Origin of the sequence: Pseudomonas persica (genome assembly GCF_900291015.1) — a bacterium.
Taxonomy (GTDB): Bacteria; Pseudomonadota; Gammaproteobacteria; order Pseudomonadales; family Pseudomonadaceae; genus Aquipseudomonas.
Window position 1 is genome coordinate 57,020 of sequence record NZ_OLKL01000033.1, and the last position, 112,811, is coordinate 169,830.

The window sequence follows — 112,811 nt, forward strand, 5'->3', positions numbered from 1 at the left end:
ATGCGCGCTCGGAGCGCGACAGCGTGTTGGTTTTCAGGCCCATTTTCGCCCTGCCACTTGGTGGTGTTTTATTTGTTATATCAAGCGTTTTGTAAAATACAGGAGTTTTGATTTCATGCAAGGCGTCAATGACGCCAGAACGTGCGAAAAGCGGCGCAGGCGCTATCAGGCCTGGTGCTTGGGCAGGGCTGGCAAGGCGCGGGGCGATAGCCCCGCAGCGACGAGAGGCGGCGCGCAGAGGCGCTGTTTGGCGGGATGACGCCTTCCTGGCAAGGCGCCGGGTTTACCGGGGGGCGGCTTTGGACTTGGCGGTGCGCTTGGCGGTTTCGGCTGGGGAAATCATGACGATGAAGGCGTCAATCAGGGCTTTGCCACGCTCTGCGCTGACCGGCTCGGGCTCGAGAGGCAGCATCATGAGCCAGCCATCACTGAACGCGGCAACGTGATCGGCCAATACATCGGCCGGCACATCTTCGCGGACCTTGCCCTGGCGCTGGCCGGCTTCCAGTACCGAAGTGGCGACTTGGCGGTAGTGTGCATAGCGTTGCTTGATGACGCTGGCGAATGCCGGCTGGTGGCGGGCATGGGTGAGCAGTTGCAACCACGCAAGCCAGTTGTCTGGCTCGTCATGACTGATCCAGTGATGCCACCGTTGAATGAGCGATCTGATGTCTACCTGATCGAGATTGATGTCCAGCAGTGCGTCGACCTTGTCGAACAGGTTCTGCGCAACGGCACTGACCATTTCTTCCTTGTTGGCGAAATAGTAGGTCACTGTACCCGTGGTGCAGCCGGCGTATTGCGCCACCTTGCGCATCGTAGCGCCGGCATAGCCTTCTTGCGCGATCACCGCGATCGCCGCCGCCAGCAGCTCGGTCCGTTTGGCGTCGCGATCGCCAACCGGGCGCCCACGACGGGCAAGCGGTTCGGGTTCGTGCTCATCGGCCTTGGCGTCAGGGGCATGGCGGGCGTGTGTTTCAGGCATAAGGAGGCGATTTCATCGGTCAACCAATCGGACCAGCAGTTTGCCACAGCAAGCCTGGCTTACCCAGGCTGTTCGATCGGACCAAGTACCGACAGCCATGCCCTGCATCGACTATCACCGCGATTACCCTACATGCCGCCAGCACTTCCGCCAGCTCATCAGTGTGCGAAAAAATCCATTCGGACATTGCCGTCGCCGAGCACTTGAGCCAGGCCATCGGGGTTATCGATCTTTCCGATTCGGGTGTAGGAGTAGGGCGTCTTGAACGTTTTGTAGAAGACCACCAGGGTCTTCGTCCCATAGAGCATGACATCCCCCGCATTGATCGTCCCGGGAGCGCTCGCATCCGTGGGGAGTGACAACGCAAGATCCGTATATTTTTCGTTGCTGTTAAGGTCAGTCATTTCGAGCGTTAGCGGCATCGACGAAGCGAAGGCACGAGCTGCTTGGGTGTTAGCCAATGTGATCGTGTATTGATGCTCACGTACTGTCATCTGCATACGGGGGATCTCACGCTGAAGTTTTTCTTCTGCCAGCCCGACCGTTTGCGGTTCAGCTGCGCTGGCCGCAACTGCGTGAGCCAAACCAAAAGCCAATAACGCGCACGCCAAAACTCTCATTATTTCTCCTGTCATCGTTGATTGGTCGTCTTCCCGAGAGCCGAGATTCAAGGCATGCCAGGTGTGCTGGCAGCTGATCTTTCTGCACTGAGTCGCAGCTCTGCGATATCGCGTTTTGGCGGAGTGCCGAACTGGCGCCCATATTCGCGGCTGAACTGCGAGGGGCTTTCATAGCCGACCTTGAAGGCAGCGGTGGCGGCATCCAGATGCTCGTTGAGCATCAACCGTTTCGCCTCGTTCAACCTCAGCCATTTCTGGTACTGCAACGGGCTCATTGCGGTGAGCTGACGGAAATGCTGATGGAAGGTCGAGAGCCCCATCTGTACCTGGGAGGCCAGATCGTCCACTCGCAGAGGCGCGGCGTAGTTCAGCTTCATCCAGTCGATAGCCTTGGCAATTCGATGACCCTTGCTGCCTACGGAGGCGATATGGCGCAGCAGAGGGGCCTGGCCACTCAGCAGCAGACGATAGTGGATTTCTCGCTGAATCAGGGGCCAGAGCACGGGTATCGCATCAGGCTCCTCCACCAGCTCGATCAGACGCGCGAAGCTCTCAAGCAGTTTTGGACTCAGTTCGCCCACGCCGGCGCTTTTGTGTACGGACTGGCTGCTTACCGGAAGGCGACCATCTTGGGCGATCAATTCTGCGAGCGTGCGCAAGTCAAGCTTGAAAACCAGGCCGAGGCAGGGTGCTGCTTCGCTTGCCAGGGTGACAGCCGAGTTGGCGGGGAGACTTAGCGATGTGACCAGGAACCGGGTCGTGTCGTAGGGAAAGACATCACTGCCGATAACCATCTCCTTTGCGCCCTGTACGACCAGCACGATGCTTGGCTCGATGATGCATGTCATGGGTGGCGCCGGTGCGTTACGTCGGTAGACGCTGAGGTCTGCAATGCATGTCGGGAAATCGCCAGTGGTGGGCGCGATAGCGCCGATGACTCTGCGCAGCGTGGCCATCGGGATCGCATGGGAGGGCGGCTGTGTGGTGGCGGGCATGGGAGCCTCACATGATCTATTGGAAAAACACTACTCGCGCACCGCTTCAGCTGTCCATGCCCGGTCAGCATGATCTGGAGAATCAGGCAAGAAAACTATCGGTTTGCTCTACTGAATGGCCGCTTTCCCGATGAAGATGGACTGCAGTTGAGGTTACCAGAGCGCACTGGCGCGACTGCCCTCACTCCTATTTCCATTTTGAGCAAACAGGAAGATGTGCATGAAACATTTGTTCGTAGCGTTTGCCTTGATGGCCAGTTCACTCTCTGCCGGAGCCGCCGATATGTCCCATGGAGCTGACAATTTTTACAAGAGCGAACAGGTCTCACTTGAACGGGTCACCTTCAAAAACCAGTTCCAGATGAACACGGTCGGGAACCTCTTTGTTCCCAAAAATCTGAACCGAAACACCCGATACCCAGCCATCATCGTTGGTCACCCAATGGGGGCGGTGAAAGAGCAGAGCTCGAATCTTTACGCGCAGAAACTGGCCGAACAGGGTTTCGTCACCTTGGCCATCGATCTGTCGTTCTGGGGCGAGAGTGACGGTCGTCCGCGCAACTTGGTGGCGCCGGACATCTATGCCGAAGACTTCAGTGCAGCAGTTGACTACCTCGGTGCTCAAGGCTTCGTTGATCGCAAGCGGATCGGCGTGCTGGGCATCTGTGGGAGCGGCAGTTTCGCCATCAGTGCGGCGAAGATTGATCCACGCATGAGAGCTATTGCAACAGTCAGCATGTACGACATGGGTGCAGCCAATCGCAATGGCCTCAAGCACGGAGTAACGGTCGAACAACGCAAGAAAGCCATCGCCGAAGCGGTGGCCCAGCGTGATGTCGAATTTGCCGGCGGTGACACCAGGTACACCAGCGGCACGGTTGATCAGTTGACCGACAATTCCAATGCCATCGAGCGGGAGTTTTACGACTTCTACCGCACCCCCCGTGGTGAGTTCACTCCCAAAGGTCTGCCGCGGCTTCTGACGACGCATCCTACGCTGACCAGCAACGTCAGGTTCATGAACTTCTATCCATTCAATGACATCGAGACGATCTCGCCACGTCCCATGTTGTTCATCGCCGGAGAGAACGCTCACTCCCGTGAGTTTAGCGAAGAGGCCTATCGCCTTGCTGGTGAACCCAAGGAGCTTGTGATCGTGCCAGGCGCTGGCCATGTCGATCTCTACGACCGCGTCGAATTGATCCCCTTCACCAAGCTGGCGACCTACTTCCGCGAAAACCTCCAGTGACTTCCCCCGGCTGCCCTTGCCCAGCTTCGACACGCTGGGCAAGGGCATCGGCGTTTTTGAAATGGGTAGACCGAGAATTACCATGAGCAGCTCAGCACTATCTCTTCAATATTCAAGCCGCCAGGTCTGGAGCGCCGTCCTGGCGATGTCGCTCTGCGCCTTCGCGCTAGTGGCCTCTGAGTTTCTGCCGGTGAGCCTGCTCACCCCCATTGCATCTGATTTATCGCTGACCGAGGGGCAGGCCGGACAAGCCATTTCCATTTCGGGTTTCTTTGCCGTAATCACCAGCCTGTTGCTGGCCACCGTGACTCAGGGAATTGACCGCAAGCCGGTATTGTTGGCCACTACGGCACTGATGCTCCTCTCTGGTGCAATGGTAGCGTTCGCCCCCGACTACCTGACGCTGATGGCAGGACGAGCGGTGCTTGGCATTGCCATCGGTGGCTACTGGTCAATGTCAACGGCTGTGATGATGCGTATCGCACCCGAAGCGCTCGTCCCCAAAGCTATTGCCGTGATGCAGGGTGGCACCGCACTAGCTACGGCAATCGCAGCCCCGGTTGGGAGCTACCTGGGTGGCATGATTGGCTGGAGGGGCGCGTTCTTTTGCGTGGTGCCTTTAGCGGCACTGGCGCTGGCCTGGCAAGCCTTCACCCTGCCAGCAATGCCAAGTGAACGCCGTGCCGGCTCGGCGACTGGCGCCCTGCGCTTGTTGAGAGATGGCAAGGTCGCCCTCGGCATGGCTGCAGTTGCCTTTCTGTTCATGGGGCAGTTCACATTGTTCACCTATTTGCGGCCTTTCCTGGAAACGGTCACGCACGTCGAGGTGCCGACGCTCTCGCTCCTGCTGCTGATCATCGGTGCCGCTGGTTTAGTGGGAACAATGGTAGTCGGCTCGCTCGTTAGCCGACATCTGAATCGGCTTCTGGTGGGGATTCCGTTGATCATGGCGGCTATTGCATTCGCGATGATCGCGGCGGGGGCCTGGGTCGTTCCAGTTGCTGTATTGCTCGGTTGTTGGGGGCTTATCGCCACCTGCGCTCCTGTGGGATGGTTTACCTGGCTGGCCAGGGCATTGCCACATAACGCGGAAGCCGGCGGTGGCTTGATGGTCGCAGTGATTCAGTTGGCGATCACTGCTGGGGCAACGGCAGGTGGCGTGTTGTATGACGGTATGGGTTATCAAGCGACGTTTGTTGCCAGTGGCGTATTCTTGCTGATCGCAACACTGCTTAGTGTCATCACGAGTCGCAGGTAGCCGGGGGATCATGAAGGGCACCTCGCGACGGCCCTGTCTTGGTGAGCGAACAGGGTTCGCCCCTGAAGCCATCCGATGAAAATCATGTGCCAAGCGACGCTGGGCAGCGACACCTCTGTCCAGGCCCAGAGGCGAATTCTATCGTTCCTTCGAAACCAGAGCCTGGTGGCGCCAGGTGATCATTGATATCAACCACGAGAGGGCGTGTCTCCAGGAAATTCAGAGCCGCGAGGGTGAGGCCGGCAAACTCGCGATCAGCCATCAACACCTTGCATCTCAGGTGACGGATAGATGGGCGGGCGAAACCGACCAGCACCGGCCCCGCCAGCAACATACTGACATAGCCCAGCAGGGCGGTGATGGCGAAGGTCCTCAGGCCGGCGCCGGCGTGGTCTTCATGGCGGCCTTTCTTGCGCTCGCGCTCGAGCCCCACCCGCATGCCGATGGCCAACGCCACGGCGCCCCGTGGCTGACCTTCACCGTGTCGAGCATGGCGCCTTCGGGGTGTCCCTGGGCGCGACCTCCGCGCCGCCTTGCTCAAGGGCTATCAAGGCTGGCAGATCGAGTATCTCGACGAGTCTGCCATGCAGGCTGACGATACCCAGCGTGCGCAAGCGGGCAACCGAGCGACACACGGTTTCCAGGCGCAGCCCCAGGTACGAAGCCATGTCTTCCCGGGACATGCGCAGCATGAAGCCGTGGGCAGAATAGCCCCGGCTGACGAAGCGCCGGGACAACCCTACCAGGAAGCTGGCCAGCCGCTGTTCGGCGGTGAGATTGCACAGCATCAGCACCCGTTCATGTTCGCGCACGATTTCCCGGCTCATCAAACGGTTCAGGCTTTGCTGCAGGACGGGAAAGTCGCGAGCCAGTGCTTGCAGCCGACGATAGGGGACAGGGCAGACCTCGCTGTCTTCCAGGGCGATGGCGTCGCATACGTGATGCTCGGTGGCGATGGCATCGAGCCCAAGTACATCGCCAGGCATCCAGAAATTGATCACCACGCCCTGGCCTTCGGCGCTGTTCAGGCTGGTCTTGAAGCTGCCGCAGCGCACGGCGTATAGCGTTGTCAGCGGATCGTTGGCGTTGAACAGCGCGGCGCCTTTGCGAATGCGCATGCGCGGACCGATCAGCGCGCCCAGGCAACTGTTGTCGTGCACTGGCAGACCGGTGGGCAGGCACAGCCCGCTGACACGACACTCGGTGCACAGAGTCGTGAGCGGTTTCAGATGAATCGGGGTTGCCGGGTTCGACGCTGCAGGTTGGTCGAGCAAGGTCACCTTCAGGAGACCGGTCATGGTCAGGCCTCCTTCGCGTATCGGAGAGCTGCCTGGGCTGCCATCCGCGCATTGGGTTTGCCAACACTGTCCATGCTTGAGCGGGGTGACCAGTCGGCAAGCATGTCCAGCGAATGGGGCGCGTTGAGACGAGCACTCAACCGTTCGACGAACGCTTGCGCTTCGGCGCAGGTAGTGAAGCTCACCCGGCAGTCGTCCATGCGGATCCACCAGCGGTTCTGTTCAGGGTTCTTCTCGACGTAGATGTTCATGAGAGCCTCCAAAAAAGCATGCATGAGCAAACCAACTGCAAATCCATGCGAAACGAAGGCATCCCTGCCGGCAACAGGGGTGGTTCAGGACGCAATAGCCATTTCCATCACTTCATCGCGCTGGTTGGCGAACGGTTCATAGGCCGCTTCTATGTTTTTCAAGGGCGCCATGGCACGCCTCGTGGGCATTGGATGATTGTTGTTGGTGTAGGTCAGATTGCGCCGTAATTGCCTGGAAGCTTTGATCCGCATCAAATTCACGCGCGGCCGGCATTGCCGTTGGTCCGCGCAACGGTATTGGCTGGTTCATCCCCAAGGCTGAGGGGCAAGGCCAGAAAGGGCCTTGTCTTCAGGCGCGCAGGTCCAGTTCGTGAATGATTTCGCTGACATCGCCACCCAGGTAGCGTGAACTGAACCCCAGGCCCTTGGTCAGCCGGTGCATGGCGTAGTTGTTCGCCAGGTCCCTGGAGATCATGCAGTGAAAGCCATTGCGTTTCGCAGCTGCGATCAGGTGCTGCATCAGCAGCCGGCCCAGCCCCTTGCGTTGCCATTGTTCCTGCACGGCCACGGCGCATTCGCAGAGGTGGCTGTCGGGAACACTGGCATACCGGCTGACCCCGATCTGGCGCAACTGGCCATCTGCATGAACCAGGGCAACGTAGGCTTCGCAGTGGCGATGATCCACTGGCATATGCTGCGCATCCAGGCTCGGAAGGCCGCCACTGAGCCCGGCGATGAAGCGGAAACGCCGGACCTCGTAGGCGATCGTGCCGAGAAAGCGGCGGTCCCTTTCGTGGTCTTCCTCGCGCAGCGGGCGGATCAGTACGGCAGAGCCGTCCGAAAGTTTTTCGATCCAATGCTCGCATGCGTCTGGCTGTTCAGTCTGCTGCCTGTTCATGTCGCCTCCCGGCCACCTGGTCGATGCTTGCTGCAGCTGTTGTAGCGTGTTGGGCGACGCCCGTTCTGACAATCGTCAAGTTCAGGCTCGACGGGTGGTTTTTCTGATCTGCATCAAGCGCGAAGCGACCTGCCTTCGGACAATCGCCTACATCATCACACCTGCCGCACAAGCCCGGAGGTTCACCATGGGGCAATATCGACAACTGCTGGTGCTGCTCACCGAGGTCGATCCGCATTCGGCCGCGCTGCGCAGGGCCTTGGCCCTGGCGCACGTCAGTGGTGCCAGTGTGCATGTGCTGGGCTTGTTCGAACCGACGCAGGAGCACCTGCTGCGCGAAGAGCGATTGAACGAGGCCGATATCCAGCGTCAGTTCGACCACTACCGTGTGCGGCTGGCGAGGTTGGTCGAGCGTCACCGTGACAGTGGTATCACCTTGACGGTCGACAGTCTGCCGGCAGACGATATTCGCAGCGCGGCCGTCGACTACATCAGTGAACTGCAGCCCGATATGGTCATCAAGGACAGTGAAGTGGCGCCAGCCCTGGCGCAACTATTCGGTACGCCTCTGGATTGCGCGCTGATGCGGGGCTTGAAGGGCATCACGCATTTCGTACCATCTGCCACGGTGGCGCTACCCCAACGTGTGCTGGTCGCCGTGGACACCTCCTTCAGCGAAACACCCGACGCCCAGGCGCGCTTCAACCGTGGGCTGATCCGTGCTGCAAAAGCGCTGGCACTGCAATGCGATGCGCAGCTGCACCTGCTCTCGGCCTACAACCTGGCTGGCGTGTTCACCTCGGACATGAATGTCGCCCAGGCGTGGATCGATGAGATGCGTAACGCCCAGAAGGAGCCGTTCGACATCCTGGCAGACAGTGAAGGGGTCGCGCCGGATTGCCGGCACTTCATGGAAGGTAGCCCGGTGCAGGTGATTCGCGAGCAGGTCGCTGCGCTGGAAGTCGACGCGGTGGTCATGGGCGTCGTGCAGCCCAAGGGCCTGGACAAGCTGCTTGGCGACACCACCGAACGCATCGTCAGCCGTCCGCCGTGCAGTGTTCTGGCGGTTCCCCCTCAAGCGGCCGAAACCCTGGAGCCCCAGCCATGCAACTGACATTTCTCGGTGGTACCGGCACCGTGACCGGCAGCAAGTTCCTGTTGACCCGCGACAGCAGCCGGGTGCTGATCGACTGCGGGCTATTCCAAGGCTACAAGCAACTACGCCTGCGCAACTGGGAACCGCTATCGGCGGCGCTGCGCGCGCTCGATGCCGTGGTGCTGACCCATGCCCATCTCGACCACAGCGGTTATCTTCCGGTGCTCGCGCGGGAAGGCTATACCGGGCCGATCTACGCAACCCCGGCCACCTGTGCCTTGGCCGAGATCCTGTTGCTCGACAGCGCCCGGCTGCAGGAAGAGCAGGCCGCGCATGCCAACCGGCACGGCTACTCCAAGCATTCGCCGGCACGCCCGCTTTATACCGAACAGGAAGCAAAGCGCGCCTTGGCATTGTTGCGCCCTGTGGAGTTGCATCACCCGACCATGATCGCGCCGGGCATGGAGCTGCTGTTGCGCACGGCTGGGCACATACTCGGCGCGGCGACGGTACAGATCAAGGTAGACGGCCAGACCGTGGTCTTCTCTGGCGATCTGGGCCGGCCACAAGATCCGATCATGCGCGCGCCGGAACTGATCAGGACGGCAGACGTGCTGCTGGTGGAGTCCACCTATGGCGATCGCCAGCATCCAACCGAGTCGACCGAGCAATTCCTGGCCCAGGTCATCAACCAGACCCTCCTGCGCCATGGCATAACCTTGGTGCCGTCGTTCGCCGTTGGCCGTGCCCAGTTGCTGATGTACTACCTGTACAAGCTCAAACGCGATGGCCTGATACCCGACATCCCTGTCTACCTCAACAGCCCGATGGCCACCGACGCAACCATGCTGTACCAGCAGTTCAGGAGCGAGCATCGCTTGACGCCGGCAGAATGTGCCGCAATGTGCAGGGGCACGCACATCATCCGTACGGTCGATGAATCCCGGCATCTGGATCAGCTGCGTGAGCCTGCGGTCATCATCGCCGCCAGTGGCATGGCGACCGGCGGACGTGTTCTGCACCATCTCAAGGCGCTGGCCCCCAACCCGCGCAACAGCATCCTGTTTTCGGGTTTCCAGGCCGGTGGTACGCGCGGCGCCGACATCGTCGCCGGTGCGCACAGTGTCCGCCTGCATGGCGAAGACGTGCCTATCCGGGCTCAGGTGCATGCCATGGAGAACCTCTCAGCGCATGCCGACGCCGACGAGATCATGCAGTGGTTGCGCGGATTCGCCCGCCCGCCACGCCAGACCTACGTCATCCATGGCGAGCCGCACGCCGCCGACACGTTGCGGCGGCGGATCAGCATCGAGCTCGGTTGGCAGGTGTACGTGCCTGAGTATCAGGAAACCGTTGCCATTGATCGAGTGTGAGTGGACGAGGTGGTCTACCCGCTGGTGCCCGAGCGGATGGTTTCGGTCGGCTACTGGTACACGGGTCGACGTGCCCGGCATCCGGCCAGTCGGTTTCGACGGCCACGATGTTGAAACCGTACTGTTCGATCAGCCGTCGGGTAATTGCCGCACGGGCACGAACGAACGCGCTGGTGCCATGGCTTACCTCGCCCAGCATCACCACACGGGCGTCGGCGTAGCGGTCAAACAGCGCCGCGAAGGTGGGGGAATCCAGGTCGGGCAAGGGTTCTGCGCATTGATGCAACAGGGGGCGATGTCAGCGTTGTCGACCTGGTATTGCTTGCCGTAGCGCTTTTCCATCAGTTTCCGCGAGTTACCGTATGATGGATACCCTCCTCGAGCGGATGTTGCCGGAGGTCGTGAGGCGAAAAGCGGGCGGGGCAGCACGGTGGCTGCCCCAGGCGCTACCGCAACGGCGTTTCAGTTCAGGTTGAGGCGATGGATGACCTGGGTCGGATCATCCGGATCGGTGCTGGTGGTGAATCCTGCCGCTTTGGCCAGGTCGCGCATCGCCTGGTTGGCGGCTGAGTCGATCGAGTACATCTGCCGCATGCCCTTGGCTCGGGCATGATCGGTCAGATGCTTGAGCAACAGCCGGCCCAGGCCATGATGCTGCCAGCTGTCGAGCACCGTGACCGCGCACTCGCATTCATCCTTGCCGGCAATGGCGGCGTAACGGGAAATGCCTACCTCTTGCAGCTCACCGTCCACATGGGCGAGGGCGACGAAGGCGGCTTGTCGGTCCTGGTCGATTGCCATCAACTGGTCGAGCATGGCCTCACCAGGCTCCTTGATCTGGCACAGGAAGCGAAAATGCCGCGACTGCGGTGACAGCCGTTCGATGAAGGCCCTTTCGCGTTCCCGGTCCTTGGCTTGCAGCGGCCTGATCAGTACATGGGTGCCATTGTCGAGGGCTTCGATCCAATGCTCGCCCGCAGGTTTGGGAAACGAGGGGGCGGTGCATTGACGGGAGGGTTCTGTAGGAGCCATGGCAGTAATCCTCGTATGTCGGAAATGAACAATGGAGGTTCAGTTTCGACGCTCGGCTCTGCGCAGACTTGATAGTTGTCAAGATGGCGGCAGCCCGCTGATTGATAAAGGTCAAACGCGGTGTTGCCCCCCAGCGCAAGATCGAGGCGTCTCCAAGGGAGGCATTACTCATTCGAGGAGGTCGCCATGTCCGAAGCAGCCAAGAAAGTACCTGTCACCCCCGCAGCCACCCAGCCCACCAAGGTTTCGCCACCAAGTACCGAGCCATCGGACCTGTGGCGTCCGTTCCAGCAGTTGCGGCGTCAGATCGACAGCCTGTTCGACGATTTCGGGCGCCGGCCATTGCACATGCCGTTCAGCCACACCTCATTCGATGTTGAGCCATTCTGGCGGCGTGAGTTGTTCAGCCATGGCATGCCGGCTATGGATATCAGTGAACTGGCCGATGAGTTTCGCATCAGCGCCGAACTGCCAGGTGTGGACGACAAGGACATCGAGATCAAGCTGGTCAATGGCAACGTGGTGATTCGCGGCGAGAAGCAGGAAGAGGTCGACGAAAAGCGCAAGGAATACCACCTGTCGGAGCGGCACTATGGCAGCTTCGAGCGGGTCTTCCAGCTACCCCGTGAAGTCGACGCTGAAAAGATCAATGCCCAGTTTGCCAAGGGTGTGCTGCTGGTGCACCTGCCTAAGCGCGCCGAAGCGATTCACCCTGAAAAAGTGATTCCCATCAAAAGCAGCAAATGATTGACCCGACCGATTTCAGGAGCAGGGACGCTCCGCCCTCCAGCGGTACTACGCGATTGACAACGGTCAAAACCGGCGCGCTATCGCACGATGGGCAGGATCGATAAATGTCAGGCTGCGGCGAGTGTCGATGCCGATACTGGAGGGGTGTTGGGTATGCGCGAGGGCACCTACATGCAACGCTATCTGCTTGCCGGATTGTCCAGCCTGCTGCTGGCATCGGCTTCGGGTTGTACCCCTTGGCACGCCGAGCAATTCGACGCGCGCCTGGAGTCGGCCGAGAACAACGCTGCTACCGCCCGGCTGCGGGCCGACCAGGTCTGCTACCGCATAGACCTGGTCGAGCAGACCGCCAACGAGGCGCTGCGCAGAGCGACCCAGGCCCAGGAACAGGTCAAACAGTTGCTGCAGCAGGCCAAACGCAAGTAATCGCCATGTCACGTCGATGGCTGGACCCAAGCCTGTTACTGGTCTGCGTCTTGGCCTTGCTGCTCGGAGGGCTGGCCTATGCCGTGCGACAGCCGGCCTGGGCGGCGCTGACCTGGGCCACCGGCAGCGCGATCATGGCAGTGGTGCTGGCGGTGGAAATGGCCCAGCGCCTGGCCAGGCGTGAGGCGGGCATTGACCTGATCGCGCTGATGTCGATCGGCGCAGCCTTGGCCCTGGAGCAGATGCTGGTGGGGGCCGTGGTCGCCCTGATGCTTGCCACGGGCCGTGCGTTGGAGGCTTTCAGCCTGCGTCACGCCGAGCGCGAGTTGCGCGCACTGATCGGCCGGGCGCCCCAGCGGGCCTGGATTCAGGAGCAAGATGGCCTGCGTGAGGTGCCGGTGGACGAAGTCCGCGCCGGTCAGAGCGTGCTGGTGCGCCTGGGTGAGATCGTGCCGGTGGACGGGTGCTTGCAGTCTGAGCAGGCGACCCTGGACGAAGCTGCGCTCACCGGTGAATCATTACCCGTCACCCGCCATGCTGGCGAGCTGGTGGCCAGCGGTGTGACCAACGCAGGTGCGCCACTACTGTTGCTGGCCACACATACCGCAGCGCAAAGCACCTACGCTGGCATCGTGCGACTGGCCGAAGCGGCACGTCAGTCACGGGCCCCCTTCGTGCGCCTGGCCGACCGCTACGCGCTGGCGTTGATCCCGCTGACATTGCTCATTGCTGCGCTGGCGTGGTGGGCCAGTGGCGATGTGCAGCGGGTGCTGGCGGTGCTGGTGGTCGCCACGCCTTGCCCGCTGATACTGGCGGTGCCGATTGCCATCATCTCAGGCATTTCGAGGGCTGCACGGCGCAACATCCTCGTGCGTGACGGCTCGGTGCTCGAAGCTCTGGCCGGCATCCGCCAGGTGTTCCTCGACAAGACCGGTACCTTGACCAGTGGTCATGCCCAGTTGCAGTCGATCGAGGTGAAGGGGCTGGGCGCGCCTTTGCAGATACTGCAGTTGGCCGCATCGTTGGCCCAGTCATCGACCCATCCGATTGCTCAGGCCATCGTTCACGCTGCCCGCCTGCGCAACCTGACGCTGACGGCTGCGCAACAGGTGCAGGAAAGCCCTGGCCAAGGGCTTGCCGGGAACGTGCAAGGCAAAGCCGTGCGCTTGGGCGCACTGGCCTATGTGCAGAACGGGAAGGACGATGGCCGCTGGGCACAGGCGCGCTTGCAGCAACTGGACTACCTGGCCAACAGCGGCAGTTTCGTGGCGGTTGACGGTGAGTTGAAAGCGGTACTGCGGCTGGCCGATGACCTGCGCCGGGAAACCCCCCAGACACTGCGCCGCCTGCGGGCGCGTGGAATCGACCAGGTCGTCATGCTCACCGGCGACCGCGCGGAAACGGCGGAAATGGTTGCGCTGGCGGCAGGTATCGACCAGCTTCGCTCAGGGCTCTCGCCCGAGGACAAGATTCGCCTGGTGCAGGAAGGCTGCCGCACGGCGCCCTCGCTGATGGTCGGCGATGGCATCAACGATGCACCGGCATTGGCGGCAGCCGATGTCGGGGTTGCCATGGGGGCTTCTGGCGTTACGGCCTCAGCCCAGGCGGCCGGGGTGGTGTTGCTGGTCGATCGGCTCGATCGGTTGGTCGAGGCCTTGGATATCGCTCGGCATGCCGTGCACATCGCCCGGCAGGGGGTATGGGTTGGCATGAGCCTGTCATTGTTGGCCATGCTGGTCGCTGCCGCCGGTTACCTGCCCGCGCTGCTGGGGGCAGTGGTGCAGGAAGGTATCGACCTGTTGATCATCGTCAACGCCTTGCGTGCGCTGGGCCCTTTGACGGCCAGGCAACGCAGCGGGCTTGCCATCGAGGACCTGGATCGGTTGCAGGATGAACATCGGCAACTCGGCGGCTTGCTGACTGAGCTGAGCCAGATGGCCTGTGACTTCGCCAAGCGTCCCGTCGAGCAGGCCCGGGCCGACCTGGGCAAACTGGTCACCGCGCTGCATGAGCTTTTGGAGCGGCATGAGCGCGATGACGAGCGTCGATTGTATCCGCTGCTGAGCCGCTTCATGCCCGGCGAAGATCCACTGTCGGCGATGAGCCATACCCACCGGGAAATTTTCCGTCTAATCCATCTTCTGTCTTGCATGAGCCAGGATTTCAACCGGGCAGCAGCGAGCCTGAGCGCTGATGACATCCAGCACCAGCTGATACGCCTGGACACCTTGGCCAAGTTGCACTTCGACCAGGAAGAAGCCCTGTACCGGTACCTGGATCGACGCTGAGCGAGGCGTTCAGTACCTTGCAGGGCTGATGAAAATCAAGCACCCAACGTGGTGGAGCGGGATGCTGGCAGTAGTTGTTCTCTGCCCTGGCTTGAATGGGAGGCAATACCATGCCCCACAGCAAAATCCTGTTCCGCTCGGCAGCGCGGGAGAAAATCCTCAGTGGTGCCACCCAGCGCCTGAGTGATCAGGCGAACCGATCGTCGGAGGCTAGCATGAGCCACTATCAACGAACATGTCCTGGAGATGCAGCCAGCCGGTGGACGTGATTGTCATGGGCAGGCCGCTTGCCCGGGGGCTGGACCGACTGTTTGGCAGCACCACGGAGCCTGTGTTGTATCAGATGCCCTGCAATATCCCGGCGGTGTAAGGCCATGCGTCGGGGTCATGCGCCAGCGCCCTGGTGGTTGGCAAACAACTCGGCGACCAGGGCGCTGGTATCGACGATATCCAGCTGCTCCAGGCATCGCACGGGCAGGCGAAAGGGCGCGATGCTGTCGGCCACCAGTACCCGTTCGAACGCGCCGCTGTCGAACAACTCGCCACCGGTGGTGAACAGGCCGTGGGTGGCAGCGGCCAGTATGCGGTTGGCTCTGGCCTGCCGGCAAGCTTGGGCAGCACGTAGCAGCGTCTGTCCCGTACTGATCAGGTCGTCGAAGACGATGACGGTGCTACCTGCCACGTTACCGACCAGATGTTCGCCGCTCAGGCCCGCCTGCTGACGGTGCTTTTCCATCATGGCCACCGAGACCGGGCGCGCCAGCAGGTGCGCCAGGACCTGGCGAAACTGCTCGGCGCGTTTGATGCCACCGATATCCGGCGACACGACCGTGACCGCCTGCTCACCGAGTAGCGGGGCCAGGTGTTGGGCGAATAGCTGGGTGCATTGCAGGTTCCAGCTCGGGATGCGGTAGGCGTTGTCGAAGGCGCTGGGGTTGTGTACGTCCAACGCAACCACGCGGTCCACGCCGCAGCTTTCCATCAGGCGAGCTACATGGCGGGTAATGGTAGCGTCCTGAAACTCCACCTTGCGGTCTTTGCGGCCATAACATAGGTAGGGCGTGACAGCCGTCACCTGACTGGCGCCGGCATCCTTGAGCGCGCCACAGAAGAACAGCAACCGGCATAGCTTGTCGTGCGCGCTGTGGTGCGCGTCACCATAAAGCGAGTGGAAGACGATGACCGATCGACCGTCGACCGATTCGCCAGGCCAGCACTTGTGCTCTCCGTCCTCGTAGTCGCGCTCTTGATGTGCCGACAGCTTCCAGCCCAGGCGTTGCGCCACGGCATTCCCATAGGCCTGGCTGCCTTGCAAAGCGAACAGTAACGGCGGTGTGTCATTCATGCCCTGCGCTCCAGAGGTCTTTCACAGCAACATAAGCTGCATGCAACTGCGCGGTTTGATGATTATCAAATCGAGCATAGCCAGCGGGCGGACACTGGGTAGGTCACAGCATGCCAAGGCCTGCGCCCCCAATACCCTGCACGGAGAGTACGCCCATGGACAAATACCAGAAAAGCCACAAGGACAAACTGTTCAAGCCACATCCGTTCGACCCCTATGCCACGCCGCATCGTCCTGCTGGCTGTGCGCGTTGTCCGCAATGTGGCGCTGCCTACCATGGAGGAGAGTGGCACGCCCATGGGGCGACGGGGTCTGGGCCGGTGGAGTCGATCGTCTGCCCGGCATGCCGACGTATCGAGGACCGTGCCGCTGCCGGACAAGTCCGGGTGTCGGGCCGTTTTCTGGCAACACATGAAGAAGAGATTCTCCAGCTCATGCGTAACGTTGAGCAACAGGAAAGGCAGACGCATGTCCTTGAGCGCTTGATCGCCATCGACTGTCAGCTGGACCAACTGGTGGTAACCACCACCGGCACCCACCTGGCCAACCGCATCGGTCACGAGCTTGAGGCCGCCTATGACGGTACGTGCAGCTACCGCTATAGCGACAGCGAAGTGTACTTGAGTGTCGATTGGCATCGTGACTGAGGTGATGTCGCCTGGTTTCACGACAGGGAAGACGTGAAACCAGGCGGGCGATCGTTCAACCGTGGATCGCCACAATGCTGGAGTGAACCTTGTACAGGGTTTGCTCGGTAGTACTGCCGACGACCTTGCTCACCCCCTCGTGGTAGAGCGTGCCGCAGCAGTGGGGCTCGATGGCCTTGATATTTATCAAGATTGGTTGAACGTCAGCTTCGATAATGGCAGCGGTGCGGCGCCCCATATGCGCGTCAGGAGGTGGCTGATGAGCCTGTTCCGCCGAATTCTTCTGGTCATGACCAAGGTCCAGGCCCATGCCGCGCTGCGTCGGGCCATGGCATTGGCTCAAGCGTCAGGTGCCTCGTTGCACGTACTGGGCATCCATACGCCCGCCGAAGGTGGCCAGCCCGATCAAGCGCAGCAAGCTTCACAACCGTCAGCCGCGTTTGCGCATTTCAGTGCCGGGCTCAAGGCATTGCTCGATGAACAGGCGCCCACAGGGTTGCATACCACCTTCGAGGTGTTGGAAACCGCAACGGCGCGTGACCTCGTACCAGCGTGTATCGCACGCTTTGGGCCAGACTTGGTGATCAAGGGGCTTCCCGCCAGTCCGGTACTTGGCATGATCGACAAGTCCTCGGTTGACCATGTGTTGCTGTACACGAGCCAGGTGCCGTTGCAGTTCGTGCCTGCCGATGCCCCGGCCATGCCCGCGAACATTCTGGTCGCCGTGGATGTGGCCAAGGTGGACCTTGCGCAGCAAGCGCTGAACCACGCGCTAGTGGAGGCGGGTCGGCAACTGGCGAGCGCATGCAACGGGCAGCTCCATCTGCTGTCGGTCTACGACTTGCCCATGGCTATGCTGGCCAATCCCGACCTTGCCGCGCCATGGGCGGAGCAAGTGCGCGAGTCGCTCCAGGTACCGTTCTATGAACTGGCCGATATCCATGGCATTCCCTATACGCAGCGCTACTTCATCGAAGGTGCGCCGCTGCGCGTTATCCAATCCTTCGTCGCCACGCTGAAGATGGATGTGGTGGTGGTCGGCGTGGTGCAGCCTAGACGCTGGGCCAAGCTGATCGGCGATACCACCGAACGGCTCGTCAATCATGCGCCGTGCAGCATTCTGACGGTCAGGCCCGCGTCCGCAGGCTGATTCAGGCGATATCGCCGGCTCGGCCATGGCGAATCACTTCCACGCTGAAATCTGCTTCGAAAGGCGGCACATGACACTCGACGATGTCCTGCTCGGCGACCTGCAGGTGTATACCCACGATATGCGCATGCACGGGTTGGTGGCAGACATGGCGGTCAACGAGCACCGCACTGAGTACCTGCCGCGCGCCAAGCTCAGCCAGATAAGCGCAGGTGCGCAGCAGGGAGTGCCCTTCGTACAGCACGTCATCGACCACCAGCAAAGTGGTGTCGGCCAGATTCAGGTTGGCCAACTCAGGGTTCTCGGTGAGCTGCGTATGGGCATGCAGGATGCTGAGGTCGTCGGCGTAGCGCTTGACCTTGATCGGGTAGAGCGGCAGTGGCGCGGCCCCGGTCAGTTGCTGCAAGTGCAGTTGCAGGCGACGCGCCAAAGGCTCCCCACGGCGTTGAATGCCCACCAGTACCATGGGCTGCGTAGGCATGAATGCCAGAGCCTGATGCGCCATGGTACGCAGCACGCTATTAAGGTCTTGTTCGTCATACAGGCGAGCGCGTGAGGGGGAGGAGGGGATCATGATTCTTTTCCGTGGCCGGCCAATGGTCATTGATAATCTACGCCGCCGCCGCCAGCGCGACTTGATAAATGCCAAGCACGGGTCATTGTCGATTCAAAGAATTATGTGTTGTTCTAGGGGAGAGCGGCGGAGGCTGTGATAATGGGGGCAATTACAAGGGCCATGTCATGCTGACCATCTCCAATAACGTGCATCTGCCAGATGCCGAAATCGAACTAACTTACGTCCGCGCGCAAGGCGCGGGTGGGCAGAATGTCAACAAGGTGTCCAGCGCTGTGCACCTGCGCTTCGACATCCCGGCCTCATCGTTGCCCGAGTTCTACAAGGAGCGGCTGTTGGCGTTGCGTGACAGTCGCATCACCGGCGACGGTGTGTTGATCATCAAGGGCCAGCAATACCGCACCCAGGAGCAGAACCGTGCTGACGCTCTGGCGCGTCTTGCCGAGTTGATCATCGCTGCGGGCAAGATCGAGAAGAAACGCCGCCCCACCAAGCCGACCCTTGGCTCGAAGACCCGCCGCCTCGAAGGAAAAGCCAGGCGGAGCACTGTCAAGGCGGGTCGGGGAAAGGTGGAGTTCTAGAGATGAGGCAGAAGAGGCGTATGTGCTCAAGCGCGAGACCACTCGGAAGCCCCAGGTGGCAGGTACGCCTGGAGGCCTTTTTCTAAATGAGGAGGCGGGTTGAGGGGGCGTACGTCGCCTTATCGTCCTCAGCGGCGGTTTAGAAACGCTACCATAGCGCAGTAGGCCGCCACCTTATGTGCCAATTGGTTGAGATTAAGGACGGTGTTTTTGGCAATCCAGTGTGGGGAACCTGATGCTTCATAAGCAGCTGATCCGGCGTTTAGACTTGATCACCTTACAGCTCTTTGTAGCTGTACACGAAGAAGGCACGCTGACGCGTGCATCTGCGAGGGAGGCTATTGCGGTATCTGCCGCTAGTAAGCGTTTGATGGAGCTGGAGGAGGCACTGGGTGTTCCACTTTACTTCCCGCACAGCCAAAGGTATGGATCTCACTGCGGCTGGTGAGACGCTGTTACACCACGCTCGACGCATCCTGAATCGCCCTTGGTTTCGTAGACACCTCCAAGCCTCATAATGAGGCCCAAATAGGAGGTGCCATGAGTCGTCAGCGTTACCCCGAAGAATTCAAGATCGAAGCGGTCAAGCAAGTGACCGAGAAAGGCAAGCCTGTCGCCGATGTCGCCCAGCGCCTGGGCATGTCCGTGCACAGCCTCTACGCCTGGATCAAGGTCTACAGCAAGCCCCAAGAGCAGCGTCAGCCAGATGACGATCAGCAGGCCGAACTGCGCAAGCTACGCGCCGAACTCAAGCGCGTGACTGAAGAGCGAGACATCTTAAAGAAGGCCGCCGCGTACTTTGCCAAGGAGTGCGGCTGAAGTACGCCTTCATCAAGAAGCACTCGACTGATTTTCGGGGGGGGCTGGTGACATATGGGCGGGCACTTACAGATACGTAATTTAACATAATGCACATTATGCGCTTCTTCGTATGGAGCTACCGGGGCCGTGGGTGAGCAGATTTTAAGCCAGGCCAAAGCCCTCGCTTTGACCTGGTGAACCCAATGACCAGAATGGCAAGCCATCATGGGTAGTCTTCACCACCATTGGGGAATCGGCATCGATGAATACGGTTCAGAGCCATTTTCCAACCGCGCACTGCACCGTGCTTCTCGATGGCCAGCAATGCGTAATTCGAGCAGCTGGGCTCAAACCTGTAAGCGTTTCTGAGACGATTAGGTGCCACTCGCTGATAAAAACGAATGACACCAACGGATAGCCCGACGATCACCGTGGCTTACGGAAAGAAATGACGTAGTAATTAGCCATCGAATCTTTTTTGCCAGTCAACGCATCAAAGCAGCCCGCTTTCACAGACACGCCGATTGAGTCGATCCGATAGAACTCCCAGCCCTGAGCGGCATACTCGTTGACGACCTTTTCCAGGTAGACCGCAGCTTCATTGCCACGATGCTTGCTTGCCTGAACCTCAATGTTCGGTGGAACCTGGACCATCTTGTATACGTACATAGCATCTTCCTTGCATCAGAGGCTTGATTGATACTTTGTCAGCCTGGACGGCCGGCAAAATGACCCCAATAGTAGCGATGAGACAGCTACCACTCAAACCCCTGTATTCATGGGGACTCAAAGAGCATCCACGAATGACACAAAGCATGTGTGGGTGATATATCCCCAACTTTCCAGCTGAGCTACCCTACTCTCACAATATAGCCAAAAGAAATAACTACGCTAAATGTTCATTTTGTTGAGTTATATAGAATACCCTCTTGACAACTATCAATGCCACCGCAGAACCGGCCATCCCGCCGCGTCAGCATGCGCCCGCAGCACTGGATCAGGATTGACTGTATGCGGTTTGGCGACCAGCGAAAGCAACGGCAGGTCATTGCGCGAATCCGAGTAGAAGTAGGCACCGTCCAACCCCTCGCCCTGGTCTTGCAGCCAGCTGTGGAGCCGCGCCACCTTGCCCTCCCGGTAGGTCAAGATCCCGCTGGTACTGCCGGTATAGGCGCCCTGCTGGTGTTCAAGGTCAATCGCCAGAACTTCTTCTACGCCCAGTTGCTTGGCGATACGGCTCACCAAGAAGTGCGCAGACGCTGAAATGATCAGCAGGCGGTCACCCTCTTCGCGATGTCGCGCCAGGCAGGCAATGGCGTCTTCATGGATGCGCGGGGCGATGACATCTTCCACGAAGGGAGCCACCGCCCGGGCCACCTCCTCTATCGTGCGGCCCACCAAGGGCGAGAGGCTGAAGGTCATGTACGCCTCCATGGCCAACTTGCCTTGCGCATAGAGCGCCATGAGTTCGCGGTCGCGCTCGATGAAGCTCGGCCCATCGACCCAGCCGAGCGCTGCCATATGGCTGCTCCACAGGCTGGCACAGTCGCCATCGATAAGGGTGTCGTCCAGATCAAACAGTGCGAGGGCCATCGGCCACCTCCAGGGTACAAAGTCGAGGGGCGACGGCCTTTTCAGCCTTCGCCGGGTGAAATGACAGTGGGATCAGCGTGTGGTTTGCGTGGATGTCGCGACACCGCCAGACGTCGTCTCGAGGTCGCTGATAGTCGCCTGACTTGCTGGGCGGCTGTTCCAGAACGGTACCAGCAGCAAGCTGGCGAGCAACGCAGCGCCGGTGAAGACGAAGAACACAGTGATGGTGTCGAAGTAGCCAGGCAGCAGCCCACCGAGGATCGCCCCCACCGAGCCGCACCCGTTGACGAAGCCTGTGGCGGTGCCCGCGGACTCGCTGGTGCCGAAATCAATGGCGGCAGCGCCGCTGATCATCGAGTCAGGGCCATACAACGTGATACCCATCATGAACAGCAAGCCGACCACCAGATAGATGTTGCCGCTTTGCATTGTCGGCACGAACAGTATCAGCCACAGGGTCAGCGCCATCAGGCTGATCACGCAGGCCGGCATGCGTCGAGCGCCAAACAGTTTGTCGGAGGCGATGCCGATTAGAATCGGGCCGACCAACCCCGCGACTTCGAACGCAGACGGGACAATGGCCGAAGCCACTTTGCCGATACTCGGCATGCGCTCGTAGACGATCACCGGCCCCCACATCAGGATTGCATAGCGAGCAGGCTTGAGCAGGAAATACGCTATCCCCAGCACCACGACCGTGCGGTTGGCGAGCACCTTGCGTAGCGCCGCCCGGTAGTTCTCCCGGGGAGCGTCGGTTCGCCCGGCCGACTGGCCCTCGTCTTCGACGGCAGGCAATCCTACATCCTGCGGGCGATTGCGTTGCAACAGGAAGAACAGCACGGCAACCACGAGCACGACGCCCGCCGAGGCTATGAAAGCCATGCGCCAGTCATGGGAGATATGGTACGCCCACCACCCGGCGAACGGCGTTGCGACCAAGCCGCCGAACGCGTAGCAGGTGCTCCAGTAGCCCAGCACGCGGCCGCGCTCACGGGTGGCGAAGAAGCAGCCGATGTTCTTGCACAGCCCAGACCAGCCCGTGGATTGTGCCAACCCCTGAATCACCATGCAGCTGGCGAAGATCGGTAAAGTCGCGAAAGTGCCCATGGTCAGTGCGGCCAGGGCCGACACCACGAGCCCGCCAAGCACGACGACGCGGGTACCGTAACGGTCAGCGAAGACACCCCATGCGAACTGGCCTACGGCGTAGGCGGCCAGATACAGCGCGTCGAGGTTGGCCATGGCCGCTTTGTCGAGCATAAAGCTGGGGTCTTCGGCGATTCCCAGCTTGGCAACCGAAAAGGCCTTGCGGGTGAAATAGAACGCGGCATAGGCCAGCCACGTGATGATGAATATCTGAACGCGCCAGTGTTGAAGGGATTTCCAGTCATGGCGGGCGTTCTCAGGACTCTTGTACATGTTGTTGTCCTCTGTTGATTACCGCGACGTAGGTCTGGCCCCCTGCTCTGCTCGATCAAGGCGCCTGCCGGTAGGTATCCGGAGCTTGCGAACTTGATCTTATATCTTGGTCTAGACCAATACTTGACCCTGCACGGGCGTGTTCAACGTGCAAAGTCAATTTTCCTTCCGGCAGTCTTCACTACGCCACTGCCGTGGGCTAACGCCAAACCAGCGGCGAAACGCACGGGAGAACGCACTGGTCTCGGAGTAGCCGAGCAACTCCGCCAGGTCAGACACCGGCCGTTTGGGCTGTCGCAGGTAGTGCACCGCCAGTTCCCGGCGGACCCTTTCGACCAGCAGGCTGAAGCTCAAGCCTGCCTCGCGCAGGTGGCGCTGCAACCCGGCCGAACTGAGCTCCAGCGCCTGCGCGATCCTCTCCAGGCAAGGCTCTCCGCAGCTCAGGGCAAGGCGCACCTGAGCGTCCGCCTCATCCAACAGGTTGCGCCGCTGATCGAGCGCGCCCAGGCGCTGGAGCACGTCCTGGACCAGAAACAGCAAATTGGCATCGCGCTCAGGCATCCACTGGTCTTTGAGATCAGCCTTGGGGACGAGCATCGAGTTGCAACCGCGACCAAAATAGACAGGCGCGCCGAACGCCTGCTGATGCACTTGCCAGTCCTGTGGGCGAGCATGCTCGAAGCTGACCGCGAACGGTGCCCAGTCCTTGCCCAGCACGTGGCGTATCAGGTTGAGCGCCATGCCCATGGTCAGTTCGGCATCCTGTCGACGCTCCAGGATGGCGCTGTGCCGAACTTGGTAATCGAAGCGATAGCACTCGCCGCAGTCGACCAGCCGGATCAAGGTATCGTGCTGGTGGTAAGGAAACGCCGCCGCGAAATTGCGCAGGGCCTCCTCCAGCATATTGGAAAACAACCCGACATAGCCCAGCAGCCCAAGGGCTTGGGGCTGAAACTGCAGACCGTAGTGCAAACCGAAGTTATCGCAGTGCGACTGACGGGCCGCCTCTTCCAGCACCTGACAGTAATTGGTGAGCGGCAAGCTGAGCGTGGGTTGTCGCAGAATTTCGGGATTGACCCCGGCGCGCCCCAGTATCAGGTCAATATCGCCTCCGACACCTGTGACGAACCCCTCCAGCCCACTGGCAGCAGCCGCCAGGACGCCGAGGTTGCCCGCGACTGGTGAGACGGTGCAGCAGTGCAGTGGAGAACTCATGGTCTATTCCAGTTGAGGTTCGGGGTCTGAGCAATGCAAACAGCATGCCCTGCCTTCTTCCCTCAAAAAGGCGCTTTGCAGCCAGAACGCGGCAATGGAACTGGGGTAATGGGTAACATCGCGTAACAATCAGCCCCGCGACTGCAGAGGACGCCAGAACAGTCACGTCCTGCATGGCACTGGTCTAGACCTATTGGCGAGCTCTCATGCTTTTATTCTTCAAACAAGCCCGCCAAAACGCCTGTAGAAGCCTTCATTCACATCCGGCAAAGGCCCATCAGCCGTCTCCAGCGCGGTATTCAGCCATTCTTCCGCCTTGGCAAACACCAGGCGATAGAGGTTACGGCACAACTGTCGCGCAGCCCTGCCCTCCCAGTCCCCAGGCAGCAGCTCGTCTGGTAGCTGCGGATCGCGCAGCAGCAGCCGGCGGTATTCGTGAATCAGCAGCGTGCGTGCCAGGAAGCAATCCTGGGCATCGAGCTGTTGCTGCTCTTTCAAACCTTGCCATAGCGGCCTGAACAACTGGATGAACTCGCTGTACTGCTGCCCCAGTTCGTCGATACGCCAGCTTTCCCGCACCTGGGCGCGCATGGCCTTGGAGGCGAGCACCTCCTGGGTATGGGTTTCGAAGACGATGCTGTCGTCGCTGGCCTCCAGGTCACGCAAGGTAGCGGCCAGGTCGGCGCGGTCTGCCCGTGGGCAGCCCAGCAGGTTCGGCGCCATGGCACCAAACCCCTGCCACTCCAGCTCCTCACGCAAAACCTTGCGCTTGCCGGCCTCCAGTTGCGAGAGCAACACCAGCGTCCAGGCGCCGTCCCAGGCTGGCTGGCTAGGGCTATAGACCCGTTTGAAGGCTTTCTCGAACCGCCGCCGGCCCGTACCTGTCAGGCTGTAGTAGCTGCGCCGGCCAACCTTTTCGGCAGTGAGCCAGCCTTCCTTGGTAAGACGGAAGATCGACGTGCGGATCAGGCGCTCGTTGATACCGATCGGCTCCAGCAGGTTGATCAGGCTACCCAGCCAGACGGTTCCGCCGTGGGGCTCGATGGCGTCGCCGTACAAGGTGATGATCAGCGAACTGGCGCGGATTGGCGTCTGTTCCTGAAAACGGGTGATCAGGTTGTTCAGTGGGGCGAGATTGCTCATGGGCGAACTGTGCGCGGATAAAGCACCGACTATACCTGCGCGGCGGGCCGCCTGGCCATTGCGTGACGCTGCCAGGCTCATGCCGATGCCTGGCCTTTGGGCCTGACGCCGGTGTCTTCCATGCGTGGGCGCTGGGGCTCGACCTCGGCCAATGGCGGGCATTCGACCATGCTGTTCATGCAGCGTTGCGCCAGGTGCTGGTACTCCGCCGTGCCGCGTTGCTTCCAGGCCAGTTCCTGTTCGGTCAGCGGGCGCCTGACCTGGGCTGGCGAACCCATCACCAGGCTTTGCGCCGCACATTCGAAGCCCGCCTTGACGAATGCCGTGGCTGCGACGATGCAGCGTGGCGCCACATGAGCACCATCCATCACCACCGCGTTCATGCCGATCAAGGCGTCTTCGCCCACCCGGCAGCCGTGCAGCACGGCACCATGCCCGACATGCCCGTTGCGCTCGACAACCGTATCGCCCCCCGGGAAACCATGCATCACGCAGGTGTCCTGCAGGTTGGCACCCTCCTCCAGCACGATACGGCCGAAGTCGCCCCGTAGCGATGCCAGTGGGCCGACGTAGCAACGAGGGCCGACGATGACATCACCGATCAGCACGGCACTGGGGTGCACGTAGGCAGTCGGGTGAACCACGGGCGTCAGGCCGTCCAGTCGATAGCAAGGCATGGCAAAGCTCCTGAAATGATTTGAAATGCACATCGATCTTGTATCACAAAGTAATTGAGCGTCAATTGCCAGGCTCGTGTATCGCTTTTGAAGGTGCCAAGGCGCTCGTGTAAATTCATCTAAATTCGCCAAAATGCTATTGAAGAAGCGATTAATCTTAAGGAAAAGCCATTCTGCATAAGGTGCCAATAACAAAAAAGGGATACATTATACAATTTTCAATGTTGCAATCATGTATCACATAATGCATATACTGGTTCCACCTGGACGTGATCCAGCATCACGCCCCTGCAAACAATTCCAAGAAATGCCGGCCCCACGATGTGCCGTGCGTGCAGCCAGAGGAAACCGACATGCCGCGATATCTCGATGTGCGGGCGCCCGAACACGGTGTCCAGCTCATTACCCTGCAACGGCCCGAGGCACTCAACGCCCTGTGCACCGGGTTACTGGCAGAGCTGGCCGCTGCACTGGAAGCGGCCGGGCAAGACGAGCAGGCCCGCGCGGTGGTCATCACCGGCAGCCGCAAGGCATTCGCCGCAGGCGCCGATATCCGCGAGATGGCCGAGCGCGACCTGGTCGGCATCCTCAACGACCCCCGGGTCGCCCACTGGCAAAGCATCGCCGCCTTCGCCAAGCCGCTGATCGCCGCCGTCAACGGCTACGCCCTGGGTGGCGGCTGCGAACTGGTGATGTGCGCCGACATCGTCATTGCCGGCAGCGACGCCCGTTTCGGCCAGCCGGAAATCAACCTCGGCATCATCCCCGGCGCCGGTGGCACCCAGCGCCTGCTGCGGGCCGTAGGCAAGCCGCTGGCCATGCAAATGGTGCTGTCCGGCGAAGCCATCACCGCTCGTCACGCCTTGCAGGCCGGCCTGGTCAGCGAGATCACCCAGCCTGAACTCACCGTAGAACGCGCCCTGCACATCGCCCGCAGCATTGCCGCCAAGGCTCCGCTGGCAGTGCGCCTGGCCAAGGAAGCACTGCTCAGGGCCGGCGATACCGACCTGGCCAGTGGCCTGCGCTTCGAACGCCATGCCTTCACCTTGCTGGCCGGCACCGCCGACCGCGACGAGGGCATCCGTGCCTTCCAGGAAAAACGCCAGGCCCGTTTCCAGGGCCGCTGATCATCTTTCCCTCGACTGACGGAGCGAGTCTGTCATGCCTTTCCAGCACATCCTGTTTTCCATCGAGGACGGCGTTGCCCTCCTCTCGTTGAATCGCCCAGAACAGCTGAACAGCTTCAATACCGCCATGCACCTGGAAGTGCGCGAGGCGCTCAAGCAAGTGCGCCAGAGCAGCGAAGCGCGGGTGCTGTTGCTGACCGGCGAAGGCCGTGGTTTCTGCGCCGGCCAGGACCTGTCCGATCGCAACGTCGCACCGGGCGCCGAGATGCCGGACCTGGGCGAATCGATCGACAAGTTCTACAACCCGCTGGTGCGCACCCTGCGCGACCTGCCGCTGCCGGTGATCTGCGCGGTCAACGGCGTGGCTGCCGGCGCCGGTGCCAACATCCCGCTAGCCTGCGACCTGGTGCTGGCTGCCCGCTCGGCCAGCTTCATCCAGGCCTTCTGCAAGATCGGCCTGGTACCGGACTCCGGTGGTACCTGGCTGCTGCCGCGTCTGGTCGGCATGGCGCGGGCCAAGGCCCTGGCTATGCTGGGCGAGCGCCTGGGCGCCGAACAGGCCCAGCAATGGGGGTTGATCCACCGCGTGGTGGACGATGCCGCACTGCGCGACGAGGCCCTCACCCTCGCCCGCCAGCTGGCCACTCAGCCCACTTATGGCCTGGCCCTGATCAAGCGCAGCCTCAACGCCAGTTTCGACAACGGTTTCGATCAGCAGCTGGAACTGGAGCGTGACCTGCAGCGTCTGGCCGGTCGCAGCGAGGACTACCGCGAAGGCGTGAGTGCCTTCATGAACAAGCGCACGCCGGCATTCAAGGGGCGTTGATCATGAGTGCACTCGCAAGCAATGCGCAGGTGGCGGTGATCGGTGCGGGCGCCATGGGGGCAGGCATCGCCCAGGTCGCGGCCCAGGCCGGGCACTCGGTAAAGCTCTACGACAACCGTCCTGGCGCTGCAGCCCAAGCCGTGGCCGGTATTGACCGGCAACTTGCCCGGCTGGTGGAAAAAGGCAAGTTGCAGGCCTCTGAGCGGGAAGCGATCAGCGCCCGGCTGTGCCCGGTGGACGCCCTGGAAGCTTTGGCCGATGCTCGCCTGGTGATCGAGGCCATCATCGAGAACCTGCAGGTCAAGCAGGCGCTGTTCAACCAGCTGGAAGCCTTGTGCGCCGCCGACTGCATCCTCGCCAGCAACACCTCGTCGCTTTCCGTCACCAGCCTTGCCGCCGGACTGAAACGCCCGCAGCAGGTGGTCGGCATGCACTTCTTCAACCCGGCACCGCTGATGGCCCTGGTCGAAGTGGTCTCAGGCCTGGCCACCGCCCCGGCCGTTGCCGCGTGCATTCATGCCACCGCCCAGGCCTGGGGCAAGCAGCCGGTACACACGCGCTCCACGCCGGGTTTCATCGTCAATCGTGTGGCACGGCCGTTTTACGCTGAAAGCCTGCGCCTGCTGCAGGAAGGCGCAGCCGATTGCGCCAGCCTTGATGCGCTGCTGCGTGACGCCGGTGGTTTCCGCATGGGCGCGTTCGAACTCACCGACCTGATCGGCCACGATGTCAATTACGCCGTCACCTGCTCGGTGTTCGATGCTTTCTATGGTGACTTCCGCTTCCAGCCTTCGCTGGTGCAAAAAGAGCTGGTGGACGCCGGCCGTCTCGGGCGCAAGACCGGGCAAGGCTTCTATAGCTATGGCGAAGGCGCCGAACGCCCACAGCCAGCCGAACTGCATAGCTGCGCCCTGGTCGAAAGCTGCGTCGTCGAAGGCGACCTGGGGGTGATGCAGCCGCTGGTCGAGCGCCTGCGCCAAAGCGGCCTCGCCGTGACCCAGCGCGCCGGCAGCGGCCTGATCCAGGTGGGCGATGCCACCCTAGCGCTGTCCGACGGCCGCCTGGCCAGCCAGCGCGCCCGGGAAGACGGCCTGCGCAACCTGGTGCTGCTCGACCTGGCTCTCGACTACACCACCACCACCCGTCTCGCCATCAGCTGGTCGGCCGACACCAGCGACAATGCCCGCGACCAAGCTGTGGCCTTGCTGCAACGTGCCGGCCTGAAGGTAACGGCGGTCGCCGACCTGCCCGGCCTGGTGGTGCTGCGTACCGTGGCGATGCTTGCCAACGAGGCCGCCGATGCCGTGCTGCAAGGCGTCGGCAGTGCCGCCGACATCGACCTGGCCATGCGCGCGGGGGTCAATTACCCCTGCGGTCCGCTGGCCTGGGCCACGAACATCGGCCTCCCCTACACCCTGCGCGTGCTCGACAACCTGCAGCGCAGCTACGGCGAAAGCCGCTACCGCGCTTCCCTGCTGTTACGCCGCTGCGAAGCCAAAGGAGGCACCTGGCATGACTGAAGTCGAACTGGCACAAGCCTGTGCCGACGCCATGTACGCCCGCGACCAGGCCACTCAGGGCCTGGGCATCCGCCTGCTGGAGGCCGGCCCAGGTAAGGCGTGCCTGCGCATGCCGGTACGCGCCGACATGATCCAGGGCCATGGTACCTGCCATGGTGGCTTCCTGTTCGCCCTGGCTGATTCGGCGTTTGCCTTCGCCTGCAACAGCTACGACCAGGCCACCGTCGCCCTGGGCTGCAGCATCGACTACCTCGCGCCAGCGCTGAGGGATGACGTGCTCACTGCCCGTGCCACCGAAGTCAGCCGCAAGGGCCGCACCGGCCTGTACGACGTCCGCATCGAGAACCAGCGCGGTGAGCTGGTGGCGATGTTCCATGGCAAATCCTACAAAGTGCGCGGCACCGTGCTGGCGCAGGAGACGCAAGATGACTGAACACACCCTGGCCGATGCCTTGATCATCGACGCCGTGCGCACACCCATTGGCCGTTATGCCGGGGCCTTGAGCGGCGTGCGCGCCGATGACCTGGCCGCCATCGCGCTCAAGGCCTTGATCCAGCGCCACCCCGAACTGGACTGGAAAGCCATCGACGACGTTGTCCTCGGCTGTGCCAACCAGGCGGGCGAGGACAACCGCAACGTAGCGCACATGGCCAGCTTGTTGGCCGGGCTACCGATCGAAGTGCCGGGCACTACCATAAACCGTCTGTGCGGTTCCGGCCTGGACGCCATCGGCTATGCGGCCCGCGCCCTGCGCTGCGGCGAAGCCGGCTTGATGCTGGCCGGCGGCGTGGAGTCGATGTCTCGCGCGCCGTTCGTCATGGGCAAATCGGAGCAGGCGTTCGGCCGCGCGGCCGAACTCTTCGACACCACCATCGGCTGGCGTTTCGTCAACCCGCTGATGAAGGCGGCCTTCGGTACCGACTCGATGCCGGAAACAGCCGAGAACGTTGCGCAGCAGTTCGGTATTTCCCGCGCCGACCAGGATGCCTTTGCCCTGCGCAGCCAGCACAAGGCCGCCGCCGCCCAGGCGCGCGGGCGCCTGGCACGGGAAATCGTGCCGGTCGAGATCCCGCAGCGCAAAGGCCCGGCCAAAGTGGTCGAACACGACGAACATCCCCGCGGCGACACCACCTTGGAACAACTGGCCAGGCTTGGTACCCCGTTCCGCGACGGCGGTAGCGTCACCGCCGGCAATGCCTCCGGGGTCAACGACGGGGCCTGCGCTTTGCTGCTGGCCAGCAGCAAAGCCGCCCACCGCCATGGTCTGAAGGCCCGCGGCCGCATCGTCGGCATGGCGGTGGCCGGGGTCGAACCACGGTTGATGGGCATCGGCCCGGTGCCGGCTACCCGCAAGGTGCTGGCGCTTACCGGGTTGTCGCTGGCCGACATGGACGTCATCGAGCTCAACGAGGCCTTTGCCGCCCAAGGCCTTGCGGTATTGCGCGAGCTCGGCCTGGGCGACGACGACGAACGGGTCAACCGCAACGGCGGTGCCATCGCCCTGGGCCACCCGCTGGGCATGAGCGGCGCACGCCTGGTCACCACCGCGCTGCACGAGCTGGAAGAAACCGCCGGACGTTATGCCCTGTGCACCATGTGCATCGGCGTTGGCCAGGGCATCGCGATGGTCATCGAACGCCTCTGAGCGGTTCAGACCATCGGCGTGTTACCGAACCGAATGCAGCCGTATATGCTGCGTCCATGACACTCACCGCGCGGCCTGCAACCGCTACCGCGCGGCGTACAAGAACAATTCGAGTGAAGCCATGAACATGTACCATGATGCCGATCGTGCCCTGCTGGACCCGATGGAAACCGCCAGCGTCGACGCCCTGCGCCAGCATCAGCTGGAGCGCCTGCGCTGGAGCCTGAAGCACGCCTATGACAATGTGCCGCTGTATCGCCAGCGCTTTGCCGAGTGCGGCGCTCACCCCGGCGACCTCACGTGCCTCGAAGACCTGGCGAAGTTTCCCTTCACCGGCAAGAACGACCTGCGCGACAACTACCCCTACGGCATGTTCGCCGTGCCCCAGCAGGAGGTGGTGCGCCTGCACGCTTCCAGCGGCACCACCGGCAAGCCGACGGTGGTCGGCTACACCCAGAACGACATCGACACCTGGGCCAATGTCGTCGCCCGCTCGATCCGCGCCGCTGGAGGGCGCAAGGGGGACAAGGTGCATGTCTCCTACGGCTACGGCCTGTTCACCGGCGGGCTTGGCGCGCATTACGGTGCCGAGCGCCTGGGCTGCACGGTGATCCCCATGTCCGGTGGCCAGACCGAGAAGCAGGTGCAGCTGATTCGCGACTTCCAGCCCGACATCATCATGGTCACCCCCTCCTACATGCTCAACCTGGCCGACGAGATCGAGCGCCAGGGCATCGACCCGCACGACCTCAAGTTGCGCCTGGGCATATTCGGCGCCGAACCGTGGACCGACGAACTGCGTCGCTCGATCGAGCAACGGCTGGGCATCGATGCCCTCGACATTTATGGCCTGTCGGAAATCATGGGGCCAGGGGTGGCGATGGAGTGCATCGAAACCAAGGATGGTCCGACCATCTGGGAAGACCATTTCTACCCCGAGATTATCGACCCGGTCACCGGCGCGGTGCTGCCGGATGGCCAGCTGGGCGAACTGGTGTTCACCTCGCTGAGCAAGGAAGCGTTGCCAATGGTGCGCTACCGCACCCGCGACCTCACTCGCCTGCTACCCGGCACCGCCCGACCGATGCGCCGGATCGGCAAGATCACTGGCCGCAGCGATGACATGCTGATCATTCGCGGGGTCAACGTGTTCCCGACCCAGATCGAGGAGCAGGTTCTTAAAATAAAACAGCTTTCAGAGCTTTATGAGATTCATCTGTATCGCAATGGCAACCTGGACAGTGTCGAGGTACATGTGGAGCTGCGTACGGAGTGCCAGCACCTCGATGAAGGCCAGCGCAAGCTGTTGACCGCGGAGCTGACTCGGCAGATCAAGACCTATATCGGCATCAGCACCCAGGTGCGCCTGCAGCCCTGCGGCACGCTCAAGCGTTCCGAGGGCAAGGCCTGCCACGTGTTCGACAAACGGTTGGCCAGCTGATTCATTCGGCTGCCTTTTCTGCCCCGGCATCGTCCGGGGTTTTTTTTGCGTTTTTCCAGTTGGCCTCTTCGCGGGTAAACCCGCTCCCACACGAATCGCATCGGGCTTGGTGGTTACACATGACCTGTGGGAGCGGGTTTGCCCGCGAAAGGGCCACCAATGTGATACACAAATCTTATTCGATACATATAAAACTGTTTGACGTTATGTTTTGTATCGCTTACAAATGACTCATGCCTTAGCAGGAGTCGCAGCACATGTACGCACAGCTAGTGGAAACCGGAGTCAAGCGCATCAAGTCGCTGGAAGAGATGTCGCCCGAAGAGCGCAACTTCCAGGAAAAGATCGACGCCGAAATCAAGATCGAAGCCAAGAACTGGATGCCCGAGGCCTACCGCCAGACCCTGATCCGGCAGATCTCCCAGCACGCCCACTCGGAAATCGTCGGCATGCTGCCCGAAGGCAACTGGGTCACCCGCGCCCCCAGCCTCAAGCGCAAGCTGCAGCTGATGGCCAAGATCCAGGACGAAGCCGGCCACGGCCTGTACCTGTACAGCGCCATGGAAACCCTGGGCGCCGACCGTGACGAAGAAATCGCCAAGCTGCACAGCGGCAAGGCCAAGTACTCGAGCATCTTCAACTACCCCACCCTCAGCTGGGCCGACATGGGCGCAGTGGGCTGGCTGGTGGATGGCGCCGCCATCGTCAACCAGGTGGTGCTGCAGCGCACCTCCTACGGCCCGTACTCGCGGGCGATGATCCGCATCTGCAAGGAAGAGAGCTTTCACCAGCGCCAGGGCTACGAAATCCTCCTGACCATGATGCGCCACGGCACCCAGGCCCAGCGCGACATGGTCCAGGACGCGATCAACCGCCTGTGGTGGCCGGCCCTGATGATGTTCGGCCCCAGCGACGAGCATTCCCCCAACAGCGCCCAGTCCATGGCCTGGAAGATCAAGCGCCAGACCAACGATGAACTGCGCCAGCGCTTCATCGACCAGACCGTGCCGCAGCTCGAACTGCTCGGCTGCACCGCCCCGGACCCCAAGCTGAAGTGGAACGCCGAGCGCGGCCACTACGACTTCGGCGAAATCCAGTGGGACGAGTTCTACGAAGTGATCAAGGGCAATGGCCCGTGCAACCAGGAACGGGTCGCCACCCGGCGCAAGGCCATCGAGGACGGCGCCTGGGTACGCGAGGCCGCCGTGGCCTACGCGCGCAAGCAACAGAACAAGAACGCCGCCTGAGCGGCGATTGATGCGGAGATCGAAAATGTCTGTCTGGACCCTCTACGAAGTGTTCGTGCGCAGCAAGCACGGCCTTAACCACAAGCATGTCGGCAGCGTGCACGCCGCCGATGCTGCCATGGCCATCGAAAACGCCCGCGAGCTGTATACCCGTCGCAGCGAAGGCGTGAGCCTGTGGGTGGTGCCCTCGGCACTGATCACCGCCTCCTCGCCCGACGAGAAAGACCCGCTGTTCGCCCCGTCGGACGACAAGGTCTACCGCCATGCCAGCTTCTACGAGCTGCCCGACGAAGTCGGACACATGTGAGGTTGGCCATGCACAACGAAGCCCTTATCCCCTACCTGCTGCTGCTTGGCGACAGTGCCCTGGTGCAGGGCCAGCGCCTCTGCGAATGGTGTGGCCGCGCCCCGGCCATCGAAGAAGAGCTGGCCCTGATGAACGTCGGCCTCGACCTGGTCGGTCAGGCGCGCAACTGGCTGGAGTACGCCGCCGAGTTGCTCGATGATGGCCGTGACGCCGACGCCCTGGCCTTCCGCCGTGACGAGCGGGCCTATCGCAACCTGCTGCTGGTCGAGCAGCCCAACAGCGATTTCGCCGTGACCATGACCAAGCAGTTCTTCTATGACGCCTGGCATTTCGCCGTGCTTCAGGGCCTGGTCGACTCGAACGACGAGCGTATCGCCGGTATCGCCGCCAAGGCCGTGAAGGAAGTCACCTACCACCTGCGCCGCTCCAGCGAATGGGTGCAACGCCTCGGCGGCGGTACCGAAGAAAGCCGCCAGCGCATGCTCGCGGCCATCCCGGCACTGTGGCGCTTCACCGTCGAACTGGCCGCCGGTAGCGACAATGAAGTGCACCTGGCGCAAGCGGGTGTCGGCGCCGACCCGGCGGCCGTCGGTGCGGCCTGGCTCAAGCAGGTCGCCGAGACCTTCTCTGCGGTCGAGCTGCCGCTGCCCAAGGCCGCCAACCACTTTTACCTGGACGGTCGCAAAGGCCTGCACACCGAGCACCTCGGCCTGCTGCTGGCCGAGATGCAGTTCCTGCCAAGGGCGTACCCCGATGCAACCTGGTGAGCTGATTGCCGGCGACCGTGGGGGCCGCGCGCAACAAAGCGACGACCTGGCCCGAGCCTGGGCGGTACTGGCCCAGGTCATGGACCCGGAAGTGCCCGTGGTCAGCGTGGTCGACCTGGGGATCGTGCGTGATCTCGACTGGCACGCCGGGCACCTGCACCTGGTGGTCACCCCGACCTACTCCGGCTGCCCGGCCACCGAGGTGATCGAGGGCGATATCCGCCAGGCGCTGGAACTGGCCGGTTTTCCCGCGCCGATTCTTGAGCGCCGGCTGACCCCGGCCTGGAGCACTGACTGGATCAGCGAACTGGGCCGCGAGCGCCTGCGCGCCTATGGCATTGCCCCGCCACAGGGCAGCACCAGCAAACGCAGCCTGCTCGGTGAGGCGCCCCAGGTGTGCTGTCCGCAGTGCGGCAGCGCCCATACCGAATTGCTCAGCCAGTTCGGCTCCACGGCCTGCAAGGCGCTGTACCGCTGCCGCGAGTGCCTGGAGCCGTTCGACTATTTCAAATGCATTTGAGCCGTGGAGAACGCCATGAGCCAGTTTCACAGCCTGACCATCAAGCAAGTACGCAACGAGACCCGCGATGCGGTGTCGATTGCCTTCGACGTGCCCGAGCACCTGCAGGCGCAGTTCCGTTTCACCCAAGGCCAGTACCTGGTCATGCGTACCCAGTTGGACAACGAAGAAGTCCGCCGTTCCTATTCCATCTGCAGCGCCGTGCAGGACGGCGAACTGCGTGTGGCGGTCAAGCGCGTACCGGGCGGGCGCTTCTCGGCATTTGCCAATGACGTGCTCAAGGCCGGTCAGCAGCTGGAAGTGATGCCACCGTCGGGCAGTTTCTTCGTGCCGCTGGACCCGGCCCGCCAGGGCAACTACCTGGGCGTGGCGGCCGGCAGCGGGATTACCCCGATCCTGTCGATCATCGCCACTACCCTGGCCAGCGAGCCACATAGCCGCTTCACCCTGCTGTACGGCAACCGTTCCAGCTCTGGGGCATTGTTCCGCGACGAGCTGGAAGACCTGAAGAACCGCTACCTCGAGCGCCTGAACCTGATTTTCGTATTCAGCCGCGAGCAGCAGGATGTCGACCTGTACAACGGCCGCATCGATGCCGACAAGTGCGGCCAGTTGTTTTCGCGCTGGATGGACGTTGCCAGCCTGGATGCCGCATTCATCTGCGGCCCGCAGGCGATGACCGAGACGGTGCGCAACAGCCTGCGGGCCAATGGCCTGGCCAAGGAACGCATCCATTTCGAGCTGTTCGCCGCCGCCGGCAGCGAAGCCCGCCGTGAAGCCCGCGAGGCTGAGCGCCAGGTGGACTCGGCGCTCAGCCACATCACCGTGATCAGCGACGGCCGCGCCCTCACCTTCGACCTGCCACGCAACACCCAGAACGTGCTGGACGCCGGCAATGCCATCGGCGCCGAGCTGCCTTATTCGTGCAAGGCCGGCGTGTGCTCGACCTGCAAGTGTCGGGTAATCGAAGGCGAAGTGGAAATGGACAGCAACCATGCCCTGGAGGACTACGAAGTAGCGGCCGGGTATGTGCTGTCGTGCCAGACCTACCCGGTGAGCGACAAGGTAGTGCTCGATTTCGACCAGCTTTGAGACCGAGTCGCCCTCATCGCCGGCAAGCCAGCTCCCACAACTAGAGCGCTGCCCTCAGGCCTTGTGCAATCCCTGTGGGAACTGGCTTGCCGGCGATAGGGCCATCAGCAACACCGCAACACCCGCGTGACCTCAACAAAACAATTACAACACCCAGAGATCGCAACCCATGACACCCGAACGCATCGCAAGCATCGCCAACCACCCCGATTTCCAGCACCTGGTGCAGCGCAAACGTCGCCTCAACGGCAGCCTGACCTTGGCCATGCTGGTGATCTACTACGGCTTCGTCCTGCTGGTGGCGTTTTCCCCCAGCACCCTCGGCCAGTCCCTCAGCGGTGGCGTGACCACCGTCGGCATGCTGGTCGGCGTGCTGATGGTGCTACTGTCCTTCGCCCTCACCGGCATCTACGTGCACCGCGCCAACAACGTGCTCGACCCGCTCAACGACAAGGTCAAGCAGGAGTGCGCACAATGAACTGGACCGCCATCTCGATGTTCATGGTGTTCGTCTGCTTCACCCTGCTGGTCACCCGCTGGGCGGCCATGCGCACCCGCTCGGCCAGCGACTTCTACACCGCTGGCGGGGGCCTGACCGGCATGCAGAACGGCCTGGCGATCGCTGGCGACATGATCAGCGCCGCGTCGTTCCTGGGCATTTCGGCAATGATGTTCATGAACGGCTACGACGGGCTGCTGTATGCCCTGGGCGTACTGGCCGGCTGGCCGATCATCCTGTTCCTGATTGCCGAACGCCTGCGTAACCTGGGCAAGTACACCTTCGCCGACGTGGTCAGCTACCGCCTGGCGCAAACCCCGGTGCGCCTGACCTCGGCCTTCGGCACCCTGGTGGTGGCGCTGATGTACCTGGTAGCGCAGATGGTCGGTGCCGGCAAGCTGATCGAGCTGCTGTTCGGCATCAGCTACCTGTACGCAGTGATGCTGGTCGGCGTACTGATGGTCGCCTACGTCACCTTCGGCGGCATGCTCGCCACCACCTGGGTGCAGATCATCAAGGCAGTGATGCTGCTGTTGGGCACCACCTTCATGGCCTTCATGGTGCTCAAGCATTTCGGCTTCAGCACCGAGGCGATGTTCGCCAGCGCCGTGGCCGTGCATGCCAAAGGCCAGGCGATCATGGCCCCGGGCGGCTTGCTGTCCAACCCGGTGGACGCCATTTCCCTGGGCCTGGGCATGATGTTCGGGACCGCCGGCCTGCCGCATATCCTGATGCGCTTCTTCACCGTCAGCGATGCCAAGGAAGCGCGCAAGAGCGTGTTCTATGCCACCGGGTTCATCGGCTACTTCTACCTGCTGCTGATCGTCATCGGCTTTGGTGCCATCGTCATGGTCGGCACCGAGCCGTCCTACCGTGACGCCACCGGCGCGATCATCGGCGGTGGCAACATGGTCGCCGTGCACCTGGCCCAGGCCGTAGGTGGCAATCTGTTCCTCGGTTTCATCTCCGCTGTGGCCTTCGCCACCATCCTTGCCGTGGTCGCCGGCCTGGCGCTGTCCGGTGCATCGGCCGTTTCCCACGACCTGTACGCCTGTGTGGTGCGCCAGGGCAAGGCCAGCGAGCAAGAGGAAATGCGCGTGTCGCGCATCGCCACCCTGCTGATCGGCCTGTTGGCGGTCATCCTCGGCCTGATGTTCGAGTCGCAGAACATCGCCTTCCTCTCCGGCCTGGTGCTGGCAGTGGCGGCCTCGGTCAACTTCCCGGTGTTGCTGCTCTCGATGTTCTGGAAAGGCCTGACCACTCGCGGTGCGGTGTGCGGCAGCATGGCTGGCCTGGTCTCGGCGGTGCTGCTGGTGATATTGGGCCCGGCGGTGTGGGTCAACGTGCTGCATAACGAACAGGCGCTGTTCCCCTACAGCAACCCGGCGCTGTTCTCCATGAGCCTGGCCTTCCTCGGCGCCTGGGTGTTCTCGGTCACTGACAGCTCCGAGCGCGCCAATCAGGAACGTGGCCGCTACCTGGCCCAGTTCATCCGCTCCATGACCGGTATCGGCGCTGCCGGCGCCAGCAAGCACTGACCTTCAGGGAAGAACAACCATGTCGGGTAAAACAACAATGAACCGCACGCACTTCATTTCGGCCGCCTGGCTGGCCAGCCTCGCCCTGCCGTTGCCGGCCATGGCGGATTTCATCGGCGACAGCCACGCCCGGCTGGAGCTGCGTAATCACTACCTCAACCGCGACTTCCGCCAGAGCAACGCAGCGCAGGCCAAGGCCGAGGAATGGGGCCAGGGCTTTACCGCCAAGCTGGAGTCGGGCTTCACCGAAGGCCCGGTCGGTTTTGGTGCAGACGCCATGGGCCAGCTGGGCATAAAGCTCGACTCCAGCCGCGACCGCCGCAATACCGGCCTGCTGCCCTTCGGCCCCAACAGCCATGAACCGGTCGATAACTACAGCGAACTGGGCCTGACTGGCAAGGTGCGGGTGGCCAAGAGCACCCTGCGTCTGGGCACCTTGCAACCGATCCTGCCAGTGGTGGTGTACAACGACACCCGCCTGCTGGCCTCGACTTTCCAGGGCGGGCTGCTCACCAGCCAGGACCTGGCCGGCCTGACCTTCAACGCCGGCCGCCTGACCAAGGCCAACCTGCGCGACTCCTCGGGCCGCGACGACATCGGCTACGGCGCCGCCAGCAGCGACCACCTGGACTTCGGCGGTGGCAGCTACGCCATCACCCCGCAAACCAGCGTCAGCTATTACTACGCCAAGCTCGAGGACATCTACCGCCAGCAGTTCGTCGGCCTGGTCGATACCCGCCCGCTGGGTGAAGGCCTGAGCCTGCGCACCGACCTGCGCTACTTCGACAGCCGCAACGACGGCGCCGAACGCGCCGGCACCATCGACAACCGTAACTTCAACGCCATGTTCACCCTCGGCGTGCGGGCCCACAAGTTCACCGCCACCTGGCAGCAGATGTCCGGCGACAGTGCCTTCCCGTTCGTGAACGGCGGCGACCCGTTCACCGTCAACCTAGTCACCTACAACACCTTCACCCGCGCCGGGCTGGACTCGTGGCAGGTGCGCTACGACTACGACTTCGTTGCCATGGGCATTCCCGGTCTGAGCTTCATGAGCCGCTACACCGATGGCCGCCACGCCGAAACCGCCACCGTCAGCAATGGCCGTGAGCGTGAGCGCGACACCGACATCACCTATGTCATCCAGAGCGGCCCGTTCAAGGACGTCAGCCTGCGCTGGCGCAACGTCACCTTCCGCTCAGGCAATGGCCTGAGCAACGCCGTGGACGAAAACCGCCTGATCATCGGCTACACCGTGGCGCTGTGGTAACAGCGCCCCTTCTACATTGGAGAACAGCATGTCTGCCGCCCCTACCCTGCAAAGCTTCATCGCCGGCCGCTGGCTCGGCCAGCACGGCGCCCAGGCCCTGCGCAGCGCCCTGGACGGCCACGTCCTGGCCTACAGCCACGAAGAACGCCCGGACTTCGCCGAAGCCGTGGACTTTGCCCGCGCGCGTGGCCTGGCCGCGCTGATGGCCATGGACTTCCAGCAACGCGCCGCCCGCCTGAAGGCGCTGGCCCTGTACCTGGCCGAGCACAAGGAACAGCTCTACGCCCTGTCCCACCACAGCGGTGCCACCCGTGCCGATAGCTGGATCGACATCGAAGGTGGCAACGCCACACTGTTCTCCTATGCGGGCATCGGCAGCCGTGAGTTGCCATCGGGCAACCTGATGCACGAAGGCCCGGCCATCCCGCTGGGCAAGCAAGGCCATTTCGCCGGCAGCCACATCCTGGTGCCGCGCGCCGGGGTGGCGGTGCACATCAATGCCTTCAACTTCCCTATCTGGGGCATGCTGGAGAAGTTCGCCCCGACCTTCCTCGCCGGCATGCCGTGCATCGTCAAGCCGGCGACCTCGACCAGCTACCTGACCGAGGCCGTGGTGCGCCTGATGAATGCATCCGGCCTGTTGCCCGAAGGCAGCCTGCAACTGGTGATCGGCAGCACCGGCGACCTGCTCGACCGCCTGCAAGGCCAGGACCTGGTGACCTTCACCGGTTCCGCCGACACCGCCGCCAAGTTGCGCGTCACACCGAACCTGGTACGTAACTCGGTGCCGTTCACTGCCGAAGCCGATTCGCTGAACTGCGCCATCCTCGGCCCGGACGTGACCCCGGACAGCGAAGAGTTCGACCTGTACATCAAGGAGGTGGTCCGCGAAATGACCACCAAGGCCGGGCAGAAATGCACCGCCATCCGCCGCGCCATCGTACCGGCCAGGCACATCGACGCCGTTGCCACGCGCCTGCGCGAGCGGCTGAGCAAGGTGGTGGTCGGTGACCCGTCGCTGGAAGGTGTGCGCATGGGCGCCCTGGCTTCCCACGACCAGCAGCACGATGTGGCCGAACGCGTGCGCAGCCTGCTGCACAGCTGCGACCAGCTGTTCGGCGCCAGCGATGGTTTTGCACCGCGTGGCGAAGGTGTGGCGGAGGGCGCGTTCTTTGCTCCGACCCTGCTGCAAGCCCGTGACCCGCATGCTGAAGGCGGTGCCCACGATATCGAAGCGTTCGGCCCGGTCAGCACGCTGATGGCCTATGACGACCTCGACGAAGCCCTGGCGCTGGCCGCGCGTGGCAAAGGCAGCCTGGTGGCGACCCTGGTCACCGCCGACCGCAGTGTAGCGGCCAAGGCCATCCCGGTGGCCGCTGCCTGGCATGGCCGCCTGCTGGTACTCGACAGCGAGGCGGCCAAGGAATCCACCGGCCATGGCTCGCCATTGCCGCAGCTCAAGCACGGTGGCCCGGGCCGCGCCGGTGGTGGTGAGGAACTGGGAGGCCTGCGTGCCGTCAAACACTACCTGCAACGCGCCGCGGTACAGGGTTCGCCGAGCATGCTCACGGCGGTAACCGGCGAATACGTGCGCGGTGGCGAGGTGATCGAAACCGAAGTGCACCCGTTCCGCCGCTATTTCGAGCAACTGCGCATCGGCGAGTCGCTGCTCACCCACCGCCGTACCGTGACCGAAGCCGACCTGGTCAACTTCGGCTGCCTGTCGGGCGACCATTTCTACATGCACTTCGACGAGATCGCCGCCAGGCAATCGCAGTTCGGCAAGCGCATTGCCCACGGCTACTTCGTGCTGTCGGCTGCAGCCGGGCTGTTCGTCTCCCCCGCTGCAGGCCCGGTTCTGGCCAACTACGGCCTGGATACCCTGCGCTTCATCAACCCGGTGGGCATCGGCGACACCATCCAGGCGCGCCTGACCTGCAAGCGCAAGATCGACCAGGGCAAGACCAGCCCGCTTGGCCAGCCGCAGGGTGTGGTGGCGTGGGATGTGGAGGTGACCAACCAGCTGGGTGAGCTGGTCGCCAGCTACGACATCCTCACCCTGGTGCTGAAAAGGCCCTGACGGCACCGTTGGTCAGGGGCGGTCGGCATCCAACCGACCTCTCCTGGCCGTTGCAGTTCTTATGCTATGAGTACCGAGCATGAGGATTGCGAGATGAACGACTTACTGAGGATGGGCGGTGGCAGCGCACAGGATGACTGGCCAGAGCTTGACCCAGAGCGGCGCAACGACCGGGCCGACGACGCGGATGCAACCCCCAATGTAACCGAAGATGAAGAGAACCGCCCCGGGGTACCGGCTAGCGACCCCGAGTCCGGTGCCTGATTTTCAGTGCATTCGAAACCTGGCTGTCCGCCCCGAGTTCGCCAGTGGTCCGCGTACCCTGTGGGAGCGGCTTTAGCCGCGAACAATCCAACGCGGTGGATGGCACCGGCTACACCGGTGTTCGCGGCTAAAGCCGGTCCCACAGGGGCCCTGCTAATTCAACGAGTTATGTGCAGTTCTATGAGAGCGGGCGTGCCCGCGGAACAGCTGAGGTTCGTAATAATCACAGCATCGCCGCCGGCCCCCCCACCGACCGATTCGGTTTGCCCCCCGACACACGCCAGCTCACGGCGGTAATCCCGTAGCGCTCGGCCATCGGCCGACTGACCTTGCGGATCTTCTCGCGCCCGAACTTGGGAATGATGCCGATGCCCGCATCGCAACTTGCCCAATGCCAGGCCTCGGCATTGTCCAGTTGCTCCAGACGGATAATGAAACTGCGCGGCTGGCCGTGCAGTTGGTAATCGATGATGTATAGCTGTGGACCAGGCATCTAGAGGCCTCCTTTTCTCCATGGATGACATCCTGATTGATCGGGATATGCTCGGAAAATTCAAAAAATCACCGATGGCGATCTCCACCGTGGCTGTTCTGCCCACCCTTGCGGCCGGCGTCCGATGCCCGTTGGCGGTCATTGGCAAAATTGCCGCCAGAAACCTGGCCGCCCTTGTGCCCGGCGCGGGAGGCCCGCTCCCGGTCGTTGGCGAAGTTGCCTGGGTTGGTTTGCTTGTTGCCGCCACGCCGACTGGTGCGTTCTTGGTCCTGCGCCATGTAGTTTCTCCTTGCGATGGTTTGCCGGGGCGCATCGATCTGCGCCTTACCTTGGTTCCGAACCCTCGAACACCGGCTCTGCTCAACGGTTTTGCACTCAAGCGACGTGTGGCACGAAACACTCGCGGGCAAAACATTGGTGCCACAGCGACCGTTCGTCACCTTAAACGCAACGTTTATTGCCGCCTGGGGCCGAATCTTCATGGAATAAGGGATTCGCCCAGGAGCCTGAATGAAGCCCGTCAAGCATCGCGCCACCATCATCTGCCGGCATGGCAAGCAAACCCATAAGTGGTTGTGGGTGAGAAAGCCCAACGCCGCCTGGACTCTGCCCGGCGGCAAGATCGAGCCCGGCGAGACACCGGTGCAGGCAGCGGAGCGTGAGTTGTGGGAAGAAACCGGGTTACAGGCCGAGACGCTGACCTTGTTGATGCGCCATGAAGCGGCAGAACGCGTGCACTACGTGTTCGAGGCAGAGTTCGCCGATACGCCGCATCCCAAGGCCCTGCATGAGATTGCCGATTGCCGGTTTGCCCATCTGGACCAGGTGCCGGTACTCAAGGATGAAATCAAGCTGCTGATCCGCTCGTTGTTCGCCTGTGACCGGGCCATTGCGGCGTCTGTGCGGTAGATCTGCTTTACCGGCACCGGCAAGCGCTAGGCATGCACATTCCACTGACACGTCTCCAGCTCGATCGGCATCTCATCGATGGCGTGGATCATCCCGTTCTCCAGGGCCTCCCGTGGCCCGAGGATGCGCGGGTAGGCCATCAGATACCTAGGCACATCCAGCACCTCGGCCGCCCCCTCGGTCCGCTCGGCGACGATCTGCGCATACAGCCGCAGGTCATAGTCCAGGCTCATCGCATATTCGGCCATGCGTGAATGGTCCACCGAGCCGTGCAAGGTCCAGTGGAACGGATGGAACAGGAACTTGCTGTAACTGCATGCCGTGCGCCGGTCCCCGGCCAGGAACAGGATGTTGCCCATGGATTCCACCGTGCCCAGGTTGTGGGTATGCACCTCGACCGGTAACGCCCGCAGAAAGTTGTACAAGGTAAACCCGTAACTGCACTCGCCGCCCATGGTGGCAATGTTCAGTTGCAGGACCTCGGCCCCCTGCTGCAGCGCCCGCGAGCAGGTGTTGATCAGGTTGCCGCAGGTGGATGAATTGATGGGCCCGGTGAAGTGGACAATATGTCTGGCCATGCTTGCCTCCAGGGTTGGCAGCTCATTCCTTGGTCTTCTGCGCATCGTCACCCTGCCCGGCCATCTGTCGGTACTGCTTGCGCAGGGCATGCAGCTCGGCCGGATCCATGTCTTCAAGGTCCAGCAACGCCTTGTGCGCCCGTTGGGTGGTGCGCAACAACTCGTCGATCTTGATGTGCAGTTCGTCGTTGTCGCGGTTCTGGGTGTTCTGGATCAGGAACACCATGAGGAAAGTGATGATGGTGGTCGAGGTGTTGATCACCAGTTGCCAGGTGTCGTTGAAGCCGAACAACGGCCCGGTCACTGCCCAGCTCAGGATCAGCAGGCAGGCGATGGCAAAGGTCAGCGGGCGGCCGGCCCAATTGGCCAGCCACTGGGCGAAACGGTCGAATTTCATCCTGGCGCCCTTCCTCGTAGCAGGTATGCGGTGGAAACGTCGCGGGCCGCAAAGTTCAACGCGGCATCAGCTTTTCCCGTTGGTCAACCGTGCTGAACCCTGCCGCGCTTCACCAGTCGCACCTTCAGAGTGACCGAACAAGGACCGGCAATGAGGAAGGCAGCGTGAGCGATATCCGCATAGGCATCTCCGGCTGGCGCTACGGCCCCTGGCGCAAGGATTTCTACCCGAAAGGCCTGCCCCAGGACGACGAACTGGCGTTCGCTTCGCGGGCGGTCAACAGCATCGAAATCAACGGTTCGTTCTACAGCCTGCAAACGCCCGAACGCTACCAGGGCTGGCGTGACGACACGCCGCATGGCTTCGTGTTCGCGGTAAAAGCTCCGCGTTACATCACCCATGTGCGCCGGCTCAAAGACATCGAAGAACCCGTGGCCAATTTCTTCGCCTCCGGGCCGCTGCTGCTCGGCAAGAAGCTGGGGCCATTCTTGTGGCAGTTTCCACCGAACATGAAGTTCGACGAGGCCCGCTTCGCCCGTTTTCTCGAACTGCTGCCGCACAGCCGCAAGGCTGCCCGCGAATGCGCACAGGGGTGTGCGCAACGCCTGAGGGGCAACGGCAGCACCGATATCAAGGGCAACGCACGGCTGCGCCACGCCGTGGAAATCCGCAATGAAAGTTTTTTGTGCAAAGCCTTCATCAAACTGCTGCGCAAGCACCGTGTAGCGCTGGTGGTGGCTGACAGCGCCGGGAAATGGCCTTATGTCGAGGACCTTACCGCCGACTTCGTGTACATGCGCCTGCATGGCGACGTGGAGCTGTACAGCAGTGGCTATACCGCGAAGGCGCTGCGGCGCTGGCAGCAGCGTATCCAGCACTGGAGCCAGGGCCGTCAGGCCGACGATGCCCAGCTGATCGTGCCGGGGCCACCACCACGGCGGGCAACCCGTGACGTCTACTGCTATTTCGACAATGACCAGAAGGTTCATGCGCCGTATGACGCCCGGCGCCTGTTGCAGAAGCTGTCGCTGGACCACGAGCTGATGACCGAACCTGGCGTGGTGCCGGAGGTGGCCCTGTGAACAGGACCCTGCCCGCCCAGCACTGCATCATCGACAAGGTCACCGCCGTGCGCCGGCTGAATGTGCTGACGCTGAACGTGCACAAGGGCTTCACCTTGTTCAACCGGCGCTTCATCCTGCCCGAACTGCGCGAAGCCGTGCGCGCCACTGGCGCCGACCTGGTGTTCTTGCAGGAGGTGCACGGCAGCCACCAGCAACATGCCCAGCGCCACCCGGCCTGGCCGGAAACGCCGCAGTACGAGTTCCTGGCCGACAGCATGTGGCCGCAGTTCGCCTACGGCCGCAATGCCGTGTACCCCCATGGAGACCACGGCAACGCCCTGCTGTCGAAATTCCCCATCAGCCGCTTCGACAACCTGGACGTCTCAGTGCTGGGCAACGAACAGCGCGGCCTGCTGCATTGCCAGCTGGAGGTGCCAGGCCATGACCAGGTGCATGCGGTATGCGTGCACCTGGGCCTGCGCGAAGCCCACCGGCAACGCCAGGTGAGGCTGCTGCTGGACCTGCTCGACAGCCTGCCGCCCAAGGCACCGGTGATTGTTGCCGGCGACTTCAACGATTGGCGGCTGAAAGCCGATGCGGTGCTGTGCGAACACCTGGTAGAAGCCTTCGGCGAGCATTTCGGCACCCCGGCGCGTAGTTTTCCGGCGCGTTTGCCGCTGTTGCGCCTGGACCGCATCTACCTGCGCAACGCCATGCCCGGTGCTGCCCAGGTGCTGTCGAAATACCCGTGGTCGCACCTTTCCGACCACGCCCCTTTGGCTGCGGAGATCAACCTGTGAACCGACCTTGGGTAGACGGCAACAGCGTGCAGTTGCTGATCAATGGCGAGCAATACTACCCCCGCGTGTTCGAGGCCATGGCCCAGGCACGGGAGGAAATCCTGCTGGAGACCTTCATCATTTTCGATGACAAGGTCGGCCAGCAGTTGCAGCAGGTACTGATCGATGCCGCCCAGCGCGGCGTGCGCGTCGAAGTGGCGGTGGATGGCTACGGCACGGCCGACCTGCCGGCGCCGTTCATTGCCGCCATGACCGATGCCGGGGTCAGTTTCCACGCCTTCGACCCGCAACCGCGGCTGGTGGGCATGCGCACCAACCTGTTCCGCCGCCTGCACCGCAAGATCGTGGTGGTCGACGGTGAGCGGGCATTCATCGGCGGCATCAACTACAGCGCCGACCACCTGGGTGACTTTGGTGCCATGGCCAAACAGGACTATGCCGTCGAAGTCGTCGGCCCGGTGGTGGCGCAGGTGCATGCCGCCAGCAAACGCCTGATGTCGCCGGTGCTGCAGCCGCCCAGCGCGGTACGCCCGCTGACCGAGCCGGCCGGGGCCTGCAGCGCCGTGCTGGTCGAGCGCGACAACGGGCTGCGCAGTACCGAGATCGAGGCCCATTACCTGCAGGCGTTTCGCAGTGCCCGGCAACGCATCGTGGTGGCCAACGCCTATTTCTTCCCGGGCTACCGACTGATGCGTGAACTGCGCAATGCGTCCCGGCGTGGCGTGGCGGTGCAACTGATCCTGCAGGGTCAGCCGGACATGCGCTGGGTACGGGCGCTGTCGCGGCTGCTGTACAACTACCTGCTGCGCGACGGTGTGGCCATTCACGAGTACTGCCAGCGGCCGTTGCACGGCAAGGTGGCGTTGGTGGACGACCAGTGGGCCACCGTCGGCTCCAGCAACCTGGACCCGTTGAGCCTGTCATTCAACCTGGAAGCCAACCTGTTCATCCGTGATCGCGCCTTCAATCACCAGCTCAACCAGCACCTGCAGGCGCTGGCCAACGAACAATGCAAACCGGTCACCCTGGAGCGCATGGTCCGTGGCTACTGGTGGCGGGCGCCGCTGATCTTCGTGTGTTTCCACGTGATCCGCCATTTCCCGCAGATTGCCGGCTGGTTCCCGGCGCACCGCCAGCGCTTGCGCTCGGTACAGCCGGATACCGAGGCACAGGGTGACTATCACGAGGGCAAGACCTGATGGCGCGAAAACACTGGCAAACCTGGGGCAAACGGCTGTTCACCCTGGCGTTCCTGATCCTGGTCCCGGCGCTGCTGTACCTGCTGGCGCGCAACCTGGACTGGAACGAGGTGCACCAGTCGTTGCTGGCCTACAAGCCCGGCACCCTGGCCATCGGCCTGGCGCTGGCCGGGTGCAGTTACCTGACCTTCGCCAGTTACGATCTGCTGGCCCGGGCCTATACCGGCCACCACCTGCCGGCTCGCCAGGTTTTGCCCGTCGCCTTCGTGTGCTACGCCTTCAACCTCAACTTCACCACCTGGGTGGGTGGTGTTGCCCTGCGCTACCGGCTGTACAGCCGCCTGGGCCTGGACACGGCAACCATCACGCGCATCCTCACCCTGGGCCTGCTGACCAACTGGATGGGCTACATGCTGCTGGCTGGCACGGTATTCGCCCTGCGCCTGGTCGAGTTGCCGGCCAACTGGGCGGTCGGCGCCAGCGGCCTGCAACTGATCGGCCTGGTGTTGCTGGCGATTGCCACAGGCTACCTGCTGGCCTGTGGTTTCGCCAAAAAGCGCACCTGGCGCTGGCGCGACCATGAGGTAACGCTGCCGTCGCTGCGCCTGGCGCTGTGCCAGGTTGTGCTGGGTGCCAGCAACTGGGCGCTGATGGCACTGCTGATCTTCTGGTTACTGCCTGGCGAAGTCTTCTACCCGTCGATTCTTGGCATCCTGCTGATCAGCTGCGTGGCCGGTGTGGTCGCGCATATCCCGGCCGGGTTGGGTGTGCTGGAAACGGTGTTCCTGGCCCTGCTGCACGGGCAGCTTGCCCAGGGCACGCTGGTGGCGGCCCTGCTGGGCTACCGCACGCTGTACTACCTGGTGCCGCTGTTGTTGGCGGTGCTTACCTACCTGATCCTGGAGAAACGCGCCAAGGCCATGCGCCGGCGCGACAAGCGCGCCTAGACCTAATCGCCCTGGCTTGCCGGCGATGCTGCTCGTTCATGGCTTGCTCTCCTCGTCATCAATCACATCATCGGCCCACGGTTCGCCATCCAGCGGCGCAGAACGGGCCAGTTCGGCTTCATCCAGGCCTATGCCGCCGCCGATTTCACGGGCCTCCACCCGCCGCAGGGTCTTGTCTGCCGGGCCGCCGTTGCCGCCCGGTTCGTGCCGGTCGCGGGCGCCGGTTTCATCCAGCAAGGTGTCGGGGCTCAGGTCATCGTAGGTGACGTTGTCCTCGTGCAGGCTGTCGCTCAACGCCTCGCCGCCGGTCATGCCGCTTTCGGCTACGCGCCGGGGCGGAAACTCGCGGGCCACGTCCGCAGCCGGTCGCTCGTCACCCGCACGCCCCGCGCGCTGATCCAGGCGCTCGTCGAAGTCCAGTTCATGCACGCTGCCCATGCGGTCTTCGATGTCGTCGATTTCGCGGGGGGTATAGGGCTTCGGTTCATCTGTTCGGGCCATGTGCGTTCTCCGTCAGGTGGCTTCATTCGGTCGACTGCGCCTGCTCCCTGAAGATTCAGAGTTTTTTTGAACTACCGCCCGGGGCGCTGCCTCCCAGCTTAGAGACAGAGAACCGCCCGGAGCCCACCATGGCCAAGCCCCTGCAGGAATATGCGCGCAAGCGCGACTTCAATGCCACGCCCGAGCCCAGCGGCAAGCGCCGCCGTGGCAAGCGGGCTCACGCGCTGCAGTTCTGCATCCAGAAGCACGACGCCAGCCACTTGCACTACGACTTCCGCCTGGAACTTGATGGCACGCTGAAAAGCTGGGCCATCCCCAAAGGGCCGTCGCTGGACCCCAAGGTGCGCCGCCTGGCCGTGCAGGTCGAGGACCACCCGCTGGACTACGCCGACTTCGAAGGCCATATCCCCGAAGGCCATTACGGCGCAGGCGACGTTATCGTCTGGGACCGGGGCATCTGGGAGCCCGAAGGCGATGCACGTGAGGCCTATGCCAAGGGCAAATTGCGTTTTCGCCTGCAAGGCGAAAAGCTCGGCGGTGTGTGGAACCTGTTCCGCACCCACCTGGCCGGCAAGAAGGAACAGTGGATGCTGGTCAAGTCGCACGATGGCCAGGCGCGTAGCGAAGCCGACTACAGCATCGTCGAGGCCCAGCCCGACAGCGTGCTCAGCGACCGCACGCTGGTGCCGCGCAAACCGGCAGCAAAAAAAGCCGCCGCACCGCGTCGCAAACCCGCCAGCAAAGGCCGGAAGGTGCCGTTGCCAGCGCAACTGCAGCCACAATTGGCGACCCTGGTCGACTACCCGCCCAGCGGCGACTGGCGCTACGAGGTCAAGTTCGACGGTTATCGCATCCTGGCTCGCATCGACGGTGATGAGGTCCGCCTGTTCACCCGCAATGGCCATGACTGGAGCGCCAGGATGCCCAGGCAGGTTGCCGCCTTGCGTGCGCTAGGCATCGATGCGGGCTGGCTCGATGGCGAGGTGGTGGTGGCCGGCGAAGACGGCGCGGCGGACTTCCAGGCGCTGCAGAACGCTTTCGATACCGAGCATGACGAGTGCATTACCTATTACCTGTTCGACCTGCCCTTCCTCGGTGGCCAGGACCTGCGCCAGTTACCACTGCAGGATCGTCGCAGCACCCTGCAGCGCTTGCTTGAACACAATGGATCGAACGTACTGAAGTATTCCGCCGACTTTGCTCAGCCCGTCGAGTCCCTGCTCGACAGTGCCTGCCGGCTGCAACTCGAAGGCCTGATCGGCAAGCGCGTCGACAGCCCCTATAGCGGCCGCCGCAGCCCCGACTGGATCAAGCTCAAGTGCAAGCAACGCCAGGAGTTCGTGGTCGTCGGCTATTCCGACCCCAAAGGCAGCCGCAGCGGTTTCGGCGCCCTGCTGCTGGCCTTGCACGATAACGACAGCGGCGAGTTGCGCTATGCCGGCAAGGTCGGCACCGGCTTCAGTGCCACCACCCTGGCCAGCATCCATGCCCGGCTCCAACCGTTGACAATCACCAGGCCAGCCCTGCCCAAGCCCCCCAGCGGGGCCGAAGCCCGTGGCGTGCACTGGCTGAAACCGCAACTGCTGGCCGAAGTCGCCTATGCCCAGATGACCCGTGACGGCATTGTGCGCCACGCGGTGTTCCACGGCCTGCGCGACGACAAACCGGCAACCACCATCGACCTGGAGCGCAGCATGCCTGCCAAGACCCTGCCCAAGCGCAAGCAGGCCAAGGCCCCGCAGGCCTTGGGTGAGCTGCGCCTGACCCACCCCGAGCGGGTGATCGACGCCACCAGCGGCGTTACCAAGCGCGAGGTCGCCGAGTACTACGCCGCCGTCAGCCAGTGGATACTGCCCCAGCTCAAGCACCGCCCGGTGGCGCTGGTGCGCGCGCCGGACGGCCTCGCCGGCGAGCTGTTCTTCCAGAAGAACGCCGGCCTACTGCATCTACCCAAGGTGCTCAGCTACGCCAAGGGCGAGGCCGGCCAGGCAGCGATGGTCATCAACCGCGCCGACACCCTGCTGGCTGCGGTGCAGATGAACATGCTCGAACTGCACACCTGGAACGCCACCGACAAGGACTTCGACAAGCCCGACCGCTTCGTCCTCGACCTCGACCCGGACCCGGCTCTGCCGTGGAAGGCCATGCTCGAAGCCACCCAACTGACGCTGACGCTGCTGGATGAACTGGGCTTGAAAGTGTTTCTCAAGACCAGCGGCGGCAAAGGCATGCACCTGGTCGTGCCGCTGACCCGGCGGGCCAGCTGGGACGAGGTCAAGGCGTTCAGCCACGCCATCGTCGACTACCTGGCCAGGCTGTTCCCCGACCGGCTCAGTGCCGTGTCCGGTCCCAGCAACCGGGTCGGGCGCATCTTCATCGACTACCTGCGCAACGGCAAAGGCGCGACCACCGCCTGCGCGTACACCCTGCGCGCCCGTGAAGGCCTGCCGGTATCCGTGCCGATCTGGCGCGAGGAACTGCCACAACTCAAGGGCGCCAACCAGTGGAACATCGGCAACGTGCTTGAACGCCTGGGCAATGTGGACGACCCCTGGGCCGATTATGGCAAGACAAGGCAATCGATCACCGTACGCATGCGCAAGCAGCTGGGGCTGGTGGAATCATGACGCCTTGCGCGTCTTCTTCGCCGGCTTCTTGCCACCCAGGCTGCGCTTGAGCAGTTCGGTAAGGTCGATGATATCCGCCCCCTTCTCTGCTTCTGCACGGTCGCCCTTCTCCACCGTACTGATCTTGCCCTTGCTGGCTTTCTCTTCCACCAGGTCCATGATGGTCTGGCGGAAGGCATCCTGGTAATCCGCAGGCTTCCAGGGCCCGCTCATGTCTTCCACCAAGCGCTTGGCCATGTCCAGTTCGCGCTTGTCCACCTTGGCCTCGGTCACGCTGCTGTCCAGCTCCAGCGTTTCCAGCCCGCGCACTTCTTCGGGCCAGCGCAGGGTGATCATCACCAGTGCGTCGTCCAGCGGTCGCAATAGCGCCAGGTGCTGGCGGGTGTGCAGTACCACCGTGGCCAGCGCCACCTTGGCAGTCTTGGCCAGGGTTTCGCGCAGCAAGGCGTACACCTTGCCGCCACGGCGGTCGGGGGTAAGGTAATACGGCGTGTCGAAGTGCTGCAGCGGGATCTCGCCGGCGTCGACGAAGGAAAAGATATCGATCGTCTGGGTCGCCTCGGGCCGGGCCTTGCGGATTTCCTCCTCGCTGATCACCACGTAGCGGCCCTTCTCGAGCTCCACGCCCTTGACGATGTTGTCCTTGTCGATTTCCTTGCCGGTGACCTTGTTCACCCGCTTGTAGCCCACCGGCTCCATGCTGCGCTTGTCGAGCCAGTCGAAATCGACCCGTTCGGTGCGCACCGCGGTATTGAGGGCCACGGGGATGTGCACGAGGCCGAAACTGATGGCGCCTTTCCAGATTGCCCGAGCCATGAGCGGTGCTCCCAGGGTTGCCTGCCAATATCTGAATCGACTGCAATGGGCAGCGAAGGTTTAGCCGCCCCGCCCTATGGCAGCGGGTTGCCGCCCGTCACGCCGAACACCTCACCGGTGATGTAGCTGGACTCCTGACTGGCCAGCAACACATACACCGGCGCACATTCGGCGGGCTGCCCAGGGCGCTTCATGGGCGTATGCGCGCCGAAGTCAGGGATTTTCTCCGGGGGTTGGCCACCACTGGGCTGCAGCACGGTCCAGATGGGCCCCGGGGCCACGGCATTGACCCGGATACCGCGCTCGATCACCTGCCTGGCCAAGGCCTTGGTAAAGGCGACGATGGCGGCCTTGGTGGTGGCATAGTCGAGCAAGGTGGCCGAAGGCTGGTAGGACTGGATCGAGGCGGTGTTGATGATGGTCGCCCCCGCCGGCATCAGCGGCACGGCCGCCTGGCACAGCCAGAACAGCGCGTAGACGTTGGTTTTCAGGGTGTGGTCGAACTGCTCGTGGCTGACCTGGCTGATGTCCTTGCGCGCTTCCTGCTTGCCGGCGATGTTGACCAGGATGTCCAGGCCGCCGAGCTGCTCGTGGGCCTGGTCGACCAGTTCCTTGCAGAACTGATCATCCTTCAGGTCACCGGCAAGGGCCACCACCTTGCGGCCTTCAGCTTCGACCAGCTTGATCACTTCGCGGGCGTCGGGTTGTTCGATGGGCAGGTAGTTGAGGGCAATGTCGGCACCCTCGCGGGCAAAGGCGATGGCCACGGCCCGGCCGATGCCCGAGTCCGCGCCGGTGATCAGCGCCTTGCGCCCTGCCAGGCGGCCAAAGCCCTTGTAGGTGGTTTCGCCGTGGTCTGGCTCGGGCTGCATGTTGGCATCCAGCCCCGGTGCTGGCTGCCCTTGGGCCGGGAACGGCGGGTGCGGGTACTGGGTCAGCGGGTTCTGCATGCTGAACTGGTCATGGGGTTTGCTGGGCATGGGGGCCACTCCTCTGGTAAAACCGGTATTGGCCCATTCGCGGGCTTGCCCGCTCCCTCAGGTACACCACAGGTCTTGAAACCGGTGGTAATCCTGTGGGAGCGGGCAAGCCCGCGAAGGCCGCTCTACCGTTTTCGAGGTAAACCGCCATCGATGGTTTTTTCCGGCTGGCCCAAACACCGACCAGCGGTCGATACGTCCCTGAAAGGACTAGTTCCGTACCTCAACCGCGTCGACATCTGGCGCGTCGGGTGCATCTGGCGCATCTGGCGCATCGTCCACATCCGCCCTGGCAGCGTCCCGGGCGGCATCAGCAACAGCCCTGGCAGCATCTCTGGCTGCATCAGCTTGGTTTCTGGCGGCGTCCCGGGCGGCATCTGCCGCGGCCCTGGCCGCGTCTCTGGCTTCATCTGCACCGGCTAGGCCAGCAGCTTTCGCAGCGTCGCGGGCTGCATCCGCTTCAGCTCTGGCAGTGTCTCGGGCTGCATCTGCCTCGGCCCGGGCAGCGTCTCTGGCTGCATCAGCATCGTTTCGGGCTGCGTCCCTGGCGGCATCTGCTGCATCGTTATCGTTATCGTTGTCATGCGCATTGCCTGGGCCTCTCCCGGCCATGCCACCATGGTCAGCATCGCCGCCCCCCGGGCCGCCATGACTGCCACCGCCATCACCACCGTGGCCACTACCGCCTCCTGAGCCACCGTGACCACCACCCCCGGAGCCGCCGCTGCCGCCACCGTGACCACCACCGCCTCCAGAGCCACCGCTGCCGCCACCGTGACCACCACCGCCTCCAGAGCCACCGCCACCACCGCTGCCACCGCTGCCACCGTCTTTGGCATACACGCTGGAGAAACTACCGATGTAGTCGGGCACCAGGACGGTCGATGCCGACAGGACTCCACCAATTGCCAGTGCCAACAAACATTTCTTGAGCAACATGATGCACCTCCGCTTGGAGTTGCGTCGTCATCTCCGTATCGAACGCAATGACCAATGAGTTCGCAACCGCCCATGGAGCGGACAGCCAACCGGCGCGGCCATAGATCTGCAGTATTAACGAGCAGCTTCGGTTTTCGCACGATCCTTCAGCGCCAGTCAGCATCGTTGCGTGGGAAATATTCCCACATATTAAGACTAGTACTGTCTGCCTGAGTTCCAAAGACCGAATATCAGAACCGAGCTACGTTTCAGGGCTTACACCAGCGATGGTTGCTTCAGCTGGTCCTGCCACCGCGCAGCGGTTACACCTGGCTGAACAACACCCGCCTGAAAGCCTCGGCCGCCAGGTGTACCTGCACCGCCCAGTCCTGCGCCGCGTCACTGCCGGCATCATCGGAAATGTACTTCAGGCACACGAACGGGATACCTTCGCTACGGGCGATCAGCGCCAGCACGTAGGCTTCCATGTCGACCACGTCATAAGGCGCATCGCCATGATTGATCTCGAAGCTATCGCCACTGCCGCAGGTTTCCAGGGCCAGGCCGGGGATCTGCGTTGCATGCTCCAGCACCACCGGGATATCCGACAAAGGCGTCTGGTAGCGGGCGAAGCCGAGCGGAGTCACGTCCATGTCGCGCTGCACGAAGCGGGTGCAGCACACCACCTCGCCTTTGCCATGACGCTGGCTACCGGCCGAGCCGAGGTTGACGATCAGCCTGGGCCGGCGCGCGGCAATTGCCTTGGTCAGAGCGATGGCGGCATTGACCTTGCCGATGCCGGTGAACACGGTGTTGACGTCAGCGAATACATCGCCGGCCTCGGCTTCGAGGGCGAAGACAAACAACGTGTCGTCCAGGGAAATGTCGGGGAATTGCTTGATCAGCATCATGGCGCAGGTGGTTCCAAGTGGCTGCGAAAGGCGCGGCCATTTTCGGCCAACCCCGGCTAATTGCAAGCCCCCGCGGCCACCACGGCCTGCAACGCCTGCGCCCTGCCCAGGCTGGCAGCGCTGGCCTGGGCCAGGCATCGCAATTGCTGGTCGGCATGAGTGCCGTCACGCAGCAAGCGTTGCGCATGGTGGAAGGCGCGTTCGGCGTCGGCGGTGTCGATCGGCACCTGCTCCTGCAACTGGGCCAACCAACCTTCGGCCGTAACCGGCTGTTGCTCATGCAGGCCAATGAACTCACCCTGGCGCCCGTGGCGCATGGCGCGCCAGTAGTTTTCCTGGGCGATCCAGTGCAGCTCACGGTTACTGGGCGCCGACTCATGCCGGGGCATGATGCTGTGCTCGACCAGGTGGCGAAACAGAGCCGCGATGCACAGCGCATCCTCCAGTTGCGGACAACCGTCGCAGATGCGCAGTTCGACCGTCGGGAAGCGCCGCGAAGGACGGATCGCCCACCAGAAATCGCCATCCGCGGCCAGCGAACCGGTACGTTGCAACAAAGCGCGGTAGCGCTCGTAGCCGGCCCAGTCCGGCAAAGGCTCGGGCAACCCCATGTGCGGCCATTCCCCGCAAATCCCCCGCCGGTAGCTCATGTAGCCGGTACGCTGGCCCGCCCACAGCGGGGATGATGTACTCAGCACCAGTAACAAGGGCCGCCAGCCCAGTACGCGGTTGATCAGTTGCATGCGGTCGCAGCCTGGCGGCACGCCCACGTGTACATGCAGGCCGTTGAGCAGGCTGCGCCGCGCCACATGCCGGTAGTCAGCGAACAGTTGCCGGTAATGCGCCGGGGCAGCAGGTTTCTGCCGCAGCCAGGCGGCATTGGGGTGGCTTGCCGCACCGTACAGGCCCATGCCCTCTTCGGCCAGCGTTGTGCGCAGTCGCTGGCGGCTGTGCTGGAAGAACTCGCGTGCCTCGCACAGGTTGGTGAACACCGGCGAGGCCACTTCGATCTGGCTGCGGAACATTTCCTGGGCAAAATGCTGGCCCAACACCTCCCGACAACGCCCGATCACGGCTGGCGAAGGTGTGGCCGGCACCTGCCCTGTGCCCAGTTTCACCAGCAGGTATTCTTCCTCGATGCCGAACGTGCAGGGTCGGGCCATGGCGCCTCAGCCTCAGCTATTGCGGGTGACTGTGAGCACCACGGCGGCGATACGCTCGACCTGCTCGTAGCCGGGTTCGGCAAGTTGTTCGCCAAACACATCCGGGTCGATTTCCCGATACACCCAGGACCATTCCGGCCCCGCCAGGCGCAGGCGGATGGCTTCGAGCAAGGCATCACGGCCTTCGACGATGGCCACGCCGGTATACAGCAGCAAGGTGCCGCCCCGGCCCAGGCGCTCACGGGCCTGCTCGACGATGCGCAAGGACAGTTCGGCGCCCAGCGTGCCGCCGCCGTGGCGATAGGTGCGCGCATTGCGATCGAGCATGTAGGGCGGGTTGGCGACGATCAGGTCGAACCTGCCGGTGATGCCGTGCAGAAGGTCGCTGGGCTCGACGGAAACGTTGCTTACCCCCGCCAGGGCCGCATTGATCGCGGTGTAGCGTAGCGCCATCGGGTTGATGTCCACTGCGCTGACCTGTGCATGCTGCGCAGCCCGGGCGATCAACAATGCACCCACGCCGCTGCCACAGCCAACATCGACCGCATGCTCGATCCGGGTGAGGCTATGTTGCAGGTGGTCGTGGATGACCTGGGCAAAACGGTAGCTGTCAGGGCCGAAGAACACCGCATCACCAGCGTCAGTGGGGAACGCCGAATGCACCAGCAACAGGTCGTCCAGGCTCGACCAGCGTACCCTGCTGGCCAGCAGTTCTCCCTGCGGCACCAGCACCTGCGCACCTTCAAGCTCCTGCAATTCGTCGGCCGAGAGCAGCGACGGTGCAAAGGGGCGGCTCCAGCCGAACACGTCGCGAAGTGTCCTGGCCTGTTCAGTGCCTTCGCGGGCGTTGACCCGGCGGTGGGTAGCAGGCGTGACGCAGGTGAAACGGTAACCGTCCGCGCGCAGGCGTTTGCCCAGTTGCAGCAGCGCCTGGTCGGCCTCGACCTGTTCCGGTGCAAGCATCATCAGCGGGGTTCCTCCTGTAGCAGCCCGGTGGTACCGATGAAGGCCCGGGTGGCCGACAAGCCGTCGGGGGTGGCATGGCGATTACCGGCCATGCGCTCGATCAGCACTTCGGGGGGCATGCCTGAGGCTGTCGCCGGCCGATCGTCCGGTGCCTCGGGCTGCCCCCAGCTACCCGCTGCGACGCGGCGAATGGGGGCCTGCCAACCATTGGCAATCCAGTCATGCCATAGCTGTTTCTCATAGGCGTTGAATACGCCGAACATGGCCGCAGCCGGCCCTTCGATCAGGGTCCACCAGCGGCTTTGCCGCGGGTCCTGACCACGGCGGATCCAGCCTTGAGCCTGCAAGGCGGCGACGAACGCCGGCATGGCGCCGGGCTCGGCCAGCCATTGGTTGAGGGTGCGCTTTTGCAGGCGGCAATGGTCGCCATGCATGAACTGGCCGTATGCACGCTTGCGCTCGAGCGCCGCGAACAGTTCGGCCTGCAGGTCGAACTGGCGGACCAGATCCGGGGTGGCGATGCCCAGGTCATTCAGGCGATAGCCGCGTCGCACCCGGGCGTAGAACGCCTGCCCATCGTGCTCGGCACTCAGCTGGCGCAGCGCCTGAATCGACAGGTGCGCGTGGCCACTGGCGGCATTGTCGATGGTCACATGCAGCTGGAAGTACTGGCCGTCGATGCCCAGCTCGGCCAGTTCGCAAGTGGTGATCAGCAGGTGCAGCGGTGGCTGCTCGTAACCGAGGTTATAGCCCACCACCTCGGGCAGGTAGATATCGCAATGCTGACCCAGGGCCAGTTGCAATGCACCTTGCAGATAGCGCTGGTCTTCCAGCGGCATGGCCTCCAGGCAACCCAGGCGGCTGAGCAGGCGCTGGTAGATCAGCACGTGGTTGCAGCGCGGGTCACCATTGCCAAGCTCTTCCAGGCAAGTGCGGATCAGCCCGTGGTAGCGCGGGTCGCGCCAATGCTGAAGGGTGCCGTGCAGCCAGGCGCCGTCCACCGCCTTGGTGGGCGCCACCTGTTGCAGGAGCCACAACGCATGGGCACGGTTGGCAAAGAAACGGCGTGGTGCACCCTGGCGCCGCCGGGCAAGGTAGTCTGCGTAGTCCTCGGCCACCTGGGCGGCATGCCGCGCGCTCCAGGCTGGCAGCTCCGCCGGTGTGTCGGGCAGGTCATCGGGCAGGTTTGCAGCACCTGCCAGCTGCTCGTCGAGCCAGGCTGCAGTGTTTTCATCCTGGCCTGCCAGCAGCGCCTGGTAGCGCTGTTGCAGGTGGCCTGATGCGCTAGGCACCGGGGCGCTCCTGGGCGTGTTGCGGTTCATCACCGTCATGCCTGCTCCTCGTGCACTTACTGGCCAGTTTTCTCCGGCATGGACTCGGCACCGGGCGCAGGTTGCGCTGCCGGCGTGGCATCAGGTTGCTGCATCTGCAGCGAAGGTTTGCTGGGGTCGGCGTCCTTGGCCGGGTGGTCGTTGTCGCGGTCGAAACAGCCGCCAACCAGGGTCAGCGAGCCCAACAGAAGCATGAAAGATGTCAGTCGCATGGGGTACTCCCCTTCCTGCAGATTCGCAGTGTCGGGTCGACCCGGCACTGCGAATCGGTCATTTACGAGCGGCCACCTTTGCGGCCGGACTCGCGATCGTGCGGCATGTTGTTGCCCGAGGACTGGCCGCCCTTGCGCCCGGCTTCGGAAGCCTTGTCACGGTCATTGGCGAAGTTGCCCGGGTTCTTGTTACCACCCTGGCTGCCTTGTTGATTGCCGGTACGGCTGTTCTCTTTGTTGGCCATGGTCTCAAACCTCATATGACTGCGGGATGCACGGCGAGCTGCCGTACACAGGTTCGGAGTTCGTCCCGGCCAGGGGATTCGGTTAATTGCGAGGGGTTCGGACCGGCGGCGTTAAATAAGCGTCAGCGGCTTATTTGGTGCGCCTGTCAATTGCGCGGTGGGAAACAGGTCAGCGAGCACGCTCCGGGCTGGAAGGCCCGGGCGCTGATGAAACTCTGTATCTGGATGTTTAGCGATCAGGCCTGCAGCAGACCAAGGTCGACACCCGCCCCGGTCATGGGTGGGCACCAATAATAACCACCGGTCAATGGCCGGCTGAAGCGGTACAGGCCGTCGATGATGCCATCCTCCAGGCCGCTCATGCGCCGCAGCTGTACTTCGAACGCCTCGAAGCTGTGACCCAGGGCCACGAACGCCAGACCAGCGCCACGTTGGTCAGCCCAGGCCACCGAACGACGGACGATGAACGCTTCTGGCTCGAAGCTTTCCTGGGCCGTACGCTTGACATGGGCGGACTCGGGGGCGTCCTCGAGTTCTTCGTTGTCGCTCAGGCGGCGGCCGATGATGTTGTCCTGATCGGCTTGAGGCAGCGACTTGAAGTACTCCAGGTCGTGCTTCCACAGCTGGAACGCGGCAAAGCTGGAGCCGTCGGCGGCAATGGCCGCCTGCACGGCCTCTTCGGCCAGCGGGTTTTCGGTGCCGTCTTCATAGCCGGTAAGGTCATGGCCGCCACGGTGCAGGAAACCGTCGACGCTGTCGGCCAGGCGCAAGGCCGGTGCCAGCGCCAGCTCCAGAGCCTGGGCACGCAGTAGCAGGTCGCCGCGCTCGTTGCCGCGCAGCCACAACCACAGGGCATGTTGGGTGCTGGGGTTCTCCACGGCGGCATCCAGCTGCGGGAAGGCGCGCAAGCCAGGTACTTCACGGCCCAGGGCCTTGGCCAGCGGTGCACCGACACCCAGGATCAACTGTTCGCCATCGACCTGAGGCAGCAAAGCGTCCAGGGCGGCAGGCAGGGCCTCGGGCGACTGCAGGGTGAAGAACAGGTGACGGGCGTGGGCCGGCACCGGGGTGGCAAGCAGACCTTGCTGGAAAGGCATGACAGGCTAATCCTCGGTTAAAACAGGAATGCTACTGCGCCTGCAGGCCCACTGCAACGCGGCATGCAGCCTCACCAGCCGCTGCGTTTGGTAACAAACCGTTACCAAGCGCTGGCGCTTTGCGATTATCCATCAATCAGGGCCGGCCTACACTCCTCGGGATCCTTCGCCCAAGAGACCGCACATGACCGCCTCACCACTGCTAACCGCCTTTCTGCCGCTAGCCCTGGGCATCATCATGCTCGGCCTCGGCTTGTCGCTGACCTTGGCCGACTTCGCCCGCGTGTTGAAATACCCCAAGCCGGTAGTGGTAGGCCTGGTTTGCCAGATCCTGCTGCTGCCACTGGTATGCTTCCTGATCGCCAACGGCTTTGGCCTGGAATCGGCCCTGGCGGTGGGGCTGATGCTGCTGGCCGCCTCGCCTGGCGGCACCACGGCCAACCTGTTCAGCCACCTGGCCCATGGCGATGTGGCATTGAATATCACTCTGACGGCGGTCAACTCGCTGATCGCGATCCTGACCATGCCACTGTTGGTGAACCTGTCGCTGAGCTGGTTCATGGCATCGGACCAGGCCATCCCGCTGCAGTTTGCCAAGGTGATGCAGGTGTTCGCCATCGTCCTGCTGCCGGTGGCGCTGGGTATGCTGATTCGCCGCTTCGCACCCGCTTTCGCCGCACGCATGGAGACGCCGATGAAGCTGGTGGCCGCGCTGTTCCTGGCGTTCACCATCGTCCTGGCCCTGGCCAAGGACTGGCAGACCGTGGTTGCGTACGCACCGGTGGTGGGGCTGGCCGCGCTGCTGTTCAACCTGCTGAGCCTGGGCGTGGGCTATTGGGTGCCGCGCCTGCTGAACATTCCCAGACGCCAGGCGATTGCCATCGGCATGGAGATCGGCATTCACAACGGGACCTTGGCGATTGCCCTGGCGCTGAGCCCTTCGCTGCTGAACAACGCCACCATGGCAGTGCCGGCGGCGCTGTACAGCCTGATCATGTTCTTCACGGCGGCGGGGTTTGGCTGGTGGGTGAGCCGCGGGCATGTGGCGCTGCAGCCCAAGGGTGAAACCGTAAATTGAAGGTGCTGCCTGTGGCCCTATCACCGGCAAGCCAGCTTCCGCAGGTACGGTGCAGGGCTGAAGGCTGGCGCTGTCCTTGTGGGAGATGGCCCAGCCCTTTGGTCTGCGCTGTCGCATAGAGAACTGAATTCGCAAGCGGTCCGTGCATCCTGTGCGGCTTTAGCCGCGAAGAATCCAACGCGGTGCATGGCACCGGCTGCGCCGGTGTTCGCGGCTAAAGCCGCTCCCACAGGGGCCCTGCTAATTCAACGAGTTATGTGCAGTTCTATGAGAGCCGGCTTGCCGGCGATAGGCCCGGTACAGGTTGTTACAACTGGCTGCGCTTGCGCCGCAACTGCTGCTTCAACACCTTCAACGGCGGCGCATAGAAGAACCCGAACGACACACTCCCGGTGCGCCCCTTCACCGCATGATGCAACCGGTGCGCGCGGTACAAACGCTTGAGGTAGCGGTTGACCGGCCGTGGTTTGCGCGGCCAGTGCCGGTGAAAGAACCCGTCGTGGGCCACGACATACAGCACGCCGTACCCTGCCACCCCGCCGCCCACCCACTGCAAGGGCGCATAACCACCCTTGCCCAGGGCCACCAGCACCGTGGCGATCAGCCCCAGGGCCACCAGGTACAGGTCATTGGTTTCGAGCATGCCCAGTTGCGGCTCATGGTGCGAGCGGTGCAGCCACCAGCCCCAGCCATGCATGATGTACTTGTGGGCCAGCGTGCCAATGCCCTCCATGGCCACCAGGGTGCCGAACAGCACGGCGAGATTGAGCAGCATGGAACAGTCCGGGGGATGGCAAGGGAAGGCGCAAGGGTACCGATTGCCTGCGTTTTTTTCCATGCAGGCGTCACCGGTGCAGGCCCATTACGGATGAAGCCATTGTCATGTTTTCACCCTTGACCTGGCTTGCCACGGGGCGTAAGGTCCGCGGCGCAATTTTGCTTCCCTGAACAGGAGACCTGCATTGGACAGTAGCCCCAGTCGCATGCGACAGGCCCACGTGGCGCGCTAGTCCGGCAGTGTCCTGCACTGTCTGGCCGGTCTGGCAAGACGGTGGTTTCTTGTAACCCCTCTTCTTCCTTCCCCTTCGTGGTCCTGCGCATTTTCTGGTTTTTCAACCGCGCCAGCTGATGGCGTTCATGCGGGCGTGTGCCCGTGGAAGAGGTTTGCTATGGATTGGAAAGTATTTCTGCTGCGCGTCAGCATCGCCCTGCTACTGGGGGCGCTGATTGGCGCCGAACGTCAACTGCGCCAGCGCCTGACCGGGCTGCGCACCAATGCACTGGTCAGCACCGGTGCCTGCCTGTTCGTGCTGATGACCCAGGCGGTGCCGGGCATGGCACCCACCGATGCGTCGCGTATCGCCGCGTACGTGGTGTCGGGCATCGGCTTTCTGGGTGGCGGTGTGATCATGCGCGACGGGTTCAACGTACGCGGCCTGAACACCGCCGCCACGCTGTGGTGCACGGCTGCGGTCGGCGTGCTGTGCAGCCTGGGGCTGTTGTTGGAGGCGACGCTGGGTAGCCTGGTGGTGCTGTGCGCCAATATCCTGCTACGCGACATTGCCCAGCGCCTGGACCGCCAGGAGGTAGTGCCGGCCAGCGAGGTGGAGCAGCACTTCGAAGTGCGCATCGTCTGCCGCGCCGAGGACGAGATCCAGGTCCGCAGCCTGATGTTGCACAGCCTGGGCGACCCGCAGCTGCGCTTGCAGTCACTGCACAGCGAAGACCTGGCCAACCCCGCACGTCTGGAAGTGCGCGCCGAACTGCTGGGCACCGCGCAGGCGCCAGCGCAACTGGAGCGATTGGTCAGCCGGGTCAGCCTGGAGAAAGGTGTAAGCTCGGTGCGCTGGCAATTGCAGCCGCAGGTGCTGGCGACAGACTAGGACGTACCATTTGAAAAGGACTGCCCCATGCGCATACGCCCTACCCTTGAGGACGACATTCAATGGCTCCCGGACGTCGAGCGCTCGGCGGCTCAGGCCTTTGTCGCCTGGCCGGCGCTGGCATGGCTGGCGCAGGGGGATGTGATGGGCTGCGACGCACACCGGGCTTTCGTCGACGCGGGCGGTAGCTGGGTGGCTGAGGATCTGCAGGGGCGCATTCTGGGGTTTGCCTGTGCCCGGGTTGAGGGTCAGGCGCTGCATCTTCACGAAGTTTCGGTACGCCGGGAGGCCCAGGGGCAAGGTGTCGGGCGCAGGCTGCTGCTACAAGTAGCCGAAATGGCGCGCCAGGCAGGTGCGCGGGAGCTGACCCTGACCACCTTTGCCGATGTGCCATGGAATGCGCCGTTCTATGCGCGGCTTGGGTTCGAGGTGGTTGATGAGGGGCTGCTGAATGCGCGGCTGCGGGGCATTCTGGCCAGTGAGCTTGCCCATGGGCTCGTGGGGCGCTGTGCGATGCGCCTTTGTGTAGGGGCTGAGGCCCTGGGGCTGCTTCGCAGCCCATCGCCGGCAAGCCAGCTCCCACCTCGACCGCATTGACCTCAAGCCATGCGCGTTCCCTGTAGGAGCCTTGCTTGCCAGCGATAGGGCCGGTGCAGGCAATCGAAGGAAATTATTCTTCCACCCCCACCACCACACTCCCCGCCACACAATACCCATCCCGCCCCTGGCGCTTGGCCTGGTACAGTGCCGCATCCGCTGCCGCCATCAGGTTCTCGGCCGTCACCCCCTCCCGCGCCAGGTCGCCCACGGCAATCCCCGCACTGAACGACACCCGCCCCAGTGGGCTAGCGGCATGCTCCAGCAACTGCCGACGCAGCAGCTGTTGCACTTCCTGCACCAGCAGCTCCGCCCCACGGGCATCGGTATCGGGCAGCAGCAGTGTGAACTCTTCGCCCCCATAGCGCACAGCCAGGTCGGCCGGCCGCTTCAGCGCCTGTTGCAGCAACTCGGCAAAGCGCCGCAGGCACTGGTCGCCGGCAGGGTGCCCGTAACAGTCGTTGTAGGCCTTGAAGTAATCCAGGTCGAGCATCACCAGCGCCAGCGGATAGCCCTGACGTCGCGCCCGGCGCAGCTCCGCCTCAAATACCGCATCCAGCCGCCGGCGGTTGCCCAGGCCGGTCAGGCTGTCGGTCAGTGCCAGGGCCTTCAGAGTCTGATGTGCCTGGTGCAGGGCCCGCTCGATGACAATACGCTCGCGCAACTGGCGCAGCACTACACCACCAAAGGCCGCCAGCCCCACCAGTAACAGCAGCAATACCGACACCGACTTGATCGCGTCATGCCGCCAGGGCGCGACGATCGACTCCCGCGACAAGCCCGCCTCGACCACCAGCGGGTAGCTGGACAGTGCGCGATAGCCATACAGCCGTGGCGTACCGTCGACCACGGCGACCGCCTCGGCCAACCCTTCCGTTGCATATGGCAGGTGGTTGCGGAAGATCTCACTGTTGCTCAGGCTACGGCCCACCACCTGCTCGACGAACGGCCGCCGTACCAGGATGGTACCGTCGCGCTTGGCCAACACCAGCGCGCCACGTTCGTCTATCTTGAAGTCGCCGTAGTAACGCACGAACCATTCCACCTTGATGGTGCCCAGCAACACCCCGGCGAAGCTGCCATCGGCATATTCCAGGCGCCGTGAAATGGGGATGATCAGGTCGCCCGTGGAGCGGCTGCGTACCACCGAGCCGATATGTACCCCACGGTCGGTATGCTCGCGGTGGTAGATGAAGTAGTCGCGGTCGGCATTGTTGGCATTGGGTGGAACTAGCGCCTGGTCGGTCACGATCCAGCTGCCGTCCGGGCCATACACGAACAGCCCGTGCAACTGCGGCATGATGCTTTTCTGCTGGGCCAGCAAGGTATGCAGGCGCGGCCGGTCGATGTGCTCAAAGCCGTCGCCTTCCAGGCGCTCGGCCAGCGCCGCGGTGATGGCGTCGACCTGGCGGATGGCATCTTCGGCATGCTGCGCCGTGGCCCGGGCCAGGTTGGTAACCATGTTCTGGGCATTGGTGAAGGCGTGCCGGTAGTCGCGCCAGATACGCCAGCCTTCCACCACGACGAAGGCCAGCATCACCACCAGCATGAACGTCAGTACCAGGCGGAACAGTGCCACGGCGCGGCCCTCGCCGGTTATCGCGAAGAGTCCGTCCTCATCCTGCCTCCGGGCTGCACACATTGAAATCCCTAGCCATACCGCGTTCGCCGTCTTTCACTATAGTTCAGCACCACCTGGGCGCAGCCGGCCAGCAAAAAGACATTTCCGTGCCCGATGAGGTGGCTTCGCCTGTCTTTGGCTTACTGCGCCGCGCTTGCGGCAGACAACTGCGACTGACACTGGTGCAACGCGGCGTCTCGCGCCTTGAGCTGCTCTTCAAGCTGCTGCAGCTGGCGAGCCTGTTCCGCGCACAAGTCGCGCCTGGCCTCCAGGCTCTGTGCCTGCACATCCAGCTGCCGGCGCATTTCCTCGCTGGCGCCTTGCGCCTGGGCCAGGATCGTGCGCAAGCCCTGAATCTGCGCATCGCGCTGTTCCAGCAATTCATCCTGCGCCCTGCAGGCGCTGGCGGTCTGACGATGCTCACCGAGCAAACGCTCGTTGTCACGGTGCAGGCGGGTCAGCTCGTCCTGCTTGACGATCATGCCCTGTTGCAGTTGGCGTACTTCCACCTGCAATTGTTGCAGTTGCGCTTCGTGGCGGCGTTGTTCCTGTTCACGCTGTTCGCGGCTGGCGTTGCGGTAGTGCTCCAGCGCGTCGCGGGCATGGCGGTGCTTGTCTTCCAGTGATTTTACCTGCTCGTCCTTGTCGGCCAGGCGCACCTGTAGTTCGCCCAGCGACTGGTTGAGGCTGGCACTGCGCAACTGTTCGGCTTGCAGGGTGCTTTGGGTGGAAAGCAGTTTTTCCGATTCGGCGGCCAGTGCGGCCACATCGATCTGATGCTGCTGATGCGCCGCAGCCAGTGCCTGCTGGGCAATCAGCAGCTGCGCCTCCAGCTGCTCGCGCTGTTGAGTGAAGATGCTTTCGGCCTGCTCGATCTTCAGGTCCGCCTCATCCTGCAACTGGGTTGCCAGTTGCCCGACCATTCGGCTCAGCACGTCGCTCAGGGCAATGCCGCCCTCGGCGGCCACAGGCTGCTGGCCGTTCAGCTCTTTCAAGTAGCGGTGAATCGTGGTCTTGGAGCCGGTATTGCCCAGCTCGATACGTATGGCATCGATGCTGGGGTTCTCGCCCCGGGCAATGAGGGCCTGACGCGCCTGCTGCACTACAACCTTGTTTATGCCGCCCCGGGCCATGCTAGCTCCTACGATTTTGTACCGTGTTATGTACCATGTAATTACATACCAATTATGAAGACAGGCAACTGTCACTGCAAACATTTCCTCAGATGGAATAATCACGGCTTATCGAATGAGAGATGGAAAATAGCGCTGTTTTCGAGCCGGGCAAACGTACCGGCCCTGTCTGTAGCCACCTTGTGTCAGTTGCGCTTTGCCGCCACCATGGGCGTCCAGCACCCGATCATCGACAGAAAATGACCCTGGAAAACTACAAGGCAATCGCCGACAGCATCGCACTGCTGCTGTACCCGCACGCAGAAGTCATCGTTCACGAACTGCGCAGCCAGACCGTCGTGCACATCGCCAACAATTTCTCCCAACGCAAACTGGGCGATGACTCGGCGATCGACCATGAACTCGGGGACCTGCTCAACGGCGCCAACCTGGGGCCCTACGAGAAGCTCAACTGGAACGGCCAGAAGATCCGCTCCATCAGTACCGTGCTGCGTAACCAGGACGGTGAAGCCGAGCACCTGATGTGCATCAATCTGAATGTGTCGGTACTGGAGCAGGCCCGTGCGGCGCTGGATGCGTTCTTCCAGATGAGCCGGCTGGTGCCGCAGCCGGATTCGCTGTTCCGCAACGACTGGCAGGAACGCATCAACACCTTCCTGCATGCGTGGCTGCAGGAGCGCAACCTGTCACTGCAAACGCTGCAGATAAAAGACAAACGCAGCCTGGTGCAGGCGTTGCACGCCGAGGGCGCGTTCGAAGGCCGCAGCGGTGCCGACTATGTCGCCAACGTGCTCAACATGGGTCGGGCCACGGTGTACAAATACCTGAAGGAATGCCGGACCTAGGCAACAACCCTCCCCTCTATGCCACAACGCTGGCAACCAGCCAGCGGTGCCAATGGTTGCGCTCGCCCTCTTGCTCATTGTGGATTAATAGTCTACGGTAGACGCTAATTCCACAAAGAGACAGGAGTGCAGTCATGTCGGCCGCCACAGCTTCCCCCACCGTTGTCGATGCCCGTTACCTCGATGCGCTATACGAAGCGATCAAGGATGCTCATCTGGCACTGCGCCCGGCCGTCAGCATCACCCCGCTGACCTACAGTGCCCAGCTGTCGGCAATGAGCGGCTGCAACGTGCTGCTCAAGTGCGAACACCTGCAGCACACTGGCTCGTTCAAGTTTCGCGGGGCCAGCAACAAGATTCGTCTGTTGCCGGTCGATCAACACCAGCGGGGGGTGATTGCCGCCTCTTCCGGCAACCACGGGCAGGCGCTGGCGTTGGCGGGTAAGCGGGCAGGCGTACCTGTCACCGTTTACACCAGTACGTCCGCCTCTGCGTACAAGGTGCAAGCCATGAGTGCACTGGGCGCCGAAGTGGTCCGCCTGCGCACCGACCCGCTGGGTGCGGAACTGGAGGCAGCCAGGCAGGCCAAGGCCCAGGGCAAACCGTTCGTGTCGCCCTACAACGACCCGCAAGTCATCGCTGGCCAAGGCACCATCGGCATCGAGCTGTTCGAGCAGGCGCCAGAGTTGGACGCCGTGTTCGTTGCCGTGGGCGGTGGCGGAATGATCTCCGGTATTGCTGCTGCCCTGCGGGTACTCAAGCCTGGCACCGAGATCATCGGCTGCTGGCCAGAAAATGATCCGGCCCTGCAGCAGTCGCTCAAGGCCGGCAAAATCATCGACATCGAAGCCACTGACACACTGTCCGATGGCACGGCCGGCGGTGTCGAACCAGGCAGCATAACCTTCCCGCTGTGCCAGGCATTGCTGACCGATACCGTGCTGGTCAGCGAGGCAGAGATCAAGGCCGCCATGCGCGACATTGCCAGCAGTGAACGCTGGATAATCGAAGGTGCCGCCGCCGTTGCGGTCGCCGGCATGCAAAAGCTTGCCGAGCGCTACCGTGGCAAACACGTCGCGGTAATCCTCTGCGGCCGCAACATCCTCCTGGACAAGTTCCTCGAGGCCATTCAGTGAAGGTCTTCAGCAAAGCGCAGATCATCGCCAGCCTGGACCCTGAGGTCGCGGTACGCTACCTGGAACAAGGCTTCATCGCCTACTCCGAGGGCAAGGCGCAAGTCCCGCCAGTCCAGGGCTTTGCCTTCCCTGGAGCCAACGGTGACTGCTGCGTCAAGTCGGCCTATATAGAGGGCAGCGCCACCTTCACGGTCAAGCTCTCGACCGGCTTCTATGACAACCCGCCCAAGGGCTTGCCGAGCAACGATGGCTTGATGCTGGTGCTGTCTGCACTCACCGGGCAGCCGCTGGCCCTGCTGCAGGACGAGGGCTGGCTGACCGGTATGCGCACAGCCCTGGCCGGGCGTATCGCTGCGCGGTTGCTGGCACCGGCACAGGTCACCGCCATTGGCATCCTGGGTACTGGCATGCAGGCGCGGATGCAGCTCGAACAGCTGGGCACGGTCACCGACTGCCGCCAGGTCATTGTCTGGGGGCGCCATGACAGCGGGCTTGCCGCCTATCGCGCATTTGCCCGCGAGCTGGGTTATCAGGTGCAGACCACGCATGACGCCGCAGAAGTCGCGGCGGCAGCAAACCTGATTGTCTGCACCACCCCGTCCCGCCAGCCGCTGCTGCGCAGCGAGTGGGTCCAGCCCGGCACACACATCACCGCTGTCGGTGCCGATGCGCCAGGCAAGCAGGAGCTGGAGCCGGCGCTGGTGGCCAGGGCAGATCGCATCATCGTCGACTCAATGGCCCAATGCTGCCAGTACGGCGAGGTTGCCCACGCCTTGAACAGCGGCCGGATCGACGCAATGCAGCTGATCGAACTGGGTGCGCTGCTGGCTGGCCGCGCCACAGGGCGTGAGCATGAGGGCCAGATCACCCTGGCGGACCTGACCGGTGTAGCCGTACAGGATGCGCAGATCTCAAGCTGTGCCCTGGCTGCGATGGCCGCCTGAGACCACGCCGGCATCAGGCAAAGCGCTGCACCTGCGCCGGCGTACGCTGCATCAGCACCTTACCGTTGCGTACCGACACCAGCGCCTGCCCCTGGCTGCGCACCATCTCGTAATCGTCCGGCGCCGACAGCAACAACAGGTTCGCCGGCCGCCCCACCTCGATGCCATAGCGCTCGCCAAGGTTCAGGGTGCGGGCGCTGTTGTCGGTGATCAGGTCCAGGCAGCGCTGCAGGTCTTCGTAGCCAAGCATATGGCAGATGTGCAGGCCGGCCTCGAGAATACGCAGGATGTTGCCGTTGCCCAGCGGGTACCAAGGGTCGACGATGGAATCCTGGCCAAAGCATACATTCATCCCGGCGCGGTCGATCTCGGCTACGCGAGTGACGCCGCGACGTTTCGGGTAGTTGTCGAATCGCCCTTGCAGATGAATGCTCTCGGTCGGGCAGGACACGAAATTGATACCTGACTGCTTGAGCAGGCGAAACAGCTTGTAGCAGTAGGCATTGTCATACGAGCCCATGGCCACGGTATGGCTGGCTGTCACCCGGGGCCCCATGTCGCGCACCCGGGCCTCTTCGGCCAGCACTTCGAGGAAGCGCGACTGCGGGTCGTCGGTCTCGTCGCAATGCACGTCCACCAGGCAGCCGCTGCGCTCGGCCAGGTCCATCAGGAACTTCACCGACGACACGCCCTGGTCGCGGGTGTTTTCGAAATGCGGGATACCGCCGACCACATCGGCACCAATGGCCACCGCTTCGGTCATCAGCGCCCGGCCGTTGGCGTACGACTCGATACCCTCCTGGGGGAAGGCGACGATCTGCAGGTCGAGCAGCTGGCGGACTTCGTCGCGTACTTCGACCATGGCCTTGAGCGCGGTCAGGGTGGGGTCGGTGACATCGACATGGGTGCGCACATGCTGAATGCCATGGTCCACCAGCATGTCGATGGTCTTTTTCGCGCGGTTCTTGATGTCGTCGTGGGTGGTGATTGCCTTGCGCTCGGCCCAGCGCTCGATGCCTTCGAACAGGGTGCCGCTCATGTTCCACTGCGGCTCGCCGGCGGTCAGCGTGGCGTCCAGGTGGATGTGCGGTTCGATAAAGGGTGCCACCACCAGGTTCTGCCCGGCATCCAGGTCATCGGTAGCGCGCGGCGCCACCCCTCCGGCCTGGGCCACGATGGCGGCGATGCGTTCGCCGCTCAGTTCGATGCGGAACAGGCCGGGCTTGCCGCGCAGGCGTGCGTTGACGATGTTCATGATGCTTCTCCCTGGGCTTTGCTAATGGCCCTACCCGCATAGTGGCCCAAGCATTGTGGTATTTGCTACCGGCCCTATCGCTAGAGCTTGATTCGCAAGCGCTCGGGGTACCTTATGGGAGCACCTGCCTTGCTCAATTGTTAAAAGTTGACGCGATCCTTGTGGGCGCTGGCTTGCCGGCGATAGGGCTGGTGCTGGCAGTCGATCAGGCCTCGCCTTGCGTGCCGCCCTTGCCGGGATTCCCTTGGTGGCGCTCAGGAATACCCCTGGGCGCCGTTATTGTCACTACCCAATCTGTGGGCAATGGAGTCCCCACTAGTGGGGACCTTCACCCATTTTTGACGCTATGGCATTTAGCGCGCATCAGCCCCTACAAGGAATTGTTTAACAAGGTATTCCTCGAACATAGGTTGGCACAGCCGTTGCTCTAACCTCATAAACGGGCAAAACGCCATTGATGGCCGCAAGCCATAAGGCCGCGAGCGAGGCATAAGGCAATGAAAACAACTGCCGTGATCCAACCTGGCAGGCATGCACTCCAGCTGTCCACCGTCGCTGCGCTGATGCTTGGCCTCGGGCTGACCACAGCTACTGCCGCCCCCCTGGACGACAACAGCATGCCACCGCCAACCGACCCGTCGGCCTACACCGACCAGCCGGCCGACCCGACCCAGGCATTGCTCGACCTGTACAGCATGCCAGAAGCCAACCGAGGCTCACTCGAGTTGACCGATGGCGTGTACGGCGACCGCGACACGGTAAGCGCCAACAACGTGCTGCCGCCGCTCTTGCAAACCGGCAACAAATACCCCACCAACGGTAAGCCCAGCCCGCTGTTCGGGGCGCTGCCGTATACCCAGCAGTTACTGCTGTTCGAGGAATTCGGCTCGGAAAAACTCGACCCCACGCTGCCGCCGCCGGCCCTGACCTTCCCGGTGCCCACCCTGGGCGCAGCACCGACGCAGGACCCGAACGTGGTAGCCCGCAGCGGCCCCAGCGGCACCGCGTTGGAAGCCTTTCTCAAGCAACCGGGCCTGTACCCGTTCCCAACCCAGTATTCCAACGTGCTCGACCGCAACCCGTGGAAGGCGCAGATCGAGATGTTCCTCAACCGCCAGCCGGTCGGCTCGCCGGCAGAAGGCCGGCCCCCAGGAAAAGGCTGGTCGCACCAGCGCTGGAACGAGTTCTACCCGCAGGCGGGGTTCAAGACCGCCCAGGCCGGTGCGCGCATCAACCTCGGGCTGCGTGACCGCAAGCAACTGCACAACTATGCGGTTGGCGAGTTCGCTCCGGGTGGCCTGTACTACCAGACCTCCGACCTCCCGACCACGCTGGGTACCGCCAAGGGTATCGACACCCGTTTCCACCCGAAAATGCCACTGCAAAACCACAAGTCGCTATGGACCTTCGATGGCACCTTCCCGCCCAAACTGCTGATGGCGCGCTATGGCCAGCCGATCCTGATGCGCCATTACAACGCCCTGCCGATCGACCCTGCGGCCAACAACGGCTTTGGCCTGCACACCCTCTCCACCCACGAGCACAACGGCCATTCGCCGGCCGAGAGCGACGGCTATGCCAACGCCTACTTCTTCCCTGGCCAGTATTACGACTACCGTTGGCCGTTGCAGTTGGCCGGCTACGACACCATCAACACCCGCGCCCAGGACCCACGTGCGGCGTTCCCCTGCTCTCCGGGTGAAACCCTGTTCGTCAATGACGCCTCGCCAGGCCTGAAAACCTGCCAGAACGGCAGCATCAAGATTCGTGGTGACTGGCGCGAAACCATGAGCACCCACTGGTTCCACGACCACATGATGGATTTCACGGCGCAGAACGTCTACAAAGGCAACGCGGTGATGATGAACTACTACAGCGCCCTGGACCGCGGCAACGAAGCCCTGCAGGATGGCGTCAACCTGCGCTTCCCCAGTGGATCGGGCATGCCGTGGGGCAACCGCGACTATGACGTCAACCTGCTGATCGCCGACAAGGCCTGGGATGCCAACGGTCAACTGTGGTTCAATCCGTTCAACACCGATGGCTTCCTCGGCGACCAGATCCTGGTCAACTGGCAATTCCGGCCCACGCTCAAGGTACGCGCGCGCAGCTACCGCTTCCGTATCCTCAACGGCTCGGTGTCGCGCTACTTCAAGTTTGCCGTGGTACGGGAAATTGCCGGCACCAGTGGCGAATTCAAAGGCCCGACCGGTTCCAACCTGTCGTATGCGCGGGTGCCGTTCCACATGATCGCCAACGACGGCAACATCATGGAACACACCGTGCCGTTCGACGGCACCATGGACCTCAACGGCGACGGCAACCTGCAGGACAACAACGGCATCCTGCCGCTGCAAGGCATCGCCGAACGCTACGACATCATCATCAACTTCGCCAAGAACGGCATCAAGGTCGGCGACAAGCTGTACTTCGTCAACCTGGAGGAGCACCAGAGCGGCAAGGGCCCGGAAGGCGCCATCGCGCTGGCCGACGTGCTGTCGGAAAAATACAAGCCGGTGATCAAGCAGACCAGCAAAGGTCCGCGCTGGGAGAACGGCGACCCGGCGATCGGCAAGTTCCTGCAGCTTGTGGTACAGCCCTACAGCGGCCAGGACCTGAGCATGAACCCGGCAGCCTATGAACCGGCCAAACCGGGCAAGGCCGAAGGACTGAAGATGCTCCCACTGCCGATTGACCGCAACTCTGCCACCGACCAGGCCAAGCTCAGCGCTGCCCGCCACCGCGAGTTCATCTTCGGTCGCTCCGACGGGACCGACACCCAGCCGTGGACCATCAAGACCGATGGCGGCTTTGGCTACAGCATGGACCCACGGCGCATCAACGCGGGGCCGCAACTGGCCCAGCAGTCCACCGACGGCGGTTTCAGTGGCGACGGTACCCTGGAAGTGTGGAAGATCATCAACGGCGGCAATGGCTGGAGCCACCCGGTGCATGTGCACTTCGAGGAAGGTGTGATCCTCAGTCGCGACGGCAAGGCACCGCCAGAGTGGGAAAAATGGGCGCGCAAGGACGTGTACCGCATCGGGCCGGATGTCGATTCGTCGGAAGAAGTGGAAGTGGCCATCCGCTTCCGCGAGTTTGCCGGTACCTACATGGAACACTGCCACAACACCCAGCACGAGGACACGTCAATGCTGCTGCGCTGGGACCTGGAGCACCCAGGCCAGTTCCAGGTGATGCCGACCCCGCTGCCGGGCTGGGATGGCGTGGAGTACGTGGCCTCGGTTGGCCTGCCGACCTTCCGTACCAAAGGCGAGGACGATGACCCGGCCAACAAACCGCCGGTCGCGGCCAACGACAGCGCGGCAACCACGGCCGGCAAGCCGATCACCCTGAACGTGCTGGCCAACGACAGCGACCCGGAAGGCAACCTGCCGCTGAGCGTCGTCGGCCTCAGCCAGCCGGACTCCGGCCAGGGCAACACCAGCACCGATGGCACCACGGTGACCTACACCCCGCCGGCCACGGTCGCCACACCGTTCACCGCCAGCTTCAACTACTCGGCGCGTGACGCCAAGGGCGCCGAATCGGTAGCGCCGGCCACGGTCAGCATCGCGGTAGGCGCGGCTGTGGCGATCGACCAGCTCCAGGTCACCAGTGCCACGGTGCAGGTGCTCAGCAGCAACCGTTTCACCTGGGAGGTGGCAGGCACTACCTCGGTGGCCGCGGGCAACAGCATCACGGTGACCGTGGCCACTACCGGCGGCCCGGTGAACCTGGGCACCGCCACAATGACCACCACGGGCAGCGGTGCCAGCTGGCGGTTGGTGGCAACCACCACCGGCTACGGCCCGGCCACACCGGCGACGGTGACCGTGAAATCGGCGCTGGGGCAGAGCGTGACCGCGCCAGTCCGATACAAGTAAGGGTAAAGCGGGGGCCGCCATGCGGCCCATCGCCGACAAGCCAGCTCCCACCTCGACCGCATTGCCCCCCTGCAGGAGCAGGCTGGCTGCATGGCAGCCCCAATACCGTCATCGACGAGGACCGCATCATGCCCGGCTCATGGCGTTTCCTGCTGGTGCTCTCGCTGTTCGCCGCCAGCATCCCGTTCTGGCCGCTGCAACCGCAACAACCCGTGGCCGAGGAAGCTGCCACCCCTTGGGGCGGCGACTACTTTCCCAACATCCCCCTGCTCACCCAGGACGGTGAAAAAGTGCATTTTTTCGACGACCTGATCAAGGACAAGGTCGTCGCCATCAACTTCATCTTTACCGGCTGCTCCGACTCCTGCCCGGTGGAAACCGCCCGGCTGCGCCAGGTGCAGAAAATCCTCGGTGACCGGGTCGGCAAGGACATCTTCCTCTATTCCATCAGCATCGACCCCTACAACGACACCCCCACCACCCTCAAGCGCTACGCCGAAAAGTTCGGCATCGGCCCCGGCTGGACGTTGCTCACTGGTGAGCCGGCCGATATCGAACAACTGCGCCGCAGCCTGGGCCTGTACATCGAAGGCCTGGAAAACGGCCGCTCCAAGGACCACAACCTGAGCCTGATCATCGGCAACCAGGCCACCGGCCGCTGGATGAAGACCTCGCCTTTCGAAAGCCCGTATATCCTCGCCGACCGCCTGGGCAACAGCCTGCACAACTGGAAACAGGCCAGCGCCATGGCCAATGACTACGCCCAGGCTCCCAAGGTACGCGCCCCCAGCAGTGGCGAGCAGCTCTTCCGCACTCGCTGCTCGTCCTGCCATACCCTTGGCAACGCCGAGCCAGGGCAACCCGGCATCGGCCCCGACCTGCTGGGCGTGACTCGCCAGCGTGACGCCAACTGGCTGACCCGCTGGCTGAAGGAGCCCGACCAGATGCTGGCGCAGAAAGACCCCCTGGCCCTGCTGCTTTATGAACAATACAACCGCCTGGCCATGCCCAACATGCGCCTGGGCGACGCCGAAATCAGCGCACTGATGAGCTACATGGAGGAAGAAACCGCGCGCCTTCAGACACCCCTGGCAGATAAGGGAAATCCTTAGCGGCAAATGGCCATTAGTCATTAGACTGTCATCTTACTGTCGTATTTTCCGACAATCACCCAGGGTCGGGAACTATCAGCAGTGATTCGCCGTTCGCTTTCATCCGCCAGCCTTCTGCAGCTGCTGATCCTGATGCTCTGTGCAGCCACCCTGGCCTTTCTCTGGGGGCTGCATGTTTCGCAGAAGGCCGCCGCCCGCCAGGACGCGCTGTCGGCCAAGGCCGCCGAGCACCTGAACCTGGCCAGTATCGTCGGCGAAAGCCTACGCCAGCTGGTAGATCGCGCCCAGGCCGTAGGCCGGGTCACCCAGGACGACATGAAAGTGTTGCGCCAGGGCAGCGTCAGCCTGGCGCGGATGCTTGCCGAAGACCCGGTATTCAAGCGCATGAGCCTGTACGACCGGCAAGGCCGGCTGTTGTCGGCCAGCCATGCCGGCGAGGCCGCCGAGCTGCCCGAAGACTGGTTACGCCAGCTGCAACGGCACGTTGCCCGCTACGGTTTCAAACCGTTCCTGCCCAGCGTGCAGGCCCCCGGCCAACCGGCCAGCCTGCCCAACTGGCGGCTGCCCTTCCTGCTGCCGCTGACCAACCTGCCCGGCCGCGAAATCGACAATATCCTGGTAGTGCAGCTGGACATCGGCTACCTGGCGGTGCTGTTACAGCACATCGACCTGGGCAGCAGCGGGCTGGTGCGCCTGCTGCAGGATGACGGCCTGGAGCGCTTGCGCATCGATAGCAGCGGCGTGGTGGTGGCCGCCAACGCGCTGCAGCCCGAGCTGCCGAACAGCGGCAGTGAAACGGGCATGCTGACCCAGTACGCGGCCCGTGACCCGTACCAGAGCATGTACCGGCGCCTGCCCGAACGGGGTTTCAGCGTGGTGGTCAGCCAGCGCCAGGAAGAAATCCTCGCGCCCTCGACGCTGGCATATTCCCGGCAGTTCTGGCTGAACCTGAGCATGACCCTGATGATCCTCGCCAGCCTGCTGTGGACCTTGCGCCTGTTGCGCAAGCGCCAGGAGGCCTTCAGCGCGCTGGAGCATGCCCAGCAGGTCAACCAGCAGTTGATCGGCCGCCTGGAGGACGAACACCGGCGCAGCAGCCACGCCGCGGCCACCGACCATCTCAGCGGCCTGCACAACCGCCGCCAGTTCGTCGAGGTGGCCGGCCAGACGTTGACCCGGCAACGCGGCAAGCGCCGGCTGATGGCGATCCTGTTCATCGACATGGACCGCTTCAAGTCGATCAACGACTCGCTCGGGCACAAGATCGGCGACCTGCTGCTGCAGGCCGTGGCCGGGCGTATCCAGCGCCTGCTGGAGCCCGGTGACGAGGCTTCGCGCTTTGGTGGCGACGAGTTCGTGGTGCTGCTGGCCGGCGAGCGCAGCGAGGAACAGATCAATGCCTGGGTCCGCGAACTGGTACAGAAGCTGTCGGCCACTTACGCCCTGGACGACCAGGAGGTCAACACCAGCCCCAGCGTCGGCGTGAGCATCTGCCCGCGCGATGGCCAGGACATCGACAGCCTGATCCGCAGTGCCGATGCCGCGATGTACTCGGCCAAGCAGGCCGGGCGCGCCCAGTACCGTTTCTTCGACCCGTCGCTTAACCTGGCCGACATCCAGGCCTTCACCCTCGAACAGGCCTTCGGCAGCGCTCTGGCCGAGCGCCAGTTCGTGCTGCACTACCAGCCACAGATTCGCCTCGACACCCAGCAGGTGCTGGGCTACGAAGCGCTGGTGCGTTGGGACCACCCCGAGTTCGGCCTGCTCTACCCGGACCGTTTCATTGACCTCGCCGAGCGCAGCGGCTTCATTGTCGAGCTGGGCTGGGAGGTGTTGCGCCTGGCCTGCGAAGCCTTGTCGGGTTGGGACGCCCAAGGTCGCGAGAAGCGGCTGGCGGTCAATGTATCCGCCCTGCAGCTACGTCAGGCGGACTTCGCTGCGCGGCTATTGAGCAAACTGCAGCGGTACCGGATCGCCCCGCAGCGGTTGGAGCTGGAAATCACCGAAACCACCATTCTCGACCCCGAAGGCACGGCGGTGGCGCACCTTCTCACCCTGCGCAACGCCGGGCTGGGCATCAGCCTGGACGACTTCGGCCGCGGCTACGCCGGCTTCGCCCACCTGCACTCACTGCCGCTGAGCAAGCTGAAGATCGACCGCTCGCTGATTGCGCCGCTGTCCAACAGCCACGACGACAGCCCGATCGTGTCCTCCACCATCATCCTTGCCAAACGCCTGGGCCTGGAGGTGGTGGCCGAGGGCGTGGAAACCCGCGAACAGGTGGTATGCCTGAAGCTTGCCGGCTGCGATATCGCCCAGGGCTACCACTTCAGCCGGCCGCTGTCGCTGGCGCAACTGTGTGAATCTCCGGCGTTCAATGGTGTTGAAGAAGTACTGTCTTGAAGGGGATGGTGCGCTCGATGTCAGCAACCCCACCGATCTCAAGCCAGGCCCATCGCGAAATCCCCCAGCCCCACCCACGACAGCCAACCCATTTCGGTTTATCGTGTGCCCATTACCCATCGACCCCCGCACCATGACCGACATCGAGCGCTACCTCCGCGCCGCTACCCGTGACAACACCCGGCGCAGCTACCAGGCCGCCATCGAGCATTTCGAAACCCACTGGGGCGGCTTTCTCCCGGCCACGGCCGAGAGCATCGCCCGCTACCTGGCCGATCACGCAGCCCAGCATGCCGTAAGCACCCTGCGCCAGCGCCTGGCCGCGCTCAGTCAATGGCACGTCGCCCAAGGTTTCCCCGACCCGACCAAGGCCCCGTTGGTGCGCCAGGTGCTACGTGGCATCCGCACCCTGCACCCGACACCGCCCAGGCAGGCCGCGCCGCTGTTGCTGCAGCACCTGCAAAGCGCTGTGGAATGTTTTGAAGAAGAAGCCCGCCAGGCCCGGGAACACCACGACCTGGCCGCCTTGCGCCGGGCGCGGCGCGACGCTGCCTTGCTGTTGCTGGGCTTCTGGCGCGGCTTTCGTGGTGATGAACTGGCCCGCCTGCGCGTCGAGCACATCCAGGCCGAAGCCGGTGTCGGCATTACCCTGTTCCTGCCGCGCAGCAAGGGCGACCGCGAAGCCCTGGGCGTACAACACCGCACCCCGGCCCTCAAGGCCTTGTGCCCGGTCACGGCCTACCTGCAATGGCTGGAAGTCGCCGGCATCGCCCATGGGCCGGTGTTCCGCAAGCTCGACCGCTGGGGCAACCTCAGCGACGCCGCGCTCAACAGCAATAGCCTGGTCGGTCTGCTGCGGCGCATGCTGGAACGCGCCGGGGTACCGGCGGCGCTGTACACCGGCCACTCGCTGCGCCGTGGCTTCGCCACCTGGGCCACGGCCAACGGGTGGGAGTTGAAGTCGCTGATGAGCTACGTGGGCTGGAAAGACGCCAAGTCGGCATTACGCTACATCGACGCCGCGCAGCGCTTTGGCGAACTGGCCGTGCTACCGGCCAGCCAGGCTCAAAAGCTTATTCCTTGAAACTGTGCCGGGCGATGCCGCCAATTTCCGGGCTGATGGCATACAGGTCGCCAGCGTCGGGGTAATGGTGCAGGTCTTCGGCGCTCATGCCAAAACGCGCAGTACTGATGTACAAGGTATTCATCCCCGCCCCGCCGAAGCAGCAACTGGTGGGGCACGGCACTGGCATCAGCACCTGGTCGGTCAGGTGGCCGTGGCGGTCATAGCGCAGCAGGCAACTGCCATGGTACTGGCACACCCACAGGCCGCCTTCGCGGTCCAGCGCAAGGCCGTCCGGCCGCCCCAGTTCGGCGGGGGTTTCGGCAAACAGAGTAACCGCGCCCAGGCGGCCTTCGGCCAGGTACCTGGCGCAGTAGATCGAGCGCGCTGCCGAATCGACGAAGTACACCGTGTGGCCGTCCTGCGACCAGGCCAGGCCGGTGGGCAACGCCATGTCGTCGTGGATCACCTGGTCGCTCAATTGCCTGTCGAAGCGGAACAGCGCCCCGGTGTTGCCACTCAGGGCATCGTCCATCAGCCCGGTGACGAATCGGCCCTGCGGGTCGCAGGCGCCGTCGTTGAAACGGTAGGTCGACCGCGGGTGCACCGACAGCGAATGCTGGCGCACTTTGCGCCGCGACACGTCGAAGATGGCCACGCTGGCATCCTCGGTGAAAATCAGGTTGCCCTGGTCGGTCAACGCCAGCGCGCCGATGCGTGCCGCGGATTCATACAGGCACTCGACTTCGCCATCGGGCGTCAGGCGGTTGATGCGCCCGCCAGAGATATCGACGAAGTACAACGCGCCGCTGCATTCGTCCCAGACCAGGCTTTCGCCCAGGTCGGCGCGGGTGCTGGCGACGTTGACTGGCACGTAGTGGCATGCCTTGAGGCGGTTGCGAAGCTCGCCCATCTCCGCCAGCGTCATGGAACAGGCCAGTCCCAGGCCCTGTGCGGCATCGGTGAATACCGCGACATTGTCGTGGAAAGGGTCTGTGACGGGCATTAACTGGCTACCTTCGATTCTCCTTTTTACGATAACAATAAAAAAATCAATGACTTAATATTAAAAGCATGTGATTTTGATATCTCATGGATATCACCGCTGGGTCAACGGGCCGGAGGACCGCAGGATGATCGAGACACGTTTGCTCCGGCAGTTCATTGCCGTGGCCGAGGAGCTGCACTTCCACAAGGCCGCCGAGCGCCTGCACATGGCACAACCGCCGCTGAGTCAGGCGATCGGTCGCCTCGAGGACAAACTCGGTTTCAGCCTGTTCCTGCGCAACAAGCGCGGGGTGCGGCTGACGGCGGCGGGCACGGCCTTCCTCGGTACCGCCTACCGCACGCTGGCCGAGCTGGAACAGGGTATCGAGTATGCGCGCAATGTATCCGCCGGCATCAGCGGCAAACTGCACATCACGGCCATTTCCATCGCTTATTACGAGTCGCTGCTCACTACCTTGCGCCGCTTTCGCGAGGCGTACCCAAACGTACAGCTGACCATCCGCGAGATGCCATCGGCCTCGCAGGCCAAGGCTCTGCTGGCCGGTGAGGCGGATATCGGCTTCATGCGCAGGTTGCCGTTGCCGGCCGGGACCCTGGAGTCACGGCTGCTGCTTGACGAACGGATCGTCATGGCCCTGCCCGCCTGCCATGCGAAAGCACGAGAGGGCGCGGTAGACCTGCGCGAGTTCGCCGATGAGGATTTCGTCTTCACCCCGCAAGCCTTGGGCGGCGGCTACCACGCGCAGTTGACGGCGCTATGCGAGGCGGCGGGTTTCTATCCCAGGGTGGTGCAGGAGGCGGCACAGCTCCACACCCTGCTCGGCCTGGTGGCCTGTGGTTTTGGCGTAGCCCTGGTACCGGCCTCGTTCATCGGCTCCATTGCGCGCGAGCGCGTGCAGTTCCGACCAATCCTGCCAATCGACGGCCAGCCCGCCCCAGGCCTGGGTTTGTACATGAAATGGAATGCCCGGAATGCTTCCCCGGCACTGGCCAACTTCATTGCCATGTTTGAAAACCCGGGCATCGCCGGGCATTAGGAGCACCATTCAAGAACAGCACCACATGATTCTGTGGGAGATCACCCAGCCCTTTGGGCTGCGCTGGCGCGCAGAGAACCGAGTTCGCAAGCGGTGCGCTCCCACAGAGGCCCTGCCAATTCAATGAGTGTCCATTCGCGGGTAAAGCGCAGGTTTCAAGGACAGCGGCAAACCTGTGGGAGCAGGTTCACCCGCGAAGAGGCCAGCCCAGGCAACACAAAAGCTACCCGTCGCCACCGATCGTCAGCTCAACGCATCCCCTCCCCGAGCCAGGCGTCAAATGGTTCCAAAGGCCCCTTGGAGAACCCCCATGACCCAGTACGCCGTGGCCCGTCTGGCCCAACTCGACGAACACCGCCCCCTGCGCGTCCAGGCCGGCAGCGAAGAGCTCATCCTCATCCGCCAGGGCGACCAGGTGCACGCCTACCAGGGCAACTGCCCTCATGAAGGCGCGCCATTGAATGAAGGCATGGTCTGCGGCGGTCTGCTGGTCTGCCCCTGGCACAAGGCTGCGTTCGCCGTGGACGAGGGCGCGGTCTGCGAGCCGCCGGCGCTGGCCGACCTGCGCCGTTACAGAACCTGGGTCAAAGGCGACGAGGTCTGGGTCGACGATCAACCCCTGCCCAGAACCGAGCCGCCCCGTCACAGCGATGCCCGCTGTTTCGTAGTGGTCGGCGCCGGTGCCGCCGGCAGTGCCGCAGTCGCCACCCTGCTGGCCCATGGCTTTGCCGGCCGCCTGGTCTGGGTCGATCAGGAGCGCCAGCCAGCCTATGATCGTACTTCCCTCAGCAAATTCGTGATCGCCGGGCAGATGCCACCCGATGAAGTGCCCGCCCTGCTCGACGCCGACGCCCTGCGCAAGGGCCACCTGGAGCGCAAGCATGGCAAGGTGCGCACCCTGAACACCCAGAAACGCCAGATTACCCTGGCCGACGGCCAGCAGATCGACTATGACGCCTGCCTGCTGGCCAGCGGCGGCAAGGCGCTGCGACCCGATATCCCCGGCGTCGATCTGCCCGGGGTATTTACCTTGCGCTCACGGGACGATGCCACGCACCTGCTGGACGCTGCCGAGCCCGGCCAGCCGGCGGTGATCGTCGGCGACGGCTTCATCGGCCTGGAAGCCGCCTCGGCCTTGCGCAAGTACGGTGTGCAGGTGCATCTGGTCACCCGCCACGAAGTCCCCCTGGCCCGGCAGCTGGGCGAGCGCATCGGCCGTAGCATCCGCGAGTTGCATGAACGCAAGGGGGTCACCTTCCACGGCCCCACCGAGGTCGAACGGATCGAGGGCCAAGGCAAGGTGGAGGCCGTGTTGCTGGCCAACGGTGAGCGGCTACTGACGCCATTGGTGCTGCTGGGCACCGGGGTCGAACCGGCGACCGCTTTCATCCAGGGGGTGCTGCTGACCGAGGACAAGTCGGTGCAAGTCGACGCTGAAATGCGCGCTGCAGATGGCCTATGGGCCGCCGGGGATATCGCCACCTTCCCGCTCACCGGGCGGCCGGTGCGTATCGAACACTGGCGCCTGGCCCAGCAGCATGGGGTGATCGCCGCCGCCAACATGCTCGGCGAGCAGCGCCGCTACGCCGACGTACCGTTCTTCTGGACCTACCAGCACGGCCGCACCTACGAAGTACTGGGCCACGCGCGGGACTGGAACCGTATCGAGTTTGTCGGCGAGCCGGAAAAAGGCGACTTCATTGCCTTGCAATGCGTGGATGAGCGGGTCGAGGCGGTCATCGCCAAGGGCTATTCCGATGCCATGGCGACACTGTCGCAACGCCTGAAGCGCCCATTGAGCCTGCAGGAGGCCTTGGCGCTGATCGGTTGAGGGCGCCTTTCATTGCGCCCCGGTTGTGTGTAAAACAGGTAGATCAGCCGATTGCAAAAGGACCCACGCGCATGATCTACCGCCCCCTCGGCCACAGTGGCCTGCAGGTTTCCGCCCTGACCCTGGGCAGCATGATGTTCGGCGAGCAGACCAGCACCGAGGACGCCCTGCGCATCATCGACAAGGCCTGGGACCAGGGCATCAACTTCATCGACACCGCTGACGTGTACAACGCGGGGCGCGCGGAGGAAATCGTCGGTGAAGCGGTGGCCCGCCATCGCCAGGACTGGATCGTGGCCAGCAAGGTCGGCTTCGGCCCGGCCGATGGCCTGCCCAACCGCAGCGGGCTATCGCGCAAGCACATCTTCAACGCCCTCGATGCCACGCTGACGCGCATGGACATGGACTATCTGGATATCTACTACCTGCACCGCGAGGACCACAAGGTACCGCTGGAAGAGAGCGTGCAGGCCATCGGCGACCTGCTGCGCCAGGGCAAGATCCGCTACTGGGGCGTATCCAACTTCCGTGGCTGGCGCATCGCCGAGGCCTGCCACATTGCCGAGCGCCTGGGCGTGCCCAGGCCGGTGGTGAGCCAACCGCTGTACAACATCGTCAACCGCCAGGCCGAGCCGGAGCAGCTTACCGCTGCGGCTGCCCATGGCCTGGGCGTGGTGCCGTACAGCCCGCTCGCGCGGGGCGTGCTCAGCGGCAAGTATGCGCCGGGGTCGGCACCGGATGCCGGCAGCCGCGCCGGGCGCCAGGACAAACGCATCATGGAGGTGGAGTGGCGCCAGGAGTCGCTGGCCACCGCCCGGCAGATCCAGGCCTATGTCGAGGCCAAGGGCGTGGGTATCGTCGAGTTCGCGATTGCCTGGGTGCTGAACAACCGGCTGGTCAGTTCGGCGATTGTCGGGCCGCGCACGGAAGAACAGTGGGATACCTATGGCGGTGCGCTGGCGGTGAAGATCACGGCGGAGGATGAAGCGTTCATTGATTCGCTGGTTACGCCGGGGCATGCGTCGACGCCGGGGTTCAATGATGTGGCGCATTACGTGACTGGGCGGTTGGCCCGCAGCTGATCACCCTCCTGCTCCGGCTTCTTCGCGGGTAAACCCGCTCGTATGGAACTGCACATCACTGATTGAATTAGCCGGGCCTCTGTGGGAGCAGGCGAGCCCGCGAAGGGCCGCAACGCGGCCCCAATTCCTGGCTCAGGACAAGCCTTTGATGACCAGCAGATGCAGCGGATAGAACAGGTAACCCCAACGCCCCACTGCTGGCACCCGCCAATCATCATGACGCAGCAACAGTAATCCGACCGCAATCGCCAAGGCTGCAGCAACCAGTGCCAACACGGTAACCGGTGCCAACAGGTGCTCGCGCAACCAGCTATTGGTCAAATTCCCACCCATGGCCAACAGGCAAGGCAGCAGCCAGGCAACCCCGCCCTGCCTGCGCGCCATTAGCCAGGCACCCGGTAGCAACACCCCCGGCAACCCGTACATCAACCGCTCACTGAATAGCCACCCTGCAAGCAGGCCAGCAATGCCAAGCACTCGCGCCGATATCAAGGGGTGATGCACACCCCAGGCCACCACCAACCCCAACACCAGGGTCGGCATCACGCTAAATGTTGGCGAGCGACTGTCCAGCCAACGATACGCAGGCTCCGACAGCACCGCGAACACCAGCATCAGCCCCAGATAACGCAGGTTGCCGCGGGTATACAGCGCGTCTGCCCTGGCGCGCCCCACATTCACCGCAATTGCCAGGCAAAACAGCGGAAACGCCAACCGGCCAAGCACGAACAGGCCATCGACATTCGGCCACAGAAAGCGCAGGTGGTCGGCGACCATGGTCAGCATCGCCGTCCACTTGACCAGGTCCAGCCCGGCCGAACGCATGCCTCAGCGCCCGCGCTCGACTGTGCTGGGCCCCAGGTAACGATCGGTCCAGGCAGCCAGCGGCAAAGGTGGCTGCTGCTCGACGATCCTTCGCCAGATCAGCACCAGGTCGTCGCCATTGAACACCGACCCGGGCCCCGCGCCCTTCCACATCGTAGGCACATCGGCAATCCACTGCCCCTGGCTGTCACGGTGGGCCATGTTGAAGCGGAACGTGTAGTTCCCTGGGATGCCCATGCGCAGATCGGTGACCACCAGCGCATCGCCGATCTGGTCATAACGCAACCAGTCATCGGTAAACCAGCGCAAGCGCTGGTGCAGCGGGTCGTTGGCCAGTGCTTGGGCCAGTTCAACGTTACGCGGCAAACGCTGCATTTCTGGCGCCTGCTGGTCAAACCCGCTGCTGATGCCTTCGTAGTAATCGCCATCCGGGGTCTTGGCCAGCACCCGCCAGACCAGGCTGTTGAAGGCGATCGGCACGGCACGTACCTGGCTGACGGCGATACCTTGCTGGTCGAGGGCAGCCTGGAAACGCTGCTCGGCCGCCATGCGTCCGGCCAGGCCGAACCCCAGGTAGGCTGCGCTGAACACCAAGGCCAAGGTCAGTAACTGCGTAGCCCTGTTCGTCAGCCCTTTGATGGTTGCATAGACCACCGCCGCCAGCAGCGGTACGGTGTAGACCGGGTCGATGATGAACACCGCAGCCCAGCTTTCCGGGGTGGTTTGCAAGGGCCAGAACAACTGCGTGCCGTAGACCGTGAAGGCGTCGAGCAACGGGTGGGTGACCAGCACCAGCCAGAACGCCAGGAACAGCCTGGGCAAGGTATAGCCTTTGCCTGGCCAGCACTTGTTGACCAGCCAGGCCAGCAGCAACGCCAGCCCCGTGAGCACGAACAGGGAATGAGAAAAGCCGCGGTGGTAGGTCATCTGCGACACCGGGTCGGCGTAGCGGATGATCACGTCCAGGTCGGGAAGCGTACCCAGCGCGGCGCCATATAGCAGCGAGCGGCGGCCCTGGATACGGCCGAGCACGGTGCCTTGCAGGGCGGCGCCGAGAACGGCTTGGGTGATGGAGTCCAAGGGGGCATTCCTGAAAGGGTGGTTTCCGGAAGCTAACTTCATCCGGGCCCAATGCGCAATTCCTCTTGTGGGAGCATCTGTATCGGGCTGCCTGCACTGGCCTCATCGCCGGCAAGCCAGCGCCCACAGGGATAGCGCATGGCTTGGGCTCAACGCGGTCGAGGTGGGAGCTGGCTTGCCGGCGATGAGGCCAGTGCAGGCAGCATGAGACCGTTGCTCCCAGCGGGTTTGCACATGCCTCTATGGGCGATTTAGAACAACTGCCAGGTGTAAACCAGCGTCAAACGGTTCTCGTCGATGTCGCTACGGTAGTTGGAACGGGCCATGGCATTGCGCACCCGGATCCCCAGCCCCTTCAGCACCCCGCTCTGCACCGCGTAGCCAATGTCCAGGTCACGCTCGCGGTCACGTCCTTCATAACCCAGCCCGGTGTCGACATTGTTACCTGTTATGTAGCGCACGGTCGCGGTCAGCCCCGGCACGCCCATCGCCGCGAAGTTATAATCGTAGCGCACCTGGTACGAGCGTTCGTCGGTATAGGCGAACTCATAGGTGGGCACTTCGTTTCCCAGCGGCGAGATGTTGGCGAAAACCCGTGGGAACGGGCTGTCGCCATAAATGCCCTGGTAGCCGGCATGAAAGCTGTGCCCGCCATGCCGGGCGGTAAACATCGAGAAGAACGCCTGGTTGTCGATGTGGCCGAGCAACGCATCGCCATCCTCGCGGGCGGTGAAATACCCCAGGTTGGCGCTGAGCACCCAGTTGCCTAAGGGCTTGCTGTGCTTGAGGCCGACAAAGCCCTGTTCGTAGATGTCCTCCAACTGCCCGTACCACAGGCTGACACTGCTCTGCTTGGCATTGAACGCATAGTCCCCGCCCAGGTAGTTGAAGGCATCGCTTTCTACCTGGCGCATCGGCACATGGCCGAGCATGGCGTTCATCTTGCCGTCCCCGCCTTCGTTGCGCAGGTGGGTACTCTTCAGGTGCCCGGCCTGCACGGTCAGGCCGTCGATTTCCGCAGAACTCAGGCTGGCGCCTTGATAAGTCGGTGGCAGCAGGCGGATGTCGCTGAAGGTCAGCACCGGCAGGTTGGGTTGCAGTTCGCCGACGCGCAATTCGGTGTTCGACAAGCGGGCCTTGAAAGTGGGCGCCAGGCGGCTGTATTCGTCGGCAGCACGGCCGTCGCCGTGCACCGGCAGCAACCCGGTATTGGTGCGGTCGGGGCTGCTGTCGAGCTTGATGCCCAACAGGCCCAGGGCGTCAACACCAAAGCCGACCGTGCCCGGGGTGTAGCCCGACTTGAAGTCGAGGATGAAGCCCTGGGCCCACTCCTCGGCCCTGGATTGCCGGTTGGCCCCGACAATGTCGGAGAAATCGCGGCTGAAGTAGTAGTTACGGGCATTCAGGGTGGCCTTCGAATCTTCGAAGAAGCCGCCTTCGGCGGCCAGCAACGGTTGGCTGAGCAAAGTCAGGCCCAGGGCGACGCAAGGGGTGTGGTTCATTCCGAAGCTCTCTTGATCTTGTTTTTATGGGTAAAGCGTTGAAAACACAGCGGTTCATGGGCTACGGCGCAGCACCTCCCGCGCACGTGGCTGGCGCAGCCTGAGCAGCGCATGGGCCAGCAGGCCGAACAACAAGCCCCAGAACGCCGCCGACAGGCCCAGGAAGGCCACCCCCGAGGCGGTGACCAGGAAGCTGAACAACCCGGCATCGCGCTCGGCCGGTTCCGCCAGGCTGCGGGCCAGGGCTTCGCTGATCGCGCCATACAGGGCCAGCCCGGCCAGGGCGGCGATCAGCGCGGCGGGAAACGCCGCGAACAGCGACATCAGCGTGGCCCCGGCGATGCCCAGCAGCAGGTACAGCGCGCTGCCAGCCAGCGCCGCGACATAGCGCCGCCCAGGGTTCTCATGGGCTTCATGGCCGGTGCAGAGGCTGGCGGTGACCGCCGCCAGGTTCAGCCCGTGGCAACCGAACGGCGCCAGCGCGGCACCGGCCAGGGCACTGGCACTGATGATCGGGCTGGCCGGCGTGAGGTAGCCGGCGTTGCGCAGTACTGCCATGCCCGGCATGAATTGACCGGTCAGGGCCACCAGCACCAGCGGCAGTGCCAGGCTGAAAACCGCTGCCAGGCTGAACTGCGGGGTGACCCACTGCGGCGACGCCAGCGCCAGCACCAATGCCTCGCTGCGAAACGCCCCGCTGGCCAGGGTCACTACCGCGCCCACGCACAGTACCGCCGCCACGGCGTAGCGCGGCTGCACCCGGCGCATCAGCACGTAGGTGACGAACATTGCCAGCACCAGCAGCGGTTGCACCGGCAAGGCGCGAAACACTTCAACGCCAAAGCTGAACAGGATGCCGGCCTGCATGCCGGCGGCGATGGAGCCCGGCAGGCGCGCGATGATGTGGTCGAAAGCCCCGCTGATGCCGATCAGCAGCAGGACCAGGTTGGCCACCAGGTACGCCCCCACGGCCTGCTCCAGGCCCAGTTGCGGCAAGGCGGTGACCAGCAGCGCCGAACCGGGGATCGACCAGGCGATCACCACCGGCACCCGGTAGCGCACGCTGAGCAGCGCACCGAGCACGGCGCTGCCCATGGACACTGCCCAGACCCATGAGGACAGTTGCTGATGAGACAGGCCAGCGGCCTCGGCAGCGTGGAAGATGATCACCAAGGGACCTGCGTAGGAAATCATCGTGGCGATGCAGCCGGCGACAATGGCCGATAGAGAGCAGTCCTTGATCAGAGTTTTCATGAAGCTTCTCGCAAGGCAGCGGCCGGCCTTTGTGGCTGGCTCTTGTTTGGTGTCGGCTTCTTCGCGGGTGAACCCGCTCCCACAGGGACTGCACAGGTTCCAGCATTTGCGCCGTGCCTATGGGAGCGGGCAAGCCCGCGAAGCAGCCAACTCGGTGGATCAGGCCTCCTGCAAAGCCCGCGGCCGCCCGCTGCGCTGCTCATCGGCACCGCCTTGGGCCTGCTGCAACTGGAAGTCGAACTTCAGCTCGGCATGCCGCCCATCCGGCCCTTCGACGAACACCACCTCGCCCACCAGCCCGTCCCGCGTGGCATAGGCAAAGTCATCCCACAGGTACTTGTCCCCGGCCAGGTTGATCTGCGTGGTCAGATGCCGGTGCCCCGGTGCCGAGATGAAGAAGTGCACATGCGCCGGGCGCTGGCCATGGCGGCCCAGCAGGTCCAGGCATTCCTGGGTCGGCCCCTGCGGGTCGCAGCCATAGCCCGACGGCACGATGGAGCGCGCGCGGTAGCGCCCCTCGGCATCGGTAATGATGCGCCGGCGCAGGTTGTACTCGGACTGGCTCTGGTCGAAGAACGAATAGGTGCCACGGGTATTGGCATGCCACAGGTCAACCGTGGCCCCCGGCAGCGGCCGGCCTTGCGGGTCAAGTACCTGGCCCTCCAGGTACATCAGCGTGGCCTGGCCCTCCTCGCTGCCGTCGTCCATGCGCACTTCACCTTCAGCGATGGGCGCACCGGCCACGTACAGCGGGCCTTCGATGGTGCGTGGAGTACCGCCGACAAGGCCGGCCTGCTGGTCCTTGGCATCCTGCAGCAGGTCGAGGAAGTGCTCGATGCCCAGCCCCGCCACCAGCAGCCCGGCCTCGCCGCGGCCGCCCAGGCGGTTGAGGTAGTCGACGGCATGCCAGAACTCGTCCTCGCTGATTTCCAGCTCTTCGATCAGCCGCGCAGTGTCCTGCAGCACGCGCTGCACAATGCGCTTCAGGCGTGGGCTGCCGGCATCGTTGCCGAAGCCTGCGGCCTCTTCGAAGAACTGCTGTACCTCGGCAGTGTGGGAAATTTTTACGGTCATGGTGGGTTACCTCATCTTGTTGTTCTGGAGTTACGCCTGCGCCGCGATGGCCTGGGCATGCCGACGGCCGCTGGCCAGGTGCACGGCCATGGCCAACGCGGCAATTGCGCCGGGGATGGCGAAGGCAATGAAATTGAGTTGCAGGGGCAGGTTGATGCCCATCAGTGCACCACCCAGCAGCGGGCCGACGATGGCGCCGTTGCGGCCGATGCCCGAGGCCCAGCCCAGCCCGGTGGAGCGCACCGACAGCCCGTACAGCTGGGCGGCGCCGGCATACAGCAGGATCTGCGTGCCGATGGTGGTGGCGCCGGCAATGAAGATCAGCAGGTACAGCACCGGCGTCGGGCTGTTGACGCCGAGCAGGCTGATCGACAGCGCGGCGGCTATGAAGAACGCCACCTTGACCTTGACCAGGTTGTAGCGATCGCCCAGCCAGCCACCGAGAATCGCCCCGGCCATGCCGCCGAAGTTCAGCGCCAGCAGGAACGACAGGCTCGAACCCAGGCTGTAGCCGGCGTTGGCCATCAGCTTCGGCAACCACGAACTCAGCGCATAGACCATCAGCAGGCAGCAGAAGAACGCCAGCCACAGCGCCAGGGTGCGAATGGCCAGGCCGTTGCGGAACAGTTCCAGCACCGACGCCCCGCTGCCTTTGCGATCGGCCGCCTGCAGCACATCATCCGCCTGCACGTCGCAATTCGGGTCCAGCCGCTTGAGTAGCTTGCGGGCCTCGTCGGTACGGCCCTGGCGTACCAGGAAACCGATCGATTCCGGGAGGTAGTAGAGGATCACCGGCAACAGCAGCAATGGCACCGCAGCGGCGAAGAACATCGACTCCCAGCCGAAACGCGGCAGCATGAAGATGCCGACACCCGCCGAGAGCATGCCGCCCAGCGAGTAGCCACTGAACATGATCGCTACCAGCGTGCTGCGCAGGCGTTTGGGCGCGTACTCGTTCATCAGCGCCACGGCATTGGGCATCAGGCCGCCGCAGCCCAGGCCGGCAATGAAGCGGTAGATGCCGAACTCGCTCGGGCTGCTGGCAAACCCGTTGAGGATGGTCGCCCCGGAGAACAAGGCGAAACAGATGGCGATGCCCTTCTTGCGCCCGATGCGGTCGGCCAGGCTGCCGAATGCCAGGGCGCCGAACATCATGCCGAACAGCGCATAGCTGCCCAGCGCACCAGCCTGCAACGGGGTCAGGCCCCACTCTTTCATGATGACCGGCAGTACCACGCCGTAGATGAACAGGTCATAGCCGTCGAAGATCAGCAGCAGGCCGCACCAGGCCATGACCATCCAGTGGAACGGGGTAAAGCGCGCGCTATCGATGATCGGGTGTACGTCAAGGGTTCGCATGGCATCTGTCGCTCTTGTTTTTGTTGTGAAAGAAAGCTCTTGCCGTGGGGTATTCGCTCAGCCGAGGTCGCCGCCCCCTACCGGCAAGGTCACACCGGTGATGTACGAGGCTTCGTCGGAAGCGAGGAACAGAATCGCGCCCACCTGCTCGTCGATGCTGCCGTAGCGGTGCATCAGGCTGCTGTCGAGGGTCTGGTCGACGATCTGCTGATACCAGTGCTTTTCCTGTTCGCTCTGCTCGGCACTGTTACGCGGCACGCGCCGCGGTGGCGCTTCGGTGCCGCCGGGGGCGGTGGCGTTGACACGGATGCCACGGCCGGCGGTTTCGAACGCCAGGCACGCGGTCAGCGCATTGACGCCGCCCTTGGCCGCGCCGTAGGGCACGCGGTTTACCCCCCGGGTGGCGATCGACGAAACGTTGACGATGGCGCCGCTACCGCGTTCAAGCATGTATGGCAGTGCGGCGTGGCAGCACCACAGGGTGGGGAACAACGAGCGGCGTACCTCGGCTTCGATCTGGTCCACTTCGTAGTGTTCGAAGGGCTTGGCCCAGATGGTGCCGCCAACGTTGTTGACCAGAATGTCGAGGCGGCCGAAGGTGTCTACCGCGCTGGCCATGACCCGGGCGCAGTCGGCGTGTTGTTCAAGGTCGGCGGTGAGCGTGAGCATGCCCTCGCCGGCCAGTTCGTGGACCAGTTCGGAACGGTCTACCGCAACCACCTGCGCGCCTTCGGCCTTGAGCCGCCAGCACACGCCACGGCCGATGCCTTGGGCGGCACCGGTGACCAGGGCGACCTTGCCTTGAAATCGGTTGTTCATACGCAAATCTCCGCGTGCCCACGGTCTCTGTAGGAGCGGGTTTACCCGCGAATGCGTCCGCCCAGGCAATACCGCTATGTCGGCTGGCCTCTTCGCGGGTGAACCCGCTCCTACAGGGGGCGGTGTTGTGTTCGGGATGAAGAAATCAGGCCGCCGCCGCGAACTTCTCGTAGTAGAAATTGGCCGGGGTAATGCCCTGCTCGCGCACGTACTGACTGACCGCCTCGACCATCGGTGGCGGGCCGCACAAGTACAGGTCGACATCGCCATCATTGAGGTGGCGCGGCTCGATGTGCTGGGTCACGTAGCCCTTCTGCGGGTACTGGCTGTCCGGGTTGGCCACGCAGGCGCTGAAGGTGAAGTTGGGGATGCGCGCCGCCAGCGCCTGCAGGCGGTCGAGTTCGACCAGGTCGAAGTCGTTGGTCACGCCGTAGATCAGGTGCAGCGGGTGCTCGCTACCCTGCTCGGCGATCTTCTCCAGCATCGCCGTGAACGGCGCCAGGCCAGTACCACCGGCCAGCAGCAGCAGCGGGCGCTGGATCGGCCGCAGGTAGAAGCTGCCCAGCGGCCCGGCCAGGGTCATGCTGTCGCCGGCCTTGGCCAGGTTGGTCAGGAAGCTGCTCATCAGCCCACCCGGCACGTTGCGGATCAGGAAACTGACTTCGCCGTCCTTCTGCAGCGAGCTGAACGAATAGGCGCGGCTCTGCTCGCTGCCCGGTACCTTGAGGTTGACATACTGCCCCGGCAGGAAAGCCAGGCGGCTGAGGGCCTCGCCCTTGATCGACAAGGCAATGGTACTGGCCGACAGCTGACGGACATCGCTGATGGCAGCCTCGAAACTGGCCTGTTCGGTCTTGCACAGCTGCGACGAGGCCGGGATGCGGATGACGCAGTCGCTTTCGGCGCGCATCTGACAGGTCAGGACGTAGCCTTCGGCGATTTCGTCTTCACTCAGGGCGTCTTCGATGAAGTTGTCGCCCAGCTCGTAGCGGCCGGACTCGGCCTTGCACTTGCAGGTACCGCAGGCGCCGTCGCGGCAGTCCAGCGGGATGTTGATGCCCTGGCGGTAGGCGGCGTCGGCCACGGTTTCATGGCCGTTGGCTTCGATGAAGCGGGTAACCCCGTCTTCGAAATTCAGTGCGATCTGGTAGCTCATGTTGCACCTCGCGGGCGAGCCTGGGCACGGCGCGTTGCAGGACGCACCGGGCAGCGCTCGCAAAACCCTGGATCAGATGTGGTAGATGTCGATGACCTGGCGCACGTAGTCGTTCTTCAGCACCACCTTCTTGGCCTTGATCAGCGGCTGCTCGCCGCGCAGGTCGAGGGTGTAGAAACTGGTACCGAAGTAACTGTCGGTGGTCTTGTAGCGAAAGCTCAGGGTGTGCCAGTTGAAGCGCACCTGGCACTCACCCTCGCCCTGCTCGACGATCTCGATGTTGCTGATGTTGTGCGAGGTGCGGGTGTCGGGCACGGTCGCACTGGAGCGCTCGGTCTTGATGCGGAACACGCGGTCTTCCAGGCCGCCACGGTTGCCGTACCAGATCAGCGAGATTTCGCTTTGTGGGTCTTCGGTGAGGGTGTCGTCATCGTCCCAGCTCGGCATCCAGAAGCTGGCATCGCTGGCGTACAGTTCCAGCCACTGGTCCCACTGGGCATCGTCCAGGTAGCGTGCTTCGCGGTAGAGGAAGTCGCGCACGGTTTCATACAGGCTCATTGCACGGCCTCCACGGGGATCAGTTGCTGTTCGTCCTTCAGGGCCTGGATCATGGTGTCCTGCCAGTACTTGTGCTGCAGCACGAACAGCCCTTCGTCCTCGGTGCGCACACCAGACAGCAGCGGCTTGAGTTCGATCTCCCTGGCCGCCTCATCGGCGCCTTCCACCCAGTGTGCAGCGCCGCGGGACATGTCGTTCCAGCCGGTACCGCCGCCGTAGCCGGTCTGGCACGAGCGGAACTCCTCCAGGTCATCCGGGGTGGCCATGCCGCTGACGTTGAAGAAGTCTTCGTACTGGCGGATGCGCTTGGCGCGGGCATCGGCGCTCTCGCCTTTCGGCGCGATGCAGTAGATGGTGATTTCGGTCTTGTTCACCGAAATAGGCCGGGCGATGCGGATCTGCGAGCTGAACTGGTCCATCAGGTACACGTTCGGGTACAGGCACAGGTTGCGCGAGTTCTCGATCATCCAGTCGGCACGGGCCTGGCCGAAGTCGGCGGCCAGCTGGTCACGGCGCTCGTAGGCCGGGCGGTCCTCGGGGTTGGCCCAGCGGGTCCACAGCAGCAGGTGGCCATGGTCGAAGGAATAGAAGCCACCGCCTTGCTTGGCCCAGGCGCCGGCACTCATGGTCTTGATCTCGTCACCCGCCTCGCGCTGCTTGCGCTGGTTCTGGGTGGCGGCGTAGTTCCAGTGCACGGAGCTGACGTGGTAGCCATCGGCGCCGTTCTCGGCGGTGAGCTTCCAGTTACCTTCGTAGATGTACGAACTGGCACCGCGCAGCACTTCCAGGCCTTCCGGCGACTGGTCGACGATCATGTCGATGATCTTGGCCGATTCGCCCAGGTGCTCGACCAGCGGTTTGACCTCGGCATTCAGGCTGCCGAACAGGAAACCACGGTACGACTCGAAACGCGCCACCTTGGTCAGGTCATGGGAGCCGTCGCAGTTGAAGCTGTCGGGGTAGCCGGCGTTGCTCGGGTCCTTCACCTTCAGCAGCTTGCCGCTGTTGTTGAAGGTCCAGCCGTGGAACGGGCAGGTGTAGCTGGAACGGTTGCCGCGCTTGTGCCGGCAGAGCATGGCGCCGCGGTGGCTGCAGGCGTTGAGGAAGGCATTGAGCTCACCGTCCTTGTTGCGCGCGATGAAGATCGGCTGGCGCCCCATGGTCAGGGTGAGGAAGTCGTTTTTCTCGGGGATCTGGCTTTCATGGGCCAGGTAGATCCAGTTGCCCTCGAAGATGTGTTTCATCTCCAGGTCGAACAGGCGTGGGTCGGTGAACATCTCGCGCTTGCAGCGGTAGATGCCTTTTTCACGGTCGTCCTCGAGCAAGGCATTGAGGTAGTCGAATCCCAGGGACATGGCCAGGGTCTCCCTTGTTATTGTTTAGACCTGGTCAGGTTAGGGAGACGGCTGGCGGGGGACTATCCGGATTGTGCAGAGTGCTATCCAGTTCTTTTAGAGAGGGTCCTGTCCAGACGGATAGAACACAACCTTCGAAGTAAACTGTCTGTTGATGCAGGCGATGCCGTACTGTGCACCTAACGCTTTCTTTGCGACTAGGACGGTTTTCCATCGTCTCGCACAATCGCCATAGTCACCGAGACTCCTAAGTCGCGCCTTGCGGCTTTCATCAGCCTTGCGCCCTCGTGAAGGTATGAGTTTCGTTTGTCCTTCAGGCGCTGAAGATTGTTCGTGTCCGTTTCAGTTAGGGGCGCTGGGGCCGACATAAGCTCTGCCACCTTCTTGTTGATGTCTTTAAGCTCTCCGAAATCTCCTTCGCGAATATACCCCTTCATGCTTCCTGGCGTGCCATCTGATCTTACGACGCGGATCATTTGTTTCTGGATGATTGGCTCTGGCTGCCATGTTTTTGTAAAAAAACTACCGTCCTGGTCCGTAATAATCGCGGTCCCGTTGGGCACCTGGGTCCCAGGTCCAACTTTCATCACAGTATTGACGGGCTGGCGTCGGATTGTTCGAGTAATCATCAACTTCGTCTTACCGGAAGGATCAACAGCGTTTATGGGATCATTCCCACAATAGGAGTATGTGTTGAGACCGCCCGCCAGGAAAGGGCTGAGCGAATCAGGCGACAGAAATCTCATTATCACTGGGTTAAAACTACGATGGCCGTTACCTAAGAGATAACTCGAATGTGGTGCATTAAAGAGTTCACCATTAAAGCCGAGTAATGTGAGCGATAAGGGTAAGGTTGAGCCGTATCCATATACAGTAAAGCTAAGCGTTTCGTGCGCCACAGCAGATTGGGCTTGAAATATTGATTCTTTCCCATCCGTGGCGAGCATGCTGCTTTTTGAGTCCCCTGAGGCCCCCAGCTGGGCTAGGGGTAGCTTGTTACCTCGCAAGATTATGCAGTGACGATCAGCTTGCTTCACTGTTACGAGCCTTTGCCCTTGATAGAAATGCAGCGAACTGCTGATTTTATTGCTCATGGTCAGGCCCTTTTCATATTGAATGAGCGGATGGCATTTAGGCACTCATTCTGACTAGCTGATAAAACTATACAACTAGTAAAAATGATAGGTGCTCTGGCCATCAAAACCCAGACCAAGCAAGATATGGCAGAAATACCAAGATGAAGAACAAGGTACTCTACGTACGCCGCTTGAACGTCTGCGAAGGCAGCTCGCCAAACTGCTGCCGGTACACTTCCGAGAACCGTCCAAGATGCAGGAAACCGTAATCCAGGGCCAGCTCCGTCACACTGCGCACGCCACAGGTGGGGTCGTTCAGGCAAGCATATACCCGCTCCAGCTTGCGCTGTCGCACGTAATGCTTGGGTGTGGTGCCCAAGTGCTGGTCAAACAACGAATACAGCGAACGCAAGCTCATGCAGGCCTGCTCTGCCAGCACTTCAGCCGACAGCTCCAGTTTCAGGTTGCGCTCGATGTAGTCGAGAATGCGCTCCAGCCCTGCCTGCGGCCCGCTCAGGCTTTCCCGGCGGATATTGGTGCTCATCAGGGTCAGCAGCTTGCTGGCCACAATCTGGCTGTAATGGCCCTGCACCCGTGGCAGCGAATCGCTGACCTCCGCCTCATGGCAGACCATCGCCAGCAGGTTGACGAACCCGTCCAGTTCGTCCAGGCGGTAATGGTTGCGCAGGAAGCGCACCCCGCCTTCCGGCCGGTGCCAGCGCTGCTCATCGCAAATCGAATCCAGCAGCCGGGTCGGCACCTTGAGGATGAATTTCTCGCAGTCTTCCGAATAGGTCAGGTCAACCGGGTCGTCGGGGTTGATCAGCAGCAGCTCGCCCGGCACCAGATGCTGTTCGCGCTTGTGCCCACGCCACAGGCAGTTGCCATTGAGCAACACTTGCAGGTGGTAGATGGTTTCCAGCGCTGGCGTGGTAACCCGCACGCTACCGCCGTAGCTGATGCGGCACAGGTCGAGTTCGGCGAACTTGCGGTGGCTGAGGCTGGCTTGGGGGTGGGTGGTGCGTGACAGACCGATGCAATGCTGGCCGACATGCTGGTTGACATAATCAGACACAGCATAAGGGTCGGCGTGATGAAACACGCTACTGCGCTCGCTCAGCAGGCGGCTTTCCATAGGCAAGGCACTCGGATCGTTATTGTTCTGGTCACCGCTTCCTACGGCCCGGTGGGCTGTGGTCGCGGTCGTCACGGTCATTCTATCGAGCCGGCTACGGGTCGCGGAGGCAGGCGACAACCGGCGGATGGGCACACTTAAGCAAAAAGGCGGGGGTTGGGCAATGCGGCCTTGGGATTGGATGGGCGGATAGCGGACAGACAGGACAGGGTCTGTGTTCGTTTATCGCACGGTACAGGCTACCCAGAATTCCCGGAACCGCTCACTTCACTGAACAGGCAGGAAGTTCATCAGCAGCAGGCTTTGCGCGTAATTCAACCCAATCCGCCGATACCGCTCATCCAGCAACTCCGCCAGCAAGTCCAGCCGTGCCACGATCTTGCCGAACTCCACCGCAAAACTCAGGTTGCTGCCCTCTTCCGAGATTTCGTTGGAGAACAACAGCAGCACGCCATTGGCATCCTGGCGCTGGCTCAACATCCAGGTGGCTTTCTCGATATTGCGCGCCGCGTTGTTGACGAACAGCGGGTCGATGGTATCGGTCATGTAGAACTCGGTACGCCCGCCGTGCGCGGTGATCAGCATGCTGGCGATGGCGTAGATGAAGGCGCCGACCCGGTCACCGCGAAACTCGGGGCTCAGCGCATAGCTCAAGGCAGCCAGGTCGCGACGGTTGCCCAGTTGCGGCAAGGGCTGGCGTTGTTCGATGGCGATGCGGATCTGCCGCTCGGCAGTGGCGGCATCGACGTAGCCGGACATCTTCCACTGGTTGGGGTTGCGCAGGTACAGCTTGTTCATCAGCAGGTACAAGCTCTGCAGGTTGTCACGCATGGACAGCGTGGCCAGGCGGTCGACGCTGGTCTGGAACAGTTCGCCGGGCTTGCCGTTGCCGAACTGGTCGAGCATGTCGCGGCCCTGCTGCTGGGTGCAGGCGCACAGGCATGTGAGAGCGCCTGCCAGCAGCAGGCGGGAGAAGACATTGGCTTTGCTTGCAACCATCGGCACCGGGTCGATATTCGGCGGCCGCACCGGGGATCAGTGTGGCCTGGCCAAGCATAGAGCCCGGAAATCGGAAAAAGTGCGGTGATTGGGAAGATAGCAAGCCTGTACCGGCCTTTTCGCGGGTAAACCCGCTCCCACAGGATCATCACAAATCCTGAAAACTGTGCAGTACCTGTGGGAGATGGCCCAGCCCTTTGGTCTGCGCTGTCGCATAGAGAACTGAATTCGCAAGCGGTCCGTGCATCCTGNGCGCCGGTGTTCGCGGCTAAAGCCGCTCCCACAGGGGCCCTGCTAATTCAACGAGTTATGTGCAGTTCTATGAGAGCGGGTTTACCCGCGAAGAGGCCGTACAGGCGACACATCACTTACATGGCGTGACGCAACATCTCCACCACCTGCGCATGCAGCGCCGGGTCACCACAGGCCACCACGCACCCGCCATTCTGCGCGCTGCTACCATCCCATGCCGTGATCACCCCGCCCGCCCCTTCGATGATCGGCATCAGCGCCTGCACGTCATACGGCTGCAGGCTCGCCTCGACGATCACGTCGACAAAGCCGGAAGCCAGCATGCAGTAGGCATAGCAGTCGCCACCATAGCGCATCAGCCGCGCCTTGCCGGCAACGGCCTCGAAGGCCGCCTTGCGCGTGGCGGTATCGAACATGTCCGGGGTGGTGCACATCAGCGTGGCCGAAGCCAGGTCGGCACAGGCGCGGGTCTTCAACGGCGTACCATTGCGCCAGGCGCCTTCCGGGGTGCCGACAAAGCGCTCGCCGGTAAATGGCTGATTCATCACCCCGACCCGCGGGCGCGTGCCGTCGTTCAAGGCAATCAGCGTGCCCCACAGCGGCAGCCCGGTAATGAAGGCGCGGGTGCCGTCGATCGGATCCAGCACCCAGGTCAGCGGGCTGCTGCCGACTGCCACGCCGGCTTCTTCGCCGAGGATGCCATGCTCGGGATAGCGGGCCTGGATCAGTTCGCGCATGGCGTCCTCGGCAGCCTTGTCGGCCACGGTCACCGGGTCGTACAGGCGCCCCCCCTTGTCCTCGACCTCCAGGCTGGCGCGAAAGTATGGCTTGATCGCCACAGCTGCAGCATCGGCCAGCTGCTCGGCGAAGGCGCGGAATTCGCCGATCTGTTCAGCACTCAGGGACATGGGGCGGGCCTCGTGAAAATGATGGGGCCAGCATGATACCCGACACGCCGTGCCGCGCCAGCCTCCGTCAGGTGCTCATGCAGCGCTGCGCGGTCTAGACTGAACAAGACCAGTTCACCGGGGGGCTGCCACACGTGGAGGTGTGAGATGAGCCAGTTCAAGCGTCTGTTCGTCATGCTCGGCCCGCAGATGCGCCACACGCCGGCGCTGCAACGCGCTGCGGCGTTGGCCGAATCCAGCGGTGCCTTGCTGGATATCAACGTTTTCGTCGACGATGTCGACACCTTCGGCTTGATGAGCGATAGCCGCGAGCGTGAGCGGCTGCTCAGCGACAACCGCCAATGGCTGGCGGACGAAGCTGAACAACTGGCCAACGCCGGCCTTGATGTGTCTACCGAACTGCTGCTGACCCGCGACCCGCTGGGCAGCGTGCTGGAACGGGTCGAACGGCTGGGTTGCGACCTGTTGATCAAGGACGTGCAGCATGAACCGGTACTCAAGCGCCTGCTGGTAACGCCACTGGACTGGCAGTTGCTCAAGGACAGCCCGGTGGCTGTGCACCTGGTCAGCGATATCCGCCTGCCCCTGCCCCGGCAGATTGCCGCCGCGGTGGACTTGAACAGCCATGGCGCCGGCGAGCACCTGGATGAGCAGGTGATTCACTGCGCCCATGCCCTGGCCCTGCAGTGCAACGCTGAGCTGCACCTGTTGCATGTGTGCGACGCGGCCAAGACCCACATTGCCGACTTCGGTGCCGGTGCGGTGACCATGCCCGGCTTCGATGTCAGCGTGCGGACCGCCCAACGGGCAGCGTTCAACCGGCTGGGCGACCATCACCAGATTCCGCTGGAGCGCAGGCACTTCCTGGAGGGGGCAGCGATCAAGGCCATCGCCCAGTTCGTCGGCCACAGCCGGGCGGATGTGATCGTGATGGGTAGCCACCGGCATGACGCCATGCAGACGTTCCTGGGCGGGACCACGGCGCATGTGCTGGAACAGCCACTGTGCAATGTGCTGGCGATCAAGGCGGTTCGCTGAGTGCTGGTATACCTGAACCGGCCTCTTCGCGGATAAACCCGCTCCCACATGGCCCCCAACGCTTGAAACCTGTGGCGTTCTTGTGGGAGCGGGTTTACCCGCGAAGGGGCCGGCCCAGATTTCACGCTTGGCATCTGGTACCTCAGTACCACTTAAAAAGAATGCATTTGATAATGATTCGTAGTATTTTCTCGGTGTTTGCCCACCCTACCCCTCAGCGCCTTACTTCAGGATCGTACTGTCGATGCGTCGCACGTTCGTTTCGCTTTGTGTGCTTCATGCTGTCTCACCACTGGCCTTTGCCGAGCCTGAACCGCTCGGCGAACCCGCCCAGATCGAACTCCAGGCCCTGAACATCACCAGCAGCGCCGACAGCGAACGTGCCGATGGCCCGGTCGAGGGCTACAGGGCAACCCGCTCGGCCAGCGCCACCCGCACCGACACCGCCCTGCACGAGACCCCGCAATCGGTCAGCGTGGTACCCAAGGATGTACTGCAAGACACCGGCGCCACGCGCCTGCAGGACGGCCTGGACTACGCTGGCGGCGTCGGCCGCGCCAACAACTTCGGTGGCCAGGGCCTGACCACCTTCACCGTGCGTGGTTTCACCACCGGCGAGTTCTACCGCAACGGCTTCCCGATCAACCGCGGCTACCCCAACGCCCCCGACGCCAACACCGTCGAGCGCCTGGAAGTGATCCGTGGCCCGGCCAGCAGCCTGTATGGCCGTGGCGACCCCGGTGGCACCTTCAACGTGGTCAGCAAGCAGCCACTGCCAGAGTCGAAGGTCACCCTCGGCAGCCAGTTCGATGACCAGGGCATGCACCGCGCCACCCTGGACGCTAGCGGGCCGCTGAACCAGGACGGCTCGCTGGCCTACCGCCTGAACCTGTTGGGCGAAGGCGGCGAAAGCTTCCGCGACGACGTGGAAAGCGAGCGCTATGACGTTGCGCCGGTGCTCAGCTGGCAGGTCAACGACAGTACCAAGATCGTCTTCGAAGGCGATTTCATGCGCAACAACCACCCGCTGGACCGTGGTCTGACCCGCTACCCGACCCAGACTGGCAGCGCCTCGCGCGACACCAATATCTGGGAAAAAGGCAGCGACAACCTGCTGCACAACGACAACAACATGGCCCAGTTGCGTTTCGAGCACCTGCTCAACGACAACTGGACGCTGGGCGGTGGCATGCAGTGGCTCGACGGCTCGCTCAAGGGCAATGCCGTGGAGGCCTACACGCTACAGTCCGACGGTCGCACCCTGGATCGTAACTTCAACTACCGTAAACTGGAGTGGACCGACCGCGACTACCAGCTCAACCTCACGGGCCACTTCGACACTGGCGGCTTTACCCATACCCTGCTGACGGGTATCGAGTACGAAGACTACGACTACAACTCCATCATTCAGCGCTCCGCCAGCGGTGCCGGCGTCTACCCGATCGATCTGTTCGACCCGGTACTGGGCCAGCCACGCCCAGCCCTGACCCGCATCACCACCCACGACAAGGAAAACCTCAAGACCTGGGCCGCATTCATCCAGGACCAGGTGGCCCTCACCGAGCGGCTGAAAGCCCTCGCCGGGGTTCGCTTCGAGCGTTTCGAGCACGATTACGACGACAAGCTGCCGGCGAACCGCGACTTCAGCAAGGGCGAGAACGGCGTCACCCCGCGTTTTGGCCTGATCTACGACCTGACCGACACTGTGGCGGTTTATGCCAACACCGCCCGGTCGTTCAAACCCAACACTGGCACGCCTGCCGGCAGCGGCAGCGGTGGTTTCAACCCGGAAAAAGGCAAGTCCTACGAGCTGGGCGTGAAATGGGAGGCGCTCGACCGTCAGCTGAGCATCGATGCCGCGATCTACCACATCGTCAAGGAAAACGTACTGGCCAACGACCCGAACGACTCCACCAACACCTACAAGATCGCCGCCGGCGAAGTGCGCAGCCGTGGCCTGGACATCAACATCGCCGGCAACCTCACCCCTGAATGGCGGGTGATCGGTGGCTATGCCTATGTAGACGCCGAAGTCACCAAGGACACCACCCTGCCCAAGGGCACGCGCCTGGCCAACATCCCGCGCAACAGCTTCAGCCTGCTGAACACCTATGAGTTCCAGGATGGCCTGGTCAAGGGGCTGGGGCTGGGGGTTGGCGTGAAGTACGTGGATGATCGCGCCGGCCAGACAGCCGCAACGACCTACACCATGGAGCGCTACAGCGTGGTGGACCTGCTGAGTTTCTACAAGGTCAACGAACACGTGCGGTTGAACCTGGACGTGAAGAACGTGTTCAACAAGGGCTATGACGAGGGCGCGTTCAACAACTACGTCTACCCGGGTGCGCCGCGGACGGTGCAGGCTGGAGTTTCATATACCTTCTGAATTGCCGGGGCTGCTTTGCAGCCCATCGCCGGCAAGCCAGCTCCCACCACGACCGCATCGGCCTCGAACCAGCAGATCTGAAGAGCTGCGCGGTCCCTGTGGGAGCTGGCTTGCCGGCGATGGGCCGCACAGCGGCTCCATGCATCAGAACCCTTTGCTGTAGAACAGCGAGTACGACTCGATCCCGTCGTTAGGCTGCTTGAGCCCTGCGTTGGAGTAGTGCATCGCGCGGACTCCCACCTTCTGCTCCCCCGGCAATTTCAGGCCAAAGCCGATGCGGTCTTCGAAGTTGACCGCCGAACCCAAGCGCTGGTCGCCCACGTCGGTCTTGGAAAACGCCGCCAGGCCAATGCCGGCCTCGATATACGGGGTGTAGGTGAAACCGCTGAATTCGTAGGTGAACACCGGGCTGAACGACAGCGAGTGCGCACCACTGGCCTCACCGCCTTCCCAATAGGTATAGGCCGCATCCCAATATCCGGTCAGATAACCGGTGCTGCTTTCCAGCCATTTCTTGTCCCAGTCGAACGACAGGCCGATACGGTAGGTCATGTCGCCTTGGCCAGTGGCGCCAACGGCGCCGGTCACCTGGGCTGCCTGAGCCAGATTCGCCCCGGCAAAGGCCAGCACTGCAGCAGCCAGCGAAGCTGCTAGACGGGTTTTCATCAATGACTTCTCCTGATGGTCTATACGGCAAGCGGGGGCTTGGGCCCCTCGATCTTATGCGCTGACCGGATACATCCAGACCGGTCACACGAAGTAATACTTTTCTGATTATCGTCCAGATAATCAGAAAGTTGAAAGTGAGTTGCCACTATTGGCTAATTCCGTCAACCAGCACCTGCGCAACCGAGCGGCGGGACTCAGTCGTATTCCGCTTCTACGTGTTCGCCCAGCAGGCGCCTTTGCCTGGGGGTGGCCTCCTCCAGCACCTGCGGGTTGAAACGCCAGTTCAGGTACGGCGAAAACTTCTGCGCGACCATGCGCCGGCCATAGTGCACTTGCAGCATGTCGCGCTCGCGTGACTGGCTGCAATTGGCCCCGCCGCTGTGCCAGACATCGCTGCGAAACACCAGCGCGTCCCCTGCCTTGCACAGCACCGGCTGGGCCTCACGGCCCTGCCAGTGTCGTTCACCAGCCTGCGGTGGCCGCGCTGCACGGTGGCTGCCGGGCACAATCCAGGTTGGCCCGATTTGAGGGTCGATATCGCTGAGGTACAGCTGCGCGGTGAGGATCTGCGGGGGCTGGGTGAAGTCGCCGCGCGCGCTGAGCCAGTCGGGCAACTGCATGGGCAGATGGTCCAGGTGCAGGGCCATGCCGGGATAGCCCGGGTGGCTGCGCCAGGCGGTTTGCCCGATCACATGGCAGTCGGCACCCAATGCTGCTTCGGCCAGGGCAATCAGCGGTGGCAGGTCGAGAAAGGGCAACCACAACGGGTTGCGGTTGAACACGCATTTGTAGTGTTCCAGCAGCCCCTGGTAATCCCAGTGGATGGGCTGCAGGTCATCGATGGCGCAGCGCAACAAGGCGATATGCAGGGGTTCGAGCACGCCGGGGAGCAGCACATAGCCCCGCTCGTCCAACATCTCCAGTTGAAGGTCCAGGCTCATGGCAATGCGCTCCTCTCAGGCAGGAGCACATCCGTACTCCTGCCCGTTTTCCATCAACGCCAGTTCAGGTTTACGGTCGCGGGGGCCTTGCCACTCACGGTCACCAACTGCTGCACCGTCTCACCCTGCGCGTTGCCCGTGACTTTGTACTTGCCGGGAGGCAACTGCACGTACAGCAGCGGCCCGGCATCGGTAACGCTGAGCACAGGCTGACCCTGTGCATTCTGGATGTCGACGGTGGCACCGCTCTGGAATTTGCCTTCCGGGCCGGTGGAGAGTTCTACGTGCAGGTCATAGCCTGGGGTCTTGCGCAGGGCGTTGGCTTCATCCTGGCCGATGCCGCCTTGCAGGTAGCGGACGCCGTTCTGCTCCTGCTGTTGCAGTTGCACGGCCTGCATGTCGATAGGGGCATTGAGGTCGGCGGCGGCCGCCAGGGTCCATGGCAGCGCCAGGGCGATCAGCAGCGCCGCGCCAAGGGCATAGTGATGGTTACGCATGGTACGACCCTCCTTTCGAGGATGGCTTACCTATTATCTGATCCTTCAGGCGTAACAGCGTTCGTGCTGATGCATGGTCGTCCGGATGAAATTCGCTTTAATGATATGGAAATTGCGCTGGAACATCACTTTGCGCGCGCTTCTTCGAGCAATTTCACGAACATGCTCAAACTGCGCGACACCGTGCCCCGTCGCCACACCAGCCAGGTTTTCAGATAGCGGAAATCTTCCGACATCGGCCAGGCACTGACGGTGCTGCAACCGGGCATGTTGTCGAGCATGCTACGCGGCATCATGGCCAGGCCGGCACCGGCGCTAACGCAGGCCAGCATGCCGTGGTACGACTCCATTTCGTGGATCTTGCCCGGCACCGCCTGGTCCTGCACGAACCAGTTCTCGAAGTGGTGGCGGTATGAACAGTTGGCGCGGAAGGCGTAGATGCTTTCGCCATTGACGTCCTGGGCGCGGGTTACCGGGGCGTGGTTGAGCGGCGCGATGACCATCATTTCTTCCTCGAACACCGGCATGCCTTCCAGCGTCGGGTGCAGCACCGGCCCGTCGACGAACGCCGCCACCAGGCGGCCGGACAGCACGCCTTCGAGCATGGTCCCGGAAGGCCCGGTGGACAGGTCCAGGTCGACCTTGGGGTAACGCTGGTTGTAGGCCGCCAGCAAGGCCGGGATGCGCACCGCCGCCGTGCTTTCCAGCGACCCCAGGGCGAAAGTGCCTTGCGGGTCTTCACCGGCCACGGTCAGCCGCGCCTCGTGCACCAGGTCAAGGATGCGCCGGGTGTACTCGAGGAAGTTCCAGCCTGCGGGGGACAGGCGCAGGCGGCTCTTTTCACGAATGAACAGTTCCACGCCCAGGTCCTCCTCCAGTTGCTTGATGCGCGTGGTCAGGTTCGACGGCACCCGATGGATATGCTGCGCGGCGGCACTGATGCTGCCCTGCTCTGCCACGGCCTTGAAGATCTCCAGTTGCACCAGGTCCACAGCCTTTCTCCAAACGTGAATGTTTCGCTCATTATTATTCAGTTTTCATTAAAGCCATAGCCCACTAGTCTGGCGTCACGGTTCAACAACAACGAGAGTGTCCCGCCATGAGCGCGATCAGCAGCCTGACCCACGCCATCTCCCTCGACCCCTACAGCGGCGAGCAGATCGGCGCCTACCCGTTCGACAGCGACGCCGCACTGGAAGCGGCGCTGCAACGCGCCAAGGTTGGCTACCGCCAGTGGCGCCAGGTGTCGCTGGGTCAGCGCAGCGAGTACCTGCTGGCCCTGGCCAGCACCCTCGAAACCAAGGCCGAAGCCTTCGCGCAAATGATCAGCCGCGAAATCGGCAAGCCTGTCGCCCAGGCTCGCGGTGAAGTCAGCAAGTGCGTCGGCCTGTGCCGCTGGTACGCTGAACACGGCCCGGCCATGCTCGCCGCCGAGCCGACCCAGGTCGAGAAAGCCCGCATCGAATACCGCCCGCTGGGCCCGATCCTGGCCGTGATGCCATGGAACTTCCCGGTCTGGCAGGTACTGCGCGGCGCCGTACCGGCGATCCTGGCTGGCAACACCTACGTGCTCAAGCACGCGCCGAACGTGATGGGCAGCGCCTACCTGCTGGGTGAGCTGTTCAAGGATGCCGGCCTGCCGGAAGGCGTGTTCGAAGTGCTGAACGTGACCCCGGATGGCGTCACCCGCGCCATCAACGACCCGCGCATCGCCGCCGTGACCCTGACCGGCAGCGTGCGTGCCGGCATGGCGATTGGTGCACAAGCCGGCGCCGCGCTGAAGAAGTGCGTGCTGGAGCTGGGCGGTTCCGACCCGTTCATCGTGCTGGCCGATGCTGACCTGGACGCCGCCGTGCAGGCTGCGGTGATCGGCCGCTACCAGAACACCGGCCAGGTCTGCGCTGCGGCCAAGCGCCTGATCGTCGAGGAAAGCATCGTTGACGAATTCACCCGCAAGTTCGTTGAAGCCACCCGCGAGCTGAAGGTCGGCAACCCGCTGGAAGACGGCACCTACATTGGCCCGATGGCCCGTTACGACCTGCGCGACGAACTGGATGGCCAGGTCCAGGCAACCATCGCCGAAGGCGCCACCCTGCTGCTGGGCGGCCACAAGCTCGATGGTGTGGCCAACTTCTACGCGCCGACCGTGTTCGCCAATGTCACCCCTGCGATGACCGCGTTCAAGCAGGAGCTGTTCGGGCCGGTGGCAGCGATCATCAGCGCACGGGATGCGGAGCATGCGGTGGAGCTGGCCAACGACAGCGATTTCGGCCTGGCTTCGACCATCTACACCGCCGACTACGCGCTGGCCGAGCGCATGACCGCGGCGCTGGATACCGGCGGCGTGTTCATCAACGGCTATTGCGCTTCCGACCCCCGCGTGGCGTTTGGTGGGGTGAAGAAGAGCGGCTTCGGGCGTGAGCTGTCGCACTTTGGGGTGCGTGAGTTCACCAATGCCCAGACTGTCTGGCTGGACCGTAACTGATCTGTTGCCTTGGGGCCGCCTTGCGGCCCCGAATGCTTCAATCGCGCACCTGGTCCTTGACCCAGTCCAGCATCCCCCCCGGCACGATCAATTCATGCCGCGCCCGCGAGCAGGCGGTATACAGCCCTGCCAGCATCCGTGCCCGCTCATTGCGGTTGCCCGCCACCTGCGGCACCACCATCAGCTCCGGCGACACCATTACCCGGGCGAACTCCATGTTCTTCACATCCCGCACCCGCCCCAGGAACAGCTTGGGCGCCTTGTCCCAGCGATAACGGCTCTTGGCCCTGGCAAAGTGCTCCGGCGTGTAACCCTTGCGCAGCATGTTGGCCACCGCCACGAACGCCTTGTCATCACCCTTGTCCTGCTCCAGCGCCTGCCAGCTGGCATAGCGGAACAGCATCGGGTGACGTGGCCGGGTGCCATGGCGGTACAGCTCGATGCAGTCTTCGACGAACAGCTCGAAGTCCTTGCGCGCGCTTTTCAGCAGCACAAACGGCACGCCCTGGTGGGTCAGGCGCTGGAACCAGCCAAACAGGCCCCATTCATCGTCGACGATCAGCGCCGTAGGCTGTTCCGGCACGCTCACCGTATCGAAGAAGCTGACCCGGGTGTAATGCTCGGCGCTGCCACTGAAGGCTGCCTGGATCGCCGCCGGGTGCGCCTGGATCAGCGGATTGAGCACGTTGTCCATCGCCGGCCCGGCCCGCAGTGAATGGTCGATGTAACGCTGGCGGATAAAGCCGCCATGGTGCGCGCTGAGGCCGTTGAGGTTCTGCAGCTCGTCACCCAGGGCAATGATCGACTGCGGGCTGCGGTCGAGCACGGCAAGCATCGGCGCCGACAGCTCGTGGGCCTCGTCGACGATGACATGGGTGTAGCGGCTGTCGATCACATAACCGGTCAGCGACAGCAGTTTGACCCGGTGGTAGTCGCGCACCGGCAACTGGATTTCCCGTGCCGACGGGCGAATCAGCTCTTGCCAGTACAGCCGTGCCTTTTCCAGCAACACTTCCTGGTCCAGCGGCGAGGTCCCCGGCCCGGCCCAGGGCAAGTGGTGCAACTGCAGTTGGGTGTCGGCGCTGTGGCAGAACGTACGCACCGCGCGGATGCACAAGGCAACCACATCGCGCGCGGCGAGCGGGCCGATGTCGGGGATGGCCAGCCAACGCACCACCTGCGCATCCTGCGGGCGCCACGACAGCTTGGTGCGGTACGGGTCACGCAGGCGCCAGCCGTTGCTGGTGAGGTCGCGGTTGAGCAATTCGTCGGCCAGCTGGCCGAAGGTCAGCGCGGTGTAGGCGGCGGCGTCCTTGACCCGCGCCTGCAGGGCACGCAGCTGGCCTTCGGTCAAGGCCAGCAACAGCGTACGCTGCGGCTCGAGCAGGCGGGCGAACTGGTGAATCAGGAAGGTCTTGCCGGTGCCGGCAAAGCCCTGTACCGCCACCGACTCGTCGATACCACTGAGGAATTCACGCAACAGGCGGTTCTGTTGGTCGCTGAGCATCAGGTCGCTGGCCAAGGCCGGCAGGTACACCGGGTGCAGCGGGGTTGCCCGCTGGCGGTAGCTGTCGGCGAACTGGAAGTTCCACTGGCCCTCGGCGTCCAGCAGTTCGTCAGCCTGGTACTCCACCTCGGTCGACAGCAGTGCGATACCGTTTTCGCCCAGCATGCCCAGGCCCATGGCGAAGGCTTCGTGATCGAAGTGCTGCGCCACCTGGCCCTGGAAGCGCCCGGGTGCGGCGTTCTCGACCTCGTTGGCGATGCGCACGATTTCGGCAAAACGGCGCTCCTGCGCGTCCGCCGAGGCGGTGGCGGGCTGGCGCGGCAGGTTTTGCACGAACAGTACCGCGGCAGCGTCGAGGGCGCTGGCAGTGGTGAAGAAGTCGGTGGTGGGCTCGCTGGCGAGGCGGTCGGCCTGGTCGCTGGGCAAAGGCAGGTAGAACATCGGCACCTCGGGTGGAATCAGGGCGGCACGATAGCAATTTTCGCGGTGGAATGCTGGGCTGTGTATGTCTGGGCCTGCCTCTTCGCGGGTGAACCCGCTCCCACAGGGACCTCACAATGCCTGGCCCCGAGGTGATCCTGTGGGAGCGGGTTCACCCGCGAAGAGGCCAGTAGCTACACCACCAAATTCAGCCCCTGCCCCGCTTCAAGGTCTCGCTGGGAAACTCCCTGAACAACTGCCGATAACTCTCTGAAAACCTTCCCAAATGCCAGAACGACCAACGCATCGCCACCTCGGCCACGGTCACGCCACTGCCGCGCAGCAGATCGCGCCGCGCACCGTTCAGCCGGCGCAGGCGCAACCAGTGCGCCGGCGGCATCCCGGTAAACGCCTTGAACGCCTGCTGCAACTGACGCAGGGAAACCCCCGCAACATCCGCCAGCTCTACCAGGTTAAGCGTCTCCTCCGGGCAGTCGGCCGCCCACTCACTCACCCGGCGCATGATCGCCCGCTCCTCGTCACGCCGGCCCAACGCCACGCCCTGCAGGCGCTGGCAGGCATTGTCGAGGATGAACAGGCAGTCCTCCAGCAGTTGCTCCGCCAGGGCCTGTCCCTGCAGCGGGCAATCGGCCTCGCCCAGGTGGGTCAGCGTGGCGCTCAGCCAGCTGCCGAACAGCGCATTCTGCCCGCTGCCCAGCGGCACCATGAACAACCCCTCCAGGCGCTGCGGGTCAAGCCCATGGCGGGCCAGGAAACCCTGGTCGAACACCACCGCCACTTCCTGGTAGTGCTCCGGCGTGATCCAGATATTGCGGCTCTGTTCGTTCAACAGGTACAGGCTGTTCTCGCTGCGGTCGAAGCAGAACGCCAGCGAACCGCTCGGCGCACGGAAAAACTGCTCCACCCGGGTGTTCAACCGCTCCTCGTACACCTCCACCCCATCCAGCCCCAGGCAACGCAGCTCACCGCTGAAATGCCCAGGCGACATCTGCCGGTACTGCTGCTGCCAGCCAGGGGTAGCACGTACTTGCTCGGTAACGTCGGTGGTGTGGAAGGCCTGGACTTGCAGGGCATTGGCGGTTGTCACGCGCGGTCCTAGTTGCACTCTTTTGGTGCATTAATTGCCGAAGAAAGTGGATAGATCAGCCTTGCAGGCTGCGACCAAGATAGTCTCCAGCGCGTCACCTGGGAAGCGGGACGTCTTCGAAACCGTAAAACGGTTTTCGCCGGCACCCTCGCGCCCACACTAAAACCCAACCAAGAGGTCTGTATGAACGCCCCCTTCGATCAGCTGTCCACCTGGCTGAAAGAACACCGGATCACCGAAGTCGAATGCGTGATCAGCGACCTGACCGGCATCGCCCGCGGCAAGATCGCGCCCACCGCCAAGTTTCTCCACGAGCGTGGCATGCGCCTGCCCGAGAGCGTGCTGCTGCAGACGGTCACCGGCGACTACGTTGACGATGACATCTACTACAACCTGCTCGATGCCGCCGACATCGACATGGTCTGCCGCCCTGACCCGACTGCGGTGTACCAGATTCCGTGGGCGATCGAGCCGACCGCGATCGTGATCCACGACACCTTCGACAAGCAAGGCAACCCCATCGAACTGTCGCCGCGCAACGTGCTGAAAAAGGTGCTCAAGCTGTATGCCGACAAAGGCTGGCAACCGATCGTGGCACCGGAGATGGAGTTCTACCTGACCCAGCGCTGCGCAGACCCGGACTTGCCACTGCAAGTGCCACTGGGGCGTTCCGGCCGCGCCGAAAGCGGCCGCCAGTCGTTCTCGATCGATGCCGCCAACGAATTCGACCCGCTGTTCGAAGACGTCTACGACTGGTGCGAGATCCAGGGCCTGGACCTGGACACGTTGATTCATGAAGACGGCCCGGCGCAGATGGAGATCAACTTCCGCCATGGCGACGCCCTGGACCTGGCCGACCAGATCACCGTGTTCAAGCGCACCATGCGTGAAGCGGCGCTCAAGCACAACGTGGCCGCCACCTTCATGGCCAAGCCGATCACCGACGAGCCAGGCAGTGCCATGCACCTGCACCAGAGCGTGGTCGACATCGCCACCGGCAAGCCGATCTTCGCCAATGAGGACGGCAGCATGAGCCAGCTGTTCCTGTACCACATCGGCGGGTTGCAGAGGTACATCCCCAAGCTGTTGCCGATGTTTGCGCCCAACGTCAACTCGTTCCGCCGCTTCCTGCCGGACACCTCGGCACCGGTAAACGTCGAGTGGGGTGAAGAAAACCGCACCGCCGGCCTGCGTGTGCCCACCTCCAGCCCCGAGGCGATGCGCGTGGAAAACCGCCTGCCGGGCGCCGATGCCAACCCGTACCTGGCCATCGCCGCCAGCCTGCTGTGCGGCTACCTGGGCATGCTCGAGCGCATCGAGCCCAGCGCACCGGTGCAGGGCCGTGCCTACGAGCGACGCAACCTGCGCCTGCCGATCACCATCGAGGACGCCCTGCAGCACATGGAAGACTGCGAGACCGTGCAGCAGTACCTGGGCAAGCAGTTCGTCCAGGGCTATGTGGCGGTCAAGCGTGCCGAGCATGAGAACTACAAGCGCGTGATCAGCTCGTGGGAGCGCGAATTCCTGATGCTGAGCGTCTGACCTTTTCGCGGTACCTGTGGGAGCGGGTTTACCCGCGAATGCTGTGGTGCATTCAACGACGTATTCGCGGGTAAACCCGCTCCCACAGGGCACGAGCCCCTGCACCGAACTCGAAGAACAAGACCAACGAGGTGTCCCCATGCGTCATCTGCAAGCCCTGATCCCCGCTGCATTCACTCTGCTGTTCGCCACCACGACCCAGGCCACCCCCTCGGTCAGCGTGTACAACTGGACCGACTACATCGGTGACACCACCCTGGCCGACTTCCAGGCCAGCAGCGGGATCAAGGTGGTCTATGACGTGTTCGACTCCAACGAAACCCTGGAAGGCAAGCTGCTGGCCGGGCGCACCGGCTATGACGTGGTGGTGCCATCCAACCACTTCCTTGCGCGCCAGGCCCAGGCCGGTGCCTTCCTGGCGCTGGACCGCAGCAAGCTGCCGAACTGGCAGCATCTGGACCCCAAGCTGCTCAAGCAGCTTGAGCAGAACGACCCCGGCAACCAGTACGCCGTACCCTACCTGTGGGGCACCAACGGCATCGGCTACAACGTCGACAAGGTCAAGGCGGCCCTGGGCGTCGACCATATCGACTCATGGGCGGTGCTGTTCGAACCCGAGAACCTGAAAAAGCTCAAGCAGTGCGGCGTGGCGTTCATGGACTCGCCCGACGAACTGTTCCCGGCCATGCTCAACTACCTGGGCATGGATCCACGCAGCGAACAACCCACCGACTACGCCAAGGCGGAAGCCCGCCTGCTCGAACTGCGCCCCTACATCACCTACTTCCACTCCTCCAAATACGTTTCCGACCTGGCCAATGGCGATGTCTGCGTGGCCTTCGGCTACTCCGGCGACGTGTTCCAGGCGGCCAACCGCGCCGCGGAGGCGAAGAACGGCGTGAAAATCGCCTACAGCATTCCCAAGGAAGGCAGCAACCTGTGGTTCGATCTGCTGGCCATCCCCAAGGATGCCAACAACCCCGAACAGG

The 112,811-nt window shown here is 63.1% G+C and carries 105 protein-coding genes and 7 pseudogenes (1 of these 112 cut by a window edge); 53 read left to right on the forward strand and 59 right to left on the reverse strand.

Annotated elements, in window-relative coordinates; translation table 11 throughout:
• Positions 1–283: 283 nt before the first annotated feature.
• The 3 genes from FQ664_RS15770 to FQ664_RS15780 all read right to left on the reverse strand — a co-directional run bounded on the left by FQ664_RS15770 (position 284) and on the right by FQ664_RS15780 (position 2,600).
• On the reverse strand, positions 284–985 hold the full coding sequence (locus tag FQ664_RS15770) for a TetR/AcrR family transcriptional regulator (RefSeq protein WP_144173137.1): 702 nt from the start codon (positions 983–985) through the stop codon (positions 284–286).
• Between the two features lie 158 nt (positions 986–1,143).
• Positions 1,144–1,605 (reverse strand): cyclophilin-like fold protein, encoded by a 462-nt coding sequence (locus tag FQ664_RS15775; RefSeq protein ID WP_256675981.1) that lies wholly within the window; start codon positions 1,603–1,605, stop codon positions 1,144–1,146.
• 47 nt (positions 1,606–1,652) lie between these two features.
• Positions 1,653–2,600, reverse strand: coding sequence for an AraC family transcriptional regulator (locus tag FQ664_RS15780; RefSeq protein ID WP_144173139.1), 948 nt, complete (start codon positions 2,598–2,600; stop codon positions 1,653–1,655).
• 220 nt (positions 2,601–2,820) lie between these two features.
• Here FQ664_RS15780 and FQ664_RS15785 point away from each other — a divergent pair, with 220 nt between their 5' ends.
• Positions 2,821–3,849 carry an alpha/beta hydrolase gene (locus FQ664_RS15785; protein WP_144173141.1) on the forward strand — a complete coding sequence of 343 codons (1,029 nt, stop codon included), beginning with the start codon at positions 2,821–2,823 and terminating at the stop codon, positions 3,847–3,849.
• A gap of 82 nt (positions 3,850–3,931) precedes the next feature.
• Complete coding sequence (locus tag FQ664_RS15790) at positions 3,932–5,107, forward strand: MFS transporter (protein ID WP_144173142.1); 1,176 nt, start codon at positions 3,932–3,934, stop codon at positions 5,105–5,107.
• A gap of 286 nt (positions 5,108–5,393) precedes the next feature.
• On the opposite strand, the pseudogene FQ664_RS15795 reads toward FQ664_RS15790, so the two are convergent.
• From FQ664_RS15795 to FQ664_RS15815, 4 genes and pseudogenes are all read right to left on the reverse strand, one after another.
• Positions 5,394–5,546, reverse strand: a pseudogene (locus FQ664_RS15795) (hypothetical protein); the annotation flags it as partial.
• 37 nt (positions 5,547–5,583) lie between these two features.
• Positions 5,584–6,405, reverse strand: coding sequence for a helix-turn-helix domain-containing protein (locus FQ664_RS15800; protein WP_144173143.1), 822 nt, complete (start codon positions 6,403–6,405; stop codon positions 5,584–5,586).
• Positions 6,406–6,407: 2 nt separating this feature from the next.
• Complete coding sequence (locus FQ664_RS15805; protein ID WP_144173144.1) at positions 6,408–6,656, reverse strand: hypothetical protein; 249 nt, start codon at positions 6,654–6,656, stop codon at positions 6,408–6,410.
• A 349-nt stretch (positions 6,657–7,005) separates the two neighbouring features.
• Positions 7,006–7,554 carry a GNAT family N-acetyltransferase gene (locus FQ664_RS15815; RefSeq protein WP_144173145.1) on the reverse strand — a complete coding sequence of 183 codons (549 nt, stop codon included), beginning with the start codon at positions 7,552–7,554 and terminating at the stop codon, positions 7,006–7,008.
• Between the two features lie 187 nt (positions 7,555–7,741).
• On the opposite strand from FQ664_RS15815, the gene FQ664_RS15820 reads away from it, so the two are divergent.
• On the forward strand, positions 7,742–8,668 hold the full coding sequence (locus FQ664_RS15820; RefSeq protein ID WP_144173146.1) for a universal stress protein: 927 nt from the start codon (positions 7,742–7,744) through the stop codon (positions 8,666–8,668).
• Positions 8,659–10,023, forward strand: a complete 1,365-nt coding sequence (locus FQ664_RS15825) for an MBL fold metallo-hydrolase RNA specificity domain-containing protein (protein ID WP_144173148.1) — start codon at positions 8,659–8,661, stop codon at positions 10,021–10,023. The genes FQ664_RS15820 and FQ664_RS15825 overlap by 10 nt, the downstream gene beginning before the upstream one ends.
• 64 nt (positions 10,024–10,087) lie before the next feature.
• On the opposite strand, the pseudogene FQ664_RS27885 reads toward FQ664_RS15825, so the two are convergent.
• Together FQ664_RS27885 and FQ664_RS15835 are read right to left on the reverse strand one after the other, a co-directional pair.
• Positions 10,088–10,342: pseudogene (locus tag FQ664_RS27885) on the reverse strand (erythromycin esterase family protein); the annotation flags it as partial.
• A 143-nt stretch (positions 10,343–10,485) separates the two neighbouring features.
• Positions 10,486–11,055 (reverse strand): GNAT family N-acetyltransferase, encoded by a 570-nt coding sequence (locus FQ664_RS15835; RefSeq protein WP_144173149.1) that lies wholly within the window; start codon positions 11,053–11,055, stop codon positions 10,486–10,488.
• Between the two features lie 186 nt (positions 11,056–11,241).
• Between FQ664_RS15835 and FQ664_RS15840 the strand changes: the two genes are divergently transcribed.
• The 4 genes and pseudogenes from FQ664_RS15840 to FQ664_RS27890 form a co-directional block, all read left to right on the forward strand.
• Positions 11,242–11,802 (forward strand): Hsp20/alpha crystallin family protein, encoded by a 561-nt coding sequence (locus tag FQ664_RS15840; protein ID WP_144173150.1) that lies wholly within the window; start codon positions 11,242–11,244, stop codon positions 11,800–11,802.
• Between the two features lie 174 nt (positions 11,803–11,976).
• The gene (locus tag FQ664_RS15845; RefSeq protein WP_144173490.1) at positions 11,977–12,231 is read left to right on the forward strand and encodes a hypothetical protein; all 255 of its coding nucleotides are present in this window, start codon (positions 11,977–11,979) and stop codon (positions 12,229–12,231) included.
• A gap of 5 nt (positions 12,232–12,236) precedes the next feature.
• Positions 12,237–14,519 (forward strand): heavy metal translocating P-type ATPase, encoded by a 2,283-nt coding sequence (locus FQ664_RS15850; protein WP_144173151.1) that lies wholly within the window; start codon positions 12,237–12,239, stop codon positions 14,517–14,519.
• Between the two features lie 250 nt (positions 14,520–14,769).
• Positions 14,770–14,889 (forward strand): annotated as a pseudogene (locus FQ664_RS27890) (universal stress protein); the annotation flags it as partial.
• A 15-nt stretch (positions 14,890–14,904) separates the two neighbouring features.
• Here the strand turns inward: FQ664_RS27890 and FQ664_RS15860 are convergent.
• Positions 14,905–15,864 carry a ribose-phosphate diphosphokinase gene (locus FQ664_RS15860; RefSeq protein WP_144173152.1) on the reverse strand — a complete coding sequence of 320 codons (960 nt, stop codon included), beginning with the start codon at positions 15,862–15,864 and terminating at the stop codon, positions 14,905–14,907.
• A gap of 155 nt (positions 15,865–16,019) precedes the next feature.
• Between FQ664_RS15860 and FQ664_RS15865 the strand changes: the two genes are divergently transcribed.
• Entirely contained in the window at positions 16,020–16,511 is a 492-nt protein-coding gene (locus FQ664_RS15865) for a BCAM0308 family protein (protein ID WP_256675982.1), read from the forward strand.
• Positions 16,512–16,566: 55 nt separating this feature from the next.
• On the opposite strand, the pseudogene FQ664_RS15870 reads toward FQ664_RS15865, so the two are convergent.
• A pseudogene (locus FQ664_RS15870) lies at positions 16,567–16,665 on the reverse strand (universal stress protein); the annotation flags it as partial.
• 105 nt (positions 16,666–16,770) lie between these two features.
• Here FQ664_RS15870 and FQ664_RS15875 point away from each other — a divergent pair.
• Positions 16,771–17,661, forward strand: a complete 891-nt coding sequence (locus tag FQ664_RS15875) for a universal stress protein (protein ID WP_144173154.1) — start codon at positions 16,771–16,773, stop codon at positions 17,659–17,661.
• A 1-nt stretch (position 17,662) separates the two neighbouring features.
• Here FQ664_RS15875 and FQ664_RS15880 read toward each other — a convergent pair whose 3' ends face one another.
• A complete protein-coding gene (locus FQ664_RS15880) occupies positions 17,663–18,235 on the reverse strand; it encodes a bifunctional pyr operon transcriptional regulator/uracil phosphoribosyltransferase PyrR (RefSeq protein WP_144173156.1) in 573 nt (190 codons plus the stop codon).
• Between the two features lie 167 nt (positions 18,236–18,402).
• Between FQ664_RS15880 and arfB the strand changes: the two genes are divergently transcribed.
• The 3 genes and pseudogenes from arfB to FQ664_RS15895 all read left to right on the forward strand — a co-directional run.
• Positions 18,403–18,816, forward strand: a complete 414-nt coding sequence (arfB, locus tag FQ664_RS15885) for an alternative ribosome rescue aminoacyl-tRNA hydrolase ArfB (RefSeq protein ID WP_144173158.1) — start codon at positions 18,403–18,405, stop codon at positions 18,814–18,816.
• Between the two features lie 235 nt (positions 18,817–19,051).
• A pseudogene (locus FQ664_RS15890) lies at positions 19,052–19,295 on the forward strand (LysR family transcriptional regulator); the annotation flags it as partial.
• Positions 19,296–19,356: 61 nt separating this feature from the next.
• Positions 19,357–19,667 (forward strand): annotated as a pseudogene (locus FQ664_RS15895) (transposase); the annotation flags it as partial.
• A 173-nt stretch (positions 19,668–19,840) separates the two neighbouring features.
• Here FQ664_RS15895 and yidD read toward each other — a convergent pair.
• From yidD to paaY, 7 genes are all read right to left on the reverse strand, one after another.
• The gene (yidD, locus tag FQ664_RS15900; protein ID WP_218570410.1) at positions 19,841–20,047 is read right to left on the reverse strand and encodes a membrane protein insertion efficiency factor YidD; all 207 of its coding nucleotides are present in this window, start codon (positions 20,045–20,047) and stop codon (positions 19,841–19,843) included.
• Positions 20,044–20,286: a hypothetical protein gene (locus FQ664_RS15905; protein WP_028688855.1), complete on the reverse strand. Its 243-nt coding sequence runs from the start codon at positions 20,284–20,286 to the stop codon at positions 20,044–20,046. The genes yidD and FQ664_RS15905 overlap by 4 nt, the downstream gene beginning before the upstream one ends.
• A 270-nt stretch (positions 20,287–20,556) precedes the next feature.
• The gene (locus FQ664_RS15910; RefSeq protein ID WP_144173160.1) at positions 20,557–21,210 is read right to left on the reverse strand and encodes an HAD family hydrolase; all 654 of its coding nucleotides are present in this window, start codon (positions 21,208–21,210) and stop codon (positions 20,557–20,559) included.
• A 72-nt stretch (positions 21,211–21,282) separates the two neighbouring features.
• A complete protein-coding gene (locus FQ664_RS15915; RefSeq protein WP_144173162.1) occupies positions 21,283–22,629 on the reverse strand; it encodes an MFS transporter in 1,347 nt (448 codons plus the stop codon).
• 156 nt (positions 22,630–22,785) lie between these two features.
• Positions 22,786–23,844, reverse strand: a complete 1,059-nt coding sequence (gene qhpR, locus FQ664_RS15920; protein WP_144173164.1) for an AraC-like transcriptional regulator QhpR — start codon at positions 23,842–23,844, stop codon at positions 22,786–22,788.
• A gap of 219 nt (positions 23,845–24,063) precedes the next feature.
• Positions 24,064–24,987, reverse strand: coding sequence for a phenylacetic acid degradation operon negative regulatory protein PaaX (gene paaX / locus FQ664_RS15925; protein ID WP_178091002.1), 924 nt, complete (start codon positions 24,985–24,987; stop codon positions 24,064–24,066).
• A gap of 77 nt (positions 24,988–25,064) precedes the next feature.
• Positions 25,065–25,664: a phenylacetic acid degradation protein PaaY gene (gene paaY, locus FQ664_RS15930; RefSeq protein WP_144173168.1), complete on the reverse strand. Its 600-nt coding sequence runs from the start codon at positions 25,662–25,664 to the stop codon at positions 25,065–25,067.
• A gap of 353 nt (positions 25,665–26,017) precedes the next feature.
• Between paaY and paaF the strand changes: the two genes are divergently transcribed.
• The 16 genes and pseudogenes from paaF (at position 26,018) to FQ664_RS27280 (ending at position 41,808) form a co-directional block, all read left to right on the forward strand.
• Positions 26,018–26,791: a 2,3-dehydroadipyl-CoA hydratase PaaF gene (gene paaF, locus FQ664_RS15935; protein WP_144173170.1), complete on the forward strand. Its 774-nt coding sequence runs from the start codon at positions 26,018–26,020 to the stop codon at positions 26,789–26,791.
• 34 nt (positions 26,792–26,825) lie between these two features.
• Complete coding sequence (gene paaG, locus FQ664_RS15940; protein ID WP_144173172.1) at positions 26,826–27,617, forward strand: 2-(1,2-epoxy-1,2-dihydrophenyl)acetyl-CoA isomerase PaaG; 792 nt, start codon at positions 26,826–26,828, stop codon at positions 27,615–27,617.
• 2 nt (positions 27,618–27,619) lie between these two features.
• Complete coding sequence (gene paaH, locus FQ664_RS15945) at positions 27,620–29,137, forward strand: 3-hydroxyacyl-CoA dehydrogenase PaaH (RefSeq protein WP_144173174.1); 1,518 nt, start codon at positions 27,620–27,622, stop codon at positions 29,135–29,137.
• Entirely contained in the window at positions 29,130–29,570 is a 441-nt protein-coding gene (paaI, locus tag FQ664_RS15950) for a hydroxyphenylacetyl-CoA thioesterase PaaI (RefSeq protein WP_144173176.1), read from the forward strand. The genes paaH and paaI overlap by 8 nt, the downstream gene beginning before the upstream one ends.
• Positions 29,563–30,783 carry a 3-oxoadipyl-CoA thiolase gene (gene pcaF / locus FQ664_RS15955; protein WP_144173178.1) on the forward strand — a complete coding sequence of 407 codons (1,221 nt, stop codon included), beginning with the start codon at positions 29,563–29,565 and terminating at the stop codon, positions 30,781–30,783. The genes paaI and pcaF overlap by 8 nt, the downstream gene beginning before the upstream one ends.
• Before the next feature lie 121 nt (positions 30,784–30,904).
• The gene (gene paaK, locus FQ664_RS15960) at positions 30,905–32,224 is read left to right on the forward strand and encodes a phenylacetate--CoA ligase PaaK (RefSeq protein ID WP_144173180.1); all 1,320 of its coding nucleotides are present in this window, start codon (positions 30,905–30,907) and stop codon (positions 32,222–32,224) included.
• Positions 32,225–32,481: 257 nt separating this feature from the next.
• Complete coding sequence (paaA, locus tag FQ664_RS15965) at positions 32,482–33,471, forward strand: 1,2-phenylacetyl-CoA epoxidase subunit PaaA (protein ID WP_144173182.1); 990 nt, start codon at positions 32,482–32,484, stop codon at positions 33,469–33,471.
• Positions 33,472–33,496: 25 nt separating this feature from the next.
• Positions 33,497–33,778, forward strand: a complete 282-nt coding sequence (paaB, locus tag FQ664_RS15970; RefSeq protein WP_004374528.1) for a 1,2-phenylacetyl-CoA epoxidase subunit PaaB — start codon at positions 33,497–33,499, stop codon at positions 33,776–33,778.
• Between the two features lie 8 nt (positions 33,779–33,786).
• Positions 33,787–34,545, forward strand: coding sequence for a 1,2-phenylacetyl-CoA epoxidase subunit PaaC (gene paaC, locus FQ664_RS15975; RefSeq protein WP_144173184.1), 759 nt, complete (start codon positions 33,787–33,789; stop codon positions 34,543–34,545).
• Positions 34,532–35,065: a 1,2-phenylacetyl-CoA epoxidase subunit PaaD gene (gene paaD / locus FQ664_RS15980; RefSeq protein ID WP_144173186.1), complete on the forward strand. Its 534-nt coding sequence runs from the start codon at positions 34,532–34,534 to the stop codon at positions 35,063–35,065. The genes paaC and paaD overlap by 14 nt, the downstream gene beginning before the upstream one ends.
• A gap of 15 nt (positions 35,066–35,080) precedes the next feature.
• Complete coding sequence (paaE, locus tag FQ664_RS15985) at positions 35,081–36,157, forward strand: 1,2-phenylacetyl-CoA epoxidase subunit PaaE (protein ID WP_144173188.1); 1,077 nt, start codon at positions 35,081–35,083, stop codon at positions 36,155–36,157.
• 169 nt (positions 36,158–36,326) lie between these two features.
• Positions 36,327–36,635 (forward strand): DUF485 domain-containing protein, encoded by a 309-nt coding sequence (locus tag FQ664_RS15990; RefSeq protein WP_144173189.1) that lies wholly within the window; start codon positions 36,327–36,329, stop codon positions 36,633–36,635.
• Positions 36,626–38,194: pseudogene (locus FQ664_RS15995) on the forward strand (cation acetate symporter); the annotation flags it as partial. The gene FQ664_RS15990 and the pseudogene FQ664_RS15995, both read left to right, overlap by 10 nt.
• A gap of 37 nt (positions 38,195–38,231) precedes the next feature.
• Complete coding sequence (locus FQ664_RS16000) at positions 38,232–39,464, forward strand: OprD family porin (RefSeq protein WP_144173193.1); 1,233 nt, start codon at positions 38,232–38,234, stop codon at positions 39,462–39,464.
• 28 nt (positions 39,465–39,492) lie between these two features.
• The gene (gene paaZ, locus FQ664_RS16005; RefSeq protein ID WP_144173195.1) at positions 39,493–41,544 is read left to right on the forward strand and encodes a phenylacetic acid degradation bifunctional protein PaaZ; all 2,052 of its coding nucleotides are present in this window, start codon (positions 39,493–39,495) and stop codon (positions 41,542–41,544) included.
• Between the two features lie 93 nt (positions 41,545–41,637).
• The gene (locus tag FQ664_RS27280; protein ID WP_178091003.1) at positions 41,638–41,808 is read left to right on the forward strand and encodes a hypothetical protein; all 171 of its coding nucleotides are present in this window, start codon (positions 41,638–41,640) and stop codon (positions 41,806–41,808) included.
• 223 nt (positions 41,809–42,031) lie between these two features.
• Here FQ664_RS27280 and FQ664_RS16010 read toward each other — a convergent pair whose 3' ends face one another.
• Together FQ664_RS16010 and FQ664_RS16015 are read right to left on the reverse strand one after the other, a co-directional pair.
• On the reverse strand, positions 42,032–42,301 hold the full coding sequence (locus FQ664_RS16010; RefSeq protein ID WP_144173197.1) for a DUF6555 family protein: 270 nt from the start codon (positions 42,299–42,301) through the stop codon (positions 42,032–42,034).
• A gap of 68 nt (positions 42,302–42,369) precedes the next feature.
• A complete protein-coding gene (locus tag FQ664_RS16015; RefSeq protein ID WP_144173199.1) occupies positions 42,370–42,579 on the reverse strand; it encodes a con-10 family general stress protein in 210 nt (69 codons plus the stop codon).
• A gap of 232 nt (positions 42,580–42,811) precedes the next feature.
• On the opposite strand from FQ664_RS16015, the gene FQ664_RS16020 reads away from it, so the two are divergent.
• Positions 42,812–43,210: an NUDIX hydrolase gene (locus tag FQ664_RS16020; protein WP_144173200.1), complete on the forward strand. Its 399-nt coding sequence runs from the start codon at positions 42,812–42,814 to the stop codon at positions 43,208–43,210.
• Positions 43,211–43,236: 26 nt separating this feature from the next.
• On the opposite strand, the gene FQ664_RS16025 is transcribed toward FQ664_RS16020, so the two are convergent.
• Both FQ664_RS16025 and FQ664_RS16030 read right to left on the reverse strand, forming a co-directional pair.
• Positions 43,237–43,788: an ATP-dependent Clp protease proteolytic subunit gene (locus FQ664_RS16025; protein ID WP_144173202.1), complete on the reverse strand. Its 552-nt coding sequence runs from the start codon at positions 43,786–43,788 to the stop codon at positions 43,237–43,239.
• A 22-nt stretch (positions 43,789–43,810) separates the two neighbouring features.
• Positions 43,811–44,185, reverse strand: coding sequence for a low affinity iron permease family protein (locus FQ664_RS16030; protein WP_144173204.1), 375 nt, complete (start codon positions 44,183–44,185; stop codon positions 43,811–43,813).
• A 164-nt stretch (positions 44,186–44,349) separates the two neighbouring features.
• On the opposite strand from FQ664_RS16030, the gene FQ664_RS16035 reads away from it, so the two are divergent.
• The 4 genes from FQ664_RS16035 to FQ664_RS16050 are packed head-to-tail and all read left to right on the forward strand — an operon-like array spanning position 44,350 to position 48,195.
• Positions 44,350–45,267: a DUF72 domain-containing protein gene (locus tag FQ664_RS16035; protein ID WP_144173205.1), complete on the forward strand. Its 918-nt coding sequence runs from the start codon at positions 44,350–44,352 to the stop codon at positions 45,265–45,267.
• Positions 45,264–46,049, forward strand: coding sequence for an endonuclease/exonuclease/phosphatase family protein (locus FQ664_RS16040; RefSeq protein WP_144173207.1), 786 nt, complete (start codon positions 45,264–45,266; stop codon positions 46,047–46,049). The genes FQ664_RS16035 and FQ664_RS16040 overlap by 4 nt, the downstream gene beginning before the upstream one ends.
• Entirely contained in the window at positions 46,046–47,248 is a 1,203-nt protein-coding gene (gene clsB / locus FQ664_RS16045; protein ID WP_144173209.1) for a cardiolipin synthase ClsB, read from the forward strand. Before FQ664_RS16040 ends, clsB begins: the two co-directional genes overlap by 4 nt.
• Entirely contained in the window at positions 47,248–48,195 is a 948-nt protein-coding gene (locus tag FQ664_RS16050; RefSeq protein WP_144173211.1) for a lysylphosphatidylglycerol synthase domain-containing protein, read from the forward strand. The genes clsB and FQ664_RS16050 overlap by 1 nt, the downstream gene beginning before the upstream one ends.
• Before the next feature lie 36 nt (positions 48,196–48,231).
• Here FQ664_RS16050 and FQ664_RS16055 read toward each other — a convergent pair whose 3' ends face one another.
• Entirely contained in the window at positions 48,232–48,696 is a 465-nt protein-coding gene (locus tag FQ664_RS16055) for a phosphotransferase system, HPr-related protein (protein ID WP_144173213.1), read from the reverse strand.
• Positions 48,697–48,824: 128 nt separating this feature from the next.
• Here FQ664_RS16055 and ligD point away from each other — a divergent pair, with 128 nt between their 5' ends.
• Positions 48,825–51,323, forward strand: a complete 2,499-nt coding sequence (gene ligD, locus FQ664_RS16060) for a DNA ligase D (RefSeq protein ID WP_144173215.1) — start codon at positions 48,825–48,827, stop codon at positions 51,321–51,323.
• On the opposite strand, the gene ku is transcribed toward ligD, so the two are convergent.
• The 10 genes from ku to FQ664_RS16110 all read right to left on the reverse strand — a co-directional run bounded on the left by ku (position 51,318) and on the right by FQ664_RS16110 (position 59,962).
• Complete coding sequence (ku, locus tag FQ664_RS16065; protein WP_144173217.1) at positions 51,318–52,139, reverse strand: non-homologous end joining protein Ku; 822 nt, start codon at positions 52,137–52,139, stop codon at positions 51,318–51,320. The two genes, ligD and ku, sit on opposite strands and share 6 nt — an antisense overlap.
• Positions 52,140–52,213: 74 nt before the next feature.
• A complete protein-coding gene (locus FQ664_RS16070; protein ID WP_144173219.1) occupies positions 52,214–53,119 on the reverse strand; it encodes an SDR family oxidoreductase in 906 nt (301 codons plus the stop codon).
• 210 nt (positions 53,120–53,329) lie between these two features.
• Positions 53,330–54,058, reverse strand: coding sequence for a hypothetical protein (locus FQ664_RS27895; protein ID WP_144173221.1), 729 nt, complete (start codon positions 54,056–54,058; stop codon positions 53,330–53,332).
• Between the two features lie 302 nt (positions 54,059–54,360).
• A complete protein-coding gene (locus FQ664_RS16080; protein ID WP_144173223.1) occupies positions 54,361–54,948 on the reverse strand; it encodes a 5'-methylthioadenosine/S-adenosylhomocysteine nucleosidase family protein in 588 nt (195 codons plus the stop codon).
• Positions 54,949–55,004: 56 nt separating this feature from the next.
• A complete protein-coding gene (locus FQ664_RS16085) occupies positions 55,005–56,111 on the reverse strand; it encodes a carboxylate-amine ligase (protein WP_144173225.1) in 1,107 nt (368 codons plus the stop codon).
• 12 nt (positions 56,112–56,123) lie between these two features.
• On the reverse strand, positions 56,124–57,077 hold the full coding sequence (locus FQ664_RS16090) for a methyltransferase (protein ID WP_144173227.1): 954 nt from the start codon (positions 57,075–57,077) through the stop codon (positions 56,124–56,126).
• The gene (locus FQ664_RS16095; RefSeq protein WP_144173229.1) at positions 57,077–58,408 is read right to left on the reverse strand and encodes an iron-containing redox enzyme family protein; all 1,332 of its coding nucleotides are present in this window, start codon (positions 58,406–58,408) and stop codon (positions 57,077–57,079) included. Before FQ664_RS16095 ends, FQ664_RS16090 begins: the two co-directional genes overlap by 1 nt.
• Positions 58,409–58,425: 17 nt before the next feature.
• Positions 58,426–58,620, reverse strand: a complete 195-nt coding sequence (locus tag FQ664_RS16100) for a hypothetical protein (RefSeq protein ID WP_144173231.1) — start codon at positions 58,618–58,620, stop codon at positions 58,426–58,428.
• A 62-nt stretch (positions 58,621–58,682) separates the two neighbouring features.
• Positions 58,683–58,865: a con-10 family general stress protein gene (locus FQ664_RS16105; protein WP_144173233.1), complete on the reverse strand. Its 183-nt coding sequence runs from the start codon at positions 58,863–58,865 to the stop codon at positions 58,683–58,685.
• Between the two features lie 236 nt (positions 58,866–59,101).
• Complete coding sequence (locus FQ664_RS16110; RefSeq protein WP_144173235.1) at positions 59,102–59,962, reverse strand: Dyp-type peroxidase; 861 nt, start codon at positions 59,960–59,962, stop codon at positions 59,102–59,104.
• A gap of 184 nt (positions 59,963–60,146) precedes the next feature.
• On the opposite strand from FQ664_RS16110, the gene FQ664_RS16115 reads away from it, so the two are divergent.
• Entirely contained in the window at positions 60,147–61,040 is an 894-nt protein-coding gene (locus tag FQ664_RS16115) for a bile acid:sodium symporter family protein (RefSeq protein WP_144173237.1), read from the forward strand.
• Positions 61,041–61,347: 307 nt separating this feature from the next.
• On the opposite strand, the gene FQ664_RS16120 is transcribed toward FQ664_RS16115, so the two are convergent.
• Positions 61,348–61,815, reverse strand: a complete 468-nt coding sequence (locus FQ664_RS16120) for a sterol desaturase family protein (protein ID WP_144173238.1) — start codon at positions 61,813–61,815, stop codon at positions 61,348–61,350.
• Between the two features lie 394 nt (positions 61,816–62,209).
• Between FQ664_RS16120 and FQ664_RS16125 the strand changes: the two genes are divergently transcribed.
• Together FQ664_RS16125 and FQ664_RS16130 are read left to right on the forward strand one after the other, a co-directional pair.
• A complete protein-coding gene (locus FQ664_RS16125) occupies positions 62,210–62,923 on the forward strand; it encodes an MgtC/SapB family protein (protein WP_144173240.1) in 714 nt (237 codons plus the stop codon).
• Positions 62,924–62,950: 27 nt separating this feature from the next.
• Positions 62,951–63,520 (forward strand): GNAT family N-acetyltransferase, encoded by a 570-nt coding sequence (locus FQ664_RS16130; protein WP_144173242.1) that lies wholly within the window; start codon positions 62,951–62,953, stop codon positions 63,518–63,520.
• Between the two features lie 73 nt (positions 63,521–63,593).
• On the opposite strand, the gene FQ664_RS16135 is transcribed toward FQ664_RS16130, so the two are convergent.
• On the reverse strand, positions 63,594–65,162 hold the full coding sequence (locus FQ664_RS16135; protein ID WP_144173244.1) for a sensor domain-containing diguanylate cyclase: 1,569 nt from the start codon (positions 65,160–65,162) through the stop codon (positions 63,594–63,596).
• A 119-nt stretch (positions 65,163–65,281) separates the two neighbouring features.
• Positions 65,282–66,274: a DNA-binding protein gene (locus FQ664_RS16140; protein WP_144173246.1), complete on the reverse strand. Its 993-nt coding sequence runs from the start codon at positions 66,272–66,274 to the stop codon at positions 65,282–65,284.
• A 239-nt stretch (positions 66,275–66,513) separates the two neighbouring features.
• Here FQ664_RS16140 and FQ664_RS16145 point away from each other — a divergent pair, with 239 nt between their 5' ends.
• The 3 genes from FQ664_RS16145 (at position 66,514) to FQ664_RS16155 (ending at position 69,199) form a co-directional block, all read left to right on the forward strand.
• Complete coding sequence (locus FQ664_RS16145) at positions 66,514–67,119, forward strand: helix-turn-helix transcriptional regulator (RefSeq protein WP_144173248.1); 606 nt, start codon at positions 66,514–66,516, stop codon at positions 67,117–67,119.
• Positions 67,120–67,253: 134 nt separating this feature from the next.
• Entirely contained in the window at positions 67,254–68,255 is a 1,002-nt protein-coding gene (locus FQ664_RS16150; protein ID WP_144173250.1) for a threonine/serine dehydratase, read from the forward strand.
• Complete coding sequence (locus FQ664_RS16155) at positions 68,252–69,199, forward strand: ornithine cyclodeaminase family protein (RefSeq protein ID WP_144173252.1); 948 nt, start codon at positions 68,252–68,254, stop codon at positions 69,197–69,199. The genes FQ664_RS16150 and FQ664_RS16155 overlap by 4 nt, the downstream gene beginning before the upstream one ends.
• 13 nt (positions 69,200–69,212) lie before the next feature.
• Here the strand turns inward: FQ664_RS16155 and codA are convergent, their stop codons facing one another.
• Positions 69,213–70,454, reverse strand: a complete 1,242-nt coding sequence (gene codA / locus FQ664_RS16160) for a cytosine deaminase (RefSeq protein ID WP_144173254.1) — start codon at positions 70,452–70,454, stop codon at positions 69,213–69,215.
• A 497-nt stretch (positions 70,455–70,951) separates the two neighbouring features.
• On the opposite strand from codA, the gene FQ664_RS16165 reads away from it, so the two are divergent.
• From FQ664_RS16165 to FQ664_RS16180, 4 genes are all read left to right on the forward strand, one after another.
• Entirely contained in the window at positions 70,952–74,341 is a 3,390-nt protein-coding gene (locus FQ664_RS16165) for an Ig-like domain-containing protein (protein ID WP_144173256.1), read from the forward strand.
• 128 nt (positions 74,342–74,469) lie between these two features.
• Complete coding sequence (locus tag FQ664_RS16170) at positions 74,470–75,453, forward strand: SCO family protein (protein WP_144173258.1); 984 nt, start codon at positions 74,470–74,472, stop codon at positions 75,451–75,453.
• An 81-nt stretch (positions 75,454–75,534) separates the two neighbouring features.
• On the forward strand, positions 75,535–77,856 hold the full coding sequence (locus FQ664_RS16175) for a putative bifunctional diguanylate cyclase/phosphodiesterase (RefSeq protein WP_144173260.1): 2,322 nt from the start codon (positions 75,535–75,537) through the stop codon (positions 77,854–77,856).
• A gap of 133 nt (positions 77,857–77,989) precedes the next feature.
• Positions 77,990–78,940 carry a site-specific integrase gene (locus tag FQ664_RS16180; protein ID WP_178091005.1) on the forward strand — a complete coding sequence of 317 codons (951 nt, stop codon included), beginning with the start codon at positions 77,990–77,992 and terminating at the stop codon, positions 78,938–78,940.
• On the opposite strand, the gene FQ664_RS16185 is transcribed toward FQ664_RS16180, so the two are convergent.
• Positions 78,930–79,847, reverse strand: coding sequence for an SMP-30/gluconolactonase/LRE family protein (locus tag FQ664_RS16185; RefSeq protein ID WP_256675993.1), 918 nt, complete (start codon positions 79,845–79,847; stop codon positions 78,930–78,932). The two genes, FQ664_RS16180 and FQ664_RS16185, sit on opposite strands and share 11 nt — an antisense overlap.
• A gap of 205 nt (positions 79,848–80,052) precedes the next feature.
• Between FQ664_RS16185 and FQ664_RS16190 the strand changes: the two genes are divergently transcribed.
• The 3 genes from FQ664_RS16190 to FQ664_RS16200 all read left to right on the forward strand — a co-directional run bounded on the left by FQ664_RS16190 (position 80,053) and on the right by FQ664_RS16200 (position 83,877).
• The gene (locus tag FQ664_RS16190; RefSeq protein WP_144173265.1) at positions 80,053–80,964 is read left to right on the forward strand and encodes a LysR substrate-binding domain-containing protein; all 912 of its coding nucleotides are present in this window, start codon (positions 80,053–80,055) and stop codon (positions 80,962–80,964) included.
• A gap of 310 nt (positions 80,965–81,274) precedes the next feature.
• Positions 81,275–82,795 (forward strand): FAD-dependent oxidoreductase, encoded by a 1,521-nt coding sequence (locus FQ664_RS16195; RefSeq protein WP_144173267.1) that lies wholly within the window; start codon positions 81,275–81,277, stop codon positions 82,793–82,795.
• A 71-nt stretch (positions 82,796–82,866) separates the two neighbouring features.
• A complete protein-coding gene (locus FQ664_RS16200; RefSeq protein WP_144173269.1) occupies positions 82,867–83,877 on the forward strand; it encodes an aldo/keto reductase in 1,011 nt (336 codons plus the stop codon).
• 132 nt (positions 83,878–84,009) lie between these two features.
• On the opposite strand, the gene FQ664_RS16205 is transcribed toward FQ664_RS16200, so the two are convergent.
• The 14 genes from FQ664_RS16205 to hisN all read right to left on the reverse strand — a co-directional run bounded on the left by FQ664_RS16205 (position 84,010) and on the right by hisN (position 99,229).
• A complete protein-coding gene (locus FQ664_RS16205; protein WP_144173271.1) occupies positions 84,010–84,702 on the reverse strand; it encodes a TraX family protein in 693 nt (230 codons plus the stop codon).
• A gap of 3 nt (positions 84,703–84,705) precedes the next feature.
• Positions 84,706–85,782 (reverse strand): metal-dependent hydrolase, encoded by a 1,077-nt coding sequence (locus tag FQ664_RS16210; protein WP_144173273.1) that lies wholly within the window; start codon positions 85,780–85,782, stop codon positions 84,706–84,708.
• Between the two features lie 251 nt (positions 85,783–86,033).
• Entirely contained in the window at positions 86,034–87,284 is a 1,251-nt protein-coding gene (locus FQ664_RS16215; protein ID WP_144173275.1) for an OprD family porin, read from the reverse strand.
• Between the two features lie 54 nt (positions 87,285–87,338).
• Positions 87,339–88,538, reverse strand: coding sequence for a benzoate/H(+) symporter BenE family transporter (locus tag FQ664_RS16220; protein WP_144173276.1), 1,200 nt, complete (start codon positions 88,536–88,538; stop codon positions 87,339–87,341).
• A gap of 159 nt (positions 88,539–88,697) precedes the next feature.
• Entirely contained in the window at positions 88,698–89,612 is a 915-nt protein-coding gene (gene catA / locus FQ664_RS16230) for a catechol 1,2-dioxygenase (RefSeq protein ID WP_144173280.1), read from the reverse strand.
• 30 nt (positions 89,613–89,642) lie between these two features.
• On the reverse strand, positions 89,643–90,971 hold the full coding sequence (locus FQ664_RS16235; protein ID WP_144173282.1) for an MFS transporter: 1,329 nt from the start codon (positions 90,969–90,971) through the stop codon (positions 89,643–89,645).
• Positions 90,972–91,028: 57 nt separating this feature from the next.
• Positions 91,029–91,790: a 1,6-dihydroxycyclohexa-2,4-diene-1-carboxylate dehydrogenase gene (locus FQ664_RS16240; RefSeq protein WP_144173283.1), complete on the reverse strand. Its 762-nt coding sequence runs from the start codon at positions 91,788–91,790 to the stop codon at positions 91,029–91,031.
• A 145-nt stretch (positions 91,791–91,935) separates the two neighbouring features.
• On the reverse strand, positions 91,936–92,946 hold the full coding sequence (gene benC, locus FQ664_RS16245) for a benzoate 1,2-dioxygenase electron transfer component BenC (protein WP_144173285.1): 1,011 nt from the start codon (positions 92,944–92,946) through the stop codon (positions 91,936–91,938).
• 72 nt (positions 92,947–93,018) lie between these two features.
• Positions 93,019–93,504 carry a benzoate 1,2-dioxygenase small subunit gene (gene benB, locus FQ664_RS16250; RefSeq protein WP_025339039.1) on the reverse strand — a complete coding sequence of 162 codons (486 nt, stop codon included), beginning with the start codon at positions 93,502–93,504 and terminating at the stop codon, positions 93,019–93,021.
• Positions 93,501–94,859 carry a benzoate 1,2-dioxygenase large subunit gene (benA, locus tag FQ664_RS16255; RefSeq protein ID WP_144173287.1) on the reverse strand — a complete coding sequence of 453 codons (1,359 nt, stop codon included), beginning with the start codon at positions 94,857–94,859 and terminating at the stop codon, positions 93,501–93,503. The genes benB and benA overlap by 4 nt, the downstream gene beginning before the upstream one ends.
• A gap of 197 nt (positions 94,860–95,056) precedes the next feature.
• Positions 95,057–95,953 carry an RHS repeat-associated core domain-containing protein gene (locus FQ664_RS16260; RefSeq protein ID WP_144173288.1) on the reverse strand — a complete coding sequence of 299 codons (897 nt, stop codon included), beginning with the start codon at positions 95,951–95,953 and terminating at the stop codon, positions 95,057–95,059.
• Between the two features lie 160 nt (positions 95,954–96,113).
• The gene (gene benR, locus FQ664_RS16265; protein WP_144173494.1) at positions 96,114–97,070 is read right to left on the reverse strand and encodes a benABC operon transcriptional activator BenR; all 957 of its coding nucleotides are present in this window, start codon (positions 97,068–97,070) and stop codon (positions 96,114–96,116) included.
• Between the two features lie 267 nt (positions 97,071–97,337).
• Positions 97,338–98,069 carry a hypothetical protein gene (locus FQ664_RS16270; protein ID WP_144173289.1) on the reverse strand — a complete coding sequence of 244 codons (732 nt, stop codon included), beginning with the start codon at positions 98,067–98,069 and terminating at the stop codon, positions 97,338–97,340.
• Between the two features lie 368 nt (positions 98,070–98,437).
• Positions 98,438–99,229 carry a histidinol-phosphatase gene (gene hisN / locus FQ664_RS16280; protein ID WP_144173291.1) on the reverse strand — a complete coding sequence of 264 codons (792 nt, stop codon included), beginning with the start codon at positions 99,227–99,229 and terminating at the stop codon, positions 98,438–98,440.
• Positions 99,230–99,376: 147 nt separating this feature from the next.
• Here hisN and FQ664_RS16285 point away from each other — a divergent pair, with 147 nt between their 5' ends.
• Together FQ664_RS16285 and FQ664_RS16290 are read left to right on the forward strand one after the other, a co-directional pair.
• A complete protein-coding gene (locus FQ664_RS16285) occupies positions 99,377–100,267 on the forward strand; it encodes a universal stress protein (protein WP_144173292.1) in 891 nt (296 codons plus the stop codon).
• A gap of 244 nt (positions 100,268–100,511) precedes the next feature.
• The gene (locus tag FQ664_RS16290) at positions 100,512–102,653 is read left to right on the forward strand and encodes a TonB-dependent siderophore receptor (protein WP_144173293.1); all 2,142 of its coding nucleotides are present in this window, start codon (positions 100,512–100,514) and stop codon (positions 102,651–102,653) included.
• A 144-nt stretch (positions 102,654–102,797) separates the two neighbouring features.
• Here the strand turns inward: FQ664_RS16290 and FQ664_RS16295 are convergent, their stop codons facing one another.
• The 4 genes from FQ664_RS16295 to ptrR all read right to left on the reverse strand — a co-directional run bounded on the left by FQ664_RS16295 (position 102,798) and on the right by ptrR (position 105,752).
• On the reverse strand, positions 102,798–103,319 hold the full coding sequence (locus tag FQ664_RS16295) for an acyloxyacyl hydrolase (protein ID WP_144173295.1): 522 nt from the start codon (positions 103,317–103,319) through the stop codon (positions 102,798–102,800).
• Positions 103,320–103,516: 197 nt separating this feature from the next.
• Positions 103,517–104,263, reverse strand: a complete 747-nt coding sequence (locus tag FQ664_RS16300; protein ID WP_144173296.1) for a phytanoyl-CoA dioxygenase family protein — start codon at positions 104,261–104,263, stop codon at positions 103,517–103,519.
• Between the two features lie 53 nt (positions 104,264–104,316).
• The gene (locus FQ664_RS16305; RefSeq protein ID WP_144173297.1) at positions 104,317–104,760 is read right to left on the reverse strand and encodes a carboxypeptidase regulatory-like domain-containing protein; all 444 of its coding nucleotides are present in this window, start codon (positions 104,758–104,760) and stop codon (positions 104,317–104,319) included.
• 125 nt (positions 104,761–104,885) lie between these two features.
• Entirely contained in the window at positions 104,886–105,752 is an 867-nt protein-coding gene (ptrR, locus tag FQ664_RS16310; protein ID WP_144173298.1) for a putrescine utilization regulator PtrR, read from the reverse strand.
• A 107-nt stretch (positions 105,753–105,859) separates the two neighbouring features.
• Between ptrR and FQ664_RS16315 the strand changes: the two genes are divergently transcribed.
• Positions 105,860–107,245 (forward strand): aldehyde dehydrogenase family protein, encoded by a 1,386-nt coding sequence (locus FQ664_RS16315; protein WP_144173299.1) that lies wholly within the window; start codon positions 105,860–105,862, stop codon positions 107,243–107,245.
• Between the two features lie 37 nt (positions 107,246–107,282).
• Here the strand turns inward: FQ664_RS16315 and FQ664_RS16320 are convergent, their stop codons facing one another.
• Both FQ664_RS16320 and FQ664_RS16330 read right to left on the reverse strand, forming a co-directional pair.
• Positions 107,283–109,193, reverse strand: a complete 1,911-nt coding sequence (locus tag FQ664_RS16320; RefSeq protein ID WP_144173300.1) for a DEAD/DEAH box helicase — start codon at positions 109,191–109,193, stop codon at positions 107,283–107,285.
• A gap of 187 nt (positions 109,194–109,380) precedes the next feature.
• Positions 109,381–110,280 (reverse strand): helix-turn-helix domain-containing protein, encoded by a 900-nt coding sequence (locus FQ664_RS16330; protein WP_144173302.1) that lies wholly within the window; start codon positions 110,278–110,280, stop codon positions 109,381–109,383.
• A gap of 183 nt (positions 110,281–110,463) precedes the next feature.
• Between FQ664_RS16330 and FQ664_RS16335 the strand changes: the two genes are divergently transcribed.
• Positions 110,464–111,822, forward strand: a complete 1,359-nt coding sequence (locus FQ664_RS16335) for a glutamine synthetase family protein (protein WP_144173303.1) — start codon at positions 110,464–110,466, stop codon at positions 111,820–111,822.
• Between the two features lie 139 nt (positions 111,823–111,961).
• A protein-coding gene (locus FQ664_RS16340; RefSeq protein WP_144173305.1) for a polyamine ABC transporter substrate-binding protein crosses the window boundary here: on the forward strand, positions 111,962–112,811 show its 5' portion. 239 nt of this gene lie beyond the right edge of the window; the window shows 850 of its 1,089 coding nt (coding positions 1–850); it begins with the start codon at positions 111,962–111,964; the stop codon falls past the right edge of the window.

Excerpts from the sequence above, each read along its gene's own strand:
- FQ664_RS15825 (WP_144173148.1), top strand. The coding sequence starts at position 8,659 with ATGCAACTGACATTTCTCGGTGGTACCGGCACCGTGACCGGCAGCAAG.
- paaK (WP_144173180.1), top strand. The coding sequence starts at position 30,905 with ATGAACATGTACCATGATGCCGATCGTGCCCTGCTGGACCCGATGGAA.
- FQ664_RS16025 (WP_144173202.1), bottom strand. The coding sequence starts at position 43,788 with ATGGCCAGACATATTGTCCACTTCACCGGGCCCATCAATTCATCCACC.
- FQ664_RS15905 (WP_028688855.1), bottom strand. The coding sequence starts at position 20,286 with ATGTACGTATACAAGATGGTCCAGGTTCCACCGAACATTGAGGTTCAG.
- ligD (WP_144173215.1), top strand. The coding sequence starts at position 48,825 with ATGGCCAAGCCCCTGCAGGAATATGCGCGCAAGCGCGACTTCAATGCC.
- FQ664_RS16335 (WP_144173303.1), top strand. The coding sequence starts at position 110,464 with ATGAACGCCCCCTTCGATCAGCTGTCCACCTGGCTGAAAGAACACCGG.
- FQ664_RS16070 (WP_144173219.1), bottom strand. The coding sequence starts at position 53,119 with ATGCCCAGCAAACCCCATGACCAGTTCAGCATGCAGAACCCGCTGACC.
- arfB (WP_144173158.1), top strand. The coding sequence starts at position 18,403 with ATGCTGACCATCTCCAATAACGTGCATCTGCCAGATGCCGAAATCGAA.
- paaA (WP_144173182.1), top strand. The coding sequence starts at position 32,482 with ATGTACGCACAGCTAGTGGAAACCGGAGTCAAGCGCATCAAGTCGCTG.
- FQ664_RS16135 (WP_144173244.1), bottom strand. The coding sequence starts at position 65,162 with ATGTGTGCAGCCCGGAGGCAGGATGAGGACGGACTCTTCGCGATAACC.
- FQ664_RS16095 (WP_144173229.1), bottom strand. The coding sequence starts at position 58,408 with ATGACGGTGATGAACCGCAACACGCCCAGGAGCGCCCCGGTGCCTAGC.
- FQ664_RS16110 (WP_144173235.1), bottom strand. The coding sequence starts at position 59,962 with ATGCCTTTCCAGCAAGGTCTGCTTGCCACCCCGGTGCCGGCCCACGCC.
- pcaF (WP_144173178.1), top strand. The coding sequence starts at position 29,563 with ATGACTGAACACACCCTGGCCGATGCCTTGATCATCGACGCCGTGCGC.
- FQ664_RS15860 (WP_144173152.1), bottom strand. The coding sequence starts at position 15,864 with ATGAATGACACACCGCCGTTACTGTTCGCTTTGCAAGGCAGCCAGGCC.
- FQ664_RS16240 (WP_144173283.1), bottom strand. The coding sequence starts at position 91,790 with ATGAACAACCGATTTCAAGGCAAGGTCGCCCTGGTCACCGGTGCCGCC.
- FQ664_RS16260 (WP_144173288.1), bottom strand. The coding sequence starts at position 95,953 with ATGAGCAATAAAATCAGCAGTTCGCTGCATTTCTATCAAGGGCAAAGG.
- FQ664_RS15800 (WP_144173143.1), bottom strand. The coding sequence starts at position 6,405 with ATGACCGGTCTCCTGAAGGTGACCTTGCTCGACCAACCTGCAGCGTCG.
- FQ664_RS16235 (WP_144173282.1), bottom strand. The coding sequence starts at position 90,971 with ATGCGAACCCTTGACGTACACCCGATCATCGATAGCGCGCGCTTTACC.
- FQ664_RS16030 (WP_144173204.1), bottom strand. The coding sequence starts at position 44,185 with ATGAAATTCGACCGTTTCGCCCAGTGGCTGGCCAATTGGGCCGGCCGC.
- FQ664_RS15835 (WP_144173149.1), bottom strand. The coding sequence starts at position 11,055 with ATGGCTCCTACAGAACCCTCCCGTCAATGCACCGCCCCCTCGTTTCCC.
- FQ664_RS15820 (WP_144173146.1), top strand. The coding sequence starts at position 7,742 with ATGGGGCAATATCGACAACTGCTGGTGCTGCTCACCGAGGTCGATCCG.
- paaF (WP_144173170.1), top strand. The coding sequence starts at position 26,018 with ATGCCGCGATATCTCGATGTGCGGGCGCCCGAACACGGTGTCCAGCTC.
- FQ664_RS16145 (WP_144173248.1), top strand. The coding sequence starts at position 66,514 with ATGACCCTGGAAAACTACAAGGCAATCGCCGACAGCATCGCACTGCTG.
- FQ664_RS16140 (WP_144173246.1), bottom strand. The coding sequence starts at position 66,274 with ATGGCCCGGGGCGGCATAAACAAGGTTGTAGTGCAGCAGGCGCGTCAG.
- FQ664_RS15880 (WP_144173156.1), bottom strand. The coding sequence starts at position 18,235 with ATGATCCCCTCCTCCCCCTCACGCGCTCGCCTGTATGACGAACAAGAC.
- FQ664_RS16105 (WP_144173233.1), bottom strand. The coding sequence starts at position 58,865 with ATGGCCAACAAAGAGAACAGCCGTACCGGCAATCAACAAGGCAGCCAG.
- benC (WP_144173285.1), bottom strand. The coding sequence starts at position 92,946 with ATGAGCTACCAGATCGCACTGAATTTCGAAGACGGGGTTACCCGCTTC.
- FQ664_RS16100 (WP_144173231.1), bottom strand. The coding sequence starts at position 58,620 with ATGCGACTGACATCTTTCATGCTTCTGTTGGGCTCGCTGACCCTGGTT.
- codA (WP_144173254.1), bottom strand. The coding sequence starts at position 70,454 with ATGAACATCGTCAACGCACGCCTGCGCGGCAAGCCCGGCCTGTTCCGC.
- FQ664_RS16090 (WP_144173227.1), bottom strand. The coding sequence starts at position 57,077 with ATGATGCTTGCACCGGAACAGGTCGAGGCCGACCAGGCGCTGCTGCAA.
- FQ664_RS15775 (WP_256675981.1), bottom strand. The coding sequence starts at position 1,605 with ATGAGAGTTTTGGCGTGCGCGTTATTGGCTTTTGGTTTGGCTCACGCA.
- FQ664_RS16180 (WP_178091005.1), top strand. The coding sequence starts at position 77,990 with ATGACCGACATCGAGCGCTACCTCCGCGCCGCTACCCGTGACAACACC.
- paaZ (WP_144173195.1), top strand. The coding sequence starts at position 39,493 with ATGTCTGCCGCCCCTACCCTGCAAAGCTTCATCGCCGGCCGCTGGCTC.
- paaX (WP_178091002.1), bottom strand. The coding sequence starts at position 24,987 with ATGAGCAATCTCGCCCCACTGAACAACCTGATCACCCGTTTTCAGGAA.
- FQ664_RS15770 (WP_144173137.1), bottom strand. The coding sequence starts at position 985 with ATGCCTGAAACACACGCCCGCCATGCCCCTGACGCCAAGGCCGATGAG.
- paaE (WP_144173188.1), top strand. The coding sequence starts at position 35,081 with ATGAGCCAGTTTCACAGCCTGACCATCAAGCAAGTACGCAACGAGACC.
- FQ664_RS16015 (WP_144173199.1), bottom strand. The coding sequence starts at position 42,579 with ATGGCGCAGGACCAAGAACGCACCAGTCGGCGTGGCGGCAACAAGCAA.
- qhpR (WP_144173164.1), bottom strand. The coding sequence starts at position 23,844 with ATGAGTTCTCCACTGCACTGCTGCACCGTCTCACCAGTCGCGGGCAAC.
- FQ664_RS16020 (WP_144173200.1), top strand. The coding sequence starts at position 42,812 with ATGAAGCCCGTCAAGCATCGCGCCACCATCATCTGCCGGCATGGCAAG.
- FQ664_RS16085 (WP_144173225.1), bottom strand. The coding sequence starts at position 56,111 with ATGGCCCGACCCTGCACGTTCGGCATCGAGGAAGAATACCTGCTGGTG.
- FQ664_RS16315 (WP_144173299.1), top strand. The coding sequence starts at position 105,860 with ATGAGCGCGATCAGCAGCCTGACCCACGCCATCTCCCTCGACCCCTAC.
- catA (WP_144173280.1), bottom strand. The coding sequence starts at position 89,612 with ATGACCGTAAAAATTTCCCACACTGCCGAGGTACAGCAGTTCTTCGAA.
- FQ664_RS16185 (WP_256675993.1), bottom strand. The coding sequence starts at position 79,847 with ATGACGCTGGCGGAGATGGGCGAGCTTCGCAACCGCCTCAAGGCATGC.
- FQ664_RS16010 (WP_144173197.1), bottom strand. The coding sequence starts at position 42,301 with ATGCCTGGTCCACAGCTATACATCATCGATTACCAACTGCACGGCCAG.
- FQ664_RS16305 (WP_144173297.1), bottom strand. The coding sequence starts at position 104,760 with ATGCGTAACCATCACTATGCCCTTGGCGCGGCGCTGCTGATCGCCCTG.
- paaB (WP_004374528.1), top strand. The coding sequence starts at position 33,497 with ATGTCTGTCTGGACCCTCTACGAAGTGTTCGTGCGCAGCAAGCACGGC.
- paaC (WP_144173184.1), top strand. The coding sequence starts at position 33,787 with ATGCACAACGAAGCCCTTATCCCCTACCTGCTGCTGCTTGGCGACAGT.
- FQ664_RS16190 (WP_144173265.1), top strand. The coding sequence starts at position 80,053 with ATGATCGAGACACGTTTGCTCCGGCAGTTCATTGCCGTGGCCGAGGAG.
- FQ664_RS16200 (WP_144173269.1), top strand. The coding sequence starts at position 82,867 with ATGATCTACCGCCCCCTCGGCCACAGTGGCCTGCAGGTTTCCGCCCTG.
- FQ664_RS15915 (WP_144173162.1), bottom strand. The coding sequence starts at position 22,629 with ATGTACAAGAGTCCTGAGAACGCCCGCCATGACTGGAAATCCCTTCAA.
- FQ664_RS27280 (WP_178091003.1), top strand. The coding sequence starts at position 41,638 with ATGAACGACTTACTGAGGATGGGCGGTGGCAGCGCACAGGATGACTGG.
- FQ664_RS16205 (WP_144173271.1), bottom strand. The coding sequence starts at position 84,702 with ATGCGTTCGGCCGGGCTGGACCTGGTCAAGTGGACGGCGATGCTGACC.
- FQ664_RS16165 (WP_144173256.1), top strand. The coding sequence starts at position 70,952 with ATGAAAACAACTGCCGTGATCCAACCTGGCAGGCATGCACTCCAGCTG.
- FQ664_RS15850 (WP_144173151.1), top strand. The coding sequence starts at position 12,237 with ATGTCACGTCGATGGCTGGACCCAAGCCTGTTACTGGTCTGCGTCTTG.
- hisN (WP_144173291.1), bottom strand. The coding sequence starts at position 99,229 with ATGTCCCTGAGTGCTGAACAGATCGGCGAATTCCGCGCCTTCGCCGAG.
- ku (WP_144173217.1), bottom strand. The coding sequence starts at position 52,139 with ATGGCTCGGGCAATCTGGAAAGGCGCCATCAGTTTCGGCCTCGTGCAC.
- paaH (WP_144173174.1), top strand. The coding sequence starts at position 27,620 with ATGAGTGCACTCGCAAGCAATGCGCAGGTGGCGGTGATCGGTGCGGGC.
- FQ664_RS15805 (WP_144173144.1), bottom strand. The coding sequence starts at position 6,656 with ATGAACATCTACGTCGAGAAGAACCCTGAACAGAACCGCTGGTGGATC.
- FQ664_RS16115 (WP_144173237.1), top strand. The coding sequence starts at position 60,147 with ATGACCGCCTCACCACTGCTAACCGCCTTTCTGCCGCTAGCCCTGGGC.
- FQ664_RS16285 (WP_144173292.1), top strand. The coding sequence starts at position 99,377 with ATGAGCCAGTTCAAGCGTCTGTTCGTCATGCTCGGCCCGCAGATGCGC.
- FQ664_RS16050 (WP_144173211.1), top strand. The coding sequence starts at position 47,248 with ATGGCGCGAAAACACTGGCAAACCTGGGGCAAACGGCTGTTCACCCTG.
- FQ664_RS16125 (WP_144173240.1), top strand. The coding sequence starts at position 62,210 with ATGGATTGGAAAGTATTTCTGCTGCGCGTCAGCATCGCCCTGCTACTG.
- FQ664_RS16000 (WP_144173193.1), top strand. The coding sequence starts at position 38,232 with ATGAACCGCACGCACTTCATTTCGGCCGCCTGGCTGGCCAGCCTCGCC.
- paaG (WP_144173172.1), top strand. The coding sequence starts at position 26,826 with ATGCCTTTCCAGCACATCCTGTTTTCCATCGAGGACGGCGTTGCCCTC.
- FQ664_RS15865 (WP_256675982.1), top strand. The coding sequence starts at position 16,020 with ATGGACAAATACCAGAAAAGCCACAAGGACAAACTGTTCAAGCCACAT.
- FQ664_RS16195 (WP_144173267.1), top strand. The coding sequence starts at position 81,275 with ATGACCCAGTACGCCGTGGCCCGTCTGGCCCAACTCGACGAACACCGC.
- FQ664_RS16080 (WP_144173223.1), bottom strand. The coding sequence starts at position 54,948 with ATGATGCTGATCAAGCAATTCCCCGACATTTCCCTGGACGACACGTTG.
- benB (WP_025339039.1), bottom strand. The coding sequence starts at position 93,504 with ATGAGCCTGTATGAAACCGTGCGCGACTTCCTCTACCGCGAAGCACGC.
- FQ664_RS16320 (WP_144173300.1), bottom strand. The coding sequence starts at position 109,193 with ATGTTCTACCTGCCTTTGCCCAGCGACCAGGCCGACCGCCTCGCCAGC.
- FQ664_RS15845 (WP_144173490.1), top strand. The coding sequence starts at position 11,977 with ATGCAACGCTATCTGCTTGCCGGATTGTCCAGCCTGCTGCTGGCATCG.
- FQ664_RS16130 (WP_144173242.1), top strand. The coding sequence starts at position 62,951 with ATGCGCATACGCCCTACCCTTGAGGACGACATTCAATGGCTCCCGGAC.
- FQ664_RS15815 (WP_144173145.1), bottom strand. The coding sequence starts at position 7,554 with ATGAACAGGCAGCAGACTGAACAGCCAGACGCATGCGAGCATTGGATC.
- FQ664_RS16120 (WP_144173238.1), bottom strand. The coding sequence starts at position 61,815 with ATGCTGCTCAATCTCGCCGTGCTGTTCGGCACCCTGGTGGCCATGGAG.
- benA (WP_144173287.1), bottom strand. The coding sequence starts at position 94,859 with ATGTCCCTGGGATTCGACTACCTCAATGCCTTGCTCGAGGACGACCGT.
- FQ664_RS16295 (WP_144173295.1), bottom strand. The coding sequence starts at position 103,319 with ATGAAAACCCGTCTAGCAGCTTCGCTGGCTGCTGCAGTGCTGGCCTTT.
- paaI (WP_144173176.1), top strand. The coding sequence starts at position 29,130 with ATGACTGAAGTCGAACTGGCACAAGCCTGTGCCGACGCCATGTACGCC.
- FQ664_RS16170 (WP_144173258.1), top strand. The coding sequence starts at position 74,470 with ATGCCCGGCTCATGGCGTTTCCTGCTGGTGCTCTCGCTGTTCGCCGCC.
- FQ664_RS15990 (WP_144173189.1), top strand. The coding sequence starts at position 36,327 with ATGACACCCGAACGCATCGCAAGCATCGCCAACCACCCCGATTTCCAG.
- paaY (WP_144173168.1), bottom strand. The coding sequence starts at position 25,664 with ATGCCTTGCTATCGACTGGACGGCCTGACGCCCGTGGTTCACCCGACT.
- FQ664_RS15840 (WP_144173150.1), top strand. The coding sequence starts at position 11,242 with ATGTCCGAAGCAGCCAAGAAAGTACCTGTCACCCCCGCAGCCACCCAG.
- FQ664_RS16290 (WP_144173293.1), top strand. The coding sequence starts at position 100,512 with ATGCGTCGCACGTTCGTTTCGCTTTGTGTGCTTCATGCTGTCTCACCA.
- FQ664_RS16215 (WP_144173275.1), bottom strand. The coding sequence starts at position 87,284 with ATGAACCACACCCCTTGCGTCGCCCTGGGCCTGACTTTGCTCAGCCAA.
- FQ664_RS16055 (WP_144173213.1), bottom strand. The coding sequence starts at position 48,696 with ATGGCCCGAACAGATGAACCGAAGCCCTATACCCCCCGCGAAATCGAC.
- FQ664_RS15875 (WP_144173154.1), top strand. The coding sequence starts at position 16,771 with ATGAGCCTGTTCCGCCGAATTCTTCTGGTCATGACCAAGGTCCAGGCC.
- paaD (WP_144173186.1), top strand. The coding sequence starts at position 34,532 with ATGCAACCTGGTGAGCTGATTGCCGGCGACCGTGGGGGCCGCGCGCAA.
- benR (WP_144173494.1), bottom strand. The coding sequence starts at position 97,070 with ATGGAAAGCCGCCTGCTGAGCGAGCGCAGTAGCGTGTTTCATCACGCC.
- FQ664_RS16150 (WP_144173250.1), top strand. The coding sequence starts at position 67,254 with ATGTCGGCCGCCACAGCTTCCCCCACCGTTGTCGATGCCCGTTACCTC.
- FQ664_RS15780 (WP_144173139.1), bottom strand. The coding sequence starts at position 2,600 with ATGCCCGCCACCACACAGCCGCCCTCCCATGCGATCCCGATGGCCACG.
- FQ664_RS15785 (WP_144173141.1), top strand. The coding sequence starts at position 2,821 with ATGAAACATTTGTTCGTAGCGTTTGCCTTGATGGCCAGTTCACTCTCT.
- FQ664_RS15910 (WP_144173160.1), bottom strand. The coding sequence starts at position 21,210 with ATGGCCCTCGCACTGTTTGATCTGGACGACACCCTTATCGATGGCGAC.
- FQ664_RS15790 (WP_144173142.1), top strand. The coding sequence starts at position 3,932 with ATGAGCAGCTCAGCACTATCTCTTCAATATTCAAGCCGCCAGGTCTGG.
- FQ664_RS16300 (WP_144173296.1), bottom strand. The coding sequence starts at position 104,263 with ATGAGCCTGGACCTTCAACTGGAGATGTTGGACGAGCGGGGCTATGTG.
- FQ664_RS16220 (WP_144173276.1), bottom strand. The coding sequence starts at position 88,538 with ATGAAAACTCTGATCAAGGACTGCTCTCTATCGGCCATTGTCGCCGGC.
- FQ664_RS27895 (WP_144173221.1), bottom strand. The coding sequence starts at position 54,058 with ATGTTGCTCAAGAAATGTTTGTTGGCACTGGCAATTGGTGGAGTCCTG.
- FQ664_RS16270 (WP_144173289.1), bottom strand. The coding sequence starts at position 98,069 with ATGGTTGCAAGCAAAGCCAATGTCTTCTCCCGCCTGCTGCTGGCAGGC.